Annotated in this window: 71 protein-coding genes and 1 pseudogene (2 of these 72 cut by a window edge); 27 read left to right on the forward strand and 45 right to left on the reverse strand. The window is 56.8% G+C overall.

The features are described 5' to 3' along the window. From INF32_RS00210 to INF32_RS00250, 9 genes are all read left to right on the forward strand, one after another. Nucleotides 1-885, forward strand: the end of a protein-coding gene (locus tag INF32_RS00210) for a SusC/RagA family TonB-linked outer membrane protein (RefSeq protein WP_226386404.1). The gene continues 2,208 nt to the left of window position 1, outside the view; the window shows 885 of its 3,093 coding nt (coding positions 2,209-3,093); the start codon falls outside the window, past its left edge; the stop codon is at nt 883-885. A gap of 20 nt (nt 886-905) precedes the next feature. Continuing rightward, complete coding sequence (locus INF32_RS00215; protein ID WP_226386405.1) at nt 906-2,435, forward strand: RagB/SusD family nutrient uptake outer membrane protein; 1,530 nt, start codon at nt 906-908, stop codon at nt 2,433-2,435. 31 nt (nt 2,436-2,466) lie between these two features. Beyond that, complete coding sequence (locus tag INF32_RS00220; RefSeq protein WP_226386406.1) at nt 2,467-4,008, forward strand: fasciclin domain-containing protein; 1,542 nt, start codon at nt 2,467-2,469, stop codon at nt 4,006-4,008. Nucleotides 4,009-4,077: 69 nt separating this feature from the next. After that, nucleotides 4,078-6,090 carry a right-handed parallel beta-helix repeat-containing protein gene (locus tag INF32_RS00225; RefSeq protein WP_226386407.1) on the forward strand — a complete coding sequence of 671 codons (2,013 nt, stop codon included), beginning with the start codon at nt 4,078-4,080 and terminating at the stop codon, nt 6,088-6,090. A gap of 21 nt (nt 6,091-6,111) precedes the next feature. Next, entirely contained in the window at nt 6,112-7,446 is a 1,335-nt protein-coding gene (locus INF32_RS00230) for a Gfo/Idh/MocA family protein (protein WP_226386408.1), read from the forward strand. An 86-nt stretch (nt 7,447-7,532) separates the two neighbouring features. Beyond that, on the forward strand, nt 7,533-8,870 hold the full coding sequence (locus tag INF32_RS00235) for a sugar MFS transporter (protein WP_226386409.1): 1,338 nt from the start codon (nt 7,533-7,535) through the stop codon (nt 8,868-8,870). Between the two features lie 7 nt (nt 8,871-8,877). Next, the gene (gene nagA / locus INF32_RS00240) at nt 8,878-10,065 is read left to right on the forward strand and encodes an N-acetylglucosamine-6-phosphate deacetylase (protein ID WP_226386410.1); all 1,188 of its coding nucleotides are present in this window, start codon (nt 8,878-8,880) and stop codon (nt 10,063-10,065) included. Beyond that, nucleotides 10,062-10,835, forward strand: coding sequence for a glucosamine-6-phosphate deaminase (locus tag INF32_RS00245; protein ID WP_226386411.1), 774 nt, complete (start codon nt 10,062-10,064; stop codon nt 10,833-10,835). Before nagA ends, INF32_RS00245 begins: the two co-directional genes overlap by 4 nt. A 13-nt stretch (nt 10,836-10,848) precedes the next feature. Next, nucleotides 10,849-11,748, forward strand: a complete 900-nt coding sequence (locus tag INF32_RS00250; RefSeq protein WP_226386412.1) for an alpha/beta hydrolase — start codon at nt 10,849-10,851, stop codon at nt 11,746-11,748. Nucleotides 11,749-11,817: 69 nt separating this feature from the next. On the opposite strand, the gene INF32_RS00255 is transcribed toward INF32_RS00250, so the two are convergent. The 3 genes from INF32_RS00255 to metK form a co-directional block, all read right to left on the reverse strand. Then, nucleotides 11,818-12,678, reverse strand: coding sequence for a sigma-70 family RNA polymerase sigma factor (locus INF32_RS00255; RefSeq protein WP_226386413.1), 861 nt, complete (start codon nt 12,676-12,678; stop codon nt 11,818-11,820). A gap of 92 nt (nt 12,679-12,770) precedes the next feature. Next, on the reverse strand, nt 12,771-14,246 hold the full coding sequence (locus INF32_RS00260; RefSeq protein ID WP_226386414.1) for a Do family serine endopeptidase: 1,476 nt from the start codon (nt 14,244-14,246) through the stop codon (nt 12,771-12,773). A gap of 388 nt (nt 14,247-14,634) precedes the next feature. Next, entirely contained in the window at nt 14,635-15,939 is a 1,305-nt protein-coding gene (gene metK / locus INF32_RS00265; protein WP_226386415.1) for a methionine adenosyltransferase, read from the reverse strand. A gap of 218 nt (nt 15,940-16,157) precedes the next feature. Here metK and INF32_RS00270 point away from each other — a divergent pair, with 218 nt between their 5' ends. After that, complete coding sequence (locus tag INF32_RS00270; protein WP_226386416.1) at nt 16,158-16,793, forward strand: 3-keto-disaccharide hydrolase; 636 nt, start codon at nt 16,158-16,160, stop codon at nt 16,791-16,793. Nucleotides 16,794-16,872: 79 nt separating this feature from the next. Here the strand turns inward: INF32_RS00270 and INF32_RS00275 are convergent, their stop codons facing one another. From INF32_RS00275 to INF32_RS00285, 3 genes are read right to left on the reverse strand one after another with little or no spacing between them, the layout of a single operon-like run. Continuing rightward, nucleotides 16,873-17,985, reverse strand: a complete 1,113-nt coding sequence (locus INF32_RS00275) for a glycoside hydrolase family 88/105 protein (protein ID WP_226386417.1) — start codon at nt 17,983-17,985, stop codon at nt 16,873-16,875. Nucleotides 17,986-18,005: 20 nt separating this feature from the next. Then, nucleotides 18,006-19,238: a DUF2264 domain-containing protein gene (locus INF32_RS00280; RefSeq protein WP_226386418.1), complete on the reverse strand. Its 1,233-nt coding sequence runs from the start codon at nt 19,236-19,238 to the stop codon at nt 18,006-18,008. A 27-nt stretch (nt 19,239-19,265) separates the two neighbouring features. Next, nucleotides 19,266-20,483, reverse strand: a complete 1,218-nt coding sequence (locus INF32_RS00285; RefSeq protein ID WP_226388070.1) for a DUF2264 domain-containing protein — start codon at nt 20,481-20,483, stop codon at nt 19,266-19,268. Between the two features lie 309 nt (nt 20,484-20,792). Between INF32_RS00285 and INF32_RS00290 the strand changes: the two genes are divergently transcribed. Then, nucleotides 20,793-22,379, forward strand: coding sequence for an alkaline phosphatase family protein (locus INF32_RS00290; RefSeq protein WP_226386419.1), 1,587 nt, complete (start codon nt 20,793-20,795; stop codon nt 22,377-22,379). 96 nt (nt 22,380-22,475) lie between these two features. On the opposite strand, the gene INF32_RS00295 is transcribed toward INF32_RS00290, so the two are convergent. Further along, nucleotides 22,476-26,378, reverse strand: a complete 3,903-nt coding sequence (locus INF32_RS00295; RefSeq protein WP_226386420.1) for a hybrid sensor histidine kinase/response regulator transcription factor — start codon at nt 26,376-26,378, stop codon at nt 22,476-22,478. 275 nt (nt 26,379-26,653) lie between these two features. On the opposite strand from INF32_RS00295, the gene INF32_RS00300 reads away from it, so the two are divergent. Then, on the forward strand, nt 26,654-28,912 hold the full coding sequence (locus INF32_RS00300; protein WP_226386421.1) for a GH92 family glycosyl hydrolase: 2,259 nt from the start codon (nt 26,654-26,656) through the stop codon (nt 28,910-28,912). Here the strand turns inward: INF32_RS00300 and INF32_RS00305 are convergent. The 12 genes from INF32_RS00305 to INF32_RS00360 form a co-directional block, all read right to left on the reverse strand. Beyond that, nucleotides 28,827-30,401 (reverse strand): ADP-ribosylglycohydrolase family protein, encoded by a 1,575-nt coding sequence (locus INF32_RS00305; RefSeq protein ID WP_226386422.1) that lies wholly within the window; start codon nt 30,399-30,401, stop codon nt 28,827-28,829. The two genes, INF32_RS00300 and INF32_RS00305, sit on opposite strands and share 86 nt — an antisense overlap. Further along, complete coding sequence (locus INF32_RS00310; RefSeq protein ID WP_226386423.1) at nt 30,398-31,654, reverse strand: putative oxidoreductase C-terminal domain-containing protein; 1,257 nt, start codon at nt 31,652-31,654, stop codon at nt 30,398-30,400. Before INF32_RS00310 ends, INF32_RS00305 begins: the two co-directional genes overlap by 4 nt. A gap of 155 nt (nt 31,655-31,809) precedes the next feature. Beyond that, on the reverse strand, nt 31,810-32,712 hold the full coding sequence (locus INF32_RS00315) for a DUF6807 domain-containing protein (RefSeq protein WP_226386424.1): 903 nt from the start codon (nt 32,710-32,712) through the stop codon (nt 31,810-31,812). Nucleotides 32,713-32,729: 17 nt separating this feature from the next. After that, nucleotides 32,730-34,028: a DUF6807 domain-containing protein gene (locus INF32_RS00320; protein WP_226386425.1), complete on the reverse strand. Its 1,299-nt coding sequence runs from the start codon at nt 34,026-34,028 to the stop codon at nt 32,730-32,732. Nucleotides 34,029-34,040: 12 nt separating this feature from the next. After that, a complete protein-coding gene (locus tag INF32_RS00325; protein ID WP_226386426.1) occupies nt 34,041-35,408 on the reverse strand; it encodes a Gfo/Idh/MocA family protein in 1,368 nt (455 codons plus the stop codon). Between the two features lie 118 nt (nt 35,409-35,526). Then, complete coding sequence (locus INF32_RS00330; RefSeq protein WP_226386427.1) at nt 35,527-36,492, reverse strand: BACON domain-containing protein; 966 nt, start codon at nt 36,490-36,492, stop codon at nt 35,527-35,529. Nucleotides 36,493-36,514: 22 nt separating this feature from the next. Further along, entirely contained in the window at nt 36,515-38,341 is a 1,827-nt protein-coding gene (locus tag INF32_RS00335; RefSeq protein WP_226386428.1) for a discoidin domain-containing protein, read from the reverse strand. A 52-nt stretch (nt 38,342-38,393) separates the two neighbouring features. Next, entirely contained in the window at nt 38,394-41,399 is a 3,006-nt protein-coding gene (locus INF32_RS00340) for a discoidin domain-containing protein (protein ID WP_226386429.1), read from the reverse strand. An 8-nt stretch (nt 41,400-41,407) separates the two neighbouring features. Continuing rightward, a complete protein-coding gene (locus INF32_RS00345) occupies nt 41,408-44,272 on the reverse strand; it encodes a glycoside hydrolase family 2 TIM barrel-domain containing protein (protein ID WP_226386430.1) in 2,865 nt (954 codons plus the stop codon). 109 nt (nt 44,273-44,381) lie between these two features. Next, on the reverse strand, nt 44,382-46,019 hold the full coding sequence (locus tag INF32_RS00350) for a RagB/SusD family nutrient uptake outer membrane protein (RefSeq protein WP_226386431.1): 1,638 nt from the start codon (nt 46,017-46,019) through the stop codon (nt 44,382-44,384). Between the two features lie 24 nt (nt 46,020-46,043). Next, nucleotides 46,044-49,136, reverse strand: coding sequence for a SusC/RagA family TonB-linked outer membrane protein (locus tag INF32_RS00355; RefSeq protein ID WP_226386432.1), 3,093 nt, complete (start codon nt 49,134-49,136; stop codon nt 46,044-46,046). 31 nt (nt 49,137-49,167) lie between these two features. After that, nucleotides 49,168-51,552 (reverse strand): DUF2264 domain-containing protein, encoded by a 2,385-nt coding sequence (locus INF32_RS00360; protein ID WP_226386433.1) that lies wholly within the window; start codon nt 51,550-51,552, stop codon nt 49,168-49,170. 467 nt (nt 51,553-52,019) lie between these two features. On the opposite strand from INF32_RS00360, the gene INF32_RS00365 reads away from it, so the two are divergent. After that, a complete protein-coding gene (locus INF32_RS00365) occupies nt 52,020-53,552 on the forward strand; it encodes a hypothetical protein (protein ID WP_226386434.1) in 1,533 nt (510 codons plus the stop codon). Between the two features lie 100 nt (nt 53,553-53,652). Here INF32_RS00365 and INF32_RS00370 read toward each other — a convergent pair whose 3' ends face one another. Both INF32_RS00370 and dapF read right to left on the reverse strand, forming a co-directional pair. After that, nucleotides 53,653-53,925, reverse strand: a complete 273-nt coding sequence (locus INF32_RS00370) for a hypothetical protein (RefSeq protein ID WP_317172645.1) — start codon at nt 53,923-53,925, stop codon at nt 53,653-53,655. Between the two features lie 86 nt (nt 53,926-54,011). Then, nucleotides 54,012-54,830, reverse strand: coding sequence for a diaminopimelate epimerase (gene dapF, locus INF32_RS00375; protein ID WP_226386435.1), 819 nt, complete (start codon nt 54,828-54,830; stop codon nt 54,012-54,014). 105 nt (nt 54,831-54,935) lie between these two features. Between dapF and INF32_RS00380 the strand changes: the two genes are divergently transcribed. Beyond that, the gene (locus INF32_RS00380) at nt 54,936-55,682 is read left to right on the forward strand and encodes a nitroreductase family protein (RefSeq protein WP_226386436.1); all 747 of its coding nucleotides are present in this window, start codon (nt 54,936-54,938) and stop codon (nt 55,680-55,682) included. Nucleotides 55,683-55,692: 10 nt separating this feature from the next. Continuing rightward, entirely contained in the window at nt 55,693-58,062 is a 2,370-nt protein-coding gene (gene tamL, locus INF32_RS00385; protein ID WP_226388071.1) for a translocation and assembly module lipoprotein TamL, read from the forward strand. 2 nt (nt 58,063-58,064) lie between these two features. On the opposite strand, the gene INF32_RS00390 is transcribed toward tamL (INF32_RS00385), so the two are convergent. Genes INF32_RS00390 through trkA form a run of 4 tightly spaced genes read right to left on the reverse strand, consistent with a single transcriptional unit; the run spans nt 58,065 to nt 62,989 of the window. Further along, nucleotides 58,065-59,438 (reverse strand): methyltransferase RsmF C-terminal domain-like protein, encoded by a 1,374-nt coding sequence (locus INF32_RS00390; RefSeq protein ID WP_226386437.1) that lies wholly within the window; start codon nt 59,436-59,438, stop codon nt 58,065-58,067. Between the two features lie 3 nt (nt 59,439-59,441). After that, the gene (locus tag INF32_RS00395; RefSeq protein ID WP_226386438.1) at nt 59,442-60,068 is read right to left on the reverse strand and encodes a deoxynucleoside kinase; all 627 of its coding nucleotides are present in this window, start codon (nt 60,066-60,068) and stop codon (nt 59,442-59,444) included. Nucleotides 60,069-60,125: 57 nt separating this feature from the next. Further along, nucleotides 60,126-61,643, reverse strand: a complete 1,518-nt coding sequence (locus INF32_RS00400; protein ID WP_226386439.1) for a GH3 auxin-responsive promoter family protein — start codon at nt 61,641-61,643, stop codon at nt 60,126-60,128. Between the two features lie 5 nt (nt 61,644-61,648). Beyond that, nucleotides 61,649-62,989, reverse strand: coding sequence for a Trk system potassium transporter TrkA (trkA, locus tag INF32_RS00405; RefSeq protein WP_226386440.1), 1,341 nt, complete (start codon nt 62,987-62,989; stop codon nt 61,649-61,651). Between the two features lie 88 nt (nt 62,990-63,077). Here trkA and INF32_RS00410 point away from each other — a divergent pair, with 88 nt between their 5' ends. Further along, nucleotides 63,078-63,362 carry a hypothetical protein gene (locus tag INF32_RS00410; RefSeq protein ID WP_226386441.1) on the forward strand — a complete coding sequence of 95 codons (285 nt, stop codon included), beginning with the start codon at nt 63,078-63,080 and terminating at the stop codon, nt 63,360-63,362. Here INF32_RS00410 and INF32_RS00415 read toward each other — a convergent pair. The 7 genes from INF32_RS00415 to bioB all read right to left on the reverse strand — a co-directional run bounded on the left by INF32_RS00415 (nt 63,331) and on the right by bioB (nt 70,843). Then, nucleotides 63,331-64,707 (reverse strand): MATE family efflux transporter, encoded by a 1,377-nt coding sequence (locus INF32_RS00415; RefSeq protein ID WP_226386442.1) that lies wholly within the window; start codon nt 64,705-64,707, stop codon nt 63,331-63,333. The genes INF32_RS00410 and INF32_RS00415 overlap by 32 nt on opposite strands. Before the next feature lie 195 nt (nt 64,708-64,902). Further along, complete coding sequence (locus INF32_RS00420) at nt 64,903-65,460, reverse strand: ferredoxin domain-containing protein (RefSeq protein ID WP_226386443.1); 558 nt, start codon at nt 65,458-65,460, stop codon at nt 64,903-64,905. 42 nt (nt 65,461-65,502) lie between these two features. Next, nucleotides 65,503-66,894, reverse strand: coding sequence for an NADPH-dependent glutamate synthase (gene gltA / locus INF32_RS00425; RefSeq protein WP_226386444.1), 1,392 nt, complete (start codon nt 66,892-66,894; stop codon nt 65,503-65,505). 2 nt (nt 66,895-66,896) lie between these two features. After that, nucleotides 66,897-67,793 carry a toxin-antitoxin system YwqK family antitoxin gene (locus INF32_RS00430; RefSeq protein WP_226386445.1) on the reverse strand — a complete coding sequence of 299 codons (897 nt, stop codon included), beginning with the start codon at nt 67,791-67,793 and terminating at the stop codon, nt 66,897-66,899. A 15-nt stretch (nt 67,794-67,808) separates the two neighbouring features. Then, complete coding sequence (locus tag INF32_RS00435) at nt 67,809-68,693, reverse strand: sulfide/dihydroorotate dehydrogenase-like FAD/NAD-binding protein (protein ID WP_226386446.1); 885 nt, start codon at nt 68,691-68,693, stop codon at nt 67,809-67,811. Nucleotides 68,694-68,730: 37 nt separating this feature from the next. Then, a complete protein-coding gene (locus INF32_RS00440; RefSeq protein ID WP_226386447.1) occupies nt 68,731-69,816 on the reverse strand; it encodes a DUF1573 domain-containing protein in 1,086 nt (361 codons plus the stop codon). A gap of 70 nt (nt 69,817-69,886) precedes the next feature. Then, nucleotides 69,887-70,843, reverse strand: coding sequence for a biotin synthase BioB (gene bioB / locus INF32_RS00445; protein WP_226386448.1), 957 nt, complete (start codon nt 70,841-70,843; stop codon nt 69,887-69,889). Between the two features lie 75 nt (nt 70,844-70,918). Here bioB and bioD point away from each other — a divergent pair, with 75 nt between their 5' ends. Next, nucleotides 70,919-71,569, forward strand: a complete 651-nt coding sequence (gene bioD, locus INF32_RS00450; RefSeq protein WP_226386449.1) for a dethiobiotin synthase — start codon at nt 70,919-70,921, stop codon at nt 71,567-71,569. Between the two features lie 5 nt (nt 71,570-71,574). Here the strand turns inward: bioD and INF32_RS00455 are convergent, their stop codons facing one another. Continuing rightward, nucleotides 71,575-72,774, reverse strand: a complete 1,200-nt coding sequence (locus INF32_RS00455; RefSeq protein ID WP_226386450.1) for a mechanosensitive ion channel family protein — start codon at nt 72,772-72,774, stop codon at nt 71,575-71,577. Between the two features lie 315 nt (nt 72,775-73,089). Here INF32_RS00455 and INF32_RS00460 point away from each other — a divergent pair, with 315 nt between their 5' ends. The 3 genes and pseudogenes from INF32_RS00460 (at nt 73,090) to INF32_RS00470 (ending at nt 77,934) form a co-directional block, all read left to right on the forward strand. After that, nucleotides 73,090-73,872, forward strand: a complete 783-nt coding sequence (locus tag INF32_RS00460; RefSeq protein WP_317172648.1) for a class I SAM-dependent methyltransferase — start codon at nt 73,090-73,092, stop codon at nt 73,870-73,872. 200 nt (nt 73,873-74,072) lie between these two features. Continuing rightward, nucleotides 74,073-76,385 carry a glycoside hydrolase family 3 N-terminal domain-containing protein gene (locus tag INF32_RS00465; protein ID WP_226386451.1) on the forward strand — a complete coding sequence of 771 codons (2,313 nt, stop codon included), beginning with the start codon at nt 74,073-74,075 and terminating at the stop codon, nt 76,383-76,385. Nucleotides 76,386-76,503: 118 nt separating this feature from the next. Beyond that, nucleotides 76,504-77,934: pseudogene (locus INF32_RS00470) on the forward strand (MFS transporter). 140 nt (nt 77,935-78,074) lie between these two features. Here INF32_RS00470 and INF32_RS00475 read toward each other — a convergent pair. The 9 genes from INF32_RS00475 to INF32_RS00515 all read right to left on the reverse strand — a co-directional run bounded on the left by INF32_RS00475 (nt 78,075) and on the right by INF32_RS00515 (nt 94,193). After that, the gene (locus tag INF32_RS00475; protein ID WP_226386452.1) at nt 78,075-80,102 is read right to left on the reverse strand and encodes a glycoside hydrolase family 97 protein; all 2,028 of its coding nucleotides are present in this window, start codon (nt 80,100-80,102) and stop codon (nt 78,075-78,077) included. A gap of 5 nt (nt 80,103-80,107) precedes the next feature. Then, entirely contained in the window at nt 80,108-81,490 is a 1,383-nt protein-coding gene (locus tag INF32_RS00480) for a glycoside hydrolase family 88/105 protein (protein ID WP_226386453.1), read from the reverse strand. Between the two features lie 77 nt (nt 81,491-81,567). Next, a complete protein-coding gene (locus INF32_RS00485) occupies nt 81,568-83,010 on the reverse strand; it encodes a right-handed parallel beta-helix repeat-containing protein (protein ID WP_226386454.1) in 1,443 nt (480 codons plus the stop codon). A 20-nt stretch (nt 83,011-83,030) separates the two neighbouring features. Beyond that, nucleotides 83,031-84,437 carry a right-handed parallel beta-helix repeat-containing protein gene (locus tag INF32_RS00490; protein WP_226386455.1) on the reverse strand — a complete coding sequence of 469 codons (1,407 nt, stop codon included), beginning with the start codon at nt 84,435-84,437 and terminating at the stop codon, nt 83,031-83,033. A gap of 10 nt (nt 84,438-84,447) precedes the next feature. Next, entirely contained in the window at nt 84,448-85,830 is a 1,383-nt protein-coding gene (locus tag INF32_RS00495) for a right-handed parallel beta-helix repeat-containing protein (protein ID WP_226386456.1), read from the reverse strand. A 67-nt stretch (nt 85,831-85,897) separates the two neighbouring features. Continuing rightward, entirely contained in the window at nt 85,898-87,628 is a 1,731-nt protein-coding gene (locus INF32_RS00500) for a hypothetical protein (RefSeq protein ID WP_226386457.1), read from the reverse strand. Nucleotides 87,629-87,646: 18 nt separating this feature from the next. Then, complete coding sequence (locus INF32_RS00505) at nt 87,647-89,506, reverse strand: RagB/SusD family nutrient uptake outer membrane protein (RefSeq protein WP_226386458.1); 1,860 nt, start codon at nt 89,504-89,506, stop codon at nt 87,647-87,649. Nucleotides 89,507-89,528: 22 nt separating this feature from the next. Then, nucleotides 89,529-92,807 carry a SusC/RagA family TonB-linked outer membrane protein gene (locus INF32_RS00510; RefSeq protein ID WP_226386459.1) on the reverse strand — a complete coding sequence of 1,093 codons (3,279 nt, stop codon included), beginning with the start codon at nt 92,805-92,807 and terminating at the stop codon, nt 89,529-89,531. Nucleotides 92,808-93,149: 342 nt separating this feature from the next. Continuing rightward, nucleotides 93,150-94,193, reverse strand: a complete 1,044-nt coding sequence (locus INF32_RS00515; RefSeq protein ID WP_226386460.1) for an AI-2E family transporter — start codon at nt 94,191-94,193, stop codon at nt 93,150-93,152. A 148-nt stretch (nt 94,194-94,341) separates the two neighbouring features. On the opposite strand from INF32_RS00515, the gene INF32_RS00520 reads away from it, so the two are divergent. Both INF32_RS00520 and pepT read left to right on the forward strand, forming a co-directional pair. Beyond that, nucleotides 94,342-96,318, forward strand: coding sequence for an OPT family oligopeptide transporter (locus INF32_RS00520; protein WP_226386461.1), 1,977 nt, complete (start codon nt 94,342-94,344; stop codon nt 96,316-96,318). Between the two features lie 4 nt (nt 96,319-96,322). Further along, the gene (gene pepT / locus INF32_RS00525) at nt 96,323-97,540 is read left to right on the forward strand and encodes a peptidase T (RefSeq protein WP_226386462.1); all 1,218 of its coding nucleotides are present in this window, start codon (nt 96,323-96,325) and stop codon (nt 97,538-97,540) included. Between the two features lie 214 nt (nt 97,541-97,754). Here pepT and INF32_RS00530 read toward each other — a convergent pair whose 3' ends face one another. From INF32_RS00530 to INF32_RS00540, 3 genes are all read right to left on the reverse strand, one after another. After that, nucleotides 97,755-98,312 (reverse strand): DUF3332 domain-containing protein, encoded by a 558-nt coding sequence (locus tag INF32_RS00530; protein ID WP_226386463.1) that lies wholly within the window; start codon nt 98,310-98,312, stop codon nt 97,755-97,757. 88 nt (nt 98,313-98,400) lie between these two features. Beyond that, nucleotides 98,401-101,208 (reverse strand): TonB-dependent receptor, encoded by a 2,808-nt coding sequence (locus INF32_RS00535; protein WP_226386464.1) that lies wholly within the window; start codon nt 101,206-101,208, stop codon nt 98,401-98,403. 34 nt (nt 101,209-101,242) lie between these two features. Beyond that, nucleotides 101,243-102,442 (reverse strand): DUF4925 domain-containing protein, encoded by a 1,200-nt coding sequence (locus tag INF32_RS00540; RefSeq protein WP_226386465.1) that lies wholly within the window; start codon nt 102,440-102,442, stop codon nt 101,243-101,245. Nucleotides 102,443-102,603: 161 nt separating this feature from the next. Here INF32_RS00540 and INF32_RS00545 point away from each other — a divergent pair, with 161 nt between their 5' ends. From INF32_RS00545 to tamL (INF32_RS00565), 5 genes are all read left to right on the forward strand, one after another. After that, nucleotides 102,604-103,449, forward strand: coding sequence for a helix-turn-helix domain-containing protein (locus tag INF32_RS00545; RefSeq protein WP_226386466.1), 846 nt, complete (start codon nt 102,604-102,606; stop codon nt 103,447-103,449). A 196-nt stretch (nt 103,450-103,645) separates the two neighbouring features. Beyond that, on the forward strand, nt 103,646-104,518 hold the full coding sequence (locus tag INF32_RS00550) for a DUF3078 domain-containing protein (RefSeq protein ID WP_226386467.1): 873 nt from the start codon (nt 103,646-103,648) through the stop codon (nt 104,516-104,518). Nucleotides 104,519-104,703: 185 nt separating this feature from the next. Then, nucleotides 104,704-107,991: a glycoside hydrolase family 2 TIM barrel-domain containing protein gene (locus tag INF32_RS00555; RefSeq protein ID WP_226386468.1), complete on the forward strand. Its 3,288-nt coding sequence runs from the start codon at nt 104,704-104,706 to the stop codon at nt 107,989-107,991. Nucleotides 107,992-108,151: 160 nt separating this feature from the next. Further along, the gene (locus tag INF32_RS00560; protein WP_226386469.1) at nt 108,152-113,209 is read left to right on the forward strand and encodes a translocation/assembly module TamB domain-containing protein; all 5,058 of its coding nucleotides are present in this window, start codon (nt 108,152-108,154) and stop codon (nt 113,207-113,209) included. Beyond that, on the forward strand, nt 113,202-115,343 hold the 5' portion of the coding sequence (tamL, locus tag INF32_RS00565) for a translocation and assembly module lipoprotein TamL (protein ID WP_226386470.1). Its footprint extends 183 nt past the window's final position; only the first 2,142 of its 2,325 coding nucleotides appear in the window; the start codon lies at nt 113,202-113,204; its stop codon lies off the right edge, out of view. The genes INF32_RS00560 and tamL (INF32_RS00565) overlap by 8 nt, the downstream gene beginning before the upstream one ends.

The following is a 115,343-nucleotide window of genomic DNA, read 5'->3' on the forward strand; positions in this document are numbered from 1 at the left end:
AACTACGGAGACCTGGACAACAAGGGTCTGGAGTTCCTGCTGGAGACGGTCAACCTGAAGGGCGGCAAGAACAAACTCCGCTGGAATTCGTCGTTCAACATTTCGTTCAACCGAAGCAAGGTGGGGCGTCTGCCGGGTAACGAGCCTCTCGAACTCGAAACAGCCATTGCCCTGCAGGGTGCTCCGGTCGGTCTGTTCTACGGGCATAAGGCGTTGGGTGTGTATGCCTATACGGCGGACAACGTTTACAAGTATGACGAACAGACCGGCGAGGCGATTCCTTACCGGAAAGGTTCTGCCGAAGGTAATGCTTTCCGGGGTGGTGACGTACACTGGTACGATGCGGACGGCAACGGAATCATCGACGACGACGACCGGATGGTGATCGGCGACCCGAACCCCAAGTTCATCGGCGGTTTCGGCAATACCTTCTCCTGGAAGGGCTTCGCGCTCAATATCCTGTTTCAGTGGAGCTACGGAAACGATGTGTTGAACGAGTTCCACCGCGACCGTGATGCCATGAAGTATACCCGAAATACCAGCCGCCGCGTGCTGGGAGCCTGGAAGAAGGAGGGCGACGTGACCGACGTGCCGATGGTGCGTTATTCCGACCCGATGGAGAACTACCGTGTATCGTCCATGTGGGTGGAGGACGGTTCCTACCTGCGTCTGAAAGACCTGACGCTTTCCTACGTGCTCAAACCCAAAAAATACATCAAGACGCTCAAAGTCAGTTTTACGGCAACGAACTTGTTGACGTGGAGCAACTATTCGGGATATGACCCCGAGGTCAATACCTCCACTTCACCCTTTGTTTTGGGTGTCGACAATGGAGCCTATCCTAAGGCCCGGTCTTTCAATTTCGGTATCGAGGCTACGTTCTAATCCTGTTAATAGAAAAAGAAATGAAAAAGATAACGTATATCATTGCCGGTTTTTCCGCGCTCTTCTGCTCGTGCAGCATTTTGGACATCGAGCCGGCGTCCGAATGGGGCGGTACCAGTATGCCTACGGAGCAGAGTCATATCGAAGCGATTCTCAACGGAGGATATCAACGGCTTTGTTCTGCGCTCCAATCCGGATTCGTCTATTACGGCGATGCGCGGGCCGATGTCTATTATACGAACAGTACGTCGGCCGTGACTGCCGACAAGATCGTGCGCAGCAACTTGGAGATAAATTTATCGCAGGCCAGCTGGACGAATTTCTATCAGGTAGTGAAGCAGGCCAACCTGAATATCTACTACATTCCGCGAATGGTGTCGGAAGGAACGCTCGATGCCGCGAATGTGAACGATCTGCTGGGGCAGTCCTACTGTCTGCGGGCGATGGCTTATTTCTGGATCGTCCGTATCTGGGGCGATGCGCCGCTGGTGACCGTCCCCGTCTTTTCCGCCAATGACGATTTCGACATGCCGCGCAGCCCGGTCGATGACGTGTTCGTCCAGATTCACAAGGACCTCGATTCGGCCTATGTCTATCTGACCGATCCTGCCAGCTCGAAATACCAGAAGTCCGTTACCCGGTTTACCCGGCCGGCCTCCCAGGCGCTGAAGGCGCAGGTGTATATGTGGCAGAAAGAGTATGCCCTGGCGCTGAAGGAGTTGAACGACGTGATCGACAAAGGCGGTTATTCGCTCGAAAAACTGTACGATGCCTCGCTCGAGGCGGCTGATACGGATAATTTCCGGAATGAAATAGCGAAGACCGGGTTCAGCAAGATGTTCAACGCCGAGCAGAGTTCCGGGTCGACGGAGTCTATCTTCGAACTCTCCTTCAGCACGTCGGACGGCGACACCAACAATGCCTTCGATTCTTTCTGGACGGCTACGACGGCGACATTCATGGTCCGGGAGGATTTCGTCAATTTCCTCAAGGAGAATACGGCGGATCTGAGGTACTATGCCTCGGTCGCCAAGAAAGGAAGCAACGGGAAGTCCCGGTGCAAGAAACTGGTGATGAATTACACGAGAGGGGATGCCCGGAATATCATCCTGATGCGTCTGGGCGATATGCTGCTGCTTCGTGCCGAAGCGCGGCTCGGACTGGTGGAGGACGATGTCCTGTCCCAGACCCAGGCCGACGAGATCATGGCCGACATCAATGCCATTATGGTGCGCGCTGCGGGCCCCGACGCTGAGATGTTTTACGACAAGGATGGTGAGGGCTATAAGGATTGGAGTAAAGAAGAGTTCGTCGAGCTGTTGAAGTCGGAGAGAAGAAAAGAGCTCGCTTTCGAGGGGCACCGCTGGTTCGATCTGGTGCGCTGGGGCGATGTGAACAATGCGCTTGGGGCTATGGAACCGGCCGTAGATGCCACCTATGTGTTCGATACGGGCGGGTTCACCATCGACGAGCGGGCCATCGTTTGGCCGATCCATATCAACGAGATCCGTCGCAGCAAGTATATCGAACAGAATGAATACTACAAGTAACGGTCATTCGCAACGAAAAAAACGAGGAAAAATGAGAAGATTCAAAGCCATATTGCTTGTCGCCTGTGTCCTGGGGTTCGGCAGTTGCGACAAATTGATGACGTATTATGATATAGATACGGACGCTTACGCCTATGCGGATCAGACGATTCTGGAATATTTCGAAAGCGGGGTCGATCCCGCCTGCACCGACTTCTGTCGTGCGGTGCGCCTGGCGGGGCTCGAAAGCGAGATCGAAGCGGGAGGACGTACCTGCATCATCCCCAACAACGATGCTTTCGCGGAATTTCTCAGCCAGGCGGGCTGTGAGTCGGTCGATGCCGTACCGGCTCCCGTGCTGCGCGACCTGCTGCTCTATCTGATATTTCCCGGAGACTACCGGTCGACCAATATGGAGCCCGGAGCCAATTACAGACAGATATCGCTGCGCGGCGACTCCATCTTTATCGGCCGCAGCGAGAGTGCGCAGACCTACCGGGTGTATGTCAATGCCGTCTCCCGCATGGAGAGCATTACCGTCACCCAGCAGGACTACCTGTTCAAGAACAATATGATCGGACAGGTGGTGGGCAAGATGCCCCTTTACAAGGTGGAGCTTCCCGCGACCGATTCCGTTCCGGAAGGTTACGAGCCGGAAGGAGTGCAGACTGCGAAAATCGATGTGTCGGATGATACGTGTATCTATACTTACGGTTCACAGAAAGATACCAACTTCAATAATCATGCGTACGGTGTCCGGTTGATTTATCGGAGTAGTTCTTACGCGTATGGGTTGATGCGGTTTCCGCTTCCCGATCTGGCTATAGTCGAAGATTTGGTTTCCGCCCAATTGGTGATGAATGTCACACAGTTGGGGAACTATACTGAGGGTACAGAATGTAAGGTGTCTGTTTCCGAGGCTAATCCTCTCGTTTGGAATCAGTGGACAGAGAGTTCGGCGACCTGGAATAATGTCGTGAGGGATTTGTTGGGAACCGCTTCGACCGCCCACCGGAATCTGCCGAAAACTCTGGCGGGTGAGGCTGCTTTCGTCGTAGGTCCTTCTGCCGATGTGGAGATTGCTGCCGACATTACGGCCTCCGTGCTGAAATACTACGAATTGGATAGTACGTATGTAGATTATGTCTTGTCCGACGGCAGTGCGAAAGCCGGTTCGAAAGGTGTCGAGATACGTCTGAAAGACAAGGATTACTATAAATTTACCAGTTATATCCTGTTGACCGGACCGGCCGAATCGCCGCTGACGGTACGGTATAACAACCCTCTGGTGACGACGGGAACGTCCACGGTGTTCGGTACCGAGACGCTGATGATCGATCCTCCCGCCGATCCCGGCCAGTTCGATTTCTCCGCCAGGAATGTCATCCTGCAGCTTTCCGACCTGCCCGCCAAAGGCGTTCTCACGCTTTACGGGGTGCCTGTTCAGAAAAATCAGAAATTCACCCTGCAGGAGATGGAAAAGGGTTTCGTACGGTATGTACGGACGGAAGAGGGCGCCGATGAATTTAAGTTGAAGGTGCTCGATTATCTCAACGGCATGATGGCCGAAAAGGTGACCATTACGGTACAGTAAAATAATTAATTTTGGGAGACAGGGGCGGGAAGTGCCCGCCCCTGTCGTTGTAGATTGAAGAAACCGGATATGAAACGTGTTTTGTGTGCAGCGGCGTTGTGTCTCGTGTGGAGCGCTTCGCAGGCGGTGAATTATTATGTCGATTCGCGTACCGGCAACGACCGGAATGCGGGAACCTCGCCTTCGAAGCCTTGGCGTACGATCGGAAAGGTGAATGCGGCGACCTTCGGGCCCGGGGATTCCATCCTTTTTCGGCGCGGGGGTGTATGGTTGGCTACGGAGGCATTGATGCCGCAGGGGTCGGGGGCCGAGGGCCGTCCGGTCGTTCTTTCGGCATACGGCGAAGGGGCCCTGCCCTTGATCGCAGGCCAGGGATTTACCGGCGCGGGGGTCGTTTCGCTCCGTAACCAGTCCCATTGGGTGATTTCCGATCTCGAACTGACCAACTGGGCCGAAGAGCCCGGTGACCGCCGCGGTGTGGAGGTGAAGGGCGCCAACGGTGGAGTGCTTCGCGGCATCCATCTGAAAAATCTGGTGATCCATCATATCAAGGGGATCGTCGGGCAGGGCCGCAAGGCGAAGCGGACGGCCGGAGTGGAATTTATCGTGACCCACGACAAGAACGTACCTACCCGTTTCGACGATCTGTCGGTGGAGGGCTGTCATCTCTATGCGATCGAGAATCAGGGGATCGTCCTGAATAATGAAGCCTTCGAGAATGCCAACTATCCCGGTGACGAAACATGGGAGAACCGTAAGTTCACCGATGTGGTGATCCGCAACAACGTGATCCACGATATTTCGAAAAACGCGATGATCATCCGCATGACCGAGGGCGGCGTGGTGGAGCACAATGTCTGCTTCCTGACGGCTTTCATGGAACATGGAGGAAACACGATCTTTTCGCGCAACGTGCGCGGAACGGTGTTCCAGTATAACGAGGGTTTCCTGAACCGCTCCCCGGACCACGACGGTTCGCTGTACGATCCGGATATCAACAGTCCGAAAACGGTGTGGCGGTACAGTTACAGCCACGACAATTCGCAGGGGATGGCCTGGTTCTGTACAGACCGGAGGGACGACGGCATTCTCGTCTACGACAACGTGAGCGAGGACGACCACGGGTTTCTGGTCTATTTCAACTATTCGTTCAAGGAGGCGCGGGTATTCCGCAACCTTTTCTATGCGGGGCCTTCGGTGCGTCCTTATTTCCTGCGCGTGAACAGGAAGAACCTGCACGGTTTCTACTCCTGTTCGGGCAATGTGGTCTGGAACGACAGTCCGGCCCTGACTTTCGAGTATCCCCACGAGGGAACGGTCAATCCGAAATCGAAAGGTGAGGTGAAGGACAACCTCTTTCTGGGAATCCCCGCGAAGGGGGAGTATCGCAACGAGCCGGTCGATCTGGGGCGCTTCCGTCGTTTCCACCGCGGATTTCTCCGTTCGAACGCTCTGGATACCCTGGTAGGGAACCGGATCGAACGGTTCGAGCCGGCACGGAAGCCTGCGGGCGAGGTGATCGGCCGGGTGAACGGGCTGCCCGTCTACCGTCACGAACTGGAGCGCGAACTGGCCCGTTGCCGCTGGGAATTCGCCGGCATGAAGGAGAAGGCGGCCCGGCAGGCTGCCTACCGCAAGGCACTCGGCGAAGTGGTGCTGGTCAAGGTACAACTTGCCGAAATGGCCGGGAGAGGGATGCCGGAAGCTGCCGCGGCTGCGGATATCGAGCGTTTGCGGGAAAAGGAGAACGGTTTCCGCCGTTCGACTCCGAAAGGGGAGGTGATGTGGTTCGGTCCGCAGGAGTACGGGGCCGGCACGTTCTGGAATGTCTTTTTTGCCGGTGCGCAGGAGGAGCTCCGCAAACGGATGGCGGAGGACACGCTCTCCATGACCGATGCGGAGCTGAGGGCCCATTTCGCGCTGGGACATGAACCTGCCTGGCAGAAACGGGGATACGATTATGCCCTCAAGGCGATCCGCACCTCGCTGCTCGATAAAAAGTACGACGATTATTTCAAGGAGAAGGCCGCCCGTGCGACGGTCGAAATGGATAGAACCGTAGAGAAAAGCTACATTAAATAACAACTGAAAAAAACGAAAACCATGACTACAAGACGTGATTTCCTGAAACAGGCGTTGACCGGTACCGCCATGCTCTCGTTGGGCGGACTCGGACTGAGTGCGAAAAGCTATGCAAAGGTGGCCGGTGCCAACGAACGTATCCGGGTGGGTGCGGTCGGCGTTCATTCGCGCGGCTCGGCTCTGGCGAAAAACTTCGCCAAGATTCCCGGATGCGAGGTGACCAACATCTGCGATGTCGACTCCCGCTCGCTGGCCAAGTGTGCGGCCGCCGTCGAAAAGATACAGAACAACAAGGTGAAGCGCGAGAAGGATGTCCGCAAGATGCTCGAGGATAAGGATATGGACGTGGTGATCATCGCCACGCCCGACCACTGGCACGCGCCTGCCGCCCTGATGGCGATGAAGGCCGGCAAGGATGTCTATCTCGAAAAGCCGTGCAGCTACGCCCCGCATCAAGGCGAAATTCTGATCCAGGCCGCCGCTAAATACCGACGGTTGATCCAGATGGGCAACCAGCGCCGTTCGTGGCCGAACGTGATCGCCGGTATCGAGGAGATACGCAAGGGAACCATCGGCCGGGTCTGCTTCGGCAAGGCCTGGTACACCAACAACCGCAAGCCGATCGGGATCGGCAAAGAGGTGCCCGTTCCGGAGTGGCTGGACTGGGACCTGTGGCAGGGACCGGCCAAGCGTTCGGCCTTCAAGGACAACTACGTGCACTACAACTGGCACTGGTTCTGGCGCTGGGGTACGGGCGAGGCGCTCAATAACGGCACACACATGGTCGATATCCTGCGCTGGGGTATGGAGGAGGAGTATCCTTCGATGGTGAATTCGGCCGGAGGGCGATACTTTTACAAGGATGACTGGGAATGTCCCGACACGCAGGTGATCAACCTCGAATTCGCCGACGGCAAGGCCATCACCTGGGAGGGCCGCAGCTGCAACGGACGTACGGTCGAAGGGGCTTCCGTGGGTGCCATGTTCTACGGGGAGAAAGGCAGTCTGCTGATTACCGGGGCCAACGCCTACACCGTGTACGACCTGAAGAACAACGTGGTCAAGGAGGTGAAGAGCAACATAGCGATCGACCCGCGCAACCTGCTCAACCCGTCGGAGTCGCTCGACGCCTTCCATATCCAGAATCTGTTCGACGCCATCCGCAAGGGTACGCCGCTGAATGCCGACATCGTGTCGGGACATAAGAGTACCCTGATGGTACAGCTCGGCAACATCGCCCAGCGCGTACAGCGTACGCTGAGGATCGACCCGCTCAACGGCCACATCCTCGGGGACAAGCAGGCCAATAAACTTTGGACGGCCGAGTACGAGAAGGGTTGGGAGATGACCCTGTAAGAGAGTAGAAAACAGGCATATTTTATCGGACGCATGCGGGAGGGGAAAACCCTCCTCTCCCCGTGTGCATATTAAAAAAACGAACTATGTCAAATTCAAATACGGTTGCTCCGGGCGGATCGGACAAGAAACGCTATATCGTGTCGATGGTCATCCTCGGCAGCCTGTTCTTCATCTTCGGGCTCGTGTCGTGGGTCAATGCGATTCTGATTCCTTATTTCAAGATCGCCTGCGAACTGACCTATTTCCAAGCCTACCTGGTAACGTTCGCCTTCTACATCGCCTATCTGGTCATGTCGGTGCCCTCGTCCTTCCTGCTCAACCGGGTGGGGTATAAACGGGGGATCATGATCGGACTGTGGATCATGGCGCTGGGTGCGCTGATCTTCGTGCCGGCCGCCCTGACCCGGACGTACGGTATATTCCTGACGGGGTTATTCGCTATCGGGACCGGACTGGCGATCCTGCAGACGGCGGCCAATCCCTATGTGACGATCATCGGGCCCATCAACAGCGCGGCCAAGCGTATCAGCATGATGGGCTTGTGTAACAAATGCGCGGGTATCATGGCGCCGCTGATCTTCGCAGCGCTCGTGCTTCAGAATTCGGACAGCGAGACGTTCCGTCTGTTGAACGAAGGGTTTTTCAGCGATGCCGAGCGGGGCGCCGTTCTCGACGAGCTGATTCGCCGGGTGATTCTGCCCTATTCCTGTCTGGCGGTCATCCTGTTCGTATTCGGCCTGCTGGTACGTTTCTCGGTGCTGCCTGAGATCGACACCGATAAGGACAACGCTTCGGCGGAGACGGACGACAGCCACGGGAAAAGTTCGGTTTTCCAGTTTCCCTATCTGATCCTGGGAGCGCTCGCCATCTTCTTCCATGTGGGTGCGCAGGTCATTTCGATCGACACCATTATCGGTTATGCACAAAGTATGGGGCTCGATCTGCTCGAAGCGAAGGTCTTTCCTTCGTATGTGATGACCTGCACGCTGATCGGCTATTTCCTCGGTATCGTCCTGATCCCGAGAGTCATCTCCCAGAAACGGGCGTTCCAGATCTGTACCGTGCTGGGTCTCGTGCTCTCCGTGGCCGTGCTGATCGCTTCGGGACAGGTCGACATTCTGGGGCACCGCACCGACCTTTCCATCTGGTTCATCGTGCCGATGGGCATGGCCAACGCCCTGATCTATGCGGGCATCTGGCCGCTGGCCATCCGGGGGTTGGGACGTTTCACGAACCTCGGTTCCTCCCTGCTGGTGATGGGCCTTTGCGGAAACGCCTTCACCCCGATGATCTACGGGGCATTGGCCGACAGCATCGGCGTGAAGATGGCCTACGTGGTGCTGATCCCCTGTTTCCTGTATCTGATATTCTACGCTTTCGTCGGGCACAAGATCACCGACTGGCGCAAACCGAAAGCATGACGACCGTATGAAAAGAGTGAAAATAACCAACGGGCGCATCCTCACTCCGTGGCGCGATCTCGGCACGGGATGCGTCGTGGTGGAGGACGGTGTTATCCGAGACGTCCGTGCCGGCGATATCGAGGTGCAGGACGCCGAGGTGGTGGATGCCGGAGGGTGTTATGTCGCTCCCGGTTTCATCGAGATGCACAGCCACGGGGCCGGCGGCCACGACTTCATGGACGCCACGGTGGAGGCTTTCACCGGTGCCGCCCGTATGCATGCCATGCACGGGACGACGCTGATCTGTCCTACGACGATCGCCAGCACCGTGGAGGGGCTGATGAAGACATTCGCCGTTTACGATGAGGCGCTGAAAGCCAATACGGCCGGTGCGGCCTTCTGCGGACTGCATCTGGAAGGCCCCTATTTTTCGTACGAACAGCGCGGGGCGCAGGACCCGAAATACCTGCGCAATCCGCAGCCGGAGGAGTATATGGCCATTCTGGATGCGACCGACCATATCGCACGCTGGAGCCTGGCCCCGGAACTGCCGGGAGCGATGGCTTTCGGGCGCGAACTGGTGCGGCGCGGGATCAAACCCGCCATTGCCCACACCAGCGCCACGTACGATGAAGTGGCCGAGGCATTCGATAACGGATTCCGTCATCTGACCCATTTTTACTCCTGCATGTCGACGATCACCCGCAGGGACGGGTTCCGCTACCCGGGTGTGATCGAGAGCGGTTTTATCATCGGCGAAATGACGCTCGAACTGATTGCCGACGGGTGCCATGTGCCGCCCAGCCTTCTGAAGCTGGTTTACGATGTCAAAGGAGCTTCGCGCGTGGCCCTGGTGACCGATTCGATGCGTGCCGCCGGTATGGGCGACGGGCCGAGCATCTTGGGAAGTCTCGCCGAAGGGCAGGAGGTGATCGTGGAGGACGGTGTGGCGAAACTGCTCGACCGCAAAGCCTTCGCGGGAAGCGTCGCGACGGCCGACCGTCTGATCCGGGTGATGCGGGATGCCTGCGGGATACCGATGCACGAGACCGTCCGGATGATGACATCCACGCCGGCTTCGATTCTCGGCGTGGAGGGCCGCAAGGGAAGTCTCGTTCCGGGAAAGGATGCGGACATCGTGATATTCGACGAAAAGACGGACGTGAAATTAACCATGATAGGAGGAAACATAATTTACAGAAAACAGTCATGATACAAGTAAAACAACTGACAAAGGACAATCTGCATGTGAAAGTATACGGATCGCGCGACGAGATGGGCAGCGGGGCCGCCGCCGAAGCCGCGGCCTATATCCGGGAGGCGCTGAAGACGAAGGAGACGCTGAACATCGTGTTTGCGGCGGCCCCTTCCCAGAACGAGTTCCTGAGTTCCCTGCTCGGCGAGGACGTGGAATGGGGGCGGATCAATGCCTTTCACATGGATGAATACATCGGTCTGCCGGACGACGCTCCGCAGGGATTCGGCAACTTCCTGTACCGGCACATCTTTTCGAAAGCGCCTTTCCGCTCGGTGCATTATCTGAAAAATTGTCGGGGCACGGCTTCGGAGGCGTGTGCCGAGTACGAAAAGCTGTTGCGGGAAAATCCGGTGGACATCGTCTTCATGGGGATCGGTGAAAACGGGCATATCGCCTTCAACGATCCGCACGTAGCCGATTTCAACGACGACAAACTGGTGAAAACGGTCGATCTGGATCGTACCTGCCGCCTGCAACAGGTGCACGACGGCTGTTTCGGAACGCTCGAAGAAGTGCCCACCCACGCCATGACGCTCACGATTCCTGCACTCGTGGAGGCGAAGAAGCTGTTCTGCATCGTGCCGGCCAAGACGAAGGCGAACGCCCTGAAAGAGACGGTCGAAGGGGCTGTTTCCGAGAAGTGCCCCGCTTCGATTCTGCGCCGGCACCGGGACGCCACCATCTATGCCGATCCGGACAGTGCCTCTTTATTGACGGTCAATTAAATGTATGGAAACGATGAAGAAACTTTTTGCATTGGGCCTGTTGTTGTTCGCCGCCGCCCTTTCGTGTGGTGCCTGCGAACAGGACGAGGCGACCGGCATCGGGTCGGAGCCCAAAACGTTCGATACGGGGTCGGATAAGCTGACGCTCTACAAGGACATACGTTACGGCGGTGTTCCCGGAGGGATCAGATCCGACGACCGCTCTTCGGACCGGCTGCTCGACCTCTATATTCCCACGGCGGCGGCGCCCGAAGGCGGCTATCCGGTCTTTCTTTTCGTGCACGGCGGCGGTTTCGCCGGCGGGGACAAGAGCGACAAGACCGGGTACAACAGTATCTGCAAGAATATGGCCGAGCGGGGATATGCCGTGGTTTCGATGAACTACTACCTGACCATGAAATACGAAAAGGAGCCGGGCGTGTCCTGCTCCTCGGAGATGAAGAACGGACTGCCCGCCTCGGGCGAGTTCCATCCCCTGGTTCAGCGGGCCGTGCGCAATGCCTCGGACGATGCGACCCTCGTGTTGGAATGGATCAGAAAGAATGCGGAAAAGTACGGTCTCGATACCGGCTTCGTGGCCGTGTGCGGCGGGTCGGCCGGCTCGATGACGGTGCTTCACCTGGCCTATCTTTCCGGCCAGAAGGTGCTGCCGGTCAAGGCGGTGGTCAATCTGTGGGGCGGTATGGAGAACCCGTCGAAGATCGAGGCTCCGGCCCCGCCCATGCTGATCTATCACGGAGATCAGGACGCCTTGATTCATGTGGACTACGCCTATGCGTTCAAGCAGCGGATGAACGAGATCGGCTGCCGGGTCGAACTGCATATTCTGAAGGGGAAAGGACATGCTCAGTATGCCTATATCGCAAAGTACTGTACGGGAGAGATCGACGAGTTTCTCAAAAGTCTGAGGTGATCCGTATCTGCCCGGACGTAAAAAAGGCCGCCCCGAAGGCGGCCTTTTTTACGTTTGAATAGGTGTTTTTTATCCGAGATAGGATTTCAGCAGTTTGCTGCGGGAACTGTGGCGCAACCGCCGGATCGCCTTCTCCTTGATCTGGCGGACCCGTTCGCGCGTCAGGCCGAACTTCTCGCCGATCTCTTCCAGCGTCATCTCCGAGCAGCCGATTCCGAAAAAGTATTTGATGATGTCCTTCTCCCGTTCGGTCAGCGTGGCCAATGCGCGCTCCACCTCGGTTCCCAGCGATTCGTTGATAAGCCCCCGGTCTGCGTTGGGCGAATCGGTGTTTACCAGCACGTCCAGCAGGCTGTTGTCCTCACCGTCGGCGAAGGGGGCGTCCACCGAGACGTGGCGGCCGGACACGCGCAGCGTGTCGGTCACTTTCTCCTTGGGTAGGTCGAGGGCCGAAGCCAACTCTTCCGGCGAGGGAGTGCGTTCGTTCTCCTGTTCGAAACGGGCGAATGCCTTGTTGATCTTGTTGAGCGATCCTACCTGGTTCAGCGGCAGTCGCACGATACGCGACTGTTCGGCCAGTGCCTGGAGGATCGACTGCCGAATCCACCACACAGCGTAGGAGATGAACTTGAAACCGCGGGTCTCGTCGAACTTTTCGGCCGCCTTGATCAGCCCGAGGTTCCCCTCGTTGATCAGGTCGGGCAGGCTGAGCCCCTGGTTCTGATACTGTTTGGCCACGGAAACTACAAACCGCAGATTGGCTTTGGTCAGCTTCTCGAGCGCCTCCTGGTCGCCTTTCTTGATGCGTTGCGCCAGTTCCACCTCTTCTTCCACGGTGATCAAATCCTCTTTACCAATCTCCTGCAGGTACTTGTCCAGCGATGCACTCTCCCGATTGGTGATGGATTTGGTAATCTTCAGTTGTCTCATTTTTCTCTCTGTTCCTCGTTTTTGTATTGTAAGCCCCGGTTTTTACACCGGGGCTTTTTTATTCGATGTTTCTGTGGCCGCGCCGTGCCCTTTTACTGGATCAGGGCATAGCTGGCCGATCGTCCGTCGGGATACACTCCGTCGATGGAAGTGATCTTTTCCGAGATACGGGACAGATCGCTGATCGAGTTGACGGGGCGGTCGTTGATGTGGGTGATCACGTAGCCCTTGCGGATTCTCGCCTTGCTCAGTATTCCGTTCTCGTCGATAGACACGACCCGTACGCCTCCGCTGATTCTCAACTCTTTCTTGGTCTTGTTGTCTATTTCGGCGAATTTACCGCCCAGCGCCTCGAACGAATCCACGTAATCCTTCGCGAGCAGTTCTGCCTTTCCTGCCTTATTACGCAGAACCACGTCGAATTGTTTCACGTTGCCGTCTCTTTTTACCGTAATTTTTACCTTATCGTTGGGACGGTGCTTGGCGACGGCCTCCAGCAACGGTGCGGAACCGGTGATTTTCAGTCCGTCGATCTCCGTGATCACATCGCCCTTCTTGATACCGGCTGCCGCAGCGGCTCCCGCCGGATCGACCTCGGCCACATACACGCCGCCGATCTCCTTGATCCCGTACTTGTCTCCGAGATGCTCCACGAAGGCTTCGTTGATCTCCTGGAACTGGACGCCCAGCAGGGCCCGCTGCACGACGCCGAACTCTTTCAGGTCGACCACGACCTTCTTTACGATCGACGAGGGAACGGCGAACGAATATCCGGTGTAGCTTCCGGTCGGGGACTTGATGACGGTGTTGATACCCATCAACTCGCCTTTAGTATCCACGAGGGCGCCGCCGCTGTTGCCGGGGTTCACCGCCGCGTCGGTCTGGATGAACGATTCGATCCGGAACTGGTTCGGAATTACGTCCAGGTTACGGGCCTTGGCGCTCACGATACCGGCCGTTACGGTCGACTGCAGGTCGAACGGGCTGCCGATGGCCAGTACCCATTCGCCCAGCCGCAGGTCGTCCGAATTGCCGAATGCGAGAGTCGGCAGGTCTTCGGCCTCGATCTTGATGAGGGCGACGTCCGTCGTGGGATCGGTGCCGATCAGCTTGGCTTCGAACGTACGGTTGTCGTTCAACTTGACTTTCAGTTTCGAAGCGTTCTCGATCACGTGGTTGTTGGTTACGATATAACCGTCGGGAGAGATGATGACGCCCGAACCGCCTGAACGGCGCTCCTGCGGAGCCTCCTGCTGCTGGTATCCCTGCGGGATGCCGAAAAACTCGAAGAACGGGTCCATCCGGCCTCCGCCGAAACGTGAGGCTTCGACCTCTTCGATCTTTTCTATGTTGACCACGGCCTTCACCGCGTTTTCGGCAGCGTAGGTCAGGTCGGGATAGTTCTCTTTCTCGTAGGCCGTGAAGTGCGAACCAGCCTTCTGGGAGGCGAATTCGATCACTCGGGTCGGGGTATCTTGAGCCGTAAGTCGCGTTACCGTGTAGGCCGTAATTCCTCCTGCGAGGACCGAAGCACCCACGATGCCTAATAACAATGGAATCCTTTTCATAAATTCAATCAATTAATTCTGTTTCTAATCGTTTCAAAAAACATACAAAAAGGTAGAATTACGGCATAAATAATTTTCAAAGTTTCAAAAACGGTCCGGAAATACTCTTCCGGTCGCGTTCAGTTACTTAAACGGAACCTCTGCCGGGAATATTGTGCGGAGGGCCCGAAGCCCGTTTCGTGTCCGGATGGCGGAAAAACTGCGCCCGGGCTGTCAGAATGGCAGTTTTCGCCGTCACCGGAAGAGCGCATGAAAAAGAACCTTTCTTACGAAAGACCGGGCTTCGCCTTTCAGAACGCGAAGCCCGGTCTTTTTCGTATCCGTCCCTGCCGGCCTTCCTTTTCGAACCGCGGGTACGGTCTGCGCGAACGGCTTTGCCGACAACGGTTTATGCCAGTCCGAACGCTTTTTTCAGTTTGTCTACGGCGTCGAGTTTTTCCCATCCGAAAAATTCGACTTCGCGTTCGACTTCCCTGCCGTCGCGCAGCAGGGTGACCTTTTCCGTGTAGGGACGGTTGCCGAAATGGCCGTACGAGGCGGTCGCCTCGAAAATCGGGTTCCGGAGCCCGAACTCCCGCACGATGGCCGCGGGCCGGAGATCGAACAGGCCGGCGATCTTCTCCGCGATCTGTCCGTCGCTCATCCCTTTCAAGGCTTCGGGGCGCTTCGAGCCGTAGGTGTCCACGTAGACGCTCAGCGGCTGGGCGATGCCGATGGCGTAGGAGAGCTGCACGAGCACCTGCTCGGCGATGCCGGCGGCCACCATGTTTTTGGCGATGTGCCGGGCCGCGTAGGCGGCCGAACGGTCCACCTTCGAGGAGTCTTTGCCCGAGAAGGCTCCGCCGCCGTGGGCTCCGCGTCCGCCGTAGCTGTCCACGATGATCTTGCGGCCCGTGAGTCCCGTGTCGCCGTGGGGGCCGCCGATCACGAACTTGCCCGTGGGATTCACGTGCAGGATGTAGTCGTCGCCGATCAGGTCGGCCAGCTTGTCGTGGGCTCGCTCCAGGCGTTTTTTGACACGCGGGATCAGGATGGTGCGCACGTCCTCGCGGATTTTCTCCCCCATTTGCCGTTCGGCCTCCTTGTCGGAGATCGAACCGTCGGGGCGGATGAATTCGTCGTGCTGGGTGGATACCACGATCGTGTGGACGCGCTGCGGCCGGCCGTTGTCGTCGTACTGGACGGTCACCTGGCTCTTGGAGTCGGGACGCAGGTAGGTCATTACTTCGCCTTCGCGCCGGATCACGGCCAGCTCCTTCAGAATCACGTGGGAGAGGATCAGCGTGGCGGGCATGTACTCGCGGGTCTCGTTGCAGGCGTAACCGAACATGATACCCTGGTCGCCGGCCCCCTGTTCGTCCTCGCTTTCGCGCACCACGCCCTGGTTGATGTCGGACGACTGTTCGTGAATGGCCGACAGGATGCCGCACGAGTTGGCGTCGAACATGTAGTCGCTCTTGGTGTAGCCGATCCGCTCGATCACCCGCCGGGCCACGTGCTGTACGTCGACGTAGGCTTCCGAGCGGACCTCGCCCGCCACTACGACCAGCCCTGTGGTGCAGAGCGTTTCGCAGGCCACTTTCGAGTGCTCGTCCTTACGCAGGAACTCGTCCAGAATGGCATCGGAAATCTGATCCGAAACTTTGTCCGGGTGCCCCTCGGACACCGACTCGGACGTAAATAGAAATCCCATTTTTTAAACTTTTAGTTAGACACTAACGATTTAAAAATGGGAAGGATTTGTTGGCGCAAATAAAAAAGAAACGCTGCTTTAGCATTTTTTTTCGTGGTTGCAATCGGCCAAATCTTTCCACATTTTTAATGATACGGTCGCAAAGATAACGCAATTTTTCGTGAGTTGGTACAATTTTCCCTATATTTGTTTCCCGAAACCTGTAAACTGCCCTGTATATGAAGAGACAACTGTTTTCGGCCGTCCTGCTGGCATGTCTGCTGGCGGGAGGAGCGGCCGCCCGGAATCCGAAAGTCATCCGGCTCTCCGACCGGCCCCTTTCCGCATGGAAATCCGTGATGAAGGAAGGCGATGCGGCCGGGGAGTTTTCACGGGACAAAAAGATCATCCGCCTTTCCGGTAAGTTCGGTTACATCCGTACGCCGGAGGAATTTTCCGATTACCGTCTCACGGTGGAGTGGCGTTGGGTGGGGGAGCCGACCAACAGCGGTATTTTCGTCCATCTGACCGAGGACAAGATATGGCCTGCCTGTTACGAGTGCCAGCTTATGGCGGGCCGTGCGGGCGATCTGATCAATTCGGGCGGTACGACCAGCAACGAACGCAAGGCCAACACCGCACCCAAAAGCCATGTCATTTCCCGTACGGGCCCGGCCAACGAAAGACCTGCGGGCGAATGGAACCGTGCCGAGATTCTCTGTGAGGGCGACAACATGCTGGTTTACATCAACGGCGAGTTGCAGAACAAACTGACGGGGCTCTCCTCCACGCGCGGAGCGGTGGGCCTGCAAAGCGAAGGCGGCGGAATCGAGTTCCGGAATGTCGAGCTTCGTCCCCTGCAATACAAGGAGTGATAAGAAATTTTCGGAAAATAAGAAACAGGGGAACTGGGGAAATTCCGGTTCCCCTGTTTTCAGAAATAGAATCGGGTTTTTATTTTGCGTTATCCATCCGGTAGAGTTCACTGCCGGCCAGCAGGAACGCTCCTACGCCGTATACATCGGTTGCATTTGCTCCTACGGCTTTGGGTGCGGCACCGACGGGTTGGATGTATCCCAGTTTGCCATCGCTATGGACGCCGGCAACGAGTGACGCCCATCCTTTTTTCAATGCTGTGCGGTAAGCAGGATCTGTCAGATATCCGTTGCGGATACCCCAGGCCAGTCCGTAACAGAAAAAGGCGGAACAACTGTTTTCCGGCAGAGGATAGGAGTCGGGATCGAGCAGGCTCGAATGCCAGGCCCCGTTTTTGTCTTGTGTGCGGAGAATGCTCGGAGCCATTTCCTTGAATAGTTCAATGTAGTAGAATCGGGTCGGATGATTTTGGGGCAGATTTTCCAGAATCAGGGGAATTCCTCCGAACACCCATCCGTTACCCCGGCCCCAGAGTTGTTTGGACCCGTTGGCCTCTCGCAGCGGAATGCGTTTGCAGTCGCGGTAAAAAAGTTTCTCCTCCCGGTCATACAGCGAATCGACGCATATACGATATTCACTATCCATATATTCTGCGTACGTTTTGTCTCCTGTGATATCGTAAAGAGCGGCATATACGGGCGGAGCCATGAACAATGCGTCGCACCAGGACCAGCGTTCGTCTTTACCGATCGGATCGGTCTTCAGAAGAGGTGCTTTCGACGGATGGGTCGCCACATAGTAGGCACGTTCCATGACGGGTTGGAGCATGGACTTGTTGCCGGTCATGCGGTACAGTTCAATGAAAGCCTGGCCTACGCAGATGTCGTCGGCATGGTATGGCCGTCTCCACATGGCCCAGTTATGATTTTTGCCGATTTTCATTACGAAGTCGATGCAATTTTTGTTCCCGGAAGTTTTCCCCCATTCGACCATTCCCCGGTATAGGGCGCCGTTGGTCCAGTCCAGCTGATGGTGGCGGGAATTGGCATGGTTGGCAATCTGCCATGCGGCTACGGCATTGCATACTGCGGAGACATTGTCTTTGTCGGTTTTCCCGGAAAAGGAATTTTGTGCAGATACGGACAGGACGGTGACCGATATCGCACAGGTCAGAAGAAATTTTTCGATCATGTTTACAGCGGTTTTATGGATTAGTATTTGATGGCTTTGTCCAAACGTACGTTTCGATACCCATCCCATGCCCGTTTCCCGCTCCAGTCGGCTGCCGGGGCACTCCAGAATTCTGTGGCAGGGGAGAGGCCCAGTGCGGGAAAAACAGCGGTGCAGAGATAAAGGCTGCCTGTGGAGATGTAACGTTCGGCTAACTGGGGCTGATGTCCGCAAAATCCCAGTGTAAGCCAGCCGTCATTGTCAAAATTGCCCTCTGTTTCCATATGCCGTCGGATAACTGCGGTCAAGGCGCAACGAGTTTGGGATGGAGTGATATAGGATGGGAGAAGTCCGAGCAGGGCTGCCTGCGAAAGGACCTGGAACGCTCCGAAACGATAAGTGATCGAACGTCCTATCACGGGATAGGCACCGTCCGGAGAGATCATGCGCTCCTGTTGGGCCGCATAACGTGTGAACCTCTTGGCTTCCAGAGCAGCGAATTCGGCTGCTCCTTTACCGTGTTTTTGCATGATGCGGAGAATATCCAACAACATGGGATGGATCACGTAACTGCCGTAATAGTCGAAGTGTAGGTCTTTTCCGTCTCCGTACCATGCGTCACCTTTGTACCACTCTTCGAAGCGGGAAAGTGCATATTCTACCGGTGCGGGGTTCCATTCTCCCGTCAAATCCAATAGGGTGGCTTCCACCATGGCCGAAAAAAGCAGCCAGTTGCTCTCTACAGGTTTGATCTTCCGTATATTATTCATGGCTGCCAGGAAATTCCTGCGGGTTTGTTCACTGAGATTGCCCCACAGTTGTTTCGGTGCGCGGATCAGTCCGTGGCACAGGAATGCGGCATCGACGAGCGGTTGGCGGGTTACGGTGAAATTGAGAAAATCGGGGGAGGAAGGATTCACTCCATTTTCGATGGATTTACAGGCCAGTTTTATGTATCGGGCACGCAGTTTCCCTTCCGGCGTATCGTCGGGACCCAGTTCCAGCCAGGGTGCGATGCCTGCGAGCGTACGTCCGAGAGCTTCCAGATGGGTGGTGCGGGTATTGGGGGGAGCGACTTTTCCCGATACCGTTTCTACCGGCATCCGTTTTTTCAGTTTACCTCGGCTCATGTTTTCCAGTACGGGATCGGCGATTCGGGTAAGGGTGGCGATCCAGTAAGCGCGATCTTCCTGACCGGTTGTCCGGGAAATGGTTGGCCCTGGGATAAGGGATAACAGGAGAGCTTGTAAGATCAAGGTGATTTTGAATTTCATGATCGGAGGTTTGGATGTGTGGTATGGTTATTTCCCGGAAGATTTTTCTTTCAGAAAAGAGTCGATAGGGATGTTTCTGCTGCCGGAGAATGCTTTTACGGAGCTCCATGGTTCTGCCGGGGCTTTCCAGAAAGAGTCGTCGGCAGGCAGTCCCAGCGGGACGAATACCAAAGAGCAGAGATAGACACAGGGGGTGGAAAGGTAGGAGTCCCCCAATTCCGGTTGTTCTCCGCATATGCCAATGGTGAGCCATCCTCCGGAATCGAAGGTCCCCGGCTGTTCCATCTGTCGTTTCATGGCGGCCGTAAGTGCCGCTCGTACCTGTCCTTCCGAGAGAGAGGCGGGGAGTATTTTCCGCAGAACACTCTGGGCCAGCACGTGAAAGGCTCCGAGCCGGTAAGTGATCGAGCGGCCGAGCAAGGGATAACTGCCGTCGGGGGCAATCATGCGTTCCTGAATTTCGGTATAGCGGCGGAAACGGGGTAATTCTGTGGCGTAAAAATCGCTTAATTCCGTGTCGTGGCGTTGCATCACCTCGAGTACTTGAAGCATCATGGGTTGGATGACATAACTGTTGTAATAGTCCAGGTGAAAGGTGTCTCCGTCGCCGTAGATGCCGTCACCCATGTACCAGCGTTGATGCGAGGCAATGGCGTGTTTGACGACATTGAAATTCCATTCGCCTGCGAACTCCTTCAGCCCGCATTCTACCATGGCACAGAAAAGCAGCCAGTTGTTATTGCCCGGTTTCATGGTACGGGTGGATTTCCATTGTGCAATCAGCCGCTTCCGTGTCAGGGAATCGAGATTTCCCCAAAGTTGAGTGGGAGCTTGAAGCAATCCCTGAATCAGAAAGGCGCTGTTCACCAAAATTTGCCGAGTGGCGGTACTGTTGAAATAGTCCGGAGAAGAGGGATCGACCGAATTGGAAAGAGCCCTGCATCCCATTTCTATATATAGAGCCCTCAGTTTTCCCTCGGGAGTGTCGTCCGGTCCCAGTTCCAGCCAGGGGGCGATTCCTGCAAAAGTACGGCCGACCGATTCCATGTGGGTGATAAATTCCCGGGAACTGGCCCGGGCCGAAGAAGAACGGCCGATCGGAATGTTTTTGCGCAATGTATGCTCGCTCAGATTACGCAGTACAGGGTCGGCGACCCGAACCAGTGTCTGAACCCAATAGGTTCGGTCGTCGGTCGGGGTTGAAGCCCGGCCCGGAGAAGAGAAGAAACACAGGTGTCCGGACATGAAGGAGAGGAAAAGCAGAAGTGAGTGTCTCATCGGTTTCGTACTGGGTTTACGGTTAAGTACAAATTTAATCGCTCCGTATGCAGAATAATAGTATAATCATACGGATTTGTTATATCTCAGTCCGTTTTAGCTGTTTTACGTTCATTTTTGTCCGTTGGCGGAACTGTTACGGACGATCATGACAAGGATACGAATGAATTTGATATGGGGGCGGGCAAGATGTGGGTAAATTTGAATGAAAGTCAGGTGACGGTTTTGTCAATCCGGAAAACCTGGGATGTATTTAATCTGAAAATACGACGGCGAATGAAAAAGTGGCTTGTTTTAGGAGTGTTGCTGGCTGTAACGGGAGCAGCATATGCCGGGACAGAAGTGAAAAGTCCCCGGCCGGATCATGTGATTTTGATCGGACTCGATGCGATGAGTCCACGGGGTATTCAGAAAGCGGTGACTCCCAATATGAATAAATTAATTGCCGGAGGAGCATCCTGTTTCAACGGACGGTGCGTGCTCTCTCCTGCCAGTACACAGAACTGGACCAGTATGCTGACAGGGGCGGTTCCGCTTCAGCACGGAGTAACCGGCAATCCCTGGCAGCGAAACAACCGGCGGATACGCCCCGTTATAACCGGAAAGGAAGATGTCTTTCCCAGTGTGTTCGAATGGATTCGTGAACAAAGGCCCGACAGTAAGATATATTCATTCTACGAATGGCGCAGCGTAATGAGGATGTTCGTGACCAGTGTGATGGATGTTTGTGAAAAAAAAGCTACGGGTGTGGAAAGTTTCCGTTCAGGAATGGAGGCATTTTTCGAAGACAAACCCGATTTCCTGTTTATTAACATATTGGAGACCGATCACATAGGGCACGTTAAAGGACATGATACGGATGACTATTATCGTTGTATCGAAAAATACGATGCATTGATCGGGGAGTTTGCGGATCGGATTGAAAAAGCCGGAATGTGGGATCGAACGGTCATGATGGTCGTAGCCGATCACGGAGGCTTTCTCGGAACGCATAGCGGTGAATCGCCCGAGGCTACGGAAATACCTGTGATCCTGTATGGCAAGGGAGTGGCCAAGGGAAAGACTATACCTTATTACTTCATTTTCGATGTTGCTCCGACTGTGGCCTGGTTGCTGGGTGTAACGCCTCCCGAGGTTTGTGTAGGCAAGCCGTTGACGACGGCGTTTACGGAAAGGGATAAAACCTTTACGTATTCTCCCATGCCGAGGCTCAGTGTGAACGAAGACTTGTATGAAGAGGGAATTACGGTGGGGATAAGTGCCGATTGGCCGGAGGCTGAAATAAGGTATACGCTTGACGGTTCATTGCCGACTTCCCGATCTGCTCTTTATGTGAACCCGTTGAAAATAAGTAAAAATACATTGTTGCAGGCTGTGGCGTTCCGTGACGGGTATCCCAGTCGTCCGGCGCGGGCTCATTATCGTTTTGTGACGGATGGGCGGCCGTTGGTGAATTATGCGTATTATGTGGATACGTGCAGTATATTCGTTCCCGATTTTGCCGGGATGAAGCCTGTCGTTACGGGGAAAACGTACGAAATCGACCTGAGGGGGATTCCGGACAGAGAAACTCGCTTCAGTGTCCGTTTCGATGCCCGGATCGAGGTGCCCGCGGACGGGAAGTATCGATTTCATACCCGTTCCGACGACGGATGTTGGCTCAAAATAGACGGGAAATTGGTGACGAAGACCTCTACGCCTCATTTTCAGGAGGCTTACGGTGATGTTGAACTGTCAGCCGGGATACATAGGATCGAGGTCGGGTACAGGCAGGATGTAAAACGGAAACATCTCTCCGTTTATATGGCAGGACCGGGGGTAGAGGCTCCCGAACGGTTGCTGACTTCGGAATATTTTCGGTAGGGTACAGACGGATTGAAAGATTGTCAGTCCGGTTCATAAGAGTGAAAATCCCCCCGTCAGATATCGTTCTGGCGGGGGGATGTGATATTGGGACGATTAATTGGGCTTCTGTTTGTTTTTCAGGTTATTGCGGTAGGCTGTGGGGGTGGTCCCGTACAGCGCGTGGAACGATTTGATGAAATAGCTCGGTGAGTTGAATCCCACCATGTAGGAAATTTCCCCTACCGAAAGTCCCGGCTCCGTTTCCAATAGGGTGATAGAGGTTTTCAAACGGATGTTGGTAATAAACTGATTCGGAGTCTGTCCTGTCACTCCTTTCAGTTTTGTGAAAAGTTTAGTACGGCCGAGAGCCATTTCCCGAGCGAAAAGAATAATGTCGAAGTCCGGATTGGTAAGGTTTTTTCGTACGACTTCGGCAGCCTTTTCGATCAGTTGCTGGTCGAGTGAGTTGGTAGCGATCAGTTGGGGGCGCAGAGAGGTGGACTGAGCGAATTTGTTCTGCATCAGAATACGGGAGTTGACCAAGTTATTGCATTTTGTGATCAGGATACGTGAATTGAAAGGTTTGGCGATGTAATCGTCTGCACCATGGCGGAATCCTTCCAGAGTCGATTCTTCCGTGATTCTGGCGGTCAGGATGACGAAGGGAATATGACAGGTGGTCAGATTGTTTTTGACTTTCGTGCATAGTTCGTATCCGTCGATGTTAGGCATCATCAGGTCACTGAGTATGATGTCGGGCAACTCCTCCCTCAGAAGCTGCCAGCCTTCCATTCCATCCTGGGCTTGAATGACTTCGTAGATAGGTTCGAACAGAGAGGTCAGATGCTGCCGCAGGTCGTCGTTGTCTTCCACGATCAGAATCCGGGTACGTTTCCCGCCGAGCGCTTTGCGGGAACTGGCTATTTCTTCCATGAATTTTTTGTCCGGAAGGTTGTCCGGTGTGTCGGGATACGGAATGTTTCCGGCCGGGACGGACTTTTTCAGCTCGGGGGGGATGTGCTCTTCTCCAACAGGCAGCGAAACCGAGAATGTCGTGCCGTGTCCGGGTTCGCTTTGTATGGATATGTCTCCGTAATGGGCTTTTACGATTCCTTTGGCTACGGTGAGTCCGAGGCCGGTGCCTATGGAAGCCTTGTTGTCGTTCGGGACTTGAAAAAACGGATCGAAGATCGTCTGTTGATACATGGGTGGAATCCCCGAACCCGTATCAGAGACCCGTATTACGATATGAGTTTTCTCTGCATGTATCGCCAGACAGATTTTTCCCTGGGGCGGGGTATATTTGAATGCGTTGGAGAGAAGGTTGTAAAAGACCTTTTCGAGTTGTTCTGTATCGTACCATATTTCGATCGGTTCGTCGGGGGCTTCCCATATGAAGTCGATCTGCTGTGCGATCGCGTATTCCCTGAATGAGGCATGTATCCGTCCGAGCAGTTCCACGATATTTTGACAGGTAAAACTCATAGGAATGAAATCCTGCTCTTGTTTTTTGAAATCCAACAATTCGTTGATGAGCCGGTTGATCTTTCCTATATTGTACTGTATGCCTGTGAGACGGTTGTAGATAGATGGAGGAATGTTGCTTTTTTGCAGGACGGTTTCCAAGTGGCTTTGGATCAAAGTGACGGGTGTCCTGAGTTCGTGGGATACGTAAGTGAAAAAACGGAGTTTCGACTGGTTGAGTTCCTGTATCTGATTCCGTTCCCGTTTTTCCATCTCGAGAGAGGTGCGTAGTTTGAGTTTACCTGTGTAAAACCTCAATAGCAGCACTATGATCGAAAGCAGGAACAATGTCAGGAGCAGATAAGCCCAGGTCGTTTTATGGAACGGGGGATGAACTTTTACGGTCAGACTGCGGGAGGAGAGTATGCTCCCCTTGTCCGGGTCGATGCTGCGGACGGTGAGCGAGTAGGTGCCGGGGGCCAGGTTGGTGTAAACGATCGGCTGCCCGGGGGTTCCTCGAATCCATTCCGTATCGAAACCCGTTAGACGATACTCTGTTTCGTTGCGGATGTAAGGAATATAATTGGTGATTGCGTACTCGATGGAAAAGGTGGTCTGGCCCGGACGAAGGTCGATTCCCTGTTGGTAGAATAGTGACTGGGAAAGTATGCCGTCCGGCCCGTTTGTGACAATTTTTTTATTGTTGACTTTGAGTGCAGTGAAATAGATGTCGGAAAGAGTTTGAAGTTCTGCCAGTTCTTTTTCTTCGAATGAAATCAAGGATTTGAATCCGCAGACATAAATTTCCTTGTTGCTCGAAACGTACAGGCCATAAGGAGATATGTCCGAAACGGGAAACCCATTGTCTTTCGTGTAATTGCTGAATACACCGTTTTCTGGGTCGAAACGTGTGAATCCTCCGTTGGTGGCCAGTAACAGATAGCCTGCAGGAGATTCGTCGATATCCAAGATATAGTCGTTTATGAGTGTACTGTTGCGGGTTGTATAACTTTCGAATGTGTTGGTCTGGGGACGGTATACGAGTAGTCCCGCACCGGAAGAACCCAGCCAGATGCGACCGTGCCGGTCCTGGGACAGGACCAGGACGTGACTTTGTCCCAAAGGGGTGTCTTCTCCTGAAAAGTATATTTCCTGTTTGTGTGTTTTCAGGTTGTACCTGATGACTTTGCCGGAGAGAGCCTGCCAGCAGTTGCTGTCCCGGTCGATCAGCATGTCTGTGATGTATCGGTTGTTTGCTTCCGGTGTGTCGACTAATCTGCGGCAGGTGCCTGTGCGTTTGTTGAAGACAACCACTCCTTTCTGGGTTGTCAGCAGTAATTCGTGTTCGCCGGCAGGTGCGATTTTCCGGATGTTATCGTCCGGGATGGTCCACGGTGTGTTTTTTTTATGGCGGTAAACGGAGATTCGGTGTGTAGCCAGATTCATCCGGTTGAGTCCGCCGAGTAGCGTGCCTATCCATAGGGTGTTTTCCTTTTTGTCCAGCCAAAGCGATTTGATACTATGGCTGGAGAACATTTTGTCCGGATATTTTTTCACCGAACCGTCGTTTTTGTTATATTGGAGAAGTCCGGCGCTTTCGGAGCCGATCCAAAAGTTTCCGTTTCCGTCGTCTGTCAGGCAACTGATGATCGACAGGGAAGGATTGGAAAATATTGTTTTATGGAATCGGTAGAAGTCGTAGTCCGGATTGTAGAGGCTGATTCCTCCGAAATATGATCCGATCCAGATCGTCCCCTGATGATCTTTCATAATACTCCATATCGAAGAGTGGGGTAGGGAATGAGGGTCGTCATTCGAATGATCCGCGTGGAGCATGGAGCGGTTTTCCGGGTACAGAATGTTGATCCCCTTGAATGTTCCGATCCAGTAATTTCCGGAATTGTCTTCGCAGACAGTTCTTGTGTAATTGTCCGAGAGTGAATTGGGGTCATTCGGATTGTGACGATAATTGATTGTCTCCCCGCTTTTGTCGATTCGGTAAATACCGTCGGATTGGGTGCATATCCATAAATTGCGTTTGGAATCCTCGTAAATGTTTACAATATGTTTGCCTTCGAGCAGCGAGGTTTCCTTGCGGTTCCGGTCGATGAAGAGAATTCCGTTATTCGCAGTCCCGATCATCAGATACCCGGCCGAGTTTTCGTAAATGCAGCGGATTTTGCTATGGGGATTGATCCTGTAATATTCTTCGAGAGTGTGTCCGTCGTATTTCCATACCATATTGGAAGTACATACCCATAGTTGTCCCCGATTGTAGCTGATGGCTTGAACGTCGTGTTTGCGGAGTGTCCGGAATTTTTCGGTTCGGAGGTCCATTTCGCAGAGAGCGTATTTGCACAAAACAAACAATTTCCCGTCCCGGTTGCCGCATACGGTGCGTATGTTGTTGCTGTATAGACTGGTACTGTCGCCCGGAATGGGCCTGAAAACCTCGAATTCCTGGCCGTTGTATCGGTTCAGTCCGTCCTGGGTGGCGATCCAGATCATGTTGAATTCGTCCTGGTAGAATGATGTGACACAAGATTGGGCCAATCCGTTTTCAATTCCGAGATGAGAAAAACGGAAAGTATTCCGGGCTGTTGTACTATGTATCAGGAAAAACGATAATAACAACAAAAATAATTGTAGCGGAAGGTGCATCTGTTTTAGGCTTGGATTTGTATTTATATGCAAAATAACAGAATTTACATAGAGTGTTGTTTTTTATTTGATTTTTTTGGACAAATTTTATGTAAAAGTGTACGGGAATCGTATGATAAACTTTAGGGGGATTATACCTTGCAAAATCCGCATATGTTTTTGATGGTATGAGAACTGCTTGTTTTTTTCTGTTTGTTTTTGAAATTGTTAATGCTTTCTCCCTTTGTGCTCAAAATGTTGCGGAGGACGCGGTTGATCCTTTTCATGGGGCGGACAACAGAGGGAATACATTCGTTGGTGCGGCTATGCCTTTTTCAATGGTGAAGCCGGGGCCGGACAGTTGGATGCCTTCGCGTTGGTTGAATTCTAATTCGGGTTACGGAACGGGACAATCGGTCTGCGGATTCAGCCAAACCCATGTCAGCGGCACCGGAGGAGCTGCGAAATATGGGCATTTTCGGGTAATGCCCATGATCGGAGATGTGAACCGGCGGGATTGCTCCGAACCTGTGAGGGATGAGATTGCCGCTCCCGGTTATTATGCTGCCACGCTTGCGGGGTCCGAAATCCGTTGTGAGCTGACGCTTACTCCTCATGTGGCATATCACCGCTATACGGCAGGCCGCGGTGATTCTCTTAATGTTTTATTCGATGTATCCTCGTTGCTGGACAAAGGTTCTACGCCGCAGCATCTGCTTGAAAGCGGGGTTGAGATACTCTCCCCCCGGGAGATGACCGGCTATTGCCGGTCAGAAGGAGGATGGAATGAAGGTGCTCCCTATACAGTCTATTTCTATGCCCGGTTTGACCTGGAAGCTTCCGGGTGGGGAACATTTCGGGAAGGCCGTCTTTCAAGGGGAAATTGTATCGAACGATCCATCAATCCGCATGACCATACCCGGAAAGCCGCTTACATGACTTTCCCGCTCGGGGCTGATCGGACGGTAACTTTAAAGATGGGTATTTCTTTTGTAAGCGGACAGAAGGCTCGGGAGAATTACGAAGCCGAAGCGGGAGATCTTTCGTTCGACCGGGCCAGGGCAAAGGCCCGGGAAATGTGGAATACCTATCTCGGAAGATTGGATGTAAAGTGTTCCGATCCGGGTGTACGCACTATGATTTATAATGGTCTTTATCGGGCATTGCTGATGCCGGTAGACCGAACCGGAGAGATGCCCGGCTGGGGGAATACGGTTTGTTACGATGATTTTTATGCGATTTGGGATACGTTTCGTACGGCGCTTCCTCTTCTCGGACTGATCGCTCCTGAGAAACTGGCCGATATGGTGAATGCACTGGTCTCAATCGGAGAGCGTGAGGGATTCATGCCCGATGCCCGAAGCGGCAATTGGACGGGACTGACACAGGGGGGAAGTAATTGTGATGTGGTGATCGCCGATGCTTATGTGAAAAAAATAGGAGGGATTGATTACAGGGCGGCGTGGAGGCAGATGAGGCGCAATGCGGAGATGGAGCCCGATGCACCGCGACGTTATGGCCGCGGAGGAGTTGTGCAGTTTGATACATTGGGATATGTCAGCGATCGTTTCGAAAGAAGCGGAACCCGTCAGATGGAATATGCCTATTGTGATTTTGCTCTGTGGCAGTTGGCCAAAGGATTGGGCGATACGGCCGCTGTCGTCCGTTATCTGGACCGTTCCCGTCGTTGGACGGCTCTTTGGAATCCGGATGCCGAAGATTCGGGATTCAGGGGATTTGTCTGGCCGAAACAGGAGAACGGAATATGGCGGGAAAAGTTCTCGGCGCTTACGGTGGGAAGCTGGCGGGGTGTTTTTTATGAGGGGACTTCGTGGCAGTATTCTCTGTATGCACCTCACGATGTGGAGCGGCTTATCGCTCTGTGCGGAGGACGGGAGGAGTTCGTCCGGCGTCTCGATTTCTTTTTCGAAAAAGGGTTTGCCGGAGAGAAGGGATTTTATAATGTCGGGAACGAACCGTCGTTCCTTACGCCTTGTCTTTATATATGGGCCGGGCGTTATGATCTGACGGCCTGTCGTGTCAGGGAGATCGGTGACCGTTATTATCGACCGGGCCGGGCCGGCTTGCCCGGTAACGACGATTCGGGTGCCATGAGCAGCTGGTATGCCTTTCATGCGTTGGGATTGTATCCGAATGCCGGGCAGGATTACTATTTGCTTACTTCTCCCCGGATAGAGCATGCCGAACTATGTCTGCCGGAGGGAAAAACCTTCCGAATCATAGTCAGGCATGCCGCTCCCGATCATATTTATATCCGTTCCGCCCGGCTTAACGGTCATCCGATAAACCGGGCGTGGATTCGTCATGCGGAGATCGTTGCCGGAGGAGAGTTGGAACTGACTATGGGTGCTGAACCTTCCGGGTTCGGCCGGAAGAATCTGCCTCCTTCGTTGCCGTTGTCCGGGGAGTGTCCGAATAGTAGATGAAATCCTTCAGCAGCAAAGAGTAGGGCTTTTCATAGTTCTTCCATCGGATTTCTACGGTGTAATCGTCTTCCGGAAGTCCGTACTTATGGAAAATGTCGTAGCGGCGCTGGATAAAATCGCATGGCATATCAAACGATTCCATTTTTTTGCCGTTCAGGTAGATGTCGAACAGTGCCGTATACTCCTCTTTTCCGGTTTTGCCTCGTTTCATCGTGCCGTGGAATATGAATCCTGTGCCATGGAACTTCATGGTTATTCCTTCCTGCCCGAACTCTTTCCCTACATGAATCCGTTCTACCGGATAGAGACCGCTGAAACTCTGCTCCAGGGGAAGAGGGGTGGGGGTCTGGAGAATTATTTCCGCTGAACTGCCCTTGATCCGGCCTCCGTTTTTGCGGATCATTTCTCCGGCATGTCTGAAACTCATTTCGTATATCTGAAGGAGGGTCGATTCCGTGAAAGGAAATTTGTCGTTTTCGACCTGGGCCATGCCTCGGGTCCATTGTTCTCCTATTTTGTCATAACCGAGCATGGTGCCGAGAATTCCGCATGCAGTAGCCGGATTGCAGTCGGAGTCCTGCCCGCAACGGGTGGAAATATCCATCGTTTTGAAAAAATCGCCTTCCCCGTACAACAGTCCCATTACTACGTATGCCGAATTCAGTGCGGCGTCTATATTGTAAGGATGGTCGACACCGTAACCGCAGCCGATATCTTCGTTTCCGTGCAAGGTTTCCAGTTCTTCCCATGTTTTAAGCCAATTATCCGGATATTTTTTCCATAGGGTGATCGTATTGGAGATACATCGATGATACCGGCTGGCAGCCGGTATTGCCTCCAGCGCCTCAGTGACGATCCGTTCCATATCGTCGTACACGAAAGCCAGGGAATAGAGGGCCGCGACGAAAGCCCCTCCGTAAACTCCGTCTCCATAGTTCATGATATGACCTAATTTCCAGCTGTATCGTGCAGCGGTTTCCGGCATGCCCGGACACATCAGGCCGATGAAATCGGCCTGTATCTGGAAATCGATGTCATCGGCATGGGGATTGTTGATCCAGTGTCCTGACGCCGGAGGCATCGTTCCGCGGAGTATTTGGTAACGGGCGATCTGGTTTGCGTGCCAAAGTTTGTAATCGGCATGGGCAAATGCCCTGGCAAATGTGTCCACAGGGGCTTCGAGTCCATGTTGGTCGATTGTTTCCATGTGGCAGATGTCCATATAAATGTCGTCGTACAGACCAGCCCGTTTTTCAAATGTTGTGCGGATATAGTCGTCGTACCAGGGAATGTCGTATTCTGGGGGGATTGTGATGCCTTTGAATTTGAATTCTGTTGGGCCACCGTAGGTACAGCCGATGATTTGGCCGGCCCATCCCCCGCGGATTTTGTCCATGAGGACGGAATCGGACAGTGTGAGGCTTTTTTCTTTTGAACAGCCTCCTGCAAACAGAACTGCCAGAATGAGCGTAATTGATTTTATCTTCATTTTGTTGTTGTTTTATTGTGGGCTATCCGGAAGGCTTGCGTGGTGACGTAATATTTGGCGAGCATGCCGGGTACTTCCCATTCCGGCATTACTCCTGTTTTCAAAAAATCCAGATATTTTTCTGTCACCTGGCTGAAATGGGCCTCGTGTCCTACATTATATCTGTCGGGAATGGCGATTCTCCAACTGCCGTTCGGTTCTGCAACTGCCGAAATGCCCGGATAGGTGGCTGCCAAACGGGAGGTGGCAGATAACACTTCTGCTTTGAAAGAGTCCGGAATGTTGTCCGTCGCGGGCTCTATGTATAATGTAGGACGATAGTTCTGTTCGGCTCCCTGCCGGATGACGAGATTTGCTTTTTCGCCCCGCATGACCGAGTAATGTGTATCCCCTCCCCCTTCGGGTGCCTCGAAGTTCCAGATGACGGAGACTTTGGCAACGATACCGCGTATCCGGTAAAGGATATTTCCGTTCGAATATACGTGCAATATCCCATCCCGAACATCTTTCCGGAGATAATCGGGGAAAGTCTCTTGTCCGGTTACCAGTTCAAATTGCGGGGATGTAATGGGGGTACTCCATCGGTTGGCATCGAGTATTTCGATCTCTCGGGTGTAGTCGATTGCCTGGTCGGGAAAGCACTCCCACTGGATCAGGTCGACCAGATGGGTGGTTACGTCCACAATTCCTTCTCCTTCCTGTTCCACGTCGAAGAACCATGCGGGACGTCTCAGGTGGCGGCCTGAAACCTGTTTGGAAAAGTGGTGAACGCTCTCCTTCACTATGGCGGGATGATCGGGAGTGCCGCTTACCAACGAACCGAACAGTTCCGGAATGCGAGAGTATTCCCGTTGTAATACGGTTGTAATCTCGTATCGTTCCGTCATTATATCGTAAAGCATGATACCCTGTTCGTGTGCCGTTTTAAAACACTCCTTCAGCAGATCGAATCCTTCCGGGGTGATCGCCATCGGTTTGTCTGCCAATACATGGATACCCGCATTGAGCGCGGCCCGGATATACTCGGTCTTTTTACGGTTATTACCTGCGACGATCATGACGTTGCCCTTTTTTTCTGAGAGCATCCGTTTCAGAAAATCGTCCCCGTAGTAAACGGTTTCTTTCCAGGAAGTAGGCGCCTCTTTACGGGTGTTGTATTGGTTTATTTTGTCCAGATATTCCTGTACATCATTTCCGTAGGGGGCATAGACATATACATTCGTGTCGATCTGGGGATAAGAGGTTTTTTGCACGAGTGCAGCATGAAAATGCCCAGGGTCGAGTACCAGGAGTCTGACTTCACCCGGAGCTCCCGTAAAGCGGTCTTGTGACTTGTCTGTTTGTTTGCATGAAACAAGTAGGGCCAACAGGCTGATCGGAAGAATTGCTTTTTTTGTCATGGTCGGAATTATTCGTGTTTATATCGTTCAAAAGCCTCGGCTATGTTGGCTTCCTTTTCGTTTCCGGTATGGATCAGTACTCTGTAACGTAGGCGGATTCTCTCGTTTTGCCGGAATCGGGTGGATTTCCCGTCGGTCGGCCAGTACATTGGCGTAGGTGAAATGAATCCATAATCGCGGGTGAACCACGGGGACGGAAATCCCGGATTCGATGGATGTTGAAGCAGGGCAATCCCTTCTGTGCCACTTTTACGTGTCGCATGGCAATCGAGCCAGGGAGAGGGCCTGCCGAAAGTCTCTTTTTCTCCGAGAGCTCCTTCTGCATTGACCATGATACCACCTTCCCGGACGCTCAGGTCGGGATCGATCCGGGCGCTGAACAGCGAGTGGTTGGTTTTGAGAATGATTACATCCGTCAGGAATTCCAGCGTGATGTCGAAGTCGATCTGGTACAGACTGTCTGAAGGTGCACAGACTGTTATGGTTCTCAAATCGCGGATCGGTGCCTCTGCATCCGGGCGTTTCCACATGCATTCATCCCGAATGACGATTGCCTCCCCCGAGGCGTGTATGAGGGCCGGTCCGAGCGAAACGATGCGTCCGCGTTCCAAATTCTCCTGCCAGTAATTTCCTCCGTTCACCTTGTCGCAACCGAAAAAGAGTGAACTGTGGTGTGGATACGTTCCGTTACGCATGGACGTGACGCCCGATCCGGACAAAGGACTGTTGACCGGGAAAAAATACGGATATTTTTCATCGGGAGAAAAGTGATAGCTTGTGACAAATCTCTTTCCCGCTTTTATGTCTATCCGGGAACCGTTTTTTTCAGCACTCATTGGCCGTGGACTGCCATGCAGCCAGATACAAGCCGCCAAAGCGACTGCTAAAGTCGCTGTATACCGTAGATTCATGTTTGTGAATTTACTGGTTATTTTACAGTCACTTTCGGTGTATTGGCGAACTCCTGCCAGAGGGATTCTGCACGTTCGGGTGTCATATCTCCGTCGTAAGTTACGATTCGGTAATGCAAACGGTAGGTGTGTTCCGGTTCCAGTACCCAATCTTCGTTTTTCGAGGGAGAAAAGTTGACAAAGGCGTCGCCCCGTCCTCCGTTTGCTTTTTCGTTCCAGATGCGTAGCGGTTCCGGATGCATGCGGTTGGCCGGATGACTCATGATGAGAATACCTGATTTTCCATTCGCGCATTGGCCTGATACATATATCCATCGGCCGTTCGTGCCGTCGATTTCATGCCTGGTTTTACCTTCCGAGGTCAGCATTTCACAGTTGTCTCGGGTCCATTCGGCCGTGGCCCTGAATCCGAAACCGGCGTAACGGTAGGCTTTCAGTATGACAGGCAGTGCAGTGGCCGGTTCCAGGTCGGAAACGAAATCCCACATAAACATTTTGTCTCCTGTGTTCCATGCTTTCATACTGAGTCGTTCTTGCATGATGACGATCTCCTCTTTCGGCGTGAATTCCATCGTCCATTCTTGGGTGTCGACAGTTTGTTTCTCTCCGGGCCGGAAAATGACGTGAGTGTGTTTGACCTGTATTTCGGCAAACAGATCGCCGGCTGATGTACGAATGACCGTATCAAAACGCACGGTTCCCTGTTTCAACCCGAGATTCCATAAATCGTACTTGTCATTATCGTATGAAATGGAGGTCCATGGATTCCAAATGCCGTAGTGGTGCATGTGGTCGGCCGGATTTATATTGGTCAGAATGTTTCCCGCAGGAGACCATGCCGGATGGATGTATCCTGCACGACGGAAAGCCGGATCCACATATTTGGGCAGTTTCTTGATCTGTGTGTTGTATTGGAGTATATCTTGATTCCCCCGTTGCAGGATCAGGTTGCCATTCTTGTCTTCGCTGATGCTCATTTCCCCGGTTACGCGGACTGGCTGTGTGGAGGGTTCAATCGAGTATTCCCTGACTTCACCGTTCTTGAGTGTACCGTCGACCTTCCAATAAATTTTGGAGCCTTCGGGTGTGGATTCCCCTTGGCTGATACAGCGCAACTGTTTGCCGTTCGTTGTTTCGAAAACGGTCACGGGATTGGACCCGTTCCAGGGTATTGATACGATACTGTTGTGGTAGTCCCTGCCGTCGGCTTCGACTTGTACACGGATTTTTTTCGAAACTTTCCTGTCGGCCCGGACAGTTTCGGCAGTACATAACACGGATAGGGAAAAGACGGCTATTTTCAACAGAGTTTTCATGGTGTCGGTGATTTAGAAATTGTAGGGAGCCCGTTGCGGACGGGAAAGCATGGAGTTTGCCTCATCATCGTTACGGAATCTTTCCGTACGCGGGTCCCAGTGTAGTTTGCGCCCCAACTTCATTGCGATGTGTTGCAACAGGCAGGCAGTGCATGCGCGGTGGGCCACTTCTGCCGGGGCGATATTCAATGACCGTGTCCGGATACATTCCAGCCAGTTCCCGTGCTGGTCGTCCGATTTATATAGATGCACTTCATGCTCGCCGATTACGGAACCGAGTATGCGAGGGTCTGATGCGGCGAGTGGCCCTCCACTCGATGCGTCCGATACGGGATCGCTTGCCGAGGCCCGGTAACGTCCGCGGGATACGAAAATCCAACCTTCCGTGCCGGAAAATAGTACGCCGTTGGGTTTCCCGGGACCGTCAACCATTCCTTTTACCACGACTCCGTTGTCGTAGAGCATCTCCGATTGGAAATCCCCGTGTACGTCCCACAGTCCTGAAGAGGGAAATTGGGCGGTAGCCGTAATTTCAATTGGTCCCGAATACTCTTTTCCCATGGCCCAGTGGGCGATGTCGAAGTGATGGGCCCCCCATCCCGTTATCATACCGGCGCCGAACTGTTCACAGCGCAGCCAGCCGGGACGTCCGTATCCCTGTTGAGGATGTACCCGGTCTACGGTGTAGGGAACCGAAGGCGTTTGGCCGAGCCACATGTCGTAATTCAATCCTGTCGGTACGGGCATCGGGGTCGGATCTCCGCCTGCAGGATCGCCCGGCAGACGGACTTCGATCGAAAGCAGTTTCCCGATGCGTCCATTACGCACCAGTTCGCAGGCCCGGCGGAATTGCTCCATGGAACGCTGCTGGCTTCCGATTTGAAGAATCCTGCCGGTAGCATTGACGGCATTGCTCATCTTTCGGCCCTCTTCGATGGTGAGGGAGGCCGGTTTTTGCAGATAGACGTCTTTCCCTGCATAAACGGCATCAATGGCCTGTTTGGCGTGCCAATGATCCGGGGTGCTTATCAGTACGGCGTCGATGTCGCTGTCGGCAAGCAGCTGCCGGTAATCTTCATAGGTATTCACGCCCGAATAGGGCTTACCTGATTTTTTCGTGTAATAATTTTCTACCAGTTTTTTAGCGTCGTCCAGTCGCCGCCTGTCTACATCGGAAACGGCAACGATCCGTACGTTGTCATATTTCCATACGCCCGGCATGTCATGTGTGCGGGAGATGCGACCGCAGCCGATCGCCCCTATGTTGATCCGGTTGGAGGGAGCGTTTTTTCCAAAGACACTCGAGGGTACAATGGTGGGGGCGGTGATTATCCCGAGTCCCATCAGGGCACTTCGTTTGAGAAATTCTCTTCGTTTCATTTTATGGTGGTTTTAGGGGAAAATATAGTGGTAAAGATAGGAAAATATTGTGGAATGTCGTTCGAGTTATGATAAAAGGGGACTTGGGGCCCCCTTTTTGTTCCCGGAAGTGGGGCAGCTATTCGGTAAGCGATATCTTTTTTACGCAGCGGACTTTTCTTGCGGTACTGTACTTTGCCCCTCCGTCAATGGCATACTTGCCCATACGTACCCAGAAAACGTTGACTCCCGTCGCTTCCGTACTGGTCCAGTAACTGTCTCCTGCTGCAGTTTGGTCGGCCTCGTTCATGGCCCGGCCACCTTCTATGGCCATCAGTTTCGCATCGAATGCGGCCCGGGCATCTTTTTCTTCTTGCGAAATGTCGATGGGATTGGCTATGGTAGCTTCGCTGACCGATGTCCCGTTATAAGCCTCGAATATCTGTATCATCTCCTGTTTCGAGGGAAGATACCAGCCCTCTCCCATTTCCTTGCAGTAATTGAATGCCGTATAGAGTGTCTGATAGTCGGGGATTGCCTCCGCGGCTGCCTGGTTGACCGCTCCGTCCGTTTCGTGGGTGGTGCCGATAGGCGCTGTATGGTCCCGATCGGCCCACATGATTCCTTTGTCGCTGCATGTGCCCGATACGATTTTTATCTCGGTTGGATTGGCCTTGTCGTCCTGCCAGAAGACGACTCCTTGATCTGTTCCGCCACCACCTTCACCAGCTTCCTGGACGATTTCGATCGTTTGTGTCTGTGTGTTGTTGCGAAGTCCGGCAGTTACCGTGATGGATGCCGTCCGGGTGGAGGAGGATAGGTTTTTACCTCCTGCCGTAATCACGATGTTGTTCTGCTGTATGGAAACGAGGCACCAACTCTGGCTTTTTTCGTCTACCGTGATATCCAGTGTCGGCTGGTTGGTCGTGACGGGAATGATGATCTGACTGTCCTTTTCGTTGCCGAGGACAGGAATCGTGGCAGGCAGTTCCAGTGAAGCAGGAATGTTGAACGCTTCATAAGCGGGAGTCGGATTGTCGTCCGAACATCCGGAGCCCGTGAAAACCATCGTGAGAATCCAGGGAAAAACAAGGAACTTTTTCATAAAGGCTGTGGTTTTAAGTTGTTTATTGTTTCTGTTTAAGGTCTGCTTCCGTGGTTGCAATTCCTTCGGTGCAGCCGTTCTCGTTGTAAGCGTCTACCCGATAATAATAGCCTACTCCCCGGGTCAGAACATGTAATTGCAGGGAGTCTGTCTGGTTGCCTTTCACTTGGACGGTGAGATTCAGAAAGTCGGGGGCATATCCGAATCGGACCATATATCCGTCCGCATGTTCCACCCGATTCCATTTGACTCCGGCAAAACGTTCGTCCTCACGGTCGCGTACCACCGACGGTTTGCCGACTTGTTGAGGTGCAGTGCCGTTTCCTTTGCCGAATACTCTTAGATCGCGGATTGCGAACTTGCCGGACATGGGAGTATGAATGTTTTCGATACGGATATGGGATGCCTCTACGGGTTCGTCCAGCACGATGTATTCATGGGGATTTGTACGGCGATTTTTGCTTTTGTCAACGAGTGTTTTCCACTGTTTCCCGTCGTCCGAAACGGAGATCAGATAGGACGAATAATCATCGGAAAAGTCCGTGGTGTCGATTTCGTGTTCCGCAAAGTTGAGTTGAAGGGCATGTATTTGCTTTTTCCCATTCAAATCCATGCAGAGCCACTCTCCTTTTCCTCCGCTGGCGGCTGCCCACCAGGTCCTGATGTTCTCGTCCGAGGCATTTTCCACCGGATAACCTTCCGATGAAGAAGATGCCGTGCATCGTTTTCCGAAAGAGAGGTTCCACCATCCGGCCATATACCCCTCTTTGTCGGGATCGAATTTGCGTTGGGGAAGATGCATCGGGTAGTCTCCGAACACAGTGTGCACCCGCATTCGTCCCTTTTTGTCGAATGTGACGGGGAAAAGGCCTAATCTTCGTTCGAAGGGGTCGCGGTTTCCTACCCACATGGTCGTAATCTCCCACCAGTTGCCATATTTGTCCTTGAAGACGCAGCTATGGCCTGCACTACCGATAAAACCTCCGGCTTTCATGGAGACGGGATTATAAGGCATCACTTCGAAATTTCCGTCGGGACGGTCACTCTCCATGACTGCATCGCAATACCAGATCGAAATCGTACCGGGGGTGGCGAACTGCAGGTAGTAACGGTTGCCGTTGCGGACAATCCAGGAACCTTCAGGACATGGCAGCCATTTGAAGCGGCCCTTCCAGTCTCCGGCATCGATTTCATCGTAAATTTCCCTGCGGCCGAAGTGATAGCCTCCGTCACACTGGTTGATGTCCGTAATATAATCCAGTAACAGCCGTTCCGAACCCGGGATCATGGTCATTGTCGAGGGATCGAGTTCGAAGCATTTGATGGACTGGTTTGTCCCGAGCCCGTGAAAAACGAAATAACGGCCCCGGTCGATGAACAAACTGGGGTCGGAGACGCGTGGAATCTCTCCGCATACTTCCCAAATGCCGGTTTCCGGATTGGCCGACCGGAGGATTTTAGTAGTTTTTTGTTTCCTGTCCCGATTCAGTTTGATGAAATAGAGGTATTTTTCGTCTGCGGCTACGGCAGGAGCTACGTAACTGCCGTAGTTGAGAGCTTCGGAGTGAACTTCTTCGTTGAAGTATACGTTTTCCCACCGGGTCAAATCGTCGGATACCCTGTATCCGCCTATGTCATGTGTGGCGAACAGATAATATTTGTTTTTGAAGAGTACGATTACGGGATCGGCCGATGTTCGGGAAATCGTTTGCTTGAATTTACCCCATCCGTAATCCAGGTCGAGCGGATTGCAGTATGTGGTCGCCCGCTCTTCTTTTTGCTGGTTGTTTCGGCATCCCCAAAATAAGGCGAGGCCGGCGATGGCTACGGTGAATAATGATTTTGTCATATTTTTCTTTTTTCAGTTCGATGATCGGTTGTTTCAGGGAGTAGCGGTTTTGTTACCAGAGTTCGAGGAGAGGGGGTGTGTCGGTATCTCGCGGTGAAATCGTTGCGATCCGTCCTTTGTCATAGTCGTCTCCCGGTTCCCGTACTTCACGGATGAGCATGAATGTGGCACCTTTATCTGCATGTTTTTTTATTACATCCGTCACATCAAGATAGTGATAGGACGGATAGGAAGTCATGGTCATCTCCCCGGCGACGAATAACTTCGATCCAACTTCTGTCGCTCGCGCCTGATGTGGATCGAGTCCGGGTGCATTTGCCCAGGACAAACTTTTTTCTTCCCATTGTCCGTCCTGCATGCAGTATATATGGAACCGGAACGGCTTTGTCCCTTTCGGACAGTATCCGTGCAGGCCAAGGACGATTCGGTTGGCTGTTTTCAACTTTTCGGTGCATGGGAAATTCAGGTAGGTTACCCGGCTATTCTCTTCCGATCGGGAATCGAGCGATATGCCCAGTGAATCCGACCTTTGCGGGATTGTCGCCAGTTTTCCCCCGCGGACTGAAATACACTTGTCTGCGAACAAGGTCGTTGGGAACGTAGCTTTCATCGGAAGTGTAAGTAATCCTACGCTTTGGGCCGGAAGTGTCAGCGTGAGTAATCCTCCTTCCGTTGTTTTCAGTATTTCGGCTTCTCCGTAACGGTCGGCGCTGACCTGCTCGTAAACGACTGGTGTCCCGGCACCGATTCCGAGATCTTTCAGGTTCAGAACGAGATTGTAATTGACTGGATTCCTCTGTACGAGCCATATATAGATGTTGCCCGAGAGGGAGTCTGCCGAGGAGCAAATATCCAGATCAGGGTCCTGGACGGAGATGTCACAATGCAACAGCGGACGTTGGTTTTTGAATCCCTTGGCGAAAAGTCTCACTACTTGGGCTGTCCGCTGAACTCCGCTGATATCGTAACTTTCCGGTGCATCGGATAGGGTGTGTGGAGGAAAAAGTTTGATCTCCCGAATGACGGATTTCCCTTTGTCACGGATAATGATCCTGATTCTGGAGCCGGCCGTACCTTCCGGAAAAGTATAGTAAAGCTGGGCATAGCGGCATGCCGTTTCTTCCGTACCGGGAATGTCTTTCCAGCCGTTTCTGTCGGAAATCTGTATTTTCAGGCTTCGGATACGGTCCGGAGCGGTGAACACTCCTCCTGCCGAACCCGTATAGATGGCTATTCCCCCCAATGGAGTTAAGCGGCCGAGGTCGATTTCCACCCATTTCTCCTCTTCCGAGGAGGATGCCCACGCAGAATCGTCCGCTTTGCTTCCGTCGGTTAACCGTGTCGTACTGTATCCTGTGTCGGTTCCGCTGGCTCGTGCCGGCTTGCCGAGAGCCAGGTTTTCGTAGGAATCTTCGGCGAAACGCTTGCCTTTCCAAATATAGTGGTGGCCCGATTTGATCCCTCGGGGATAGGTTGAACTGGCCGTGTTGGCGAACTTAAAAGCCCACATGCCGTAGCCACCGCCCTGCATGTTGCGGGTATAGATACCCGCCCATTCGGTGAACAGAGATGGCGAGTCCATCGTTTCCTCCTTATCAATCAAATAAGCGTTCATCCAGCGACCGATTTCGGTAAATACGATCGGTTTGGTATCGTGCAGGGGGTGGTTATCCCGTAGAATTTTGTCGATACTCTGCACCTTGCCTTCATATCCGGCAGCCGGAAGGTTGTATGAGTGGGTCGAAAAGATGTCGATCAGATCGTAATCACATTTGTTCCCCCGGTAATCGATCCGTTCCGAAGCAGCGATTTTCGCCCACCAATTGGTATTGGTTCCGGCCGTGACCGGACCGACAAACCGGGGGGTGAGGTGCTTTTCATAAATGCGGTTTACATCGGCAATGGCACAGCGAATAGCGTCGGAGGCGATTCGCATCATGTCGATCCAGACATCCAGAGGGACCGGACCCGCATGACGGTGATTCGGTTCGTTCTGCATGGCGAACATGTGGACGTTGCCTTCTCTGGCCAGATAGAAGGCAAGGGCATAATAGCGCTGCCATTGCAGCCATTTTTCGCTCCAATCCGCAGCTTTGACCCGGTAGCCGGATTGCAGGACAATGTCTATTCCCTGCTTGTTGAGTTCCTGTAAAGCATATTTCAGAACCATGGTATTGGTAGAGGGAATCAGACGGGATGCGGTGGCGTCGATTGAATCCCAGCGAACGAGATTTCCGTTAAGGGGATTGTCGCGGAAAATTCTTTTAAGACGGTCGAATTCATCGGGATCTTTCACTATGCTTTTGTTGTCCACCCATTCCGGATGCACATAAGTTCGTAAATCGGCCCAAAGTCTGACTGCATTCACTCCGGAATATTCCAGCCAGGCTGCGACGTTGCTTCCCGGTACGAAGTATCCTTGGTTGTATCCAACATATTTCATCGTACGGCCAGTCGTTTCTTTTCCGATTCGGACCATGATGTTGGACGGCCGATGGTCAAATGCGGAGGAGGTGCACTCTTGTTGAGTCTTTGTCGGGGCGGGGAGCGACCGGTTGATCCTTCCGTATCCTTCCAATTCTACGATTCGGATAGCTTCGCCGTCCGTGGAACGGAGCCGGAACCGAAATGATGTGATCGGGGTCGAAAATCGGAATGATATTCTTTCCTGTCGGTTTTCGGTGGTGAGAGTTTCGGAAATGTCAGTCCAGTTAGCATCGTCCCAGTATTGAAGTATGAAATTTTTTACACTCCAGAAACCGGGGGACTGAATCCGTTCGTTGTCGTTTTTCTCTTTGTCGGGAATACCCGTGTAGATGACGACTGAGTCGATGTCGTAATAACGGGACAGAATTACATCTAAAGTATGAGGAGGCCTCGAGCCTCGCTCGGACATCCAGGTCGAACGCCGGGAAATCTCTCCGTCCACAGCGTTTTGAGGAGAGTATTTGGGGTGACCGGATGAGGCTTTTACCTCGGCTTTGAGAAAAACGTTGGTCTGTGCCGTCACCGAAACGGATAACAAGATCGAAATGACGAAGGGTGGGAGTAGTTTCATATTCCGGTCTATTTGAATTGAGTTTTGAGTAATACGGTACGACGGTCCCCTCGCAATGTCACTTTCAGTTTGCGTTCCGGGAATGAGAGCGGTCTTTCCACCGTTTGTACGCTGTGTGGGGGTAGCGTATATTCCGTTTCGGGGTGTTCGTTGATACCCAGGAATATTTTTATTGGTCCGTCCGTGGGATTTTCCAATGTCGTAAGCATGCGTGAACAGGACGAGGGGATTTCGACCGCGAAGTATCCCCTGCCTTCGGCTCGGTCCGAATTTTCGACCTTGTCGCTGCCTCCCGGGGTGTAGTCGAACGGTGCGAACGGCCGGCGTCCGTGCGGTATGTATTGTACGCCCGGTTTCGTATTCCAACGTCCGTAAGAACCGGCATATTGGAATCCCAGATCGTCTACTACGATTTTCAGCCGTTCCTGCTGGTCAATAGGGATGATTGGCAATGGGTTGATTGTTAATCCATTGTTTGCTCCTGTGACGATGCCTCGTTCCGAGGAGAAGTCTCCCCAGACGATTTCGTGGTTTACGAATCGATAGGGTTCTGGTTTTTGTTCTCCCGTTGCATAACCGATCAGGTTGGACAGTAGCTTTTCGGCAACGGGATCTATGCCCCGGCGTGAGGTCAGGTCGAATCCGCATAAGATGACGGACCCTTTGCCTGTTTCGATTTCACAGAGTGCCGTTCCGGCCAAATTTCTTCCGTAATTGGCTATCACTTCTACCTGGGTGAGATCCGCTTCTTTGAGCAGGAATCCATGCGTGACGGGGTAAACCGCCGGAAACCCGGGTTTGCTCTCGTCGAAATCCGTGTAGTCCGACCATAACATCAGTCTCTGGCGGGGGATTCCTTTGAAGATGGGATGGTCCGTCCGTTCCGGATTGATGTTCATGCCGTCCCGATAGGTGTACACCGGAGGGGGATAGGAGGAGTCGTTGGCACTGAGTACGGTAGGAATCACCTTCACGGGAAGCCATGCAAGGTCGGTTTTTCCGTAAGATTGGCGCAGACAGACGACTCTTCCGCCTCTTTCGGCGAACCGAAGAAGCTTTGTTGTGCTTTCTGGAGGGAGTTTGCTCCAACACATTTCGGAGAGTACCATCACGTCGTGTTTGCTGAGTTGATCGAAGGAGGTGGTTTCACTGAACGGGATATCGTTTTCCTGCAGGAAGGTCTTGAAGTCGCCTTGCGGGTCGAAAATTTTTAAGGGACGTGTCGGCTGTACGGGTTCGCTCCAGGTTTCGCCCGCGATGAAAATATCACAATTGTTTACCGAAACGATCTTTCCTGATTGCAGGATGGTACCCTTGAGCGTATACTCTCCTGTGGGAGTGTCGGTCGGAACGGCAATGCGGAGCGGAGTGCTCCATGTGCCGTAATACGGTATCTTCGGTAATGGAACGGTGTCGGAGACGATCGGTATCCGGTTGATGTCTTCCAGGGCCCAGACGACTCGTGCATCCGTCAGGTCCCGTCCTTGATCATCGTCGTTTACTACATGCAGGACGGAAGAAAAGACATTTCCTGCCCGAACATTCATTTGCCATGATTCCCAACTCAGCAACACCGGTTGATAACTGATTCCGTATTGATAGGCGGCTGGTTTGGGTCGCATCTGGGCGAAATTCCGGATGCCGTCCCAGTTGTGGAACAGAATCGTGAACGGCATGATCCCGGCCAGACGCGGATTGTGCGTACGAAAACGACGGAACATCTCGGTGGCGTTTTTCAGCATGAATGCCTGGTATTCCAGTGCCGCTTCCCCTTGCCGTTCATTCGGCAAATGTCCGGTCCAACATTTCTGGGACCCGGGTTGTTTGGTGCGGGAACAGAGATTGTAGCGTCCGTCTATTCCTGTGTAATTGCCGACGCATTCGGTGAAGGTGATCGCCTGGACTTTCCCTTCATTCTGCCATGCGTTCATGTCCCGCAAATTGAGGTATGTAAGGAACGTGTTGTAATACCATCCCCAATACCGGTGTACGTCGTATATGTCTGCGGAACGGCCCAAGCCATATCCGGCATTGCCGATATAAGGACGGGTGTCATCCCATTTGATGAGTTCTTTGTGGGCTGCGGACAGAAACTGTTGCCATGCTTTTCCCCGCTCGTTGGAGAACGGCATTTCATTGGCCAGTACGTAAATGACGGTTGACGGATGGGGCGTGAAAGGACCGAGTTCCTTTTTTTTGTACAGTTCGACAGCCTGCATCAGATCTTGAGGCGGTTGGTTCGAAGTTGCATTTCTGGGGCGTCCGTATCGACCGGCAAAAACCATCATTCCCTCTTCGTCGCAGACGTCCATCCAGTTTTGATTGTCGGGTATCCGGATAATGTTGACATTCATTCCGCGCAGGAAACGAATGTAATCCCGGGCGAATTCCCTGCTTGTTTCCAATGCGGGCGGGATTCCCCGTCGGGGGGGATTGATCGCGTTGCCGCGTAGAAAGATCGGCTTCCCGTTGAGGTAGAAACGTCCGTCCTTCATTTCAAATTTTCGGAATCCGATACGGGTGTGTAACGTATCTCCTCCGCAACTCAATTCCAGATCGTATAAATGGGGCGAGGCGGGACTCCACAATTGGGCCCGTATGTTTCGGATCGTTTTTGTTATTTCGGTCTGGCCTCGGGAGATTCTTTCATTTACGACCTCGCCCTGCCATGCGATCGAATGGTCTTCATAGGAAGCGATTTTTCCGTGTATGCTGGCTGTCTCGTCTTTTCCTGAGATCAGAGTGATTTCGAGTTTCAGCTGATCGTCCGAAGTGATGGGCAGGACACCTGCGATTTTGACCTGTCCGCAGCACGGATTTTTTCCCAGAATGGCTGCGCCGGAGATGCAAAGGACGAGTAGCAGTTTTTTCATGGCTTGTATTTAAATCAGGGGATACAGAAGAGACGGATCTTTTCCGTATCCCCCGGATTATCGAATATAACAATAATCTTGAAATTTATGCGGTCTTTTCGGCTTCCCGTCAGAACCATCCGTCATTTTGACCGTAACCGGGCATCAGGCTGAGTTCGTCCTGGGGAATCGGCCACCGGGTGTCGCGTTCGGGTCTGAAATTGGTGCGGGCCTGGGCGTAGTCTTTGTCCAATTTGGGATCGTCGGCCCGGGTGTCACCGGCATGGGCCTTGACTTGGTCGTAAAGGATTCCCCATCGTTTGAGCAGGGGCCAGCGTACGCCTTCGAAATGGAGTTCGCGTGCATATTCGTCCAGCAGGTCCTGTTCGGTCAGCGGGCCGTTGAAATAATCGTTGCCGGTGTTCCCGTTGCGATAGTATGTCTTGTTGTAATATTCGATCGCTTTGCTGCTGTTTCCGCCCTCTTTTCTGAAATAGGCTTCGGAACACATCAGATAGGTTTCGGCCAGCCGATACAGGATCAGGTCTTTCAGACTGGACATCCGGTCGGGATTCTCGGTATTGGTCCATTTGTCGAAAAATTTCAGCGACGAGGGATGAAGGGATTCGAGATAGGGCGTATATTTGTTCGGGACTTCCACTTCGTCTCCCAGTTCTTTGCCGGCAGGTACGAGATCGGGGATGTTGTAGTAATATTTATGGCGGAAAAGTTCCGTGTAGCGTTTATCTTTGATTTCTCCGCTCGTTTTGTCTTTGTACAGGCTGAAGAGATAGGTGTTCGGATAGACCCGTCCCCAACCGTATCCCCCGTATTCGAGGCAGTTTTGCAGACCGGATATTTTCTTGTAGTTCGGTGTGGTGATCAAGGATACTTTGTGGCCGTTTACAACCCCGCTGCTGGTAGTGTTGCCTCCGCCGAGATTTCCCGACATCTGATAGGCATACAGAACCTCTTTGCAGCGCAGATCCGCTCCCGTGAATACGTCGATGGCACGATCCATCATTCCGTAGTCCGGGCATTCGAAGACGTCTTCGCATTGTTCGATGGCTGTGTTCCAATCCTCTTCCCACATGGCGACCTGGGCCCGTACATGTTTTATCGCGGCTTTCGTCCAGCGTCCGTAGTTGAGGCTTATGTCCGTGCCGTCAGGAACCCACGGGAGCACTTCGATAGCATCGTCCAGGTCTTTCTTTATCACTTCGAAGAGCTTTTCCTGTGTGGCGGGCTTGTACTCCCGGTTATCCGCATTGTCGATCGTCGTGGGCTCCAGATTCAGGTAAAGACGTTCGAACCTTTTCCAAAGTTCGAAATAGGCCCGGCCCCGGAATGCTTTCGCTTCTGCCCATGCCTGTTTTACTTCCGGATTGTTCATGTCCATTCCTTCTGCAGCTGTGATGATTTCGTTGGCTTTGCCGATGATCTGGTAATGCTGGTTCCAGATCGTCTGGATGTTGCCGCTTGCCGGAGTGAGATTGTCCAAACGGGCGAAAGCCGCAGCCGTACCTCCCCGGAAAACCATGATGTCGGTTGAGTAGTCGAGCATCTGGATGCAATATTCCACAGCGTCCGTAGTCGCGAACGAACGATCTTTTACATAGAGGCCTACGACTGCACGGCTTAAACCGTCCGGAGTGGAGTAAAGGTAGTTGGAGGTGATGGATGTCTTCGATTCCACGTCCAGCATGGACGTGCAGGCCGAACTGAGCCCGCCCAGCACGATAAATGACAGATATAGTAATTTTTTCATGGTGATCACTTGTTTAAGTGTAATTTAGAAAGAAAGGTCGATTCCGAATGCATACTGTCTCGGTTCCGGATAGGCTGCTGCCGTGTTTTCAGGACTGTAGGAGAGGAATTTTGTGGAAGTGAACAGATTGCTGAACGTACAATACACCCGCAGATTCTGTATTTTGATTTTCTGGGTCAGCCGGGACGGGACGGTATATCCGACGGAAAGGGTCCGTAGCCGGATATATGATGCGTCCTGCACAACAAGGTCCGAGTTGGTCTGATAAGTGGTATTCGAGTTGTAGCTGGGCCTTGGGAAGTTACCCGAAGGGTTCTCCGGTGTCCAATAGTTTACTTTGATGCCGTTTTGCTTGCCTTGTAGCGAGCCGCCGCTGTTCGGATCATACAGATAAGCGTTTTTGATCTTTCTGCCATATACGCCGTACCACTCCATGTAAAGGTCGAATCCTTTGAAATTGAAGTTGGTGAACAGGGACATGATGAATTTGGGGTCGCGCGGCACGATGTACCGGTCATCGGCCGTGATTTTGCCGTCGCCGTTCCGGTCAACGATTTTGATTTTGCCCGGCTCTACCAGATCCGTCCTTTCGATGGTTTTGTCGGGAATTCCGTCACCGTCGCTGTCGATAGTGGGTTTGAGCACCCATTTGCCGTTGATGATATTGAAGTCGGATTCCTGAAAGATACCGTCCGATTGGTAGACGTAATAAATGTTTTTGGGTTGTCCTATGAACCAGCCGTTGGTGATGTCATTGACAGGATTCCCGTTTTCATCCGTTTTCCCGTCTATTTTCAGAATTTTATTCCGGTACAATGTGAAATTGGTACCGATGCTCCAGTTCATTTTGTTGTTGCGGATAATGTCTCCGTTCAATGTAATGTCTACTCCGTTGGTGCTGGTTTTTCCGAGATTATCCATCATGCCGGTATAACCCAATACGGAGTTGATCTGTCTGGAAACCAAAAGATTTTTGGTCCGGGTCAGGTAATATTCCACGGTTCCGGTCAATCGGTTGTCGAAGAACCCGAAATCCAGTCCGAAATTGGTGGATGCAGTCGATTCCCATTTCAGTGCAGGATTGGGCAGGCTGTTTCCGGGCAGGTAACCCATGATGAAGTTATCCCCGAATTCCATTTTGTAATCGGTTGTTGTTCCGAGCGTTTCGTAGTTCCCTATGCCGTCCTGATTTCCGACGATACCGTAGCTGACGCGCAGTTTCAGATTACTGATGAAGTTGGCTTTTTTCATGAATGGCTCTTCGGAGATCCTCCATGCACCTGCTACCGAGGGGAAAGTTCCCCAGCGATTGCGCGGACCGAACCGGCTGGAACCGTCGCGCCGTACGATCACGTTCAGCAGGTAGCGGTCTTTGAAGCCGTATTGGATACGGCCCATGAATCCGAGCAGGATATGCTCGCTTACGCTGCGGGTTTTACTCGTCACCTCTCCGTCGGCGATCATGTCCCACCAGAAAGAGTCCACCGGCACATTGTTGGAGGCGTATCCGAGACCGGTAGTATAAGTGCGTTCCCAACTTTGCAGGGCCGTTACGTTCATCGAATGGTTTTTGTTTTTGAAAGGAACTTTATAGTTGAAAATGTTTTCGACCACATAGTTGAAAGATTTTGAATGCGAGATTGAACCGGCGGCTCCGCCTCCCGTATAATCGGCTTTCTTGTAAGAGCCCTCTTCCTGGTAGCGGTTGTAATAGGCTGCGTTGAAACGATAGGAAAATCCTTTGAATGGTTTGATGTCAATGAATCCGTTCAGACGTGTGATGTCGGCATGTACGTCATTTTTAATGCGTTCGGCCAGATAGAAGGGGTTTTTGTCTCCGCTGTCGTTGATATATTCCTGAATGTTGCCGTATTCATCGAAGGGCATTGCATATGGGGAGCGGGTAATGTGGTCAGTAAAATTACCGCTCTCTTTCTCTTTTTTCGATTTGATGAATGACGAGTTGAATCCTACACTCAGCCATTTGTAAACATCGTAATCGACGTTTACCCTGACATTTGCACGCTGGTATCCGGACCCGGTTACCACCATGCCGTCCTGGTCTACATATCCCATGCTGGCGGCGATTCTCATTTTATCGGTTCCTCCGCTGATGCTCAGGTCGTATTTCTGCGAAAGAGCGGTTTGGAACATGAGTTTTTCCCAGTCGGTCGAACGACCTGCGGCATAGGCCCTTTCCATCATGTTGTCCGTCAGTACATCCGTTGGGGTGAGTGTGCTGGGATCGACCCGGGTGGGTAGTCCGTTTTCCTTGTCGTGGGCCTGGGCTTCCGCTCTCAGATTGTAATATTCTTCAGGACTGTAAAAATCGAAATTGCGCCAAAGGTCCTGCCAGCTCCACATGCTGCGGAATTTGACTGTCGGTTTTCCTTTTTGTCCCCGGATAGTGGTGACCAGAATGACTCCGTTGGCGGCTCGTGATCCGTAGACGGCTTGTGCTGCAGCATCTTTCAGAATTTCGAGTGATGCAATGTCCGCGCCGTTGATGGCGGCGAATTCAGTAGCGGTCGCAGGCGCTCCGTCGATGATGTAAAGAGGTGCGTTACCACCGCTGCCGAGTGAACGTTCGCCTCGGATTGTGATGCTCGGGGTGTCTCCCGGTCTTCCCGAGGTGCCGCTGACAAAAACTCCTGCGGCTTTTCCCCGGAGCATCTCGGAGACGTTATTGGTAGGATAGATCTTCATCTCTTCGGGTTTGATCGAGGTGACCGCCCCGGTTACGTCGCTCCGGCGTTGCACTCCGTAACCTACGACTACGAGGTCTTCGAGCATCTGGGCATCCTCTTTCATCTGAATACTCAGTGTGGTCCGGTTTCCGACTTTTATTTCGACGGTCGTATAGCCGATGGATGAGAAGACCAGTGTGCCTGTGGACGGAGCTTCGATGCTGAATTTGCCTTTTGCGTCGGTGACGGTTCCTGTGGTGGTACCTTTGAGAATGACGTTGACTCCTACCAGAGGGGATGATGTCCCGTCCGCCTTCAGTTCGGTCACTGTACCCGACAACTTTTTGTTTTGTGCCCGAGTGCTGTTCGTCACACCTATAATCAACAGCACTGTAAATAGTGCTGTTTTAAATAGTGCAGATCTTTTCATAAGTTTGGCATTTAAGGTTAGAGTTGTTTGGTTATTTTTTTTGTTTGAGAGCGTGGTCGGTTTCCAGATCTATGCCGAGCCATGTTTTTTTTGCCGTCCAGTGGGCGTAAGGAGCGCTCCAGAACGGATCGGTTTCGGGGAGTCCGAGAGCTACCAGTCCGGCGGCGCAGAGGTAAAGGCTTCCTGTAGAAATATATCCTTCCCCGATATGAGGCTGGTATCCGACCAAGCCGACACGGAGCCATCCGAAGTCGTTGAAAGTGCCCGGTGCGTTTATTTGGCGCCGGATGACTTCCGTGAGGCCGCAGCGGACCTGTGCGGGATTCAGTTTTTTGGGAAACATGTGGCGGTAGGCTACATCGGATAAAGCGTGGAAAGCTCCGAAACGGTAGGCCAGTGAACGTCCGATGACAGGATAAGTTCCTTCGGGAGAGATCATCCGTTCCTGTTGTTCAGCGTAACGGGTATAACGTTGAGCTTCTGTTTCGTAGAAGTCAGCACCGTCGAGCCCGTTCTTTTTCAGATAAGAGAGTATTTCGAACATCATGGGGTGGATGACGAAACTGTTGTAATAGTCCAGATGCATTTCCGGGCCGTCACCGTACCAGCCGTCACCCTGATACCATGTTTTGAACCTGTCGAACGCATATTTGACTCGGGAATACTCCCATTCTCCTGCAAACTCTTTCAGGCCTGTTTCCACCATGGCCGAAAAGAAGAGCCAATTGGTTTCCGAAGGTTTGATGATCCGGGACGATTTCAGTTCCGCGATAAGCCGTTGACGGGTCGTTTCGTCCAGTCGATCCCAAAGTTGGGTCTTGGCCCGCAACAGGCCGTGGACGAGGAATGCTGCATCGACCAGCGGTTGTCGGCCGTTATTGAAATTCAGATAATCGGGGGAAGATGGGTCGACTCCCTGTGCGATTGCCCGGACAGCCAGGTCGATATACCTGGCCCGCAACCGGCCTTCCGGTGTATTGTCGGGTCCGAGTTCCAGCCAGGGAGAGATTCCTGTAATGAGACGTCCGAGCGCTTCCAGATGGGTGACTTCCTTGCGTTTGGTCATGTCTGCGGCCATCGACTCGACCGGCATGTTGATTTTGAGTGTTCCTCGGCTCATGTTGACGAGCAGGGGACGTGCGATCCGGTCGAGTGCACTTAGCCATACGGCACGATCTGGGTTTTCCGAGAAAGCTGTCAGGATTTCCACTACCGGTTCTCCGGCCAGCAGTTTCTTATAGCGAATCATGGCTTCCACGAAGTAATAGTCCGCGTAAGATAGCGGAGCATCCAGTTCGTTTTTCTTGGCGAAAAATCCGGTACAGTGTTTAATCAAAAAATCGGATTGTTCCCCGGCCTTGGCCAGATAGGCCGGAGATGCCAGCGAAGCGATGATCTGTTCGCCGATTGTACGGAACTGTTCGGAGAGTTTCCCTTCGGCATAAGTGCATAGCTCCACGTAAGCGGACGCCATAACTGCGGCGGCAGAAGCATCCCTGAGCGTTTTCGGACCGGCAGGTGCATTGAAATCCCAATACGGTACTTTGTCTTTTGGCAGGTTGGGATGATTCATGATAAACCGTCCGATTTTTATGGCATGATCGAGATATTCCTTTTTGCCGGTTTGTCGGTACATCATAGTGAATCCGTACAGACCCCATGCCTGTCCGCGGGACCAGGCCGATTCGTCGCTGATACCTTGATACGTCTCTCTCTTTTCGACATTGCCCGAGAGGGTGTCGTAGCTGACGATGTGGAACGAACTGCCGTCCGGACGGTAATGGTTTGTCATGGTTTTGTCTGCGTGTGACTTGGCCATGTGATAACAGGTATTGTCTCCAGATAGCGACGAACCGACCGTCAGCAGTTCCAGATTCATCATGTTGTCGATGATGACGGGGAACTGCCAGCGATCCCTGTTCCACGAACGGGTACAGCCCGTAATGGGATTGAATCGTGTGGAAAGCGATCTGGAGGCGTTGATCAATGCCGTGCGATATTCTTCGCGTCCTGTCAGACGGTAACCGTTTCCGAAACTGCAATTCATGATGAATCCTACATCATGACTGTTTGTGTTGAATTGTTCCCTGGCCAGTCGGGCAGTCATCGTCTCTGCCGCATGACGGATTGTACTGTTGTTCGTGTATTCGTACAGATACCACAATTCGCCGGGAAAAAATCCGCTTGTCCATCCCCGGGAACCGGATGTAACCAGTTTGCCGTTTTTTGAGGAGGTCGGGAAAGCATTTTCTTTGTCTTTGACAGCCTCATACATTTTCAATGCCTGTTGGGCTGAAAATTTCAGTGTGCGGTCAATGGTCTTGCTTAGCTTTTTTTGTTGCGGAGAGAGTGCCTGCGCATAAATCGTGGTCGATAATAATATGAAACAGGCCAGCAGACGTGTTGGTTTTTTCATTATTTAAATATTTAATAAATTTGGCTTGCGTAGTGCTTTTTTGTTGTTAACAAAGTAATGCGGTTGTGTTTTAATGGAATATTAAAATCATTCAGAAATAGATAAGGATAGTTCACGCAACCATTTCGTGTTTGTCTGTTTGTTTGTATAATATTGACTATTAATTATTTGTGTGTTTTCATTCGGCTGGGTGCCGGGGTTTCGTGCTATGTGTGCAGATAGTCGGAACCGCAGAGCGCAGAATGTTTGCGATATATTAAAATATTTATATATGTGGGCTTGGAATGCTGTGATGTATGCCCTTCTCTGAATTTGTTTCTGATGAAAAGGTGTTTGTACGATTCTCGTACAAAAATGGATGAGAGTGTTATGGTGAAACTCTGATTTTTGTCAACTTGCATCGACCGGAAACTGGCTGCAATTATCTGATTTAACCTAAATGTTAACCTTAAATTTGTTCCGAGTTTATGAAAAGGAGATTTGAGTGGAAGATGATTTTGATGATCGTGGCACTTGTAGGAGTTTGCGCCTGTGAAAAGGATGATCCTAACAACGGAAGAATGCCGCCCGAACCGCCTGTTGAGCCTCCTGTCGAGGAAGTTGACATACTTCCTGCACCATTGCCACAGGAGAATTATTCTCCTTCTCTGTTGGGTAAACCTTACAAGCCAATCATGGTGGGATATTCGGGTAGCGTACCTGTAACGAACTGGACGCAGGCAAAAACCCGTATCCTTCCCTATTTGGTGGATTTCATGGCGGATACGACGGCCGCTACCTATAAATCGCGTACGAATCGTTACGGAAGTTGTATCGACAAACCCCGTCAGGAAGTCACGGGTCGGTTTTATGTGAAAAAGATCGACGGTCGCTGGTGGATAGTCGATCCGGAAGGATATTTGCATTACGAGCGGAGCGTGACTTCCCTGCGTAAAGGGAGTTCTGACCGTAACAAATCGTCGTGGAATTCCCGATTCGGCAGCGACAGCCGTTGGATGCAGATTACCCAGTCTGAGTTGGCCTCGATCGGATTCCACGGGACCGGAGCATTTTGTACCGACACATATCAGATGATTCAGGAGTACAATCGGAGCAATCCGGACAGACCTATGACGCTGGCTCCATCGTTCGGGTTCCTGACTAATTTCCGTCGGGCCATGAACTACGAATATCCGGGCGGTTCGTCTGCCAATGCCGTGGGACTGGTGTATTACGGAGGATGGGAATCGTTTTGTGAGACTTATATCCGAACCAATCTGGCCGTTTATCTGAATGACAGAAACGTGTTGGGATTTTTTTCCGACAATGAAATTGATTTCAGTTCCGGAGGTAGTAAAATTCTCAGCCGGTTTCTCTCTATTTCCGACAAGACAGACAAGGCTTATTTGGCAGCGAAACAGTTTATGGAAGAGAAGGGCGCTTCCTCCGTGACCGATGCGTTGAACAGCGAGTTTGCCGGCCGGGTGGCTGAGGTGTATTACAAAGGAGTGAAAGAGGCGATCAAAAAAATCGATCCCGGTATGATGTACCTGGGGACGAGGTTGCATGGGACGCCGAAGTATCTTCAGGGGGTGGTAGAGGCGGCCGGACGTTATTGTGATATCGTGTCGATTAACTACTATTCACGTTGGAGCCCGGAACTGGACACGTATGTTTCCAAATGGGCGACCTGGGCCAATGCTCCCTTTATGGTTACCGAGTTTTATACGAAGGCGATGGATTCGGATTTGCCGAACACTTCGGGAGCCGGGCTTGCTGTGCCTACGGTCAAAGACAAAGCTTATGCTTATCAGCATTTTACCCTCGGCTTGCTGGAAGCGAAAAACTGTGTGGGATGGCATTGGTTCAAATATCAGGATGACGATGGTACGGACAATGACGGGAAACCTGCCAATAAAGGTGTATATGACAATTACTATCAGATGTATCCGTATCTGGCGAAGTATATGAAGAATCTGAACTACAATGTTTATTCCCTGATTGATTATTTCGATAATTAGAAGTGAAATATAAAGCAAAAGCCCGAAACGGAAACGTTTCGGGCTTTTGCTTTAGTTGTAATATGATGTACGACTTCGGTTCTTTTGAAGAGGGACAAGGTCAGCGTAATTCTTCTTCCGGTTCCTCTTCGTCCCAAGCCTCGTCGTCCTCGGGTTCGTCGTCTTCCTCTTCGCCGTCGTCGAAATAATCGAGTGCGGATTCCCGCTTCTTGTAGCTCGTCAGGTCGGGATCGTCCTCCTCGTCCAGTTCTCCGTAGAGCGTGTGACGCTCCTTGCCGCTCTTTTTGATGGGCGCCAGTTTGACCGCTTTGCGTATCGTGTCTCCCGAATCGAAAGCCTCCCTGCTGCCCCGGAAATCTTTGGTTGATTTCATGGTCGGTGAAAATCAGTTGGTCTTTTAAAGAGTTGAATAATAGGTTGTCTGTGATTGCAATATTAGGAAAAATTTCGAAACGCCCGCTATTTTACCGTTAAAAATTCGGGCTCGATGATGCCGGAAAAGATTTTTTTTGCCGGCCCGGTCAGCCGGATGTCCCCGAAGCGGAGGCCGTCCGGAGTCGAGAACGAGACTTCGAGCCGGCCGCCCCGCGTCTCGATTTCGAACCGCGTGCGGTGCGACTGGCGGTAGATGTAGGCGGCGATGGCCGATGCCGTCGCTCCCGTACCGCAGGCGAGGGTCTCTTCTTCCACGCCCCGTTCGTAGGTGCGGACCTTCAGTTTTCCGTCACCTGTGATCTCCACGAAATTGACGTTCGTTCCGCCGATCGCGGCGAACGATTCGCTGCTGCGGATTTCCCGCCCGAGACCGGCGACGTCCACGGCATCCGCGTCTTTTACGAACTCCACGTAGTGGGGGGAACCGGTATTGAGGAAGAAATATTGGTCTTCGTGCATCACCTCCTCCACGTTGGCCATGTGCAGCGTGACGGTTCCGCCTTCCCGTTCGTCCAGGGAGACGATTTCGGCCGTGTGCGGACCGTCCGCCCCGATGAAGTGCTTCGTGCTGCCTCCGATGCCCAGATGCTCGGCAAACAGGGCGATGCAGCGGCCCCCGTTGCCACACATGGTCGATTCGCCGCCGTCGGCATTGAAATAGCGCATGCGGAATTGAGCCTGCGGATCGTTTTCGAGGATCATCAGTCCGTCCGCCCCGACTCCGAAGTGACGGTCGCACAGGGCACGTACCGTTTCACGCTGCGGGTCGAATGATCCGCTGCGTCCGTCCAGCACGACGAAATCGTTGCCGGCTCCTTCGTATTTCCAGAATGACAGCGCCATGGGCGGGATGTTTTTCGTCTTCGCAAATATAGGAAACTTCCGGAAAGTTTCACCCGTGCCCGAAAAATTTACTACATTTGTTCCGATCCTTAAAAAAACAGTCTTATGATTCCACAGATACGGGATCACCGTTCGATCCGTAAATACAGTTCCCGTCCCGTTCCCGAGGAGGTGCTTCGGGAGGTGCTCGAAGCCGGAACACGGGCTTCCACGACGGGTAACATGCAGTTGTACAGCATGGTGGTGACCACTTCCGAAGCGTTGAAAAAGGAGCTTTCCCCCTGTCATTTCAACCAGCCTTGCGTGATGCAGGCTCCGGTGATCATCACTTTCTGTGCCGATATCCACCGTTTCAGCACGTGGTGCCGGCAGCGCGGCGCCGAACCGCGGTACGACAATTTCGTCTGGTTCACCAATGCCGTGATCGACACGGTCCTCGCCTCGCAGAACGTGGCGCTCGAGGCCGAGGCGCACGGACTGGGTATCTGTTATCTGGGTACTACGACCTATACGGCCGACCGTATCGCCGAAATCCTGAAACTGCCGAAAGGGGTGATTCCCGTCACCACGCTCGTGATGGGATATCCCGACGGAATGCCGCCGTTGACCGACCGGCTTCCGCTGGAGGCGGTCGTGCACCGGGAGACGTACGGGGAGTACACTCCGGAGCGGATCGACGAGCTCTGGCGCGAGCGGGAGGCTTCCGAAGAGACGGCGGGTCTGCTGGAGGTCAACGGACTGCCCAATCTGGCGCGTATCTTTACCGAAAAGCGTTACACGGCGGCCGACAATCTCGAATTTTCCCGCCGGTATTTCGAAATGGTCGAAAAACAGGGGTTCTTCAACCAGTAGCGGGAGTGTGATGAGAAGGTGCGTCCTGCTGGGTTCGGTGGCGGCAGGGGTCATGCTGTTGGCATGCTCGTGCAGCGTGACGCGTTACGTCCCGCAGGGCAGCTATCTGTTGCGCGAGAATGTCGTGGAGGCGGACAGGAATACCCCGAAACAGGAGCGGATCAAGGTGGAGGAGATGGAACAGTATGTCCGGCAGACTCCGAACAAGCGGTTTTTGGGGACGAACCTTTACCTCTGGGTCTACAATATCGCCAAACCGGGCCGAAACACCGTGCTGGCCCGCATGTGGCGGCGGATCGGTCAGGCTCCCGTGCTGCTCGACACGACCCTGACCCGCCGCTCGGCCGAAAATATCCGGACCTATATGAACAGCCGGGGATTTTTCGATGCCCGGGCCTGGTACGAGATCGACACAGCGCGCCGCAAGGCCCGGGTCGTCTATCGGGCCGAACAGGGGCGGCCTTATTATATCGGGAATATTCGCCACCGGTTCCGCGACGAGTTCCTACGTTCGGTGATCCTGGAAGACAGCGCCTCCACCCTGTTGCATACGGGGGACGTGTTCGACATCAACGTGCTGGACCGGGAACGGCTTCGCATTACGGAGTATCTGAAGCGGCGGGGATATTACAATTTTTCGATCAATAACATCGGTTACGTGGCCGATTCCACGGTGGGAGACCATCGGATCGACCTGACGATGGAAGTGCGGCAGTATCTGTCGGGGTATGATGAGCGGGGCAATCCCCAGATGGAGAACAACCGGATTTACCGGCTGCGAAACATCTATGTCAATGCCGATTACGATCCGACGATCGCGGCTACCGACAGCGTCTACCGCCATGACCTCGATACGCTCGAATACCGCGGTCTGAAGATCGTCTATCACCAGAAACCGCGTGTGCGCAAAGAAATCCTGCGCCGCACGATCAACCTCTATCCCAACTATCTCTACAATTCGGACGAGGTGAAACGCGCTTACGACAATATCATGCGGTTGGGGTATTACCGGAGCGCGAACATCCTTTTCACCGAGGTACGGGATACTGCGGCCCGCAACCTGGTGACTTTCATCGGCGATACGGGTGGCGACGGAGAGGCGGCGCTCACCACCGAGGAGGGATATCTCGACTGCACGATCCTCTGCACGCCGGCCCTGCGGCAGAGTTACAAGATCGAACTCGAAGCCAGTACGACCTCCAACTTCTACGGCCTGACGGCTACGGTCGGCTACCAGAACCGCAATCTGTTCCGGGGTGTGGAGCTGTTCGACGTGAGCGTCATGGGCGGATACGAATTTATCCGGATGAAGGGGCGGAAGAGCTCCTTCGAGGTGGGGGGGGCCACTTCGATTTTGTTTCCCCGTTTCATCGCTCCGTTCCGGATCGACCGTTTCAACCGGCTGAGCAACCCGCGCACCAAGTTCGAACTTTCGGTCAATTCGCAGCGCCGGCCCTATTATCATCGTACCCTTTCGGGCGTGACATGGGGATACAGTTGGGGAAACGGGCGCCACAGCAGCTATACGTTGCGTCCTGTGGATGTTAATCTGGTGAAGATGAGCTATATCGACGAGGATTTCCTCAGTCAGCAGCGGAATCCCTACCTGCGGAACAGCTATACGTCGCAGCTGATCGCAGGTATATCGGGTTCCTATGTCTACAACAGTCAGATGAGCCGGGTGGATGTGGACCGCAATTCGCTGGCCCTGCGTATCAACTGGGAGACGACCGGCAACCTGATCGGGGCGCTGACCCACCTCTTCTCTTCCCCTGCGGAGGGCGAAGACTACTATAAGCTGTTCGGAATCCGTTATTCCCAGTATTTCCGCGTGGACGCCAACCTGAGCAACAAGATCGTGCTCGATCCGCGCAACAGCCTGGTTTACCGTCTCTATGCGGGTGTCGGCCACTCTTACGGCAACTCCACGGCCCTTCCCTTCGACCGGCTTTTCTATTGCGGGGGCAGCAACAGCATGCGCGGCTGGCTCGCCCGTACGCTCGGTCCGGGAAACGCTCCCCTGCCCGAAGACCGCAGTTATCCCAGCCAGCTGGGAAACCTCAAACTGGAGGCCAATCTGGAGTACCGTTTCCCCGTATGGGGCGTTCTGAACGGAGCCCTGTTTTTCGATGCGGGAAATATCTGGTTCCTCAAGGGGGGGGATGCCGATCCCGACGGGGTGTTCCGTTTCGACCGATTCTGGTCACAGCTCGGTTTCAATACGGGGCTGGGAGCCCGTTTCGATTTCAACTTCTTCGTCGTCCGGGTGGACTGGGGTATCAAGTTGCACGATCCGAACCAACCGTCCGGCCAGCGGTGGATACACGATTTCCGCTTCCGGAATACGGCACTCAATTTCGGGGTGGGATACCCTTTCTGACATTACAGGTTCTGGATACGGAGTTCTTTCGGATAGAGATTGTTCGTCCGGTTGCCGATCCGTTTGATCCATCCCAGCGGAACCCCTTCGAAACAGACGAGGTTCATCCCTTCGGCCAGCCCGTCGGCGGGAATGTCTCCTCTGCGCAGGTAGCCGAGCGCGGCCGTCTCCCCCAGTTCCGCCTGAGGAACAGCTTCCCGGGCCAGGTCGTGGAACAGGGCCAGCGGGTGTTCCGGTTTCAGTTTCCCGTGATAGAGCTGCCCGGCATGGACACCCGAGTAGAGGACGGATAACCGTTCGGCCACCTCCCGCACGGCGGGGTAGGCTTCCTCGTAATAGCCGTACATCTGGTCGCCGATCCGGACGAAATGCATGAATTCGGGCTGCCCGAACCACGGGCGCAGGGAGGCCTGTTCCTGACGGGTCGCTTCGGTGAAGACCGTGCGGCGCGGTTTGGACAGGCGGGTGCGGACGCGTCCTTCAGCCTTCCGGATCACGGCGCAGAAAAATCCCTCGCCCCGCACGGCATGGGGGAAAAAGCGGAATACGGGTACCGGCACCCCCTCTCCGGCGGGAACTTCTCCGCGGACGATGCCCCAGGCCGGATCGGTTTCGATCCGCACTCCCTCGCAGTCGTAATTTTCGACGAGCCACGCGACGTTCTCTTCGTTTTCCCTGCGGTTGAAGGTGCAGGTGCTGTATATCAGGATACCGCCCGGACGCAAGGCGCTCCACACTTCGCTCAGTATCCGGCGCTGGCGTCCGGCGCATAGCTCCACCGCCTGGGGACTCCATTGGGCCGTGGCTTCCGGATTTTTGCGGAACATGCCTTCGCCCGAACAGGGAGCGTCCACCGCGATCAGGTCGAACCAATGTTCCAGTGCGCCGAAATGCGACGGGTCGTTGCTGGTGACGGCCACGTTGCCCAAACCCCATTTGCGGATGTTGTCGGCCAGCGTGAGCGCCCGCGCACGGATCACCTCGTTGGCCACCACGACGCTTTCGAGCCCGGCCGCGGTGGCGAGCAGCGTGCTCTTGCCGCCCGGAGCGGCGCACAGGTCGAGGATGCGGAGCCGCTCTCCTTCGCCGAACAACGACCGGTAGATGTGTTCCAGAAACATGGAACTCGCCTCCTGTACGTAATAGACCCCGGCGTGGAACAGCGGATCGAGCGTGAACCGGGGCCGTTCAGCCAGGTAGAAACCGTACCGGTTCCACGGGACACCCTCGCCTTCCGGCCGTTCGGCGAGTTTGTAGGGGTTGAACCGGACGGATACCGGCGTTTCGCCTGCCTCCAGTGTCCGGCAGAGCGCGTCCCGTCCGGCGGCATCCAGTCCCGTGCCGGCGAGCGATTCGATGAAAGAAGGGGGCAGCATGCGTTATTCGTTCGGTTGTTTTCCCCGCAACGCCCGCAGTTCTTCGATGCGGGCTACGACACGGTCGATCACGGCGGGATTCATCACGAAATCCTCGTGGTCGATGTCCACTGTCATCACCTCGCCTTCGTAGATGTTGTCGATCCAGTGGTTGTATTTTTTGTTGAGGCGTTCCAGATAGCTTTCGTCGATCGACATTTCGTAGGCCCGTCCCCGTTTCTGGATCTGGCTGATGAGCGTGGGGACGCTCGCCCGGAGGTAGATCAGCAGGTCGGGCTGCGGAATCAGGTTGGTGGCCAGGTCGTAGATCTTCATGTAGGTGTCGAAATCGCGCGAGGAGATCAGTCCCATCTGGTGCAGGTTGTCCGCGAAGATATTGGCGTCCTCGTAGATCGTGCGGTCCTGGATCAGATCGCTGTTGCAGGCGAGGATTTCCCGTGCCTGTCTGATCCGGCTGCCCAGAAAGTAGATCTGGAGGTTGAATGCCCAGCGGTTCATGTCTTCGTAGAAGTCGCCGATGTAGGGGTTGTCGCTCTCTTCGAAATAGGTGGCCATACGGCACCGGCGGGCCAGTATCTCCGTCAGGGAGGTCTTTCCGCTTCCGATATTTCCTGCGATTGCTATATACATATACTTGAGTTTTGGCGCACTGTCCATGTTCTTCGTCGGGTTTGGGTTCATGTGTCTCTATTTCCGGCCGGTGTCGGCCTCTTTCAGTTGCTCCACGAACGTGCGTTCGTTGAACAGGCGGGGCACTTTGTTCTGGCCCCCCATCTTGCCCCGGCCCTGCATCCAGCGCAGGAATGTGCCGGGACCCACTTCTGTCAGCGTGAGCGGCATCAGGGTCGTGTCCTTGAACCGCTTGGCCTCGTAGTCGGAGTTGACCCGCTGAAGGGCCTCGTCCAGCCTGCGGGCAAACTCCGCCGGGTCGTCCGGCCGGCGGCGGAACTCCACCACCCATTCGTGCGATCCCTTGCTGCGGCCCTCCATGAAGATCGGGGCCACCGTGAATTCGGCGATTTCGGCTCCTGTGGCATCGCAGGCCGCCCGTATGGCGCTCTCGGCATTGTCTACGACGATCTCCTCGCCGAATACGTTGATGTAGTGCTTCGTGCGGCCCGTGATACGGATACGGTAGGGCGACGTGGAAGTGAATTCCACCGTGTCTCCGATCTGATAGCGCCACAGTCCGTTGCTCGTGGAGATGATCATGGCGTAGTTGACCCCGGGTCTTACCCCGGCCAGCGGAACGGCTTTCGACGGATCGTCCAGCGAGGCGAGGGGCAGGAATTCATAGAAAATACGGTAATCCAGCATCAGCAGCATGTCATCCCGCGAGGGATCGTCCCCGATGGCGAAAAATCCTTCGGAGGCGTTGTAGGTCTCCATGTATTTCATGCGGGGCGAGGGAATCAACCGTCGGTACTGTTCGCGGTAAGGCTTGAAGTTCATGCCCCCGTGGATGAACAGTTCCAGGTTCGGCCACACTTCCAGCAGGTTCGTCTTGCCCGTGTATTCCAGGATTTTGTTCATCATCACCAGGTTCCAGGAAGGGACGCCGGCGAACGACGAGATATTCTCTCCTGCAGTCTCTTCGCATATCCTGCGTACCTTCTCCTCGAAATCGGGGATCAGGGCGGTCCGTGCCGAGGGGACCCGCCGCCAATCGGCCCAACGGGGCGTGTTTTCGATCAGGATGGCCGACAGGTCACCCGTTTGGGCCGTTTCCCCTTCGCGTTCGATGCGGTGGCTGCCGCCCAGTGTGAGCGTCTTGCCGCCGAAGACCCGGCTGTCGGGATAGAGCGACGAGAACAGGGCGATGACGTCGCGCGGCCCTTGCAGGTGTGCGTCCCGCAACCCCTGCTCGCTCACGGGAATGTATTTGCTCTTGTAGTCGGTCGTGCCGGACGATTTGGCGAACCAGCGGATCGGTGTAGGCCAGATCACGCCCTGCTCGCCCAGCCGGGTGCGGTTGATGAACCGGCTGAAATGCTCGTAGTCGGATACCTCCACCCGGTTCTGGAACTGCTCAACCGTGTGGATGCCGTCCATGCCGCAGGCTTTTCCGAAGACCGTCCGGGCACCCTGTCCGAGCAGGTATTTCAGCTGGAGTTCCTGCACCTGGACCGGGTGTTCGCGGAAAAAGTCGATTTCGCTCCGGCGGTGGCGGAAAAACAGGTTGACGATATGGGTCGTGAAGGACATGGGGTTCAGTTGAAATATTTGCCGATACGTGAAATGGCATCCGGCAGTGCGAATACCACTACCCTGTCGTAGGCGTTGATCTCCATGTCGCCGACGGCGATGAAAATCTTGTCGCCGCGCACGATGCCGCCAATCATGGCGTCGCGCGGGAAGTCGAGTTCACGGATTTTCGCTTTGGTGGCCGGGGAGTTGGGCTTGACGATGAATTCCAGCACCTCGGCGTCGCTGCCCGTGAGGCATTTGATCGCCTGTACGTCCGTACTCATCGTGAAGCGGAAAATGTTGCTGGCCGTGATGAGCTTTTTGTTGATGATCGTGTCGATTCCCATGCTCTCGGCCAGGCTGATGTAGTTGAGGTTCTCCACCTCGGCGATCACCTTCTTCACCCCCATGCGCTTGGCCAGCAGGGCAGCCAGAATATTGGTCTCCGAGCGGCCCGTGACGGCCACGAAGGCGTCCATGTTGGTGAGCCCCTCCTCGAGCATGGAGTCGGTGTTGCGTCCGTCTTCGTTGATTATCAGTGTTTTTTCCAGCGTCTCGGCCAGTTTGTAGGCCTTTTCGGCGTTGTAGTCCACCAGTTTGACGTTCACTTGGTCCTGCAGTTCGGTGGCGATGCGCACGCCGATCCGGCTGCCGCCCAAAATCATCAGATTGTTGATCTCCACGTTCGATTTGCCGGAAAATTCCATCACGGCGTGTACCGATTCCTGGTTGGTGATGACGTAGATCGTGTCGTGCTCCTGGAAAACGTCGTCCCCGCGGGGGATGATCGTCTCCCCGGCCCGCGAGATGGCGACCGTGCGGTAGGGAAGGTTCTCCCGGTCGCTGGTCACCTGGATCAGGGTCTTGTCCACCAGCGGGGAGGAGGAGTCGAGCTTGAAGACCACCAGCACCAGTTTGCCCCCGGAGAAGTCCACGTACTCCGTGGTGGCCGTGTTGCCCAGCAGGTTGATGACTTCCCGGGCGGCCACCTTTTCCGGGTAGAACAGGTAGTCGATGCCCATGTTGATGAATATCTCCTTGTTGTTGGGTTCGAGGTACTCGTTGTTGTCGATCCGGGCGATGGATTTACGGGCTCCGAGCTGTTTGGCCAGCATGGCCGATATGATGTTGATGTTCTCCTCGTGGTTGACGGCGATGAAGAGGTCGGCCTTGCGTACGGAGGCTTTCTTGAGGGTGGCGAACGTGGTGCAGTCGCCTTCGATGGTCACCACGTCGGCCATGCCCGAGATCTCGTCGAGCAGTTTCTGCTCGTCGTCGATCACGACGATGTCGTGTGAATTTCCGCTGAGCATCGTGGCCAGATGGCTGCCCACTTCGCCCGCTCCGGCGATTACGATCTTCATTGGCGGGGGTTTGTTAGGATATGTTCATGCAAAATTATAATTTTGTACGGATATTGCATCACTTGTTCGGTTAATTTAAGGTAGTGTTATGGAACTTTCCCACACGGGGCTGGTCCTCCTGATCGCGGTGGCGGCCGTGGCCCTTTTCGTGCTGGCCCTGTCGTTGACGCTGATCTTCAAGGGACACCATATCCAGTCGGAGATCGGCGAGAATCCCCATATGCAGGAACGGGGCATAAAGTGTGCCGCACAGCAGATGCGGGCCGAAGAGCGCGAATTGAAGGGCGCCTGCGGCGATCCGCTTCCGGGCCAGTGTGAGGAGGGGGACTGTCGTACCTGCGCTACCCGTTGTTCGGACGGACCAGGCCGTTAACCTTGCTGCGGGCGGCCAGGTAGAACCCCGCGATCACGAGGAACGTTCCCGCTTCCGAGACCGGCATGGCGAGCCAGATGCCTGTCTCTCCCAGTATTTTCGGTATCAGAACGAAGTTCGGTACAAGCAGGGCGACACCTCGCAGCAGGGCGAAAGCGGTGGCGGGACCGATCCGTTTGAGGCTCTGGTAGTAGCCGATGGCGGCAAGGTTGGCGATGAAGAAGACGAAACCCAGCGAGAAGGTGGGAAATCCCCCGATGGCGATGCGGGCCGCCGTGTCGTCCGGCGGCAGGAAGAGCCCTACCAGGAAACGGGGACAGAGCGTGAACGCCGACATGACGGCGATCCCGCAGACGACGGCCGTCAGAAGGGACAGCCGGCCGGCCGAGGCGACCCGGGCCATGTCGCCCGTCCCGAAGTTGTAGCTGATGATAGGCTGGGCCGACTGGGCCACGGCATTGCCGATCATGAAGACGAAAGGGGCGTAGTAGCAGGCAATGCCGAATGCGCCCACTCCTTCGTCGCCCAGATAGTGCATGAATACCTGGTTGCCCGTGAACATGAGTACGGCCATGGTCGCCTCGCCCAACAGGGCGGAGGAGCCGATGCGGCACTGGTAGCCGATGTTGCGCAGCGAGAGCCTCATGCTTTTTCGGCTCGCCTTCAGCGGATGCAGACGCAGGCTGCGGGCGAAGAGGAGCAGGTAGGAGATGGCGATGGTCCCTCCCGTGACGATGGCGATCGTCGAGGCGAGAGCCGCGCCCATCACGCCCCAGCCCAGCGGGAAGATGAAGAGCCAGTCCAGTACGACGTTGACGGCGGCCGAGACGACGCTGCACCACATGGCCAGTTTCGGGGCGCCGTCGAGGCGGATGACGAAGAGCGAGACAGCGATCCACATCTGGAACGTGAGGGCGGGGACGAACCACATCAGATAGTCCGTCACCATCGGCAGCAGATGGTCCGATGAACCGAGCAGCAGGGCCGTCCGCCGGGGAAAGAGCAGGATCGCCACCGAGGGAATCAGGGCGGCCAGGGTGACGAACAGCAGCGATTGCGTGACGTTCAGCCGGGCGGCCTTGAGTTTCCTTCTCGACAGGTGGATGGAGGCCACCACCGAACAGCCCACACCGGCCATGAGTCCGATGCCCGTGAAGATCATCAGCAGGGGGATACAGATGTTGATTGCGGCGATTCCGTCGCTTCCCACGCCGTGCCCCACGAAAATTCCGTCGATGGCCGTTACCGCCGACATGCTGAGCATGCCCAGCAGGGTGGGGATGAACATTTTCCGGAATAGTACGGAAATCTTCACTGTTCCCAGGTCGATAGCGTCTCTTTCCATAACCGTTTCTGTCTGATCATAAAAAAACCGGACAAGCTGATTGGTTTTACCCAGTCATCTTATCCGGCATGCTATGCTGCCCTCCGATGAGGATTACAAAACGTTCTTGGTCTGTTCCGGCTGCGAAAGTAGGAATTGTTCGCTTCGCATCCAAATTCCGGATGGATTTTTTTGCCGGAAGCAGGGAGGGAAAGGTTACTTTCCGGGTTGGGGGTCCTTGTCGGCCGTCCGGTCGAAATAGGGGCTCTTTCCGCTGCAACTGAGCAGGATGGCGAGGACGGCCTTGCAGTCGGCCGCCACCAGCCCCATGGCGCGGGCGGCGGTTCCGGCCGAATACATGATCCGGCTGTCGATCCTGTGGTCGGCCGCATAGGCGGCCGCCGACCCGAGCGCAATGCCCAGGTCGTTGGTGTTGAACGCGCAGGGAACGCTCTCGAACTGCGATTTGTCGGCGCAGGTGGGGAATCCGCACATGCCGCAGTTGAGGTTGAAGACTCCCAGCCGCGTGCCGATGACGACGACGGCGTCCGATTGCTCCACATTGTTCGCGTCGCGCAGGAAGAACTTGAATCCGTTCTCCTCGCTCATCGCCCGCATTTTCTGAGCCAGCCGGGGCAGGTCGTCTCCCGTGACGGTCACGATTTCCAGATTGTCCACGCCTTTGGCCTTGGGAGCCGTGCGGGCTGCGGCCATCATGCCCCGGGCGATGTGCAGGATATGGTCTTTCCGGCTGTGTTGTTCGTTGAGTGTCATGACGTTCTGTGTTTTTTTTCGGCAGCGGGGACGCTGCGGTCGTTATTTCGTTTTGCTGCGCAAGTAGGCGTCGATCGCCCTGGCGGCCTTGCGTCCCGCTCCCATGGCGAGGATCACGGTGGCCGCTCCGGTCACCGTGTCGCCGCCGGCGAAGATGCCTTCGCGTGAGGTTTGTCCGTTTTCGTCCGCCACGATACAGCCTTTGCGGTTGGTCTCGAGGCCCCGGGTGGTGGAAGCGATCAGCGGGTTGGGCGAGGTGCCCAGCGCCATGATGACCACGTCGCAGGCTATTTCAAATTCCGAGCCGGGAATCTCCACCGGCGAGCGGCGGCCCGATGCGTCGGGTTCGCCCAGTTCCATGCGGATGCAGCGGATACCGCGTACCCAGCCCTTTTCGTCGCCGAGCACCTCGACGGGATTGGTCAGCATACGGAAGTCGATCCCCTCCTCTTTGGCATGGTGAACCTCTTCCGTCCGGGCGGGCAGTTCCGCCTCCGAACGGCGGTAGACGATGAACGCCTCGGCTCCGAGCCGCTTGGCCGTGCGCACGGCATCCATGGCCACGTTGCCTCCGCCTACGACCACGACCCTCTGTCCCACATAGATCGGAGTGTCGTACCGGTCGTCGTAGGCTTTCATCAGGTTGGCCCGGGTGAGGAATTCGTTGGCCGAAACCACGCCGTTCAGGTTCTCGCCGGGAATGCCCATGAATCGGGGCAGTCCGGCTCCCGAACCGATGAATACGGCGCCGTATCCCTCTTCGTCCAGAAGCTGGTCCACGGTAACCGTCCGCCCAATGATGGCGTCGGTCTCGATCCGTACGCCCAGACGCCGGACATTCTCCACCTCTTCGGCCACGATCTTCTGTTTCGGGAGGCGGAATTCGGGAATGCCGTACTCCAGTACGCCGCCGACCTTGTGCAGCGCCTCGAAGATCGTCACCTCGTAGCCCATTTTGGCCAGGTCGGCGGCACAGGCCAGTCCGCTGGGACCGCTGCCCACCACGGCCACCTTGCGGCCGTTCGGTGCGGCCGCCTCAGCGAACCGTTTCCCGTTTTCGATGCTCCAGTCTCCCACGAAACGCTCCAGTTTGCCGATGGCTACCGGCTCGCCCTTGATGCCCAGGATACAGGAGCCTTCGCATTGGGTCTCCTGCGGGCAGACGCGTCCGCAGACCGAAGGCAGCGAACTGTCCTCGGCGATGATGCGGGCGGCGCCTTCGAAATCGCCTTCCGCCACACGGGCGATGAACTGCGGAATCTGGATCGAAACCGGGCAGCTCTCCACGCAGCGCGGCTTCTTGCAGTTCAGACAGCGGGAGGCCTCCAGACGCGCCTCCTCCGCGTTGTAACCGTAGCACACCTCATCGAAGTTGGCGGCCCGGACTTTCGGGTCCTGTTCGCGCACGGGAACCCGCGGTATCTTGTTTGCCATGTTTATTGAATTCGGTTTGAGTGTAAATATTTGTTTTGTATGGTTGTCGTTTTGAATAACTGTCCGTTGATGTATATTCTGCAGGATACTTTCGCGCCGGTAATGGCCCTCGGATCTGGATAACCTACACGGCTTCTGAGAGTGCACTGTTTGGCGAGTCCGGGTTGCAGTGGCGTCCCAAAAATTCCTGTGAAATAATCGGAGACGCTGGAAAGTTCCTCGTCGTTCGAGATAAATACCCCCTCTATCTTTATCCGTTCGGACAACGGTGCATCGGAGATGTTTTTCAACTTCATGATAACCATGGGCTGGTATAACACTTGGGTGGAATTCAGGTCGATATATTCATAGAATCCGGTGTCGAATCCCGTCAGTTCCAGCCGTTCCGCGGCGGAAACTATTTTATTCCCGTCCCGGTCGAATTCGTATTCTGCCACCAAAGCCCCGCTTTCGTATCGTGCCTCGCGAGACTGGGTCCCGTCTTGGCGGAACTCCTGCTCTGTCCCGTGCTTTTTGTTTTTCTGGTAAGAGGTTACGCAACGGACCTCTCCACCGGGGTAGTAGCTTATGACTGTCCCGGAAACAAGGCCGTCTGCATAAGGGTATTCGGTCCGGATATTCCCGTTGGGGTAATATTCGTAGCCGGTTCCGGTCTTTTTTCCATTTCGGACTTCGAATGCGGCTTGTTTGTAGCGTTCGGGGGCTTTCCGGTCGATTTTATGCCGGGGGTTATCTCGGGTATATATTACGGTTCCCGTGATCGGCTTGCCGCTCTTTTTATCGGTGCAGAACTGGGTAGCTTCATCCACACGAACGGTTGTACCGTCTATTTCGGATGTAAATAGGCGACATCCGGTCATTGCCAACAGAATACCCGTAATCAATACCAACCGTTTCATAGCTCGTAAAAAATGTTATTTGTCCAGCCCGATTTTGCATACGTGGCCTTCCGCGCGTTCCTGCGCGATCTTTTCGGCCCGTTGTTCGAGACTGCGGTACATACCCTGGCGGCGCATGGCCTCGTCGAAGTCCACCTGGTGACCGTCGAATTCGGGGCCGTCCACGCAGGTGAAGACGGTCCGTCCGCCCACGCTCACCCGGCAGGCCCCGCACATACCCGTGCCGTCCACCATGAGCGTGTTGAGGCTCACGATCGTTTTGATGCCGTATTTTCGGGTCGTCGCCGCCACGAATTTCATCATGATCATCGGGCCGATGGCTACCACCAGGTCGTACTGCTTGCCCTGCTTCTCGATCAGTTCTCCGATCAGGCCGGTGACCAGCCCCTTGTATCCTTCGCTGCCGTCGTCCGTGGCGATGTAGAGGTTGCCGGCCACGGCGCGCATCCGGTCGGTCATGATGAGCATCTCCCGGCTCTTGGCGCCGACGATCACGTCCGCCTGTACGCCGTGTTCGTGTAGCCACTTCACCTGCGGATAGACCGGCGCCGTGCCCACGCCGCCGGCCACGAAGAGAATTCTCTTCGTGCGGAGGCTCTCGGGCGGTTCCGACACGAATTCAGAGGGACGTCCCAGCGGTCCGGCGAAATCGGCGATCGAATCGCCGGCGCCGAGGGCGCAGAGTTTTTTGGTGGATACGCCGATGGTCTGGACGACGATGGCCACCCAGCCCGCGGCGGGATCGTAGTCGGAGATAGTGAGCGGCACGCGCTCCCCCTGTTCGTCCACGCGGACGATGACGAACTGGCCGGGCCGGGCGGAGTGGGCCACGCGCGGAGCTTCGATGCGCATCTGCCAGATGTTGGCGGCGAGTTCGGTTTTCTCTAAGATCTTGAACATATTTCGGTACGGTTTCTTGTTTGTCTTTTTCGGAATGTTATTGCAGATTGGCCGTGAGCCGGATTTCCCGCAGGGGGCGGGTGGGGTCGTTCGTGACGAGGGAGATGCTGCGGAACAGCCGTCCCTTTTCGAAACCCGACAGATCGAGCGTGATGCGGAAAGTGGTTTTCGTATGCGGGGCGAGCTCGGTACCCTCCCGCAGAGAGCAGCTTACACCCGGCTGCGGCTGTATGGCCCGGACGATCAGAGGGGCTTCTCCGCTGTTGGAGAGGGTGAATTCGCGGCTGACCCTGCTTCCCTGCCGCACGTCTGAAAAGTTGTAGAACTGGGAATCGAGGTGGGCGCGGGGCCCCTGCTCCTTTCCTTCGCGGCTTAGGGAACGGAAATCGTCCGTGCCGATGGCGGTGACCGAAAGCGGTGTGGCGAAGCGTTTGCCGCCGACGGTCAGGTAGACCCTGGCGGAAGCTCTGCCCCACAGCTTTTCCCCGGTGAGGTCGCAAGTGAGGGTAAGTTCGCCTTTCCCTCCCGGGGGAACGGTCGCAGGGCCCGGGATTTTCAACCAGGGGCAGACGGGATCGGCGGCGGCCGACAGTGAGACCGTGCGTTCGGAGGTATTCGCATAGCGGATGACCATCGAACGTGCCGTTCCCTGTCCCACGTAGCTGAAATTGAGTGACATGCCGTCGATCCGTAGGCCGGAGGTGAGCGCGATGGGATAGTCGTCCTCGAGGGTGCGGGGACGGGGGATCACTTCGCCCCGCACGCGGATTACGTTGCGGCTGGTGCGGTTGCCGCTGATGATGTATATCTCTTTGTTGAAAGGGCCGGGCCGGTTCGCCGGGTCGTAGGTGATGCGGATCGTGCCCGTGCGTCCCGGCAGGACGGGGGCCTTCGAATATTCGGGAGTGGTGCATCCGCAGGAGACGGAGACCTCCTCGAGAACCACCGGTTTGCCGCCCGTGTTGGTGAAGGAGAAGGTGTGGCTGACCGGGCCGCCGAGCTCTTCGATTTTCCCGAAATTCCAGGTGTCTTCCTCGAATTTCAGTACGGATCGTTCCGCCTGCTGTCCGGTTGCGGAGACCGTCCACAGCAGCAGGCAGGCCAGCAGCGGTATATGTCTCATGCAGATTCGCGTCATGGAGCAAAGATAATGGTTGTCATCTGAAAAACGGTTCGGTTATTCAAAAATCGGCTTATCCGATGCGGAAACCCTCTTTTTTTAACACTTCCTTGTCCGTGTCTATGTCCGAGCCGGTGGTGGTGAGCATGTCCCCTACGATGGAGGCGCTCACTCCGCAGTGGAGCAGGCGGGGGAAGAGATGGGCGATCAGCGGACGTCCCCCGGCCAGCCGGATGTGGGCCTGCGGGTTGACGATCCGGAAAAGCGCCGCAGTGGTCAGCACTTCGTCGTCTGTCAGGCGGGGCATGTTTTCCAGCGGTGTGCCCGGGATCGGGTTGAGAATGTTGAGCGGGATCGAGCGTATCTCCAGGTCCCGGAGCGTCACGGCCAGTTCGATCCGCTGGGCCATGCTCTCCCCCATGCCGATGATGCCGCCCGAGCAGAGCTCCAGACCCGCTTCCCGGGCCCGGCGCAGGGTTTGTATCTTTTCTTCCGTGGTGTGGGTCGTGCAGAGTTCCGGAAAATAGGAGGGTGCACTCTCCAGGTTGCAGTGGTAGCGTTCCACGCCGGCCTCCTTCAGCCGGCGTAGCTGGGCGGAGGTGAGCAACCCCATCGAGGCGCACAGACCGATCTTCACTTTCCGGCCGAGCTCTTCGTAGATGCCGCAGGCCTTTTCGAGATCGGTGTCCGAGAGGGTGCGGCCGCTCGTGACCAGCGAAAACCTCCGTACGCCCTTGGCCGCATTGTGGGCCGCCAGTTCGAGGGCCTCCCCGGCTCCGATCAGCGGATAGACATCCACCTGCGTGCGGTGGAACCGGGACTGGGAACACCACTTGCAGTTTTCGCTGCATCTTCCCGAACGGGCGTTGATGATGGAGCAGGTGTCGAACCCGTCGCCGAGAAAATGCGTGCGCAGACGCCCTGCCATCGCCCAGAGGGCCTCGTGAGGCGTCTGCCGTTCCAGTTCCACGGCTTCCCCGTACTCTATGCGGTAGCCCTCCTTGATCCGTTGTTCCAGCCTGTCGTTCATCGTCGTGATATTTTACCCGCGAGCGGGACGAAATCCGTACAAAGTTAGTATTTTTACGCGAAAATTGTTCGGAATATGACACCGCTCGAACGCGTTTACTTCGTTACCGGGATCGACACGGATGCCGGAAAAAGCTATGTGACCGGGATGCTGGCCCGCGACTGGAGGGCCCGGGGCTGTCGGGTGATCACCCAGAAATTCATTCAGACCGGCTGCACCGGGGCTTCCGAGGACATCGGGCTGCACCGGAAAATCATGGGGACGGGCCTTCTGCCGGAGGACCTCGATTTCACGACCGCCCCGCTCCGCTTCACTTATCCCGCCTCGCCCGACCTGGCGGTACGGATCGACGGGAGGAAACTCGACCTCTCGCTCGTGGAGAAGAGCACGCAGCGTCTTCTGGAACGCTACGACACGGTGCTGATCGAAGGGGCCGGGGGGCTGATGGTGCCGCTGGAGGGTCTTTATACCACGCTGGATTACATCGCGGAGAGGCGGCTTCCCGTCATTCTGGTGACCAATCCCAAACTGGGAAGTATCAACCACACCCTGTTGAGTCTGGAGATGTGCCGGGTCCGGGGCGTGAAGGTCGGCTTCGTAGCCTATGATCTCTGTCCGGAGACTTCGCCGGAGATTACGGACGACACCCGCGAGGTGATACGCACCTATCTGGCGAAGACGATGCCGGAGTGTGTCTTCCTCGAATTCCCCTTCTGCCGGCTGTGACGGGTTCAGGCCTGTTTCGTCCGTTGTAAATCCTCTCCCGAGGGTCGCTGGAAAATCCGCAGGCCGAATTCTGGGAGCACGGCGATGACGTGGTCGGAGATTTCTCCCTGCAGCGCTTCGAACGGAATCCATTCGGTCGTCCGGGTGAAACAGTAGATTTCGACGGGAATGCCCTCGGCCGTCGGCTGGAGCATACGGACCATCTGCAACAGGTCGGGGTGGATGCCGGGATGATGCTGGATGTACCGCAGGAGATGGTTCCGGAAGACTTCCAGGTTGACCCTCTCCCGTTCCGGCGCCTCTTCCTCCTCTTCGGGTATCAGTCCCTTCTGGCGGAAACGGCGCAGCTCCTCCCCGGAGCAGAAATGCACCGTGTTGGCGTCAATCAGGAAGGAGCGCCTGATCCGCCGCCCGCCGCTCTCCCACATGCCCCGCCAGTTCTGGAACGAATCGCTGACCAGCGCATAGGGTGGGATCGTCGTGATGGTCTTGTCGAAGTTCTGGACCTTGACGGTCGTCAGCGTCACTTCAGTCACGTAGCCGTCTGCGCCGTACTTGCTCATGGTGATCCAGTCGCCGGGGCGCAGCATGTCGTTGGCCGAGAGCTGCACGCCGGCCACCAGTCCCAGAATGCTGTCGCGGAAGATCAGCATCAGCACGGCGGCCGAAGCTCCCAGTCCGGCCAGAATGCTCGTGGCGTCCTTCCCGATGAGCGTGCTGAGGATGAGGATGGCCCCGATGCAGACGGCCACTAGTTTGATCATCTGGTAGATTCCCTTGAGCGGCCGGTCCCTCCAGGTTTCGTGGTGGCTCGATATTTCGTACAGCGTGTTCAGCAGCAGGCTGATGAACAGGAGCGAGACGACGACCAGATAGATCATGCAGATCTTCCTCAGAATGTCCAGCAGTTCCGGCATGTCCGGAAAGGCCAGCGGCAGCAGCATGTACCACACGACGGGTGGCAGCAGACGGCACACGCCGTGCAGCACCCGGTCGTTGAAAAGATGGTCGTCCCAGGTGGCCTTTGTCTGGCTGCTGATGGTCTGCAGGGCGGGAATGACCAGATGGCGGAATATTTTGGTCGCCGCGTACGTCACGAGCAGGATTCCCAGAAGGATGACGGCCTTGGTCCCCCATTCGGTATAGATTCCGGAAAGGCCGGTCTTTTGAAGCATCTGCGATATCGTGTCATTCAACTCTTCCATAGCCGGTGCATTTTTATCGACTTCGTTTTCCGGCTGGATTGCCGGGGCGGAACGAGAAATCCGGGTAAATTTACATAAAATTTTCTTTTCGACCGGCAACGGACCCGATTTTGCGCAGGAAGGAGGGCGGTGGTTTCCGGACTGTCCGGAACGGGAAACGGCCGGAAACATGGGAATGTTCCTCTGATAGTTTGGATCGATTGGTTTGACATCCTGGTCGGATTTTTTACCTGGGAAGGAATTCGGTGCGGCGGTAAAAATTTATCTTTGCAGGCGGAAGGCCGGAAACGGTCGGTGTCGTTCACTTTTATATATATGACGGATATGGATCAGGCTTCGAAACGGATAGAAGATTTCGATTTTTCTTTGATCGCCGATTTTTTTCGGCGGCTCGACCGGCAGGGACCCGGTTCCGACGAGGCTACCCGCCGGGCGTTGATGCTGACGGGAGAACTTCCTGCCGGTGCCCGTATTGCGGACATCGGCTGTGGAACGGGGGCCCAGACGCTGGTGCTTGCCCGGGAAACTTTCGGACGGATCGCTGCCGTCGATCTGTTGCCCGAGATGCTCGACGGACTTCGGCGACGGATGGACCGTGCGGGATTCGGTTCCAGGGTGGAGGCCGTGCGGGCGTCGATGGACGATTTGCCTTTTTCCGCCGGGGAGTTCGACCTGATCTGGGCCGAGGGCTCGGTCTATAATATCGGTTATCGCCGGGGGCTGGAGTATTGGAGGCGTTTTCTGAAGCCGGGCGGTTGTGTCGCTCTGACCGAGGTCTCCTGGCTCTCCTCCCGCCGGCCTGCGGAAATAGAGGCGTATTGGCGGCGCAATTATGCCGAAACGGATACCGTTGCCGCCAAGATCGCTCAGATGGAGCAGGCCGGATTCCGTGCCGAGGCTCATTTCGTGTTGCCGGACGAATGTTGGACGGAGCATTATTATGAACCGATGGCCGCGGCGCTCGATTCATTCGAAAAGGAGTATGCTGCGCTTCCTGCCGCCCGGGAATTCGTGGTGAGGCAGCGCGAGGAGATTGCGCTCTACCGTGAGTACGGCTACTGTTACGGCTATGTCTTTTATATCGGCCGTAAAATGTAGTCTGTATTCCGGTGCTGCCGGCCGGACTCCGTACGGTGGCGAGTGAAAGAAGGCTGAAGGAAAGATATTCTGCGCGTTTTTTTCTGTTCCTGTAGGGGCGGGATCGGTTGGATTTTCTCCGGGAAATGCTTATCTTTATACACTCTCCGGGCGATTTGTTGCCGTGAGTCCGGATAAACCCTGAATAAACTGATTACAAGATGATTGAAACTAAGACGAACCAAGGGGCCGGTTGTGTCCCTCCCTCTCCGGCTATCGTTCCCGATGCAGAGATCGAAGCCCGTGTGCACGAATGGCTGGACCGGATGACGCTGGCCGAAAAGGTCGGCCAGATGACGCAGTTGAGTATAGACTTGCTGGGAAAGGGGCCCGATATGTATTCGAGTTACCTTCCTTTCGAATTCGACGAGGAGATGCTCCGCAAGGTGATCTGCGACTACAAGGTCGGGTCGATCCTGAACACCCCGTCGGTGACGGCCGTTCCGGTCCGGAAATGGAATGAAATCGTCACCCGGATTCAGGAACTTTCGATGGAGGCGATCGGTATTCCCACCGTTTACGGGATCGACGCCATGCACGGGGAGACCTATACGGCCGAATCGTCCCTCTTTCCGCAGGCCGTGGCCATGGCGGCCACTTTCGACCGCCGGCTGGTACGTCGCGGAGCCGAACATGCGGCCTACGAGGTGCGGGCCAGCAACATCCCCTGGACGTTCGCCCCGGTGCTCGACCTGGGACGTGAACCCCGCTGGTCACGTATGTGGGAGACACTGGGCGAAGACTGTTTCCTCGCTTCCGAGCTGGGACGCGAACTGGTGCTCGGATTCCAGGGCGACGATCCGAACCATATCGACTCCCGGCACGTGGCTGCCTGCCTGAAGCATTACATGGGATACAGCGTGCCCGATTCGGGCAAGGATCGTACGCCGGCCTCGATCAGCCCGTTGGAGCTGAGGGAGAAGCATTTCGCGCCCTACGTGGCGGCCATCCGGGCCGGGGCGCTCTCCGTGATGGTCAATTCGGCCAGCGTGAACGGTATACCCCTGCATGCCCACTACGAACTGCTGACGGAGTGGCTCAAGGAGGGGCTCTCCTGGGACGGAGTGGTGGTGACCGACTGGAACGACGTCAACAATCTCTGGCAGCGGGAGAAGATCGCGCACGACCGCAAGGAGGCGATCGAAATGGCGATCAATGCCGGTATCGACATGATGATGGTCCCTTACGAGACGGAGTACTGCACGTTGCTTTTGGAACTGGCCGAGGAGGGGCGCGTGCCGATGGAGCGGATCGACGATGCCGTTGCCCGCGTACTGCGCATGAAGTTGCGGCTGGGCCTGTTCGAAAAGCCGGATACGCTGCTGGAGGAGTATCCCGAATACGACGGAAGTGCCATTCACGACGCGATCCGGGAGGCGGCCTGCGAGTGCATGACCCTGCTCAAAAACCGGGACGGAATCCTTCCGTTGAACAAGGATGCCCGGGTTCTGGTCACGGGGCCCAATGCCGATTCGATGCGTCCGCTCTGCGGCGGGTGGAGCTACTCCTGGCAGGGCGAGAAGGCGGACGAATTCCTTCCCGGGGGCGTGACCATTCTCAAGGCGATGCAGGCGCGCGGCGGCGCGCGGGTGACATACGCGGCCGGTGTCGAGTACGACATGTCCGGCCGGTACGACGAGGAACTGCCGCCCCGGATCGAGGAGGCGGTGGCTGCTACGGCCGACGTCGACTGTATCGTGCTCTGTCTGGGCGAGAACTCCTACTGCGAGACGCCCGGCAACCTGGACGATCTGGCTCTCTCGGCCGGACAGCGGGAGCTGGCCCGTGCCATGGTCGCTACCGGAAAACCGGTCGTGCTGGTGCTGGGCGAAGGCCGTCCCCGTCTGATCTCGGAGATAGAACCCGGCATGAGCGCCGTCCTGCAGAGCTATCTGCCCGGCAACGAGGGAGGGAATGCCGTCGCCGCCGTCCTGTACGGCGAGGTGAATCCCGGCGGCAAGCTGCCCTACACCTATCCGCGGTACAGTGCAGCCCTCACTACGTATGACCACAAACACTCCGAGAGCGTCGGCCAGATGGAGGGCGTCTATGATTACGATGCCCAGGTGTCCGTGCAGTGGCCGTTCGGTTATGGGTTGAGCTACACCACATTCGAGTATTCCGACCTGAAACTGGAGACCCCGGAGTTCGGTCCGGACGACCGGATCGGGATCGGGGTGACCGTGACCAATACGGGCGGGAGAAAGGGCAAGGAGAGCGTGCTGCTCTTCATCAACGACGACGTGGCCGGCGTGATTCCCGATGCAAGGCGTCTGCGCGACTTTACCCGTGTGGAGTTGGAACCGGGCGAAAGCCGTGAGGTGCGTTTCGAAATCCCCGCCTCACGGCTGGCTTTCGTGGGCCGCGACGGAAAGTGGGTGCTCGAAAAGGGTACGTTCACCGTACAGGTGGGACCGCTTTCCGGAAAGATCGTCTGCGGCGAGGGCCGCAAATACGGATTCAACATTTTGTAAATCGTTCCCCGATCCGCTCCGGGGGAGTGCGGCCGGTTGCCGTACCCTGTCCCGGAGCGGACCGTTACAGCCGGAGCGAAACCTCTCCGGGACGACAAACCATTAACCCTTGTCTGAAATGAATGACCTGCACGTAAGTTTTCGTGAAAAGTGCGGATACGGTTTGGGCGATGCCGCCTCGAACATCTTCTGGAAGCTGTTCAGCATGTATCTGCTCTTTTTCTATACCGATATTTTCGGCCTTCCCGCAGCGGCGGTGGGGACCATGTTCCTCGTCACCCGCATCTGGGATGCGCTGATCGATTTCGTCGTCGGAGTGATGGCCGACCGTACGCAGACCCGCTGGGGCAAGTTCCGCCCCTATCTCCTTTGGTTCCTCGTTCCGTTCGGTGTGCTGGGGGTGCTGACCTTTACCACGCCCGATTTCGGCCCGACCGGCAAACTAGTCTACGCCTACGTCACATACAGCCTGATGATGATGGTCTATTCGCTGGTCAACGTACCTTATGCCTCGCTGCTCGGGGTCATCTCTCCCGATACGAAGGTGCGTACCACGCTCTCCTCTTTCCGGATGGTTTTCGCCTTCGGCGGGGGTATCCTGTCGCTCGTCCTGATCGAACCGCTCGTCCGGGCGTTCGGTTCGCTGCGCGAAGTGGCGACGGCAGAGGGTTCCGTTCCCGATCAGCAGCTGGGTTGGAGCGCAGGGGTCGTCGTGCTGGCCCTGGTCGCCATGCTGTTTCTGCTGTGCACGTTTCTCTGGACACGGGAACGGGTTCGGCCCGTGGGCGAACAGAAGAATGCACTGAGGGACGACATCCGCGACCTGTTCCGAAACTCGCCGTGGTGGATTCTGCTCGGTTCGGGTATTTTTGTATTGATTTTCAATTCGATATGAGACGGAGCGGCCGTCTATTACTTCAAGTATTTCGTGGATGCCCCCTCGCAGCTCGACCTGGGATGGATCGGCGGTTCGGTGACGCTCGTGACGCTTTATCTGGTGCTGGGGCAGATTGCCAATATCGCGGGCATTCTGCTCATGGCGCCCGTTGCCAACCGTATCGGGAAAAAACGCACCTATTTGGGAGCCATGTTGCTGGCCGGAGTGCTCAGCGTGGCGTTCTATTTCATGGGGAGCGACGACATCGTGCCGATCCTCGTGCTGCAAGTGCTCATCAGCGTCTGTGCCGGGAGCGTAATGCCCCTGTTGTGGAGCATGTATGCCGATACGGCCGATTATTCCGAGGTGCGTACGGGACGTCGGGCCACGGGGCTGATCTTCTCCTCCTCGTCGATGTCCCAGAAATTCGGCTGGACGCTGGGCGGGGCACTGACCGGGTGGCTGCTGGCATGGTTCGGGTTCGAAGCCAATCAGGTGCAGGCCGAAGGGGCTCTGACGGGTATCCGGATGATGCTCAGCATCCTGCCGGCCGCAGGAGCTTTGCTTTCCGTGCTGTTTCTGCTGTTCTATCCCCTGAACGAAAGGCGGGTGGAGGAGATCGGCCGGAAACTGGAAGCCGCACGGGCGGACGCGGCCCGGTCCGGAAACTGACAGTTCCGGGTCGGACTTCGCGGGTCCCGGTCGGGATGACCTGTGTTTCGGTCGGTAAGAGGCCTTTTCTGCCAAGGACTTTAACGCATTCACCCCGGCCACGCATATGGTGGCCGGGGTGAATTGTGTTTCCGAGGGGGCTATTTTGTCAACGGGTCGATCCGGATCGCAGCCCCTCCGCCCGGGGCGAGTTGCAGATTTAAAATGTTGTTTTTGGGTAGGGGAAGTGAATCGACGGAGAAGTCGTTAGGGTACCGGTCTGCATTCGGTCCGTCCCGGAATATCGTGATCCGGTACTGTCCCGGGGCCAGGTTCAGGGGAGACAGGTCGATGTCGACCGTCCTCGGGTTCCAGTCGGTGAGCGCTCCGATCCACCAGGAGTCGCCTTTTCGGCGGGCGATGGCGGCGAACTGGCCGATCTTTCCGTCGAGGGGTAGGGTCTGGGACCATACGGTGGGGACCGAGGCGATGAATCGTGTACACTCGGGTTCCTTCCGGTAGTTGTTCGGGCTGTCGCACATCATGTTCAGGGGGGATTCGAAGATGACGTACTCGGCCAGCTGGCGGCATCGTGTGCCGGGGCTCATGGGGAGGCTGTTCCGCACGCGGAAGGTCTCCCGGGTGCCGTTGAGCATGGCCCCCTGGGTGTAGTCCATGGGCCCTGCGACCATACGGATGAAGGGGACGGTCACGTCGTAGACGACCTGGTCCGCCACGTCGATAGGGGTCCATTTGACGGTTTCCAGTCCGTGTACCCCCTCGAAGTTGACGATGTTCGGATAGGTCCGGTTCAGTCCGGTGGGTTTGTACATTCCGTGCAGGTCGAGCAGGAGCCTGTGCCGCGCTGCGGCTTCGGCGATCCGGTAGACGAAGTCGACCAGCGGCTGGTCGTCCCGGTTCATGAAGTCGACCTTGAATCCTTTGATTCCCATGCGGGCATAGTGCTCGCAGAGCCCCTCGACGTCCTTGTCGAGGGCGGCGTATCCGGCCCAGAGGATGATTCCCACGTTTTTGGAGCGGCCGTATTCGACGATTCGGGGAAGGTCGATCTCGGGCACGACCTGTAGCAGGTCGCATTTCCCGTGGACGGACCATCCCTCGTCGAGGATGACGTATTCGATGCCGTGTTCGGCCGCGAAGTCGATGTAGTGTTTGTAGGTTTCGGTGTTGATGCCGCTCTTGAAATCGACGCCGTAGACGCCCCAGTCGTTCCACCACTCCCAGGCTACTTTGCCGGGCCTGATCCAGGAGGTGTCGTCTATGCGTGAGGGTGAGGCGAGCTTGTATGTCATGTCGCTGTCGAGGAGCTCGGCGTCGTGCCGGGCGACGATGACCGCCCTCCAGGGGAAGGTGCGCGCGCCATCGGTGCGGGCGATGTAGTCTTCGGCTGCGGTGACCATGTGCTGGAGGCCGTTGTGTCCCCCGATCTCCGTGGTCTTGGGATAGGGTGCGAAGACGCCCCGGAGCGTGTTCCCCCCGTCCGGATTGTTGAGGTACATGCCGGGATAGCTCTCCAGGTCAGCCTCCGTGATACATATCCGGTGTCCGGAGGGGAGCTCGGCGACAATAGGCAGGAAGATCAGCCGCGCGGGATCGAGCTTGGATATCCTGTCGTGCGTGTAGACGTTCTCGAAGGAGTTAGCGAACTGCTGGGTGAAGGTCATGGGCTTCCCGGATCGGTTGCGGACGTAGGGGACGAAGGCTTCGGTGTCGTCCGGAAACCGGAAGGAGGCCTTTTCGTCGGTCACGCGGGCGGGTTTCCCGGAAAGTTTTCTCCAGCGGTATGCCACTCCGTCGTCGTAGGCCCTCAGATCGAGGGCGTATCCTCCGGCGAAGGATAGGGAGAGCTGGTTGAACCGGTCCCGGACCTCCGCCCGCTTGTAGAAGGGACTGGGGATGATCTTGTCCGAGGAGGATCGTATGGCCTTCGTGACGCGGGGCATTCGGCCCCAGACCGTGCCGTCGTCCAGTGCGAGCGACAGCTGTTCGGGCCGGAGGATGGTGTCCCCGTCGGCCGTGACGCAGTAACGGAGGTTGTCGCCGCAGAGGATCGCGGCCGATATTTTTCCGTCGGGGGAAGACAGCGTGAAGGATTTCTCCCTCGGAGCAGCGACCGCGGCCGTTCCGCAGAGCAGCAACAGGAGGTGGAGGCGGATGTGGAGGTGCATGGGAATTATTTTTTGTCAAAGAAATAGATGGCGGTTTGTTGCGAAGTGGGGAAGGTGTCCAGCAGGCGGATCATTTCGCTTCCGGCCAGAAGGACGGGACCGTAGCCGTGAGCCGTGTAGGGGTGCACGAGCCGGTTGTAGTAGTAGGCCGGTTCGTAGCTGACGCCCGTGCCCACGCAGACGTTTTCGATCTGTCCCATGTTGTTGATCTGTTCCGAAAGGGCGTTCCAGCCGAGCAGGGCAGCCGGGCCGAAGGCCTTCGCGTCGAGCCACCCCTTGTTGATGCCGTGCGCCAGCCCGTAGACGAAGATGGCCGTGCCGGACGATTCCGGGTAGGAGTCCGGCCGGTCGAGCAGCTGGTACCACATGCCGCCGCCCGACTGGCGGGCCAGCAGGCCGATGCAGTGCGCCCGGAACAGTCCGAGGACCTTCTCCCGCTGCGGGTGGTCCGCCGGCATCACGTCCAGCAGGTCGCACAGGGAGAGGGTGGCCCATCCGTTGGCCCGTCCCCAGTAGAGGCGGGGATGGTACTCCATCTTGTCGACCCACGAGTGCATGTACAGTCCCGTCTCCGGTACGAACATCCGTTCGGAGAAACCGAATATCTGCCGGACGGCGTCGTCCAGGTATTTTTCGTCTCCGGACGTTTTGTACATTTCGGCCAGCGCCGGAACGCTCATGTAGAGGTCATCGAGCCAGAGCGTACTTTCGTAGGGCTCCTTGCGGGCCAGGGTGCCGTCGTCGAGACGGTGCTGCCGGGAGGTGATGAACCGGACGGAGTTCTCGATGAAGGGTGTCAGCGCGATCCCGCTTTCGCCGAGCCGGGCGGTGCGGAGCATGGCGGCTGTGAGCGAACCGCACTGGTCGAGGTTGTGCGGAGCGGCCACCCGGCTGAGGGGGGAGTTGTAGCCGGGATCGGCTTCGAGCCGCCGTGCCACCGTGGGGAGCACGTCCGACAGGAGCCTCATGCGCTCGGTGACGTAGCGGCGGAAGCCGGCTTCTCCGGTGACTTCGGCCGCCCGGAGCATGCCGGAATAGGTGACGCCCCATTCGTAGGTATAGGGTCTGAAGTCGGTGTGCTCGAAGGCGAAACGTTGCGGGATGCGGGTCATGTCGGTCACGGGCTTTCCGGTCTGCGCATCGACGATCCCCTTTGCCGTCGATTTTTCGAGGAAACGCAGGATGCGGACGAGTTTTTCGCCGATGTCCTCCCGGGTCGGAACCCGGTAGGGAAAGTCGTATTCCGAGTGGACGTTGAACAGCGATACGCTGGCGTCGGTCATCTGCTTGCGGTTGTTGAGGGTGAAGCGTTCCTCCCGGGGATAGGGCTGGGCGGCGGCCGCAAGGACGATCGCCGATCCGAGCACGGTGAAAGCGGTCTTTTTCATGGCATTTTTTTGTCGGCCTGTTCCCCGGCCGGATTGGGGCCGGGAACGGCCCAAAGACCGTTCCCGGCAGAGGGGGGTTATTGCAGTTCGAAGGCGCCCAGATCGGGGTTCTGACCCTGATAGGCGATCGGGTCAAGGACGATTCCCTCACGCGCGAGGTTGATCGAGGCCGTGGGTACACCCTTGTCGACGAATACGCTTCCGGCTTTCAGCCGTCCGAAACGGGCGGGAAGCGAACCGTCGGCACCGCGTTCGGCCGCGGCATCCTTCGGGTCGAGCGACACGAATTCATCCTCCGGTTGGTCCGTCAGTCCGGGCTGGTCCCACAGGTTGCCGGCATGCTCGTAGGTGATGTTGTCGAAGCCGTCCGCCTTTTCGCCGCCGAAGGAGATGTTGTTGTGGAAGACGAATTTCGTCTCCTCCCGGTTGGCGGCGTAGAACTTGAAGTTGATCTGGTTGCCGAAACCGAGGCAGTTCTCGACGTAGGCTCCGTATTCGTGGTCGTTCTGGTCGAATCCCTTCACGTTGTTGTTGAAGGCGATACAGCCGCGCACCACGTGGGTCCCGCGCGAAATCAGCTGGCAGTCGCGTCCGCCGATGTAGCCGCATCCGCCGCCGATCTTGAATCCGTTCCCGTTGCCGTCCCAGACCTCTTCGGTCAGCTCGCCGCCGGTCTTCTCTTTGTAGGTCTGCTTATGGTCGTCCATGACGCCGGCGTTCCAGCACCAGCAGTCGATCAGTTCGATGCCGTACCCGCATTCGAAGAAGTCCCAGTTGTCGTCCGAATTGCTCCAGGCCCGGCAGCCGATGAAGCGGTTGCCCTTTCCGGCATTGGACTTGACTTCGAAACCGTCGGTGTTGGTACCCGCCGCGGGCAGTCCCTGCTCGTTGGTGGCGTACCAGTCGAAATTGTTGTACGAATCGCAGTTGAGGAAGGTGTTGTAGGCGGCCTTCTCGCCGTTTTCGTTGAAGATCTGGTTGTGGTCGAATCCGATGTGGAAGCCGGTTCCTCCGTTGTGATGGGCCACGCACTGTTCGAAGGTGTTGTGGGAACCCTCTCCGACGCTGAAGCCGGAGTAGTAGGCGTTCGTGACTTCGAGTCCCTTGATGTGCCAGTATTCCCCGCTGATGATGAATCCGTTGCGGCTGACGTTGGAGGGTTGCTGCGAACAGTCGAACACGGGCTTTTCGCCTTCGTAGGCCCAGAGCCTTACGGGAGAGGTGACCGAGGCGAAGCGGGTCAGTTCCACGGGAGCCAGGAGCGTGTAGGTGCCGCCCCGGACGTAGATCGTCTGGCCGGGGCGTACTTTGCTCGCCGCGGCGTGGATGGACATGGGTTTTTCGAGGGTGCCGGGGTAGACGTCTTTTCCGTTGGGTGCCACGTAGAGCGCGTTCTCGTCTCCTGCGGTGCCGGGACCGCCGCCTTCGTTCTCCGGATCGTCGGAGCAGGCGCACAGCGCCAGCGACATCAGCGAGCCGAAAGCCAGATGTTTGAGCAGGTTCGATACATTCGGTTTCATAAGGTCGTATTGGTTTTAAGTTATTTTAATTCGTAGACGCCCGGATCGGGACGGTGTCCCGAGAAGGGCCTTTCATCCATTTCGATGCCGTCCCGTTCGATCCGGACGGGGCCGGTGATTGCACCCCGGTCGGTGAAATAGCTGTCCGGTTTCGGACGGCAGAATCCGTCGGGAAGCGAGCCGTTCCTCCCCCTGGGAGCGAGTGCCGCTTCGGTGTCCGTGCGGACGAACTGCGAGGCCGTCCCGGCTGCCGGGCCCGGCAGGTCCCACGAGTTGCCCGCGTGAACGTAGGTGATGCGGTCGAACCGGTCGGGCCGGCTTCCTCCCCAGGAGACGTTGTTGTAGAAAACGAACGACGTGCTGTCCCTGTTGGCCTTGTAGTAGTTGAAGTTGATTCCGTTGTCGAAGCCGATGCAGTGTTCGATCCGGGAACCGAAGACGTGGTCGTTCTGGTCGAATCCTGCGGAAGCGTTGCGGAATGCGATGCATCCCCGCAGCACATGGGTGCCGCGTGAGATTTGCGTACACTCCCGACCGCCGATGTAGCCGCATCCGCCGCCCATCTTGAAGCCGTTTCCGTTTCCGTCCCATTTGTCTTCGGTCAGCTCCTCGCCGGTTTTCTCCGCGTACATGGCCCTGTGGTCCTCCAGAATTCCCGTATTCCATACCCAGCAGTTCTCCAGCACGATGCCGTAGCCGCATTCGAACAGGTCCCAGCCGTCGTCCGAGTTGCTCCAGGCCCGGCAGCCGACGAACCGGTTGCCCTTGCCCGTGTTGCACTGGCAGGCGAATCCGTCCGTATTGGTACCGGCCGTGAGTTTCCCGTCCCGGCGGGCGTACCAGTCGAAATTGTTGTACGCGTCACAGTTGAGGAAGGTGTTGTAGGCCGCCTTCTCCCCGTCCTCGTTGTAGGGTTCGTTGTGGGAGAAGCCCATGCGGAAGCCCGTACCTCCGTTGTGGTGGGCCGTGCAGCGTTCGAAAAGGTTGTGGGACCCCTCGCCGATGAAAAATCCGGTGTGATAGGCGTTCCGTATCTCGAGCCCGAGAACGTGCCAGTGGTCGCCCGAGACGATCATTCCGTCGCGCGAGGTGTTGTACGGCTGGTCGAGACAGTCGAATACGGGGCGTTCGCCCGGACAGGCCCACAGCCGGATCGGCAGCGAGTCGGTGCCCGACCGTTTCAGCTCCACCGGTCGGTCGAGCCGGTAGATGCCTCCTTTCATCAGGATCGTCCGACCCGGTTCCGCCCGTTCCACGGCGGTGTGAATGTCCAGCGGACTCTCCGCCCGGCCCGTGTTGGACGCCTTTCCGTCGGGAGCCGCATATATCGCTTCGTTTCGGGGCGAAGTTCCCGCGCAGGCCGCCAGAGTCAGCGTCAGCAGGAGGGCGGACAGCCGGAGCGGAATGCGTGAAAAAACAGGGTTCATATCCGTCACTCTATTTCAGTTCGTAGGCACCCAGATCGGGGGCTTTGCCTTTGTACGGGATAGCCGGCAGGTCCGTCGCGTCCGCCGCCGACCGTATCGGGAAGGTCCGTACGCCCCGGTCGATCAGCCGGCTCTCCGGCCGGAGCCGTCCGAACCGGGAGGGCAGCGAACCGTCCTTTCCGCGCGGGGCCGACGCATCCCGTTCGTCCAGCGAGACGAAATCCTCCCGGGAGGGTTCTATGCCGAGGTCCCAGCTGTTGCCTTCCGAGACGAGTTCGATCTCCGTTTTCGGCCGGAATCCTCCCTTGCCGAAGGCTACGTTGTTGCGGAACACGTTGGTCTTTCCTGCGTTGGGTTCTTTCCAGAAACGGATATTGTCGCCGTTGTCGAAACACAGGCAATTCTCGACGACGATGCCGTCCTGGTGGTTGTTCTGGTCGATTCCCTTCATGCGGTTGCCGAAGGAGATGCTGCCGCGCAGCACGTGCAGGCCCCGGGATTTGTTGTCGCACTTTTCGGGCTGGCCCGTCCAGACGTGGTTGCCGCCCATCTTGAAGCCGTTTCCGTCTCCGGCGAAAGTCTGTTCGGTCAGTTCCCGGCCCGTCCGGCGGCGGTGCATCTCCACGAAGTCCGTCCAGACGCCGGCCCGCCAGTTCCAGCAGTTCACGATCTCGACTCCGGCCCCGCATTCGAACAGGTCCCAGTTGTCGTCCGAATTGCTCCAGGCCCGGCAGCCGTGGAACTTGATCCCTTTACCCGACCGCAGTTTGCAGCCGAAGCCGTCGGCGTGGGTGCCCGGACTGAACCGTCCCCGGTAGCTCGTCCACCAGTCGTAGTTCATGTAGGCGTCGCAGTCGATGAAGACGATGTAGGCTCCCTTTTCACCCTCCTCGTTGTCCAGGGTACCGTGGTCGAAACCCACGTTGAACCCGGTGCTCCCGTTGTGGTGGGCCGAGCACCGTTCGAACCGGATGTGGGAACCCGTGATGAAGATCCCCCCTCCCGAGGCGTTGCACATCTCCAGATCGCTGATCTGCCACCAGTCGCCCGAGAGCCGGGCGCAGGGCGAGTGGCGGAGCGAGTCGTCGGGAGCTCCGGTCCCGTCCCAGACAGGGTGCTCTCCCGGCCAGGCTTCGATGCGGATCGGCTTTCCGGCCGTACCCGACTGCTCCATCCGTACGGAGCGGTCGAGCATGTACCGGCCTCCCCGCAGCCGGATCACGGTGCCGGGCACGGCCCTTTTCACCGCTTCGTACACCGACAGGGGGGATTTTTCCGTGCCTTCGTTGCCGGCCTTCCCGTCCGGGGAGGCGACCAGCACTCCCCGGGCCTGTGCCCCGGGTACGGCTGCCGAAAGCAGGCATACTGTCATATAGAAGAAAAGTTTCATCATCGGTCGTCGTTTTTTACGGATGCCCGGGAGGCAGGGGAGAACCTGCCTCCCGGAGCGGTCCGTTCCGTTACTCTTCGAGCGTCCACCGCGGGTCTCCGGCCGTTCCCACCACGGCGGCCGGGTTGAGCCTGTAATCGGCGTCGGCCCGTCCCGGGAAGAGTTCGTCCGGTGACATGTTGAGGTTGGTGATCGTCGTGGAGAGGTCTTTGGCGAGCGCTCCGCTCGACAGGTAGCTGTTGCTCCACGAGGAGAGGGTGGCTCCGTCGAGTGCGTTGTATTTGAGCAGGTAGGAGTCTTTCGGGTCGAACTTCACCTCTCCGAGGAGGCTCTTGTCGATCCGGACGGTCGCCTTGTTCCAGCCGGTGAAGTGGAAGAGGTACCGTGCCGAGGAGTTGTTGCCGTACCACGCTCCCGGAACATCCACGGCGAACTTGTCGAGCGTACAGTTGGTCACCTGTACCTGCGGCGGGGTCGGCGTCGGCCCGTTGAATTTACCCATGCGCTGTTCGATCAGACCTGTGGAGACGTGATAGAAGGTGGAGTTGCTGAACGTGTATTTGGCGCAGTGGACGTCCGTATTGTTCGTGCTGGTATTCAGGTGGAGGAATGCCTGGATATTGTCCACACGCCGCCCCAGATCGTAGACGATATCGTTGTCGAAGACGATTTCGTCGAACCGGATTTTCGATTCCAGGTGGAAACTCCACGAATTGACGAACATGACGGCTTTACGCACGGTGTGTACGGAGCAGTTTTTGACGGTGAATTTGCCGATGGCGATCTGCCGGGGAGCGTTCTTCATGTTGTCGAACATGAAAATATGGTCGTTCGGTTCCAGAGACGGCTGGAGGCTGCCGCCCGATACTTTCGCTCCCGTGAGGTCCACGTCCGAGAAGGTGATGGAGGGGATGTTGACGTCGGTTGCGTCGCGGCCTCCCAGGACGAACTGTTTAATGGCGATCACCGGATTGTCTGCACCGGGCGCGGCCTGCACCGTGACGGACTTGGTCAGCAGGATTTCCGCGTTCGAGTAGTCGTACAACTGGCCGCCCTTGAGGATCACGGTGGCTCCCTCCGGCGCGTTCTCGATCGTACTCTTCAGGTCTCCCGTGTTGTCGATCTCGATGGCTCCGGCCGGCCGGGCGGGAATCGTGAAGCGGACGTAGCTCACCACGTTGCCCGCGTTCAGGAAACTGGCCCGGTACTCCCGGCCCTCTTCCAGTCCCTCGACCGTGGTGGTCAGCGAGGCCATGATTTCGGGCGTGACGGGCCGTGTGATATCTTCCGTGTATTCCGAGGAGACGACCAGCTGGTCGGCTTCGAGGGCCTCCTTCCAGCGCAGCGTGACGCTCGTGTAGGTCATGTCCTTCAGCCGCACGGCCTTGAAGATGGAGGGCATCAGCCCCGTCGTGGCGTCGATGCCGTTGAAGTAGACCCACTGGGAGCCGAATTCCTCCCCTTTGTCCGAGAGTCCGCGCATCCGTACGAAATAACGGGTCTCCTCCTCGAGGTTTTCGAAACGGGCCACCAGCGAGTCAGGGATGACACTCTGGCTGGCCACGACCGGTTCGAACGCTTCGTTGCGGGCGATGTCCACTTGGTAGCCTGTGGCGCCGGGACTTCTGTCCCAGCGTACGATCAGCCCGTTATAGTTGGCATAGGCCCTGAGATTGCCCGGTTTGAAGAGCCGGGGATTTCCCATTTCGGAGTCGGCGTCGAGCTGCTGACAGCCTGCCATGAAACAGCCGGCCAGCAGGGCGGACACCATCCATGAATATGCGATATGACGAATTTTCATAATCCTTGCGTTTGAAAATTAATATTTTCCGTAGTAGTTTTTTAGCTTGCCCTTGCTCTCGGCGATCACGTCCCGGTGGAACGGATAGAGGTAGACCATCGGGTCTTTTTCCAGCACGTAGGGACGGTAGTAGCGGTCGTAGTTCTCGTTGATCGTGTGGTCCGTGTCGCTTTTGACCAGCGTCCTGCACCACCCGTGGGACTGGTAGCCGGCGGGAGCCTTCCCTTCGGGCGAAATGTTGGAGTCGCGGCCCTGGATGTCCAGCGTCCCGTCGCTCAGTTTCTTGTAGAACAGGTAGGCGGGGTAGTTCCCGTAGGTGCCCGTGCCGGCCCGGCTGTCAATGCCGATCTGTACCATCTTCTCCTTCATTTTGATGATGTTCGTGCGGAGCAGGTTCCAGCGGATCAGGTCGTACTTGCGGATGCCTTCGCCGCCGAACTCCCAGGAACGTTCCGATGCGAGAGCCTCGAAAAAGTCGTCGTGTCCGGTCAGGTTATCCACGTATTCCTCCACCATGGTCTGGTGGTTCGCTTCGGGGAAGGCGCGTTTGCGCACCTCTTTCAGCGCCATGCGGGCTGAATCGGTCGGGGCGCCGTGGAGTTCATTCTCCGTCTCGGCCAGCATCAGCAGGACGTCGGCATACCGGATGATCGGCCAGTTGATCCCCGTGTTGTATTGGGCGCCCACGCCCTGCGGGGTCTTCATCTCGAGCTTGCTCCATTTCCCGAACGTGACCCGGTTCGTGGCCACCATGCGCTGTTCGAGGCGGGCCGTCTCATCGTTCCAGTACCATTCGTAGGGTGTGCAGGTCACATCGCGGCGGGTGTCGTTCGCATTGAATGAGTGCATGTAGGGCAGGTTGGCATAGTACCATACGTTGCTGTATCCGTAGGGGCTCTGGGTGTTGGTGGCGATCTGAACTCCGATGTTGTGGCCGATCGCGCTGGTGTAGTTGAGGGCCATCGGTATTTCGAACAGCATGTCGTCGTTGGAAGGACATATCTTCTGGCATTCGTTCAGGAACACCTGCTTGAAGGTGCTGTTGAGCCCGTGTTTGCCCGATTCGATCAGCTTGCGGGCATAGTCGTTGGCGATCTGGTAGTATTTCAGGTAGTCGTCCGGCCGGTACATGTAGCCCAGGTCGGCCGGGTTGTTCAGGTTGGGCCTCAGCGACCATCCGCCCCGGGTGAGGGCCATGCGGGCGATCAGACCCTGTACGGCGCCCCGGTTGACCCGTTCGATCCCCTGCGTGATTTCGCTGGCATAGAACATGGCCGGTTCCACTTCGATCAGGTCCCGGATCATGCGGGTCATGATGGTATCGCGGTTGGTGGCCCCGATATAGAAATCGTCGTCCGCCCGGGTCTCCCGGTCCTTGAAGGGAACGTCGCCCCAGTTGCGGGTCAGTTCCAGGTACATCAGGGCCCGGATCGCCTTCGCTTCGCCGTACATGTGCCGGATGTTGCTCGGTACGTCGGGCGAGGAGTTTTTGAACAGGTCGCTTTTTTCGATGCCCGAGATACACTCGTTGGCCCGGTTGATGGCGATGTACATATACTGGTACGCCTGCAGTTCCGAATTGCCCGAGGTGGCCGTGTAGTCCCACAGGCCCCGCCGGTTGTCCTCTTCTGCCTGCGAGGTGATGGCGAATTCGCAGTCGTTGTTGTAGGGGAAGTAAGTGCTTACCTGCTTGGTGTAGATGTTGTTGTGGCTGAGCACGGCGTAGATGCCCAGAATGGTGCGGTAGGCGTCTCCTTCCGTGGCGAACAGATCGTCTTCCGGTACGCTCGACCGGGACTGTACGGTGAGGAAGTCTTCGCAGGAGACGGCCGAGAATCCCATGACCAGGGCGGCCAGATATATCAGATGTTTTTTCATGGTTGCTGCGTTTTAGGTCGGGTTAGAACGTGATGTTGGCGCCGAAGGTGAACGAACGGGTCTTCGGATAGGCCGAATAGTCGACGCCCGGGGTCAGCGGAGTGCTGCGGCGCGTGTCGACTTCGGGGTCGAATCCGCTGTAATTGGTCCATATCCAGAGGTTGTTGGCCGTCACGTAGAAGCGGCATTTGGACATGCCGATCTTCCTGGTCCACTTCTGGGGCAGCGTGTAGCCCAGCGTGATGTTGCTCAGGCGCAGGAACGAACCGTCCTCCACGGCCCACGAGTGCAGTACGTGGGCGCCGTTGAGCGGACTCCACGTCGTCGCGTTCTTGTTCAGTTCGCGCAGGGCCTCCTTGTCGGTCCGCAGGTCGTTGCCTGCATCGTCGAAGATGCGGAAACGGTGCGAGGTGTTGAAGTCGTCCGAAAGGTTGTAGTAGGCATATTTCCAGACGTTCGAGTTGATGATCTTCTGGGCGTTGTAGATGTCGTTGCCGTAGACCCAGTTGAAGAAGACCGAGAAGTCGATTCCTTTGTAGGCGGCCGCGATGTTCAGACCTCCCGAGTGCTTGGGATTGGCGTTCCCGATCACGGTCCGGTCGAGCGTGGTCACCATGCAGGCGTTCTTGTCGTTGGGGTCGCTGATGCCGGTCAGTTTCTTCAGTTTCAGCGAGCCGACCAGCGGGCATCCGCTCTTGCCTCCGAGCGAGCCGGTGACGCCCTGGCTGTTGGCGACGCCGGGTTTCAGCTCCCAGTTGCCCTCTCCGTCCATGTAGTCGTCGATGGTGTAGAAGCCGTCCGTGACGTATCCGTACATCAGTCCGATCGGCTGTCCGACCTGTACCAGGTAGTCGTCCTTTTCGCGTACTTCCTGCCAGTTGCTCTGGTAGAAACTCCGGTCGGTCCCCTCGTTGAGCTTGTCCACCCGGTTACGGTTGAATGCGATATTGAAGGTGGCCGTCAGCGAGAAGTCCTTCTTGTCGACGATCACGCCGTTGAGCGAGAGTTCGAAACCCCGGTTCGACGTCTGTCCCACGTTTCTCTGCTGGTCGTTGTAGCCCGTGTGCTCGGGCAGCACGGCTTTCAGCAGCAGGTCCTTGGTCGTGTTCCAGTACAACTCGGCCGAACCGGTCAGCCGGTTGCCCAGGATGGCGAAGTCCAGACCGAGGTTGCGGGTGATGGTCGTCTCCCATTTCAGTTTGGGGTCGGGCAGCGTCCCCGACGGGTTGGTGAAGTAGAGGTTCGGAATGTTGTTCAGGCCGGCGTACATCGTGCGGTTGTCGAAGGTGCCGATGAAGGTGCGGCGCCACAGGTCGTTGTCGATCCGGTTGTTTCCGGCGGCACCGATGCTGAACCTCAGTTTCAGGTCGTCGAGCCAGGAGACGTTTTTCATGAACCCTTCTTGCGAGATGCGCCATGCCACCGCTCCCGAAGGGAATACGCCCCAGCGGTTGCCTGGAGCGAATTTGGTGGAGCCGTCGGCCCGGACCGTGGCCGAGACGAGATATTTGTCGCGGAAACTGTAATTGGCCCGGCCGAAGAAGGAGGCCAGCCGGGTGGGGCACGATTCCGAGGTGACGGGATACTCCTGCGATCCGTAGGACATGCGGGCGAATACGTCGTACTTGTCCATGTCCTGCGGCAGGTTGCGGGCCGTGATGCTCATCGTGGTGGTCTCTTCGGACATCGCCTCGAATCCACCCATGACGGTCAGCGAATGGTCCTTGCTGGAGGTGAGTTTGTAGGTCAGCGTGTGGGAGGTTCTCCAGCGGGGGGCTTCCTTGTGGGACATTTCGGCCAGCGGCTGTCCTCCGGCATTGATGGCCTTCCAGGTCAGCGGCCCGTAATAGCGCCGGGTGTTGGTGTTGCGCATGATGATGCCGAATTCCGAACGCAGGGTCAGGTTCTTCACGATGTCCCACGAAATGGCTCCGTTCACGTTGAGGTCGGTGCGTTTCTCCTCGCGGTAGTCCTGCCCGATCAGTTCGACCGGATCGTAAAGGCTGCTCCGGGCTTCGATGTCTTCGATGGCGGCCATTTCATCGGCCGTGATGCCGTCCGACAGACTGCCCTTGCCGATCACGGGACGGTAGTTCACCGCATTCCTGATCTCGGTCGAGGTGTTCGACGAGGTTCCCGCCCCGTGCACGACCGCGTGGGTGAAGAAGGCCGACACGTCCGCGCGCAGACCCTTGTAAAGCTGGTGGTTCAGTTTGAAGTTGACATTCGTGCGCTGGTAGTCCGATTCGAGCAGTACGCCGTCTTCGCTCAGGTGCGTGAGGCTTAGGTTGAATTTGGTCTTCTCCGAACCTCCGTTGATGCTGACGTTGTGCGACTGTCCCCAGGCGGTGCGGCCGTACATCCGTTCCTGCGTGTTCTGGGCCGGGATTTCGCGGTAGATGTCGAAATCCGTCGGGTCGCCGTAGTGGTTGGTGAAACTTTCCAGATCGGATGCCCCTTTGATGGCAGCCAGTTCGTACTGCATGCGTACGAACTCGTAGGAGTCCATCATGTCCATCATCTTGGGGACATACTTGAACTGTCCGTAGCCGTTGTAGGTGACGGTGGTCCGTCCCGCCTTCGCGTTCTTCGTGGTGACGATGATGACGCCGTTGGCACCGCGGGCCCCGTAGATGGCCGTCGAGGAGGCGTCCTTCAGCACGTCGATCGACTGGATGTCCGTGGCCGGAATGTCGCTGATGCGGTCCACGGGAAATCCGTCCACGATGTAGAGCGGACTGTTGTCCTGCGTGATCGAACCGCCGCCCCGGATGCGGATTTTCACGTCGGCGTCGGGCGAACCGTCCGTCGTGGTGATCTGCACGCCGGCCAGCCGTCCGGTCAGGGCCGATGCCGTGTTGGTCATCGGAATTTCGTTCAGCGTCTTGCCGCTTACGGAGGAGACGGCTCCGGTCAGGTCCTTTTTGGCCATTGTGCCGTAGCCGACCACCACCAGTTCCTCGATGCCGGTGGCTTCGTCTTCCAGCCGGACGTTATAGACCTTTTTGTTCTTTTCGATCGGGACCTCCTGCGTGCGCATACCTATATATGAGATCACGAGGGCCTGTGCCCCGGCCGGGACTTTCAGCCGGAACGTTCCTTTCGCCGTGGTGGTGGTTCCGGTCGTGGTACCCTTGACGACCACCGTGGCTGCCAGTACGGGAGTCCCTTTCGAATCGGTGACACTGCCGGATATTTCCCGGTCCTGGGCCGATACCGGCCGGCTCAGCATGAACAGCAATGCCGCGAGGAGCCACGCTCCCGCACCGAGCCTTCCGCTTGGAGTAAAGGCTTTTTTCATGAAGTTTGGGTTTTAGGTTAGAGTTTTCGGTAAAAGCGTATTTTATCGCTATACAAATATAGCGAATGTCTCTCCTCCGGGATTGGCCGGTTCATAACAATATACTGTCGATTTGTGACACTTCGCCCGCCGTTTCCGCCTCCGGTGGCCCTTCTCCGGTTTCCGGTCTGGAAAGCCGTTCCGTCCTGAGGCCGGAATGTCGTCGAGAACGCGTTCAGGGCTGGATTCGGACAGGAGTGCAGCGCGGCGGTCGCTTCCGGCCGCCGCACGAAACGTACAATGGAATGTAATATTCCGGCCGGTTGGAGGCCGGTGTGCGGAACGGATTTTCCGGCGGCGCGGCTATCCGTTCCGCGGCTTTTTCACGTGAGATGTTTCCGGGCTTTTTTCGAGGTATTTTTTCTTGAAGATGCGGACGCAGAGGATGAAGATCGCCAGCAGGAGCGGTCCGAAGACGACACCCATGAAACCGAACAGGGAGAGGCCGATCACCACTCCGAAAATCGTGACCAGCGGGTGGGTGTCGGCCATCTTCTTCTGCATGATGAACCGTCCCAGGTTGTCCGTCTGCGAGATGACGATCAGGGCATAGACGGCCAGCCCGATGGCATAGCCCCAGTTTCCGGTCATCGCCAGATAAACGGCCAGCGGGAACCAGATGAGGGCGGTCCCGAGCAGGGGAATGATCGTGGAGAAGCAGGTCAGTACGCCCCAGAACAGCGGGCTGGGCACTCCGAAGATCAGGTATCCGAGATAGGCCACCGCCCCCTGCAGGACGGCCAGCAGGGGGATGCCGATGGCGTTGGAGCGGACGATCATGTGGATTTCCCGCAGAACCCGGTCGGTGTCGGCATGGTTGAAGGGGAGGATTTCCCGGAGATAGGTCTCCATGTTCCGGCCTCCGATCAGCATGAAGTAGAGGACGAAGAGCAGTACCAGCACGTTGACGACGAAACTGCCGATGCTCTCCATCAGCCACTGGCCCACTTTCGGCAGCAGGGCGATCAGGCTGTCGAGGTTGCTGCGGTCGAGCAGGTCGTAGCCCGTCTTGTCGCGGATCAGGGCGGCGATGTGCTCCGCGGGTTCGATGACGGATTGCGGATCGAGGGTGGCGTCCTGTATCTTCCCGACGAACATCCATACGATCAGCGAGATCGGGATCAGAAAACAGAGCACGGCTTCGGCCAGCAGCAGCATGGCCGCCCAGGGACGTTTCCAGTGTTTGCGTTCTGTCAGCCGGTTCATTTGGCCGCGCAGCAGCACGTAGATCGTCACCGCACCCAGTATGCCGCCCAGAAACGGGGTCAGTTCGACGAAGATCGTCGCGCCGAGCCCGAGGATCAGCACGAAGAGCGAATATTTCCAGTATTGTTCCCTGACGGTCATGATTTTGCTGTGCCGGATGGTTTTCTTGCCCAGGGGCAAGGAGTGTGCCGTACTTGCGGATTTTTCGTCCCTATCCCGCCGGACCCTTGTATTTACGCGGTAAAAAAATTACTTTTGAGAGTTTATTAACCCAATGCACGAACCATACATGGAAGAGACCCAGAACAAACCCGCCTCGCTGCCGGACAACGCCTACCGCGAACTGGCTCCGGGCGAGACCTACGAACCCGTGATGCGCGAGGGAAGCCGTCCCCGCGAAGTGACGCCCTATTCGGTGATTTTCGGTATCGTCATGGCCGTGATCTTCTCGGCCGCCGCCGCCTACCTCGGATTGAGGGTGGGGCAGGTGTTCGAGGCCGCCATCCCGATCGCCATCATCGCCGTCGGCATGGGCAATCTGCTCGGCAAGAAGAACATGCTGGGGCAGAATGTCATCATCCAGTCGATCGGCGCCAGTTCGGGCGTGATCGTGGCGGGTGCCATCTTCACCCTGCCCGCCCTCTACATCCTCGGTCTGGAGGCCCGTTTCTATCAGATTTTCCTCTCCTCGCTGCTGGGCGGCCTGCTGGGTATCCTGCTGCTGATCCCGTTCCGGAAGTATTTCGTCAAGGACATGCACGGCAAGTATCCGTTCCCGGAGGCCACCGCCACGACCGAGGTGCTCGTCTCGGGCGAGAAGAAGGGCAACCAGGCCAAACTGTTGGCCGTGAGCGGGCTGATCGGCGGTCTGTACGACTTTATCATCAGCACGTTCGGCTGGTGGACGGAGGAGATTTCGACCCGTATCGCCGACTGGGGTGTGGCGCTGGCCGACAAGACGAAACTCGTCTTCAAGGTCAATACCGGCGCTGCCGTGCTCGGCCTCGGCTATATCGTGGGACTGAAGTATGCGGCCATCATCTGCGCCGGTTCGTTCACCGTCTGGTTCGTGCTGGTTCCCTTCCTGAGCCACTTCGGGGCCGGCATGACCGTCCCCGTAGGCGAAGGTGTGACTGCCGTGCTCGGACAGATGTCGCCGGAGGAGATATTCCGCAACTATGCCCGCCATATCGGTATCGGCGGCATCGCCATGGCCGGGGTGATCGGCATCATCCGTTCCTCGAAGATCATCCGGCAGGCACTCGGGCTGGCCGTGACGGAGCTGCGCGGAAAGAAGGGGACCGGGGAAGGTGAGTCCCGCACGCAGCGCGATCTGCCGATGAAACTGATCCTCACGGGACTGATCGCCGTGCTCTTCACCACGTTCGTCTTTTTCCAGTTCGGCGTGCTGCACAACTGGTTCTTCACGGTGATCGCCCTGCTGATCGTGCTGGTCATTTCGTTCCTGTTTACGACGGTGGCGGCCAATGCCATTGCGATCGTGGGTACGAACCCCGTGTCGGGCATGACACTGATGACGCTTATCCTCAGTTCGCTGGTGTTGGTGAGTGCCGGGCTGAGCGGTACGGGCGGCATGACGGCGGCCATGATTATCGGCGGCGTGGTTTGCACGGCGCTCTCCATGGCCGGAGGTTTTATCACCGACCTGAAGATCGGTTACTGGCTGGGCACGACGCCCGCACGGCAGGAGGGGTGGAAGTTCCTCGGTACGGCCGTGGCCGCCGCCACGGTGGCCGGAGTGATGATCATTCTCAACAAGACCTACGGTTTCGTGGGCGAAGGGGCGCTCGTGGCTCCGCAGGCCAATGCGATGGCGGCGGTCATCAAGCCCTTGATGGAGGGGGGTGCCACGCCGTGGATGCTCTACTTCGCGGGTGCGGCGCTGGCTCTGATCCTCACCATGATCGGCGTGCCCGCACTGGCCTTCGCACTGGGAATGTTCATCCCGCTCGAACTCAATACGCCGCTGCTCGTGGGCGGTCTTATCAGCTGGTTCGTCTCGACCCGCAGCGGAGACGAAGCGAAGAACAAATCGCGCCGCGAACGGGGCACGCTGATTGCTTCGGGTTTCATCGCCGGCGGAGCCTTGATGGGGGTGGTGAGCGCCCTGCTCAAGTATTTCGGGGCCGACTGGTTCGCCTCCTCGTGGAATGGCGGGAGCGGTGCGGAGTGGCTTTCCGTGGTGATGTACGCGGCTATTATCGTCTATTTCATCTGGGACTCGATGCGTCCCGTAAAAGAATAAGGATATGGAACTGAAAGAACGATTTCTGAAATACGTCGCTTTCGATACGCAGAGCGATCCCGGAAGCGAAACGTTTCCTTCGACCGCCAAACAGCTCGCCTTGCTGAATCACCTGATGGAGGAGATGATCGGGCTGGGGCTGACGGAGGTCGAGATCGACCCCAACGGCTATGTCATGGGATCGATTCCCGCTTCGCCGGGATATGAGGACAAACCCGTCATCGGTTTTATCTCCCATGTGGATACGAGCCCCGACATGAAGGGGTCGGAGATCCGTCCGCAGGTGATCGGGCGTTACGACGGGGGCGATATCGTCCTGAACGGGGAACTCGTGATGCGCGTGGCCGAATTTCCGGAACTCGCCTTTTTCAAGGGACATACGCTGATCACCACCGACGGTACCACGCTGCTCGGTGCCGACGACAAGGCCGGTGTGGCGGAGATCATGACTGCGGCCGAGTATCTCATGACCCATCCCGAGTGGAAACACGGCAAAATCCGGATCGGTTTCACGCCCGACGAGGAGATCGGCCGGGGAGTGGATTTCTTCGACGTGGAGCGTTTCGGCGCCCGGTTTGCCTACACGGTGGACGGCGGGTTCGAGGGCGAGCTGGAGTACGAGAACTTCAATGCCGCCGGAGTGAAGATAACGATCCAGGGGCGCAACATCCACCCCGGGTATGCGAAAGACAAGATGATCAATGCCCTGCAGGTGGCCTGCGACCTGCACGCGCTGCTGCCTGCCGTCCAGCGGCCGGAGCACACCGAAGGGTACGAAGGTTTCTACCACCTGACCTCCCTTTCGGGTACGGTCGAACAGGCCCGGATGGAGTATATCGTGCGCGATCATTCGCGGGAGTGTTTCGAGGCGAAGAAGAAATACCTGGCCGACGCGGTGGCTCTGCTGGCCGAACGGTATGGAGAAGGCGTCGTTTCGCTCGAAGTCCGGGATCAGTACTACAACATGCGCGAGATGGTCGAACCCTATCCCGAGGTGATCGCCAAGGCGGAGCAGGCCATGGAGATGGCCGGCGTGGTTCCGGTCATCCGCCCGATCCGGGGCGGTACGGACGGCGCACGCCTCTCCTACATGGGGCTTCCCTGTCCCAATCTTTTCACGGGCGGCATGAACTTCCACGGCAAGTACGAGTACTGTTCGCTCGACACCATGCACAAGGCGGTGCAGACGATTCTCAACCTGGCGAAGCTCTGGGGCGAGTGACCGGTATGGTATCCGTTTTCTCCGAAACCCGGCTAAACGGCCGGGTTTCGGCATTTTACGGAGGGAAAGTGCCGAGTCTTCGGTTGGAAATGGAATGCGCCTGTCCGGGAGAAGCGGAATGTACCTGCGTTTGATCGGACGGATGGCCGGTGTATGATACAGAAAAGCCACCTTGAAAAGGTGGCTTTTCTGTTCGGCAGCTTGCTGTCGCGGGCTACCGTGCGGCGAACATGGAGAAATCGTAGCCGATGGCGTCGCGGTATGCCATAACACCTTCTTCGGAAAGCTCGACATCCATCGTCTTGCCTTCGGGCAGGTACATGCGTACTTTGTTATTGCCGATGAAGGTCATGAAGCGAACGGACTTGCCTTTCGAACATGCCATCCAGGTCTGGGTCTCTTCGTCGAAGCGAAGGTCTACGTTCGTTTTGCCGCGGCGGTCGGAGATTTTGTACCCGTCTTTTTTGCGCTGTACCAGATAATCGCCGTGCGCCCCTTTCACCTGTTTCGTTTTTCCGTTGTCGGCGACAGGATTGCTTCCCGACCAGAATTCGACACTGTTGAGAACCAGCACATCGGCCAGGATGGAAATTTCATAGACCGGAAGAACCCAGAAACAAAAGAACACCAGTTCGTTGGCGAATTTGCTGCCCACGCCTTGGTTCCAGGAATGCAGTTTGTTGGTCAGTTTGAACGATCCGATGCAGGATGAAAACATGACGGTTCCGCACAGCAGGATGACCATCAGAAAGGTTAATCCATGTTTTTTCATGATGATAGAGTTTTTTGTTTTATAAATATAAAGATTGAACGCTATGTAAAGTTATGAATTTTTTGAAACAAGTGTAACGCGGCGCCGCTCAAAATGTGGCTCCGACCTGCAGGACGAAGGTGCGAGGGGCGGACACGTCCATCGGGCGGAGACTGTATTCCTTGTTGGTCAGGTTGTTGACGCTCAGCTGGAACCGTACGTTGCTCGTGACCCTGACTCCGGCCCTTACGTCCATCGTGAAGTGGCCCTTGTTGTGGTCGCGCCAGTAGCCGGCCAGGTCGCCGAACATCAGGTTGCGGACGTAGTCCATGATTTCGGGTCTGGCCTTGGGCCGTTCGTCCGTCATGAAATAGTCCACGGCCAGCGTCTTGCTCTTCCAGCCGAGGTTGGTGCCCAGCGTGAGCCGTTTCCACTGCAGGTCGAGCACCGCTTTGGCCGAGTGCTTCTGGCGGTATTTCAGGTATTTGGACGTGTTGGACTTTTGTTTCATCTGCAGCGGATCGGTGTAGCCCGCCTCGATGGCGTTGCGCTCCTTGTAATCCATGTCCTCGGGCTCGGTGTAGACGTAGCCCAGGTTGTAGGTGAGGTTCGTGTGGGGGTTGATGTTGCAGACGCCGTTGACGGAGAAGTCCACGCCGTAGATACGCGCCCGGCTCACGTTGGAGAACTGGGCGCCGATGCTCGGCATCTGTCCGGCGAGGAGCATGTCCAGCACCTGTCCCAGATGGTCGATGTAATCGTAGGGCGCCCGGCTGTTGAACAGACCGATGTTGAACTCGATCATATCCTTATATTGCGTGTAGAAGCCGGCCACGTCCAGGTATCCCTGGAACGGCCCGATCTTGTAGCCCTGTTTGAAACCCACCTCCACGTTGTATCCGCTTTCCGCTTTCAGATTGGGGTTCGGGAAGGCGCCGATGCCGCCGATGTCCTGGCGGATGAACTTTTCGGTGATCGAAGGGTACCGGTAACCCTGTCCGAAAGAGGCCCGCAGGAAGCTCGCCTTGCCCAACTGGTAGTTCAGTCCGGCCCGCAGGACGGGCTTGACGGGAATGTCCGTGCCGAAAACTTTCGTTTCCGCCTCGCGCAGGTTGTTGTCCACCCGGTAGTATTCGAACCGCGCCCCGAGCGAGAGGTTCAGCCGGTCGAAGAATTTGTCGTCGTACTGGAAATAGAGGGCCGCGTTGTCGCTCCAGTGCCGGCCCGTGGTCTCGGCGGTGATGTAGGTGTGTTCGTAGGTGGCTCCCGCCGTGATCTGGGCGCCGCGGTCGAATGTCTTGTTGAACTGGTAGTCGAGGTAGTAGGACGAGGTGCGGTCGGGATGGACCAGCCGCTGCCGGCCCCCTTTGTCGGGATTCAGCACCCAGGTCAGGATGTTGTCCTGTATGTTTCCCGAGGAGAGCAGCGAGGGGGCGTTGCCCATCAGCCAGGAGATCAGGTCCATGTAATCGGCCGACGTGGCGTCGGGGAAGAAGTGTTTGCCCGTGCGGCCGATCATGCCGATGATCTCGTCCGCATTGCCGCCCGCTATGGTCGGAACCATCGAGGCGACGATCTCCTCCCAATGGTTCGTCAGTTCGGGAATGGACTGGTCGTAATTGAATCCCATGTTGTGCAGGATGTCGAAGATCGACTTGTCGGTGGTGCGGGTGTTGATGTTGTTCGAGTCGAAGTAGAGCCGTCCCTTGATCTTGTGCGAGGTGTTGTTGGACCGGTTGTAGTAGGTGATGAAGGGATCGAGGTAGAACTGGTTGCTCTGGCGCGACATGTTGGAGACGGGAGACTGGCGGTAGGCCTCCTGCGGCGAACGCCACAGGAACACGTCGGCCGCCTCGTCCGACATGAAACTCAGGTTCATGCCGTAGTGGAGCCCGTCCACCGCCGGGTCGTGATGGGTCACGTTGCCGCCTACGCGCACCCGTTTGTTGTAGCCGCCTTCCTTGTACCCTTCGTCGGAGAAGAGGTTCAGGCTGCCCGACACGTCCCAGGCGCCGATCCGGCGGGAGTGGGAGAGGTCGAGGCCGTTGTAGATCGGATTGCGGATGCCGTAGAGCACCGTGCGGCGCATCAGCGGGTTGACTTCGTATTTGCCCTCTTTCCAGAAGGTGCGGTCCCACCAGATGTAGTCCTCGTTGTCGGGATTGCCGTAGACGCCCATGTAGGCGTTGATGCGGGTCACGGGGTCCTGACCCGGCCGGGACGTGCGGACGTTGATCAGGCCGTTGAGGGCCGATGAACCGTACAGTACGGAGGAGGCTCCCTTGATGACCTCTACCTGTTCGATGTTCTCCATCGGGATCGAGTTCCAGTTGATCTCCCCGCCGCCCGGCGAGAGGATCGACATGCCGTCCACCAGGATCAGGCAGCGGCTGCCCACGCCGTACGTCCAGCCGCTGCCGCCGCGGATAGAGGGTTGTTTGTCCACCACGTCCACGCCGGGCATGTTGTTCAGCGTGGCCCGCAGGTCGGATGGATTCTGTTTGAGCACGTCCTGCGCCTTGCGCACGTCCATCGACACGGTGATGTCGCTCAGTTTCTGGTCGAACCGTCCGGCGCTGACCACCACGGCGTCCAGCGCGTTCGAGGCGGGTTTCATATAGACGTCCCGCGAAAGGGTCTCCTTGCGGCCCACCACCAGCGGGACGTTTTGGGTTTCATATCCCAGGAAACTGAAGGTGAGTATGATGCCGCCTTCCGGCACCTCGATCTCGTAATATCCCTGCGGGTCGGATGCGGCGCCTTTCTGGACCCCTTTCTCCGTATAGTAGACGCTGACTCCGGCCATCGGGGCGTTCTTGTTGCTTTCGTCGTATATGTAACCCGTGACTTTCTGGGCCATTCCCCACTGGCATGCGAAGAGGGCCGCAACGGTCAGGAGCATGTTGTGTATCTTCATGGTATCGTGTTGTTTGAATGTTCGTTTTGTCGGGTCATTCGGCCGGTTGCTGGGAGGGGACGAGCGTCAGGCCCAGTTCGAAATGTTCCGTCACGGCGCCCAGGCGGGTGAGCTTGCCGAGCATCGGCGCAAGCGACTGCATGTCCTCGGGCAGCAGCGAAGTGAGCATCGGGAGCAGCACCAGCAGCGGTTCGAGTTGTTCCGTTTCGAGGTACACGGTCGTCGAACCGTCTGCGTTGTCTTTGATCCTGAAGGGGGCGCCCTGTGTGATCCACACGCTGAGACGGGTCAGGATGGCCTGTATGTCGTCCGTGCCGATCGAGGAACGGGAGGCTGCCTGGTTCGCCTTGATCTGCCGTACGATCATCTCGATGTTCGGAATGACATACAGACGGTCGTCTTTCGTGTAGAAGAAACAGAGGTTGTTGGCGGGCGAGACCTGCCAGTCGGCATCTCCGGAGAGGCCGTTGGCGTTGTACCGTGCCTGAATATTTCCGTTCGTGCTGAAGTTGATGTGCCCCAGTATGTTGGGGATGAGCTGCTGGACGATTCCCTTCATCATGCCTCCCAGGATCGGGCCCAGGGCCAGTGAGATGGGGTCTCCGGCATTTTCCGGTGTCACTTCCACGGTCTCCGTCTCTCCGGTCTCTTCGTCGGTGAAGGTGTAAGTGCCCGGAGTCAGCCGCCAGTCCAGGTAGATGCTCCCTGCGGAGGTCTGGTCATCGTAGGGTCTGAGAGCCCACCAGCCCTTGCCTTCCGTGTTTTTGCTGAACCGGTTGGCAGGAAAGGTGACGCTGCTGAAGATCAGTTCGAGCCGCCCCGGCCGGACGTTCGATTTGCTGGCCAGGGTGAGACGTACGCCGGTCTCCGTCGTGACCGTTTTATAGGAAAAGGTCAGTTTGTCCGGAGCATCCGTCGCCTCTTTCAGGGTCAGTCCGGAGAGCACCGTCTCCGCTTCCCCGGGGACGACGTTGTAGAGGGTGAGTGTGCCTGTCTTCAGGTCTTCCGTTTCGAATTTCACATCCTGCCCCAGCAAGGGAACCGATGAAGAGGTGTAGTAGAGTACGAGCGAATCGGTCGGGTAGGTCTTGTTCGAATAGACCGTGCTCAGCGATTCCGCCAGTGTAGGCTGGACCGCTTCTTCCGAAGGGCCGCCGTTGCCGTCGTTGCAGGAGAGGAGCACTCCCGCGACGGCAATCGTCCACAACAGGTGCGGCCATTTTGTCCTTTTCATAAAAACAGATTTTTTACATGAATGTATTGAATCCGCAAAGGTTGGTTTTCTCTTCGCGGCGGACAAGTCCCGTATCCCGGAATAGCTATTCTTTTTTTAAGAAACTTTGAGAAAACGGATAAAGTTTTGTTAGATTTGTATCCCGATTCAAATATTGACGGATGGAGAGAAGACTGCCCGATCTGGATATTCCCGAAAACTTCGTGACGGGGCTCGTGGGAGAGGATTTTCCCGAGTCCGTGCTCGGGCTTTACCGTTATCCCTGCCGGCTGAAGGCGGGTATCTTCGCTTTCTGTGTCGAGGGGACGATGGATGCGACGATCAATCTCAACCGTTACCGGATCGGAAAAAATGCTTTTATCACCCTCTCGCCGGGCAGCGTGATCCAGTTCCACGGTTCGGAAGGACGGCTCAGGGTCTATTTCGTCGGTTTCTCTTCCGAATTCATGGTGAACGTCAGTCTGATCCGGTCGGTCAGCGATTTCTTTCCCATGGTCATCGAGGAGCCCGTGCTCTCCCTGTCGGAGCCGGTCGCCGACCTCTATACGGACTATTACAGGCTGCTGCGTAAGAGTTTCCTGCTCCAGCATACCCGGAATCCCGAGCTGCTGAAATGCGTGCTCAACTCTTTCGTGCTGGGGATAAGCGAGATGTACCGGGAGTACGAGGGGAGCGGCAAGACGCTCACGCGCGGCGAGGAGCTGTGCAAGAAATTCGTGCAGCTGGCCATGAAACATTATGTCTCCGAGCGCAATATCACCTTCTATGCGGAGAAACTGCGGATCACTCCGCAGCACCTGAGCGCCACGGTCAAGAAGGTGACCCGCAAGAACGCGACGGAGATCATCGCCCGCATCGTGGTGATGGACGCCAAGGCCCAGCTCAAGTCCACCGACCTGACCATCCAGGAGATATCCTATTCGCTCAACTTCCCGAATGTCTCCTTTTTCGGGAAATATTTCAAGCGGCACGTGGGCATGTCGCCCAACGAGTACCGGAAAAGTTAGCGTCTTCGCGCCCGGTGCGCTCTCTTCTGCCGGGACGTTTTGTTTTTTCGGATCGTTTTCGTATCTTCCTGTCTTGAAAAGGGATGTTTCCGGAGGCGGCCCTCTCCGTGTTCGGTATCGTGGCATGGATTGTGCCGTGTCCGGGGGCTGACTGTTATCCGTCCGGACCATACGACCAACTTAACCGATTAGCAGAATGAAAAAACGAATGACGATGTTTGCCGCGCTGTTGCTCGCTGCAGGCGTGACGGCGCAGGAAAAGGCCGACACCACCTACTGGACTCTGGAGGGTGTGGCCGGAATCAATCTCTCGCAGGTGAGCCTGAGCAACTGGGCGGCGGGCGGCGACGGCTCGATGGCCTTCGACCTGATGTTCAATTACAGCGCCGACTACAAGCGGGACCGCCACCTGTGGCAGAACCGGCTGGAGCTGGCCTACGGGCTGAACAACACCTCGTCCAACGGCACCCGCAAGACCAACGACAAGATCTACCTCTCCTCCACATACGGTTACCGGGTGGCGAAGAACCTGTATCTGAGCGGACTGCTTACGTTCAACACCCAGTTCGCCAACGGATACGACTACTCGGGCGACGAACCCGTCTTCATGTCGCAGTTCATGGCGCCCGGTTATCTGAGCGTCGGGGCCGGTCTGACCTGGACCCCGAAAAGGTGGTTCACCGCCACGCTCGCGCCGGCCACCTGGCGGGGAACATTCGTCACCGACACGCGCCTTTCCGACACGGGGGCTTTCGGGGTCGATCCGGGCAGGCGGCTGCTCTCCGAATTCGGCGGCAACCTCCGGTTGGAGGCGTCCTACGAGTTCCTTCCCAATATGACGGTCTATTCGCGTCTGGATCTGTTTTCGGACTATCTGCGCAAGCCCGAGAACGTGGACGTGCGTTGGGACGTGCAGTTGCAGATGAAGATCAACAAGTGGTTCTCGGCCAACCTGACCCTCAATTCGATCTACGACGACGATATCAAGATTCCGCAGAAGGACGGTGTCGCCGGGCCCCGTTTCCAGTTCAAGGAGGTGCTGGGAATCGGGCTGCAGGCGCGTTTCTGATCTCCGATGCCTTCTCCCCGGCCGGGAGCGGTATTCCGGGGCGTTTTCCCGGCGGCGCTTTTCCCCGGAAAGGGCGGCCTGCCGGGAAAATTCCGTTTTCGGCGGCGGAGTGCGCTGGAAAATCCGGCGGGATTGCCTATATTTGTCTTGCCGACGGCGATATGCCTTGAAAAGATACTGACCCTATGAAAAACAACCACCTGTTATCCCTGCTGGTGTTCGGAGTTCTCGTTACCGCTCTGCCTGCCGCGGGGGCTCCCGGGAGTTTCGGCCCCGAACCGTGGGAGACCCAGACGGTCTCCTCCGTGAATCGCTTTCCTGCGCGGGCTGTTTCCTACTCTTATGCCACGGAGGAGGACGCCCTGCGCGGCGACCGCGGCGCCTCCCGCATCCGGATGCTGAACGGCGTCTGGAAATTCCGTTTCTCGCAGGATGTGAAGGAGCGTCCGTCCGGTTTCTGGGAACCGGACGCCGACCTCTCCGGATGGGATTCGATTCCCGTTCCCTCGTGCTGGGAGATGCAGGGTTTCGGTTATCCGATCTATACCAATATTCCTTACCCGTTTCCCGTGGCTCCGCCCCTGATTCTGCGCGACAATCCCGTGGGCAGCTACGTGCGGACGTTCACGGTGCCTGCCGCCTGGAAGGACGACCGGGTGATTCTCCACTTCGGAGGCGTCTATTCCGGATTTTACGTCTGGGTGAACGGTGTGAAGGCGGGGTATTCCGAGGACAGCTGCCTGCCCGCCGAATTCGACATTACGGAGTACCTGCGCGAAGGAACCAATACGCTGGCCGTCCAGGTCTTCAAGTGGACGGACGGCAGCTATCTCGAAGATGCCGACCACTGGCGCATGGCGGGTATCCACCGCGAGGTCTATCTGGCGGCCGTTCCCCGTGTGGCGATCGGCGATTTCGGTGTGCGAACGCTGCTCGACGGCCGGATGCGGGACGCCCGGCTTCAGGTCCGTCCCGTGGTGACGCTTGCGGAGGGTGCGGATGCGAAGGGTTGGAGAGTGGCCGCCCGGCTCTATGCGCCCGACGGGAAGTCCGTCGTGACGGAGATGTCTCTTCCCGCGGAGGAGCTGCTCGGCGAGACCTATCCCCAGCGGGACAACGTCTATTATCCGATGATGGAGACCTTGGTGGAGAATCCCGCCAAGTGGAGTGCCGAAACCCCCGTGCTCTATACGCTGGTGTTATCCCTCTACGACGATGCCGGCCGGTTGGCCGAAGCCCGGAGCTGCAGGGTCGGGTTCCGCGACGTGCGGATCGGGGGCGGGGAGCTGCTGGTCAACGGCGTGCCCGTGAAACTGATGGGCGTCAACCGCCACGATCATAACCAATATACCGGAAAGACCGTCTCCCGCGAGGACATGGAGCAGGACGTGAGGATGATGAAGCGGTTCAACTTCAATTCCGTGCGTACCAGCCACTATCCTGCCGACCCTTATTTCTATGAACTCTGCGACCGGTACGGCCTCTATGTGATCGACGAATGCAATATAGAAACCCACGGGGTGGGCGGCCGCCTGTCCAACGACCCTGCGTGGGCCGCTCCCTTCCTGGAGCGGGTGACCCGGATGGTGATGCGCGACCGCAACCATCCGTCGGTCATCTGCTGGTCGATGGGCAACGAGTCGGGCTGCGGTCCCAACCATGCCGCCATGGCTGGGTGGACGAAGGATTTCGATCCGACCCGCATCGTGCATTACGAAGGGGCGCAGGGCGATCCCACCCATCCGCTCTACGTGCCGCTGCGCCGCAGTTCCGCCGACGAACTGACCTCAGGGATGGAAGGTCCCGGAACCCGGACGGAAAGGCGTACGGCTCTGGCCAATCCCACCGATCCGGCCTATGTCGACCTGGTGAGCAGGATGTACCCCACGCTGGCGGAGCTGGAGGGGCTGGCTCTCGATCCGCTGGTGGACCGTCCTGTGCTCATGTGCGAGTACGCCCATTCGATGGGCAACTCCACGGGTGGCTTGGGCGACTATTGGAGGCTGGTGCGCAGACACGGGAAACTGCTCGGCGGCCATATCTGGGACTGGATCGACCAGGGACTCGTGAAAAAGGACGCTTCCGGCCGGACCTATTGGGCTTACGGAGGCGATTTCGAACGGGAGACCGACCATAACGACGGTAATTTCTGCATCAACGGCATCCTCAGTCCCGACCGTACGCCGAAGCCGGCTGCGTGGGAGTGCAAATATGTCTTTCAGCCCGTGGAGTTCACCGCGGTCGATCCCGCCGCAGGGAAAATCGCGGTGCTGAACCGGAATTTCTTCACCTCTACCGACCGGTATGAATTCACGTGGCAGCTGGTGACCGACCGGGGCGAATTGCAGGGCGGTACGTTCGATGTACCCGTCACGGCGCCCGGATTGCGGAGCGAGGCGGTCGTTCCGCTGAAGGACTTCCGGCCCGAACCGGGTGCGGAGTATTGGCTGAATCTGCAGGCCCGGCTGAAGGAGGCGGCGCCCTATGCCGAAGCCGGTTTCGACGTGGCTTCGGAACAGATCGCCCTGCCGCAGTACGAGGCGCCCTCCGCGGAAACCCCGAAAGGAAAGGTGGAGGTATCCGACGGCGAAGACCGGATCGTGCTCTCCGCCCGGGGTGCGGAGGCCGAAATCGACCGGGCGACGGGGTATCTGACCGGATACCGTTCGGCCGGAAAGCCGCTGATCTGCGCCCCGCTGCAGCCCAATTTCTGGCGGGCCGCCATCGACAACGACTGGCGCGGCTGGCGTACGGAAAAACGGCTCGGCTTCTGGAAAGAAGCTCCCGGCCGGATGCGGACAGACGGCGTGAGCGTGGTGAAGACCGGCCGGGGGGTCGTGGTGACCGTGGAGAAGAGCATTCCCGACAGCGTCGGCCTGACGCTTACCTATACGATGACGCCCGACGGACGGCTGGCGGTGGATTATGTGCTGAAGGTGGCCGACGGCGTTCCCGAGATGCTGCGGATCGGCATGCAGACCGAAGTGCCCGCCTCGCTGGAGACGGTCTCCTACTACGGACGGGGACCGTGGGACAACTATTCGGACCGTAAGGAATCGGCCTTCGTCGGCGTGTACGGCGGCGGGGTGGAAGATATGATGTTCGGTTACGTTTACCCGCAGGAGAACGGGAACCGCTGCGACGTGCGCTGGCTGGCCCTCTGCGGAGGCCGCCGGGGCGTGGAGTTCGTGGGGCGGCGTCCGCTGAGCGTGTCGGTGTGGAACTGTTCGCAGCGGACGCTGGACGAGGCCCGGCACGGACACGAGGTGATGCCGCTCGACGGTTCGCTCACGGTCAACGTGGATATGGCGCAGGCCGGGGTGGGAGGAACGGACAGCTGGAGCCTGAATGCCCGGCCCGAAGTGCCCTACCGCCTGTTGGAGAAGGAGTACGGGTACGGATTCGTCATCACGCCCTGCCGCGACCGGGACGAGGCGCTGCGCAACGGACGCCTGTTGCGCGGAAGGGAATGAAAGAAGGTCCCGACAGGGTACCGGAAGTGTCCTCCGCTCCTCCGGAAGGAGGCATTTCCGCCCTTTGCGGTTCCGGGGTGTGTTTGGTATGCCGATTGCGGGAGCGGGGATCGTTTCTCTTTAGGGCGAAGAAGTTATCCGTGTCGGGAAGGAAAGACAGATGGGAAGGAAAATACTGAAATACGTGCTGAGGACATTGCTGGTCCTGCTCGGGGTGCTGATTCTGCTCCCCGGGCTGCTCTACGTGCCTTTCGTACAGGATATCGTTCGCAGGAAAGGCGTCGGAATCGCCTCCGAAAAGACGGGCATGGCGCTCTCCGTCTCCGCCCTGCGCCTCTCCTTCCCCCTGAAACTCTCGCTGGAGGGCGTGTGTGCCGTGCAGCCTCCCGAAGATACCCTGTTGCGGGCCGGGGCCCTGCGCCTCGATGTGGCGTTGCTGCCGCTGATCCGCAGCCGGGTGATCGTACGCCAGCTTTCGCTGGAAGACGCTTTCGTTCATTATGCCGACTCCGTCACCGGTTTCGGTATGAAGGTCGGATTGGGTCGTCTCGCCCTGCGCGTCGACGGTGCCGACCTGAAGAGAGAGCGGGTCGAAATCCCTTTCGTGACGCTCGATTCGGCCCGGATCGAAATGCTTACGGGCGTATCGCTTCCCGATACGGCCGCCGCCTCGCCGATGCCCGGCTGGGTGGTCGATGTGGCCCGTATTCGCCTGCGTAATGTGGATTTCTCCATGAACGACGCCTACGGGGCCGCCCTCATCGTGGTCCGGGTGCCCGATGCTTCGGTGCGCTGGTGCGGAGTGGATCTGGGGCGACAGTCGGTTGCTGTCAAGAAGGTCGGGATCGAAGGGGCCGATTACGCCTACCTGACCGATACGCTGGCGGTGAAAAACGTGCCTCCGGCCGTCCGGCCCGATACCCTTCCGGCCGATACCGCAGTCTCCCTGCCGTGGAGCGTCCGGGTGGAACGTCTGGCGCTGACGGGCAATGCGGTTTCCTACGGCGTGACCGCAGGGGAGCCCGCTCCGGGTTTCGATCCCGACCATGTACGGGTCACCGGCCTCGACCTCTCGGTCGATACGCTCTATAATCGCGGGAGCGAAGTGCGTGCCCGCATCGCCGCCCTTTCGTTCCGCGAGAGGAGCGGACTGCGGGTGGAGGCGCTGACGGGAGGCATTTCGATGGACAGCCTCGGCTACCGTCTCTCCGGTCTGCGCCTGCGCCTGCCCGGATCGGAACTTTCGGCCGATGCGGAGGCGGGGGCTTCCGTGGCGGAGATGGACCCGGCTGCGCCGGTTGCCCTCTCGTTCGGTGCACGTCTTGCGACGGCCGATCTGATGCCTTTCCTTCCGGCCGACAGTTCCCTGCGGCGGGTGCTGGAGGGCAGGACCCTTTCGCTGGAGGGAGAGGTGGCCGGACGCCTGAACGATCTGGAGATCGGCCGGCTGGCCGCGGCGCTTCCCGGGGTGCTTTCGGTCGCCGTGTCGGGCGACCTGCGGTCGGCTTTGGAACCCGGCCGCCTGTCCGGCCGTCTGCGTCTGTCGGGGGATTTTCCCGACCTCGCTTCCCTGTTGCCCCTGTTGCCCGATACCGCGTTGCGGAAACGGATCGCCCTGCCTCCGATGCGTCTGCGGGGCGATGTGCTGGCCGATGCCGGAAGCTACGCACCCCGGCTCACGCTTTACGTGGATGAATCCGCAGGAAGAGAGGTCCGTACAGGGACCGCCTATACGCTCTCCCGTTCTGTGGCCGTACCGTTCGCCGCGGCTTCCGACTCTTCGCACCTCTCCGTTCCCGTTCTTGCGATCGCACCCGATACCCTGCCTGTTCGTCCGGCTCCGCTCGCTGTGGATTCCCTGCCCGTGCCGGAGCCTTTTGTCCCGCATTCCGGCTCCCTGTCGGTGGAGGGAACCTTCGCTCCCCTCGCCGAGCGGTACGATGCCCGGATGGAGGCCGACGACTTCCCCCTTTCCCGTTTTCTGCCCGCCGATTCGCTCGGCCGGCTTTCGATGACGGTCGAGGCTTCCGGCGAGCGGTTTGACCCGTTTGACTCCCTGATGCGGATGCGGGCCGACCTGCGGATCGGGCGGCTCGATTTCCGCGGCTACGACTATGCGCCGCTGTCGGTGGAGGCGCGGCTGGAGCGCGGGACGCTGACCGGGCGCCTCGGCAGTACGGGGCCGGCTCTCGCCTTTTCGTTCGACGTGGACGGGACGCTGACCCGCGAGCGCCAGCAGGCGGTCCTGCGCGGGGAGCTCGGTCGTCTCGACCTGCAACGGCTCGGTTTCGTGGACGAACCTATTGGCGGATCGCTCGTGCTGGATGTCTCGGCTTCGGCCTCCGAACGGGAAGGCTACGAGGCCCGGGTGGCGCTCGGCGACATCGTGATCCGCGACCGGCAGGGAGACAATCCCATCCGCCCGACGGCCGTCTCCGTCGCCGCCCGGCCCGACGAGGTGTCGGCCGAATTCACCTCGGGCGACCTGCGCATGGAGTTTTATTCGCCCGTGCCGGCGGACACGCTGGCTGCGGCTTTCGGCCGTGCGGCCGCCCTCGTTTCGGCCCAGTTGGCGGAGGGGAGCCTGGCGATGGATACGCTCAACAAAGTGCTGCCCGTTTACAACTTCACCCTTTCGGCCGGGACCGACAACATTCTGAACAATTATCTCCGTACGATGAGTATGGGATTCCGCACCCTGTCGGTGGCGTCGTCCGCTTCCCCGGCCACGCCGCTCGGGCTCGATCTGGTGGCGAACGGCTGGACGACGGCCTCCGTGGTGCTCGATACGCTCAGTTTCGGTTTCGACCGGGTAGGCGACCGTCTCGACTACGACGCCCTTTTTTCCGCCCTGACCGACCGGGACAAGCGGGCCGCACGCATCGCTCTGGACGGCTACCTGCTCCGCAACAATGCCTATCTGCATGCCCTCCAGCGGAGCAGGATCGGAGAGACGGGCTTCGATATCGGTGTGCGGGCGGCCTACGCCGACAGTACGGTCCGTCTCAGCGTCCGGCCCGATACGCTGGTGCTGGGCTACGAACCCTGGGCGGTCAACGACGGCAATTTCGTGTCGTACCGGTTCGGAGGGGCGATGGAGGGCGATCTGCGGCTGACCAGCCGGACCGATACGGGGCAGCATTTCTACCTGCTCTCCGCCGGACCCGGTTTCGTGCCGGGGGGCATCCGCCTCGACCTGGCGAAGCTGAATCTCCAGACGGCGCTGGGCATGTTCCCCGGTTCGCCGCCCGTTTCGGGAACGCTCGACGCGGACATGCTGCTCGGACTGGTGCACAACACCGTGGCGGCCCGGGGAAAAATCGGAGTGACCGAACTGGGTTACGACGGGAGCCGTGTCGGGAATCTCGCGCTCGAAGCCGGATACAAGACCCTGCCGGGAGGGCAGCAGTTCGGGGCGAAACTTTCGGTGGACGGTACCGAGGCCCTCTCCGCGTCGGGCCGTTACGTTACCGAGGCTTCGGAGCAATATCCGGAGGGGCTCTCCGCGAAAATCGACATTCCCGGCCTGCCGCTGGCGGCCGCCAACGCTTTCCTGCCTGCCGACATGGCCCGTCTTTCGGGCAAACTGAAAGGCAGCCTGAAGGTGGAGGGAGGGGAGGGGCTTCCGCTGTTGGACGGTTCGCTCCGTTTCGACGGCACGAAGGTCGAGGTGCCCATGATCGGTGCCGCTTTCGGGATTTCGGACACTCCCGTGACGATCGACCGCAACCGGATCGTGTTCGAGGATTTCGCCCTTATCGCCCCCAACAAGAGCCGCATGCGGCTCGACGGCAGCGTGGATGCCCGCGATCCGGCCCGGATGACTACCGACCTGCGGGTGGCGGCTTCCGATTTCCAGGTGCTCGATGTGGCCCGGAAACGGGGGGCGATGCTCTTCGGCAGGGCCGACATAGACCTGCACACTACCGTCCGGGGACCGCTCGACGCGCTCGACATACAGGGCGGCCTGAATCTGCTGGGCGGTACGCAGGTCACCTATGTCATGCAGGCTTCGCCGCTGGAGGTGAAGACCCAGAATCAGGAGGTGGTGGAGTTCGTCAACTTCGCCGATACGACGGCCGTCCTGCGGGCCGACTCCATGAACCGGATCAGGGTCGGGGGGATGAACCTGCTGATGAACGTCGGGATCGCTCAGGACGTACAGATGTCAGTCTACCTCTCCGACGACGGAAACAACCGGATCAACCTCAAGGGAGGCGGCAATCTTACCTATACGGTCAATCCGTTGGGAGACAGCCGCTTCTCCGGGAAATACGTTCTCTCGGGAGGAACGGTGCGCTACAATCCCCCCGTCATCTCCGAGAAGGTGTTCGACATCACGCAGGGCAGTTTCGTGGAGTGGACGGGCGAGATGGCCGATCCTTCGTTCAATATCACCGCCGTGGAGACCGTCCGTACGACCGTCACTTCGGAAGACGGGACGAGCCGTCCGGTGAATTTCAATATCAGCATCAATATCCGCAATACGCTGAAGGACATGGCCATCACGTTCGACCTTTCGGCCCCGGACGACTTGACCATCCAGAACCAGCTGACTTCGCTCACGGGCGAGCAGCGCTCCACGCAGGCGATGAGCCTGCTGGTCTACAACACCTACAACGGTCCGGGGACCACGGCCAAGGCCGACAGCGCCAATCCGCTCAACTCTTTCATCGAAAAGGAGCTCAACCAGTGGGCCCGCAACAACCTCAAGGGAGTGGACCTCAGTTTCGGCATCGACACTTACAACCAGGTGACGGCCGAAGGGGAGTCGCAGCGTACGGATTACTCCTACAAGCTCAGCAAGAGCCTCTTCAACAACCGCGTGCGGACGGTGATCGGCGGCAAGATCAGCTCCGACGCCGACCCGGGCGAGGGAACCGCCGACAACCTGATCGACGACATTTCCCTGGAGTACATGCTCACCAAGCGCGACAACATGTTCCTCAAGGTGTTCCGCCACACGGGCTTCGAGAGTATTCTGGAGGGTGAGATCACCCAGACCGGTTTCGGTTTCGTGGTGCGCAAGAAGATGCTGAAACTGGGCGACCTGTTCCGCATCACCCGGCCCCGGAAGCGGAAGGAGGACAAGGGGCAGAAGAGTGCCGCCCCCCTCGGCGAGGTGCCCCCGGGGCCGCAGGTGCCGGTCTCCCCGGCGGAGACAGCGCCCGGCACGAAACCCTCTGCCTCCGGCAGTAATCCGAACGACCATGAATAGAACCCTGCGATACCTGTTCCCGCTTCTTTGCGCGGCTCTGCTGGCCGCCTGTTCCACCACCCGCCGGTTGGGCGAGGGGGAGGTGCTCTATACGGGCGTGAAGAAGATGAAGATCACCGAGGCGGTCGATTCGACCGGCCGGGACGGGGCGGTGCCGGGAGACGTGGTCTCCGCCGTGAAGGAACCCCTCTCCGTGGCCCCGAACAACACGCTCTACACCCCGTGGCTGCGCACTCCCTTCCCGCTGGGCCTCTGGGCCTACAACCACCTCTATACGCCGAAAGAGAAAGGTTTCAAATACTGGCTATACGGCAAGCTCTCCAAGGAGCCCGTGCTCATCTCCCGCGTACAGCCCGAACTGCGGCTGAAGGTGGTCGAGGAGCTGCTCGGTAACCACGGATATTTCGGGGCAGAGACACGGTACGAATTCTATCCGCGCAAACGCAATCCGAAAGCCGGACGGGTGGGATACTGGGTGCACATTCCCCTGCCGTACCATCTGGACAGCATCGCCTATCTGCGGCTGGAGGGGACGATCGGCCGGCTGGTCGATAGCCTGCGGGCTTCGTCGCTGATCCGCAAGGGGATGCGTTACGATCTGGATACCCTTACCGGTGAGCGTAAACGGATTTCCGACGTGCTGCGCAACCGGGGGTTCTACTATTTCCGTCCGGAATACATCGAATACCAGGCCGATACCACACAGGGCGAACGGCAGGTGGCTCTGCGGATGCGCCTGCGGCCGGGTGTGCCGGCCGAGGTGCTGAAACCGTATCGGGTGGGGCAGGTGAACCTGTCGCTGCGCAACGTGACGCCCGGTCCGTGGGATACGATGCGCCTGCGCCGCATGGAGGTGGACTACCAGAAGCCGCTGCGCATCCGGCCCCGCGTGCTGGCCCGTGCCGTGGGCATCCATCCCGGCGATACCTTCACCGTCGAGGCGCAGAACACGACCCAGACCAATCTGAACAAGCTGGGCATCTTCCGTTATGTGAATCTGAACGTTCCCCCGGTCGATTCGCTCCGGGGCGCCGATTCGCTCGACATCACGATCGACGCGGCGCTCGACAAGCCGCTGGAGGCGGAACTGGAGGTGGACGTGTCGTCCAAGTCGAACAGTTTCATCGGCCCGGGGGTGATCTTCTCCCTGCGCCACAACAATATTTTCCGGGGCGGCGAGGTGCTGACCCTCAAGCTCAACGGCAACTACGAGTGGCAGACCGGCAGCCGAAAACAGGCCGACGGAACGAAAAGTTCTCTGCTCAACTCCTATGAATTCGGCCTGAACATGAGTCTGGGCATTCCCCGTCTGACCCCGCGGTTCCTGGGGCGACGCACGCGCTATTCGAACCGGACGACCTTCCAGATCGGCGTCGATCTGATGAACCGGCCCCAGTTCTTCCACATGGTTTCGTTCAACGCTTCGGCCGGATTCGACTTCCAGACCTCGCCGTACAGCTTCCATTCGCTCAGCGTGCTCAAACTGGTTTACAACAACCTGCTCAGCACCACGGCCTCTTTCGACCGGACGATGGACGAGAATCCCGCCATCGCCCTCAGTTTCCGGAACCAGTTCATCCCTTCGGTGAACTACGTCTACACCTTCGACCGCTCCTACGGAGCCCGGCAGAAGGACCGCTTCTTTTTCCAGGCTTCGGCCACTTCGGCCGGCAACCTGCTTTGGGCGGCCATGGAGACATTCGGCAAGAAGGGCAGCAAATACCTGTTCGGCAACCAGTTCTCCCAGTTCGTCAAGGGCGTGCTGGAGTTCAAGGAGTACCATCGGCTCGGCCGTTACAATACGCTGGCTTCGCGGCTGCTCGTCGGGGCGGGCTGGGCTTACGGCAATTCGAGCGTGATGCCTTACAGCGAACAGTTCTATATCGGGGGGGCCAACAGCATCCGGGCCTTCACGATCCGCTCGCTGGGCCCCGGCAGCTATCGCCCGCCCGAAGGAAACTCGAACCGTTACCTCGACCAGACGGGCGATTTCAAGCTCGAAGCCAACATCGAACTGCGTTTCCGCATGATGGGTCGCCTGAACGGAGCCGTTTTCGTGGATGCTGGGAATATCTGGCTGCTGAAGAACGATCCCCAGCGGCCGGGCGGCGTACTCACGGCCAAGGGCTTTTTC

The sequence above is a fragment of the Gallalistipes aquisgranensis genome (assembly GCF_014982715.1).
GTDB classification, from domain to species: domain Bacteria; phylum Bacteroidota; class Bacteroidia; order Bacteroidales; family Rikenellaceae; genus Gallalistipes; species Gallalistipes aquisgranensis.

What these genes read in the sequence shown, in the direction of transcription:
- INF32_RS00535 (WP_226386464.1), bottom strand. Translation starts at nt 101,208, where the DNA reads ATGAAGATACACAACATGCTCCTGACCGTTGCGGCCCTCTTCGCATGC.
- INF32_RS00420 (WP_226386443.1), bottom strand. Translation starts at nt 65,460, where the DNA reads ATGACACTCAACGAACAACACAGCCGGAAAGACCATATCCTGCACATC.
- INF32_RS00560 (WP_226386469.1), top strand. Translation starts at nt 108,152, where the DNA reads ATGGGAAGGAAAATACTGAAATACGTGCTGAGGACATTGCTGGTCCTG.
- gltA (WP_226386444.1), bottom strand. Translation starts at nt 66,894, where the DNA reads ATGGCAAACAAGATACCGCGGGTTCCCGTGCGCGAACAGGACCCGAAA.
- pepT (WP_226386462.1), top strand. Translation starts at nt 96,323, where the DNA reads ATGGAACTGAAAGAACGATTTCTGAAATACGTCGCTTTCGATACGCAG.
- INF32_RS00245 (WP_226386411.1), top strand. Translation starts at nt 10,062, where the DNA reads ATGATACAAGTAAAACAACTGACAAAGGACAATCTGCATGTGAAAGTA.
- INF32_RS00320 (WP_226386425.1), bottom strand. Translation starts at nt 34,028, where the DNA reads ATGAAAACTCTGTTGAAAATAGCCGTCTTTTCCCTATCCGTGTTATGT.
- INF32_RS00275 (WP_226386417.1), bottom strand. Translation starts at nt 17,985, where the DNA reads ATGATCGAAAAATTTCTTCTGACCTGTGCGATATCGGTCACCGTCCTG.
- INF32_RS00290 (WP_226386419.1), top strand. Translation starts at nt 20,793, where the DNA reads ATGAAAAAGTGGCTTGTTTTAGGAGTGTTGCTGGCTGTAACGGGAGCA.
- INF32_RS00335 (WP_226386428.1), bottom strand. Translation starts at nt 38,341, where the DNA reads ATGACAAAATCATTATTCACCGTAGCCATCGCCGGCCTCGCCTTATTT.
- INF32_RS00345 (WP_226386430.1), bottom strand. Translation starts at nt 44,272, where the DNA reads ATGAAAAAACTGCTACTCGTCCTTTGCATCTCCGGCGCAGCCATTCTG.
- INF32_RS00500 (WP_226386457.1), bottom strand. Translation starts at nt 87,628, where the DNA reads ATGAAAATTCGTCATATCGCATATTCATGGATGGTGTCCGCCCTGCTG.
- INF32_RS00390 (WP_226386437.1), bottom strand. Translation starts at nt 59,438, where the DNA reads ATGCTGCCCCCTTCTTTCATCGAATCGCTCGCCGGCACGGGACTGGAT.
- INF32_RS00230 (WP_226386408.1), top strand. Translation starts at nt 6,112, where the DNA reads ATGACTACAAGACGTGATTTCCTGAAACAGGCGTTGACCGGTACCGCC.
- dapF (WP_226386435.1), bottom strand. Translation starts at nt 54,830, where the DNA reads ATGGCGCTGTCATTCTGGAAATACGAAGGAGCCGGCAACGATTTCGTC.
- INF32_RS00305 (WP_226386422.1), bottom strand. Translation starts at nt 30,401, where the DNA reads ATGAAGATAAAATCAATTACGCTCATTCTGGCAGTTCTGTTTGCAGGA.
- INF32_RS00540 (WP_226386465.1), bottom strand. Translation starts at nt 102,442, where the DNA reads ATGAAAAGGACAAAATGGCCGCACCTGTTGTGGACGATTGCCGTCGCG.
- INF32_RS00465 (WP_226386451.1), top strand. Translation starts at nt 74,073, where the DNA reads ATGATTGAAACTAAGACGAACCAAGGGGCCGGTTGTGTCCCTCCCTCT.
- INF32_RS00280 (WP_226386418.1), bottom strand. Translation starts at nt 19,238, where the DNA reads ATGAAATTCAAAATCACCTTGATCTTACAAGCTCTCCTGTTATCCCTT.
- INF32_RS00430 (WP_226386445.1), bottom strand. Translation starts at nt 67,793, where the DNA reads ATGAAACGGTTGGTATTGATTACGGGTATTCTGTTGGCAATGACCGGA.
- INF32_RS00455 (WP_226386450.1), bottom strand. Translation starts at nt 72,774, where the DNA reads ATGGAAGAGTTGAATGACACGATATCGCAGATGCTTCAAAAGACCGGC.
- INF32_RS00495 (WP_226386456.1), bottom strand. Translation starts at nt 85,830, where the DNA reads ATGATGAAACTTTTCTTCTATATGACAGTATGCCTGCTTTCGGCAGCC.
- INF32_RS00490 (WP_226386455.1), bottom strand. Translation starts at nt 84,437, where the DNA reads ATGAACCCTGTTTTTTCACGCATTCCGCTCCGGCTGTCCGCCCTCCTG.
- INF32_RS00520 (WP_226386461.1), top strand. Translation starts at nt 94,342, where the DNA reads ATGGAAGAGACCCAGAACAAACCCGCCTCGCTGCCGGACAACGCCTAC.
- INF32_RS00410 (WP_226386441.1), top strand. Translation starts at nt 63,078, where the DNA reads ATGGAACTTTCCCACACGGGGCTGGTCCTCCTGATCGCGGTGGCGGCC.
- INF32_RS00260 (WP_226386414.1), bottom strand. Translation starts at nt 14,246, where the DNA reads ATGAAAAGGATTCCATTGTTATTAGGCATCGTGGGTGCTTCGGTCCTC.
- INF32_RS00365 (WP_226386434.1), top strand. Translation starts at nt 52,020, where the DNA reads ATGAAAAGGAGATTTGAGTGGAAGATGATTTTGATGATCGTGGCACTT.
- nagA (WP_226386410.1), top strand. Translation starts at nt 8,878, where the DNA reads ATGAAAAGAGTGAAAATAACCAACGGGCGCATCCTCACTCCGTGGCGC.
- INF32_RS00220 (WP_226386406.1), top strand. Translation starts at nt 2,467, where the DNA reads ATGAGAAGATTCAAAGCCATATTGCTTGTCGCCTGTGTCCTGGGGTTC.
- INF32_RS00545 (WP_226386466.1), top strand. Translation starts at nt 102,604, where the DNA reads ATGGAGAGAAGACTGCCCGATCTGGATATTCCCGAAAACTTCGTGACG.
- INF32_RS00340 (WP_226386429.1), bottom strand. Translation starts at nt 41,399, where the DNA reads ATGAAACTACTCCCACCCTTCGTCATTTCGATCTTGTTATCCGTTTCG.
- INF32_RS00225 (WP_226386407.1), top strand. Translation starts at nt 4,078, where the DNA reads ATGAAACGTGTTTTGTGTGCAGCGGCGTTGTGTCTCGTGTGGAGCGCT.
- INF32_RS00460 (WP_317172648.1), top strand. Translation starts at nt 73,090, where the DNA reads ATGACGGATATGGATCAGGCTTCGAAACGGATAGAAGATTTCGATTTT.
- INF32_RS00485 (WP_226386454.1), bottom strand. Translation starts at nt 83,010, where the DNA reads ATGAAACCGAATGTATCGAACCTGCTCAAACATCTGGCTTTCGGCTCG.
- INF32_RS00300 (WP_226386421.1), top strand. Translation starts at nt 26,654, where the DNA reads ATGAGAACTGCTTGTTTTTTTCTGTTTGTTTTTGAAATTGTTAATGCT.
- INF32_RS00440 (WP_226386447.1), bottom strand. Translation starts at nt 69,816, where the DNA reads ATGAGACATATACCGCTGCTGGCCTGCCTGCTGCTGTGGACGGTCTCC.
- INF32_RS00215 (WP_226386405.1), top strand. Translation starts at nt 906, where the DNA reads ATGAAAAAGATAACGTATATCATTGCCGGTTTTTCCGCGCTCTTCTGC.
- INF32_RS00235 (WP_226386409.1), top strand. Translation starts at nt 7,533, where the DNA reads ATGTCAAATTCAAATACGGTTGCTCCGGGCGGATCGGACAAGAAACGC.
- INF32_RS00360 (WP_226386433.1), bottom strand. Translation starts at nt 51,552, where the DNA reads ATGAAAAAACCAACACGTCTGCTGGCCTGTTTCATATTATTATCGACC.
- tamL (WP_226388071.1), top strand. Translation starts at nt 55,693, where the DNA reads ATGAGAAGGTGCGTCCTGCTGGGTTCGGTGGCGGCAGGGGTCATGCTG.
- INF32_RS00435 (WP_226386446.1), bottom strand. Translation starts at nt 68,693, where the DNA reads ATGTTCAAGATCTTAGAGAAAACCGAACTCGCCGCCAACATCTGGCAG.
- INF32_RS00355 (WP_226386432.1), bottom strand. Translation starts at nt 49,136, where the DNA reads ATGAAAAGATCTGCACTATTTAAAACAGCACTATTTACAGTGCTGTTG.
- INF32_RS00315 (WP_226386424.1), bottom strand. Translation starts at nt 32,712, where the DNA reads ATGAATCTACGGTATACAGCGACTTTAGCAGTCGCTTTGGCGGCTTGT.
- INF32_RS00350 (WP_226386431.1), bottom strand. Translation starts at nt 46,019, where the DNA reads ATGAAAAAATTACTATATCTGTCATTTATCGTGCTGGGCGGGCTCAGT.
- bioB (WP_226386448.1), bottom strand. Translation starts at nt 70,843, where the DNA reads ATGAACGACAGGCTGGAACAACGGATCAAGGAGGGCTACCGCATAGAG.
- bioD (WP_226386449.1), top strand. Translation starts at nt 70,919, where the DNA reads ATGACACCGCTCGAACGCGTTTACTTCGTTACCGGGATCGACACGGAT.
- INF32_RS00325 (WP_226386426.1), bottom strand. Translation starts at nt 35,408, where the DNA reads ATGAAACGAAGAGAATTTCTCAAACGAAGTGCCCTGATGGGACTCGGG.
- INF32_RS00270 (WP_226386416.1), top strand. Translation starts at nt 16,158, where the DNA reads ATGAAGAGACAACTGTTTTCGGCCGTCCTGCTGGCATGTCTGCTGGCG.
- INF32_RS00505 (WP_226386458.1), bottom strand. Translation starts at nt 89,506, where the DNA reads ATGAAAAAACATCTGATATATCTGGCCGCCCTGGTCATGGGATTCTCG.
- INF32_RS00475 (WP_226386452.1), bottom strand. Translation starts at nt 80,102, where the DNA reads ATGCACCTCCACATCCGCCTCCACCTCCTGTTGCTGCTCTGCGGAACG.
- INF32_RS00550 (WP_226386467.1), top strand. Translation starts at nt 103,646, where the DNA reads ATGAAAAAACGAATGACGATGTTTGCCGCGCTGTTGCTCGCTGCAGGC.
- INF32_RS00400 (WP_226386439.1), bottom strand. Translation starts at nt 61,643, where the DNA reads ATGTCCTTCACGACCCATATCGTCAACCTGTTTTTCCGCCACCGCCGG.
- INF32_RS00555 (WP_226386468.1), top strand. Translation starts at nt 104,704, where the DNA reads ATGAAAAACAACCACCTGTTATCCCTGCTGGTGTTCGGAGTTCTCGTT.
- INF32_RS00530 (WP_226386463.1), bottom strand. Translation starts at nt 98,312, where the DNA reads ATGAAAAAACATGGATTAACCTTTCTGATGGTCATCCTGCTGTGCGGA.
- INF32_RS00255 (WP_226386413.1), bottom strand. Translation starts at nt 12,678, where the DNA reads ATGAGACAACTGAAGATTACCAAATCCATCACCAATCGGGAGAGTGCA.
- INF32_RS00330 (WP_226386427.1), bottom strand. Translation starts at nt 36,492, where the DNA reads ATGAAAAAGTTCCTTGTTTTTCCCTGGATTCTCACGATGGTTTTCACG.
- INF32_RS00380 (WP_226386436.1), top strand. Translation starts at nt 54,936, where the DNA reads ATGATTCCACAGATACGGGATCACCGTTCGATCCGTAAATACAGTTCC.
- INF32_RS00480 (WP_226386453.1), bottom strand. Translation starts at nt 81,490, where the DNA reads ATGAAAAAGACCGCTTTCACCGTGCTCGGATCGGCGATCGTCCTTGCG.
- INF32_RS00250 (WP_226386412.1), top strand. Translation starts at nt 10,849, where the DNA reads ATGAAGAAACTTTTTGCATTGGGCCTGTTGTTGTTCGCCGCCGCCCTT.
- INF32_RS00285 (WP_226388070.1), bottom strand. Translation starts at nt 20,483, where the DNA reads ATGTCCGGACACCTGTGTTTCTTCTCTTCTCCGGGCCGGGCTTCAACC.
- trkA (WP_226386440.1), bottom strand. Translation starts at nt 62,989, where the DNA reads ATGAAGATCGTAATCGCCGGAGCGGGCGAAGTGGGCAGCCATCTGGCC.
- INF32_RS00370 (WP_317172645.1), bottom strand. Translation starts at nt 53,925, where the DNA reads ATGAAATCAACCAAAGATTTCCGGGGCAGCAGGGAGGCTTTCGATTCG.
- INF32_RS00510 (WP_226386459.1), bottom strand. Translation starts at nt 92,807, where the DNA reads ATGAAAAAAGCCTTTACTCCAAGCGGAAGGCTCGGTGCGGGAGCGTGG.
- INF32_RS00415 (WP_226386442.1), bottom strand. Translation starts at nt 64,707, where the DNA reads ATGGAAAGAGACGCTATCGACCTGGGAACAGTGAAGATTTCCGTACTA.
- INF32_RS00515 (WP_226386460.1), bottom strand. Translation starts at nt 94,193, where the DNA reads ATGACCGTCAGGGAACAATACTGGAAATATTCGCTCTTCGTGCTGATC.
- INF32_RS00395 (WP_226386438.1), bottom strand. Translation starts at nt 60,068, where the DNA reads ATGTATATAGCAATCGCAGGAAATATCGGAAGCGGAAAGACCTCCCTG.
- metK (WP_226386415.1), bottom strand. Translation starts at nt 15,939, where the DNA reads ATGGGATTTCTATTTACGTCCGAGTCGGTGTCCGAGGGGCACCCGGAC.